This is a genomic window from Parapedobacter indicus, from assembly GCF_900113765.1.
Lineage (GTDB): Bacteria > Bacteroidota > Bacteroidia > Sphingobacteriales > Sphingobacteriaceae > Parapedobacter > Parapedobacter indicus.
The window spans coordinates 1-113,293 of sequence record NZ_FOQO01000015.1 but is presented as its reverse complement, the minus strand read 5'-3'; the positions used below and the strand labels follow the sequence as shown (position 1 = coordinate 113,293).

At 46.7% G+C, this 113,293-nt stretch carries 118 protein-coding genes and 3 tRNA genes (1 of these 121 cut by a window edge); 44 read left to right on the top strand and 77 right to left on the bottom strand.

What is annotated here, in order from left to right:
- The 21 genes from BMZ56_RS24135 to BMZ56_RS24045 all read right to left on the bottom strand — a co-directional run.
- Positions 1–1,400, bottom strand: the 5' portion of a protein-coding gene (locus BMZ56_RS24135) for a DNA cytosine methyltransferase (protein WP_090632111.1). Its footprint begins 592 nt before the window's first position; the window shows 1,400 of its 1,992 coding nt (coding positions 1–1,400); the start codon lies at positions 1,398–1,400; the stop codon falls past the left edge of the window.
- 45 nt (positions 1,401–1,445) lie between these two features.
- Positions 1,446–3,992, bottom strand: a complete 2,547-nt coding sequence (locus tag BMZ56_RS24130) for a DNA methyltransferase (protein ID WP_177195295.1) — start codon at positions 3,990–3,992, stop codon at positions 1,446–1,448.
- Positions 3,989–4,336 (bottom strand): hypothetical protein, encoded by a 348-nt coding sequence (locus tag BMZ56_RS24125; RefSeq protein ID WP_143073016.1) that lies wholly within the window; start codon positions 4,334–4,336, stop codon positions 3,989–3,991. Before BMZ56_RS24125 ends, BMZ56_RS24130 begins: the two co-directional genes overlap by 4 nt.
- Before the next feature lie 13 nt (positions 4,337–4,349).
- On the bottom strand, positions 4,350–4,547 hold the full coding sequence (locus BMZ56_RS24120; RefSeq protein ID WP_090632104.1) for a hypothetical protein: 198 nt from the start codon (positions 4,545–4,547) through the stop codon (positions 4,350–4,352).
- Between the two features lie 22 nt (positions 4,548–4,569).
- A complete protein-coding gene (locus BMZ56_RS24115) occupies positions 4,570–6,279 on the bottom strand; it encodes a DEAD/DEAH box helicase (RefSeq protein ID WP_218146659.1) in 1,710 nt (569 codons plus the stop codon).
- 3 nt (positions 6,280–6,282) lie between these two features.
- Positions 6,283–6,993: a hypothetical protein gene (locus BMZ56_RS24110; RefSeq protein WP_090632101.1), complete on the bottom strand. Its 711-nt coding sequence runs from the start codon at positions 6,991–6,993 to the stop codon at positions 6,283–6,285.
- 3 nt (positions 6,994–6,996) lie between these two features.
- Positions 6,997–7,395 carry a hypothetical protein gene (locus tag BMZ56_RS24105; protein ID WP_090632099.1) on the bottom strand — a complete coding sequence of 133 codons (399 nt, stop codon included), beginning with the start codon at positions 7,393–7,395 and terminating at the stop codon, positions 6,997–6,999.
- Positions 7,392–7,895, bottom strand: a complete 504-nt coding sequence (locus BMZ56_RS24100) for a hypothetical protein (RefSeq protein ID WP_090632096.1) — start codon at positions 7,893–7,895, stop codon at positions 7,392–7,394. Before BMZ56_RS24100 ends, BMZ56_RS24105 begins: the two co-directional genes overlap by 4 nt.
- A 19-nt stretch (positions 7,896–7,914) precedes the next feature.
- A complete protein-coding gene (locus BMZ56_RS24095) occupies positions 7,915–8,322 on the bottom strand; it encodes a hypothetical protein (protein ID WP_090632093.1) in 408 nt (135 codons plus the stop codon).
- 182 nt (positions 8,323–8,504) lie between these two features.
- Positions 8,505–8,810 carry a KTSC domain-containing protein gene (locus BMZ56_RS24090; protein WP_090632091.1) on the bottom strand — a complete coding sequence of 102 codons (306 nt, stop codon included), beginning with the start codon at positions 8,808–8,810 and terminating at the stop codon, positions 8,505–8,507.
- On the bottom strand, positions 8,807–9,157 hold the full coding sequence (locus BMZ56_RS24085) for a hypothetical protein (RefSeq protein WP_090632088.1): 351 nt from the start codon (positions 9,155–9,157) through the stop codon (positions 8,807–8,809). Before BMZ56_RS24085 ends, BMZ56_RS24090 begins: the two co-directional genes overlap by 4 nt.
- Positions 9,158–9,172: 15 nt before the next feature.
- Complete coding sequence (locus BMZ56_RS24080; RefSeq protein ID WP_090632085.1) at positions 9,173–10,168, bottom strand: hypothetical protein; 996 nt, start codon at positions 10,166–10,168, stop codon at positions 9,173–9,175.
- Between the two features lie 29 nt (positions 10,169–10,197).
- Positions 10,198–10,335 (bottom strand) — tRNA-OTHER (locus tag BMZ56_RS25745).
- 121 nt (positions 10,336–10,456) lie between these two features.
- Positions 10,457–10,732, bottom strand: coding sequence for a hypothetical protein (locus BMZ56_RS24075; protein ID WP_090632083.1), 276 nt, complete (start codon positions 10,730–10,732; stop codon positions 10,457–10,459).
- Positions 10,729–11,310: a hypothetical protein gene (locus tag BMZ56_RS24070; protein ID WP_090632080.1), complete on the bottom strand. Its 582-nt coding sequence runs from the start codon at positions 11,308–11,310 to the stop codon at positions 10,729–10,731. Before BMZ56_RS24070 ends, BMZ56_RS24075 begins: the two co-directional genes overlap by 4 nt.
- Before the next feature lie 5 nt (positions 11,311–11,315).
- Positions 11,316–11,462 carry a hypothetical protein gene (locus BMZ56_RS25740; RefSeq protein ID WP_177195294.1) on the bottom strand — a complete coding sequence of 49 codons (147 nt, stop codon included), beginning with the start codon at positions 11,460–11,462 and terminating at the stop codon, positions 11,316–11,318.
- The gene (locus BMZ56_RS24065; RefSeq protein WP_143073015.1) at positions 11,446–11,808 is read right to left on the bottom strand and encodes a hypothetical protein; all 363 of its coding nucleotides are present in this window, start codon (positions 11,806–11,808) and stop codon (positions 11,446–11,448) included. The genes BMZ56_RS25740 and BMZ56_RS24065 overlap by 17 nt, the downstream gene beginning before the upstream one ends.
- A gap of 211 nt (positions 11,809–12,019) precedes the next feature.
- A complete protein-coding gene (locus BMZ56_RS24060; RefSeq protein ID WP_090632074.1) occupies positions 12,020–12,694 on the bottom strand; it encodes a PD-(D/E)XK nuclease-like domain-containing protein in 675 nt (224 codons plus the stop codon).
- Positions 12,695–12,706: 12 nt separating this feature from the next.
- Complete coding sequence (locus BMZ56_RS24055; protein WP_090632072.1) at positions 12,707–13,924, bottom strand: hypothetical protein; 1,218 nt, start codon at positions 13,922–13,924, stop codon at positions 12,707–12,709.
- Positions 13,925–14,000: 76 nt separating this feature from the next.
- The gene (locus BMZ56_RS24050) at positions 14,001–15,017 is read right to left on the bottom strand and encodes a recombinase RecT (RefSeq protein ID WP_177195293.1); all 1,017 of its coding nucleotides are present in this window, start codon (positions 15,015–15,017) and stop codon (positions 14,001–14,003) included.
- 386 nt (positions 15,018–15,403) lie between these two features.
- Entirely contained in the window at positions 15,404–15,670 is a 267-nt protein-coding gene (locus BMZ56_RS24045) for a hypothetical protein (protein ID WP_104443739.1), read from the bottom strand.
- A gap of 64 nt (positions 15,671–15,734) precedes the next feature.
- Between BMZ56_RS24045 and BMZ56_RS24040 the strand changes: the two genes are divergently transcribed.
- The 8 genes from BMZ56_RS24040 (at position 15,735) to rpsJ (ending at position 22,160) form a co-directional block, all read left to right on the top strand.
- On the top strand, positions 15,735–16,514 hold the full coding sequence (locus BMZ56_RS24040; RefSeq protein WP_090632062.1) for an XRE family transcriptional regulator: 780 nt from the start codon (positions 15,735–15,737) through the stop codon (positions 16,512–16,514).
- A 3-nt stretch (positions 16,515–16,517) separates the two neighbouring features.
- On the top strand, positions 16,518–17,045 hold the full coding sequence (locus BMZ56_RS24035; RefSeq protein WP_090632060.1) for a hypothetical protein: 528 nt from the start codon (positions 16,518–16,520) through the stop codon (positions 17,043–17,045).
- 168 nt (positions 17,046–17,213) lie between these two features.
- Positions 17,214–17,579, top strand: a complete 366-nt coding sequence (locus tag BMZ56_RS24030) for a helix-turn-helix domain-containing protein (protein ID WP_090632057.1) — start codon at positions 17,214–17,216, stop codon at positions 17,577–17,579.
- Positions 17,580–17,875: 296 nt separating this feature from the next.
- Complete coding sequence (locus BMZ56_RS24020) at positions 17,876–18,571, top strand: hypothetical protein (RefSeq protein WP_090632052.1); 696 nt, start codon at positions 17,876–17,878, stop codon at positions 18,569–18,571.
- Between the two features lie 98 nt (positions 18,572–18,669).
- Positions 18,670–19,083, top strand: coding sequence for a 30S ribosomal protein S12 (gene rpsL, locus BMZ56_RS24015; protein WP_090632050.1), 414 nt, complete (start codon positions 18,670–18,672; stop codon positions 19,081–19,083).
- 19 nt (positions 19,084–19,102) lie between these two features.
- Positions 19,103–19,570 carry a 30S ribosomal protein S7 gene (rpsG, locus tag BMZ56_RS24010; RefSeq protein ID WP_090632047.1) on the top strand — a complete coding sequence of 156 codons (468 nt, stop codon included), beginning with the start codon at positions 19,103–19,105 and terminating at the stop codon, positions 19,568–19,570.
- A 100-nt stretch (positions 19,571–19,670) separates the two neighbouring features.
- The gene (gene fusA, locus BMZ56_RS24005; protein ID WP_090632044.1) at positions 19,671–21,785 is read left to right on the top strand and encodes an elongation factor G; all 2,115 of its coding nucleotides are present in this window, start codon (positions 19,671–19,673) and stop codon (positions 21,783–21,785) included.
- A gap of 69 nt (positions 21,786–21,854) precedes the next feature.
- Entirely contained in the window at positions 21,855–22,160 is a 306-nt protein-coding gene (gene rpsJ / locus BMZ56_RS24000; protein ID WP_090632042.1) for a 30S ribosomal protein S10, read from the top strand.
- Between the two features lie 67 nt (positions 22,161–22,227).
- On the opposite strand, the gene BMZ56_RS23995 is transcribed toward rpsJ, so the two are convergent.
- Complete coding sequence (locus tag BMZ56_RS23995; RefSeq protein ID WP_090632038.1) at positions 22,228–22,866, bottom strand: outer membrane beta-barrel protein; 639 nt, start codon at positions 22,864–22,866, stop codon at positions 22,228–22,230.
- Positions 22,867–23,116: 250 nt separating this feature from the next.
- Between BMZ56_RS23995 and BMZ56_RS23990 the strand changes: the two genes are divergently transcribed.
- Positions 23,117–23,187 (top strand) — tRNA-Cys (locus tag BMZ56_RS23990).
- Positions 23,188–23,212: 25 nt separating this feature from the next.
- Entirely contained in the window at positions 23,213–23,395 is a 183-nt protein-coding gene (locus BMZ56_RS23985) for a spore protein (protein WP_090632035.1), read from the top strand.
- Between the two features lie 36 nt (positions 23,396–23,431).
- Here the strand turns inward: BMZ56_RS23985 and BMZ56_RS23980 are convergent, their stop codons facing one another.
- A complete protein-coding gene (locus BMZ56_RS23980; protein ID WP_090632033.1) occupies positions 23,432–24,166 on the bottom strand; it encodes a copper homeostasis protein CutC in 735 nt (244 codons plus the stop codon).
- A gap of 124 nt (positions 24,167–24,290) precedes the next feature.
- Between BMZ56_RS23980 and BMZ56_RS23975 the strand changes: the two genes are divergently transcribed.
- From BMZ56_RS23975 to BMZ56_RS23950, 6 genes are read left to right on the top strand one after another with little or no spacing between them, the layout of a single operon-like run.
- A complete protein-coding gene (locus tag BMZ56_RS23975) occupies positions 24,291–26,378 on the top strand; it encodes a TonB-dependent receptor plug domain-containing protein (RefSeq protein ID WP_090632030.1) in 2,088 nt (695 codons plus the stop codon).
- A 30-nt stretch (positions 26,379–26,408) separates the two neighbouring features.
- Positions 26,409–27,065 (top strand): HmuY family protein, encoded by a 657-nt coding sequence (locus BMZ56_RS23970; protein WP_090632028.1) that lies wholly within the window; start codon positions 26,409–26,411, stop codon positions 27,063–27,065.
- 44 nt (positions 27,066–27,109) lie between these two features.
- Positions 27,110–27,976 (top strand): heme/hemin ABC transporter substrate-binding protein, encoded by an 867-nt coding sequence (locus BMZ56_RS23965; protein ID WP_090632026.1) that lies wholly within the window; start codon positions 27,110–27,112, stop codon positions 27,974–27,976.
- A complete protein-coding gene (locus BMZ56_RS23960; protein ID WP_090632024.1) occupies positions 27,973–29,022 on the top strand; it encodes a FecCD family ABC transporter permease in 1,050 nt (349 codons plus the stop codon). The genes BMZ56_RS23965 and BMZ56_RS23960 overlap by 4 nt, the downstream gene beginning before the upstream one ends.
- 47 nt (positions 29,023–29,069) lie before the next feature.
- Positions 29,070–29,870, top strand: coding sequence for a heme ABC transporter ATP-binding protein (locus BMZ56_RS23955; protein ID WP_090632020.1), 801 nt, complete (start codon positions 29,070–29,072; stop codon positions 29,868–29,870).
- 7 nt (positions 29,871–29,877) lie between these two features.
- Positions 29,878–30,897, top strand: coding sequence for a hemin-degrading factor (locus BMZ56_RS23950; RefSeq protein WP_090632017.1), 1,020 nt, complete (start codon positions 29,878–29,880; stop codon positions 30,895–30,897).
- A gap of 254 nt (positions 30,898–31,151) precedes the next feature.
- Here the strand turns inward: BMZ56_RS23950 and BMZ56_RS23945 are convergent, their stop codons facing one another.
- Together BMZ56_RS23945 and rplS are read right to left on the bottom strand one after the other, a co-directional pair.
- The gene (locus BMZ56_RS23945) at positions 31,152–32,513 is read right to left on the bottom strand and encodes a M23 family metallopeptidase (RefSeq protein WP_090632014.1); all 1,362 of its coding nucleotides are present in this window, start codon (positions 32,511–32,513) and stop codon (positions 31,152–31,154) included.
- Positions 32,514–33,200: 687 nt separating this feature from the next.
- On the bottom strand, positions 33,201–33,548 hold the full coding sequence (rplS, locus tag BMZ56_RS23940; protein ID WP_090632011.1) for a 50S ribosomal protein L19: 348 nt from the start codon (positions 33,546–33,548) through the stop codon (positions 33,201–33,203).
- A gap of 613 nt (positions 33,549–34,161) precedes the next feature.
- Between rplS and BMZ56_RS23935 the strand changes: the two genes are divergently transcribed.
- A tRNA-Pro gene (locus BMZ56_RS23935) sits at positions 34,162–34,238 on the top strand.
- Between the two features lie 133 nt (positions 34,239–34,371).
- Here BMZ56_RS23935 and BMZ56_RS23930 read toward each other — a convergent pair.
- From BMZ56_RS23930 to BMZ56_RS23915, 4 genes are all read right to left on the bottom strand, one after another.
- Positions 34,372–35,298 carry a hypothetical protein gene (locus BMZ56_RS23930; RefSeq protein ID WP_090632009.1) on the bottom strand — a complete coding sequence of 309 codons (927 nt, stop codon included), beginning with the start codon at positions 35,296–35,298 and terminating at the stop codon, positions 34,372–34,374.
- A 4-nt stretch (positions 35,299–35,302) separates the two neighbouring features.
- Positions 35,303–35,968: a hypothetical protein gene (locus BMZ56_RS23925; RefSeq protein WP_143073013.1), complete on the bottom strand. Its 666-nt coding sequence runs from the start codon at positions 35,966–35,968 to the stop codon at positions 35,303–35,305.
- Between the two features lie 80 nt (positions 35,969–36,048).
- Positions 36,049–37,161, bottom strand: coding sequence for a helix-turn-helix domain-containing protein (locus BMZ56_RS23920; RefSeq protein ID WP_090632002.1), 1,113 nt, complete (start codon positions 37,159–37,161; stop codon positions 36,049–36,051).
- 54 nt (positions 37,162–37,215) lie between these two features.
- The gene (locus BMZ56_RS23915; protein ID WP_090631999.1) at positions 37,216–39,108 is read right to left on the bottom strand and encodes a serine hydrolase domain-containing protein; all 1,893 of its coding nucleotides are present in this window, start codon (positions 39,106–39,108) and stop codon (positions 37,216–37,218) included.
- Between the two features lie 238 nt (positions 39,109–39,346).
- Between BMZ56_RS23915 and pyrG the strand changes: the two genes are divergently transcribed.
- Positions 39,347–40,966 (top strand): CTP synthase, encoded by a 1,620-nt coding sequence (pyrG, locus tag BMZ56_RS23910; protein WP_090631996.1) that lies wholly within the window; start codon positions 39,347–39,349, stop codon positions 40,964–40,966.
- A 13-nt stretch (positions 40,967–40,979) separates the two neighbouring features.
- Positions 40,980–42,806: a membrane protein insertase YidC gene (gene yidC / locus BMZ56_RS23905; RefSeq protein ID WP_090631994.1), complete on the top strand. Its 1,827-nt coding sequence runs from the start codon at positions 40,980–40,982 to the stop codon at positions 42,804–42,806.
- Positions 42,807–42,852: 46 nt separating this feature from the next.
- On the opposite strand, the gene BMZ56_RS23900 is transcribed toward yidC, so the two are convergent.
- Together BMZ56_RS23900 and BMZ56_RS23895 are read right to left on the bottom strand one after the other, a co-directional pair.
- Positions 42,853–44,202, bottom strand: a complete 1,350-nt coding sequence (locus tag BMZ56_RS23900; protein WP_090632228.1) for an acyl-CoA dehydrogenase family protein — start codon at positions 44,200–44,202, stop codon at positions 42,853–42,855.
- Positions 44,203–44,275: 73 nt separating this feature from the next.
- Positions 44,276–45,907 (bottom strand): acyl-CoA carboxylase subunit beta, encoded by a 1,632-nt coding sequence (locus tag BMZ56_RS23895; protein ID WP_090631991.1) that lies wholly within the window; start codon positions 45,905–45,907, stop codon positions 44,276–44,278.
- 172 nt (positions 45,908–46,079) lie between these two features.
- Between BMZ56_RS23895 and BMZ56_RS23890 the strand changes: the two genes are divergently transcribed.
- The gene (locus tag BMZ56_RS23890) at positions 46,080–46,280 is read left to right on the top strand and encodes a hypothetical protein (RefSeq protein ID WP_090631988.1); all 201 of its coding nucleotides are present in this window, start codon (positions 46,080–46,082) and stop codon (positions 46,278–46,280) included.
- Between the two features lie 73 nt (positions 46,281–46,353).
- On the opposite strand, the gene BMZ56_RS23885 is transcribed toward BMZ56_RS23890, so the two are convergent.
- Both BMZ56_RS23885 and BMZ56_RS23880 read right to left on the bottom strand, forming a co-directional pair.
- Positions 46,354–47,055: a response regulator transcription factor gene (locus BMZ56_RS23885; RefSeq protein ID WP_090632226.1), complete on the bottom strand. Its 702-nt coding sequence runs from the start codon at positions 47,053–47,055 to the stop codon at positions 46,354–46,356.
- Positions 47,056–47,070: 15 nt separating this feature from the next.
- Positions 47,071–48,612 carry a sensor histidine kinase gene (locus BMZ56_RS23880; RefSeq protein ID WP_090631986.1) on the bottom strand — a complete coding sequence of 514 codons (1,542 nt, stop codon included), beginning with the start codon at positions 48,610–48,612 and terminating at the stop codon, positions 47,071–47,073.
- A 183-nt stretch (positions 48,613–48,795) separates the two neighbouring features.
- On the opposite strand from BMZ56_RS23880, the gene BMZ56_RS23875 reads away from it, so the two are divergent.
- Both BMZ56_RS23875 and BMZ56_RS23870 read left to right on the top strand, forming a co-directional pair.
- Complete coding sequence (locus tag BMZ56_RS23875; RefSeq protein WP_090631983.1) at positions 48,796–49,749, top strand: GLPGLI family protein; 954 nt, start codon at positions 48,796–48,798, stop codon at positions 49,747–49,749.
- On the top strand, positions 49,746–52,436 hold the full coding sequence (locus tag BMZ56_RS23870) for a TonB-dependent receptor (RefSeq protein ID WP_090631980.1): 2,691 nt from the start codon (positions 49,746–49,748) through the stop codon (positions 52,434–52,436). The genes BMZ56_RS23875 and BMZ56_RS23870 overlap by 4 nt, the downstream gene beginning before the upstream one ends.
- Positions 52,437–52,449: 13 nt before the next feature.
- Here the strand turns inward: BMZ56_RS23870 and BMZ56_RS23865 are convergent, their stop codons facing one another.
- On the bottom strand, positions 52,450–52,896 hold the full coding sequence (locus BMZ56_RS23865; protein ID WP_143073012.1) for a PH domain-containing protein: 447 nt from the start codon (positions 52,894–52,896) through the stop codon (positions 52,450–52,452).
- Positions 52,897–52,969: 73 nt separating this feature from the next.
- On the opposite strand from BMZ56_RS23865, the gene BMZ56_RS23860 reads away from it, so the two are divergent.
- Positions 52,970–53,374, top strand: a complete 405-nt coding sequence (locus BMZ56_RS23860) for a hypothetical protein (protein WP_218146658.1) — start codon at positions 52,970–52,972, stop codon at positions 53,372–53,374.
- Between the two features lie 608 nt (positions 53,375–53,982).
- On the opposite strand, the gene BMZ56_RS23855 is transcribed toward BMZ56_RS23860, so the two are convergent.
- Positions 53,983–54,192 (bottom strand): hypothetical protein, encoded by a 210-nt coding sequence (locus tag BMZ56_RS23855; protein ID WP_090631975.1) that lies wholly within the window; start codon positions 54,190–54,192, stop codon positions 53,983–53,985.
- A 463-nt stretch (positions 54,193–54,655) separates the two neighbouring features.
- Between BMZ56_RS23855 and BMZ56_RS23850 the strand changes: the two genes are divergently transcribed.
- Positions 54,656–54,871 carry a hypothetical protein gene (locus BMZ56_RS23850; protein ID WP_090631973.1) on the top strand — a complete coding sequence of 72 codons (216 nt, stop codon included), beginning with the start codon at positions 54,656–54,658 and terminating at the stop codon, positions 54,869–54,871.
- Positions 54,872–54,983: 112 nt separating this feature from the next.
- Here BMZ56_RS23850 and BMZ56_RS23845 read toward each other — a convergent pair whose 3' ends face one another.
- The 6 genes from BMZ56_RS23845 to BMZ56_RS23825 form a co-directional block, all read right to left on the bottom strand.
- The gene (locus BMZ56_RS23845) at positions 54,984–55,397 is read right to left on the bottom strand and encodes a putative toxin-antitoxin system toxin component, PIN family (RefSeq protein WP_090631971.1); all 414 of its coding nucleotides are present in this window, start codon (positions 55,395–55,397) and stop codon (positions 54,984–54,986) included.
- 3 nt (positions 55,398–55,400) lie between these two features.
- Positions 55,401–55,625, bottom strand: coding sequence for a DUF8507 family protein (locus BMZ56_RS23840; RefSeq protein WP_245893379.1), 225 nt, complete (start codon positions 55,623–55,625; stop codon positions 55,401–55,403).
- An 894-nt stretch (positions 55,626–56,519) separates the two neighbouring features.
- Positions 56,520–57,227, bottom strand: a complete 708-nt coding sequence (locus BMZ56_RS25900) for a hypothetical protein (protein WP_218146657.1) — start codon at positions 57,225–57,227, stop codon at positions 56,520–56,522.
- Positions 57,160–57,612 carry a hypothetical protein gene (locus BMZ56_RS25895; RefSeq protein ID WP_218146656.1) on the bottom strand — a complete coding sequence of 151 codons (453 nt, stop codon included), beginning with the start codon at positions 57,610–57,612 and terminating at the stop codon, positions 57,160–57,162. The genes BMZ56_RS25900 and BMZ56_RS25895 overlap by 68 nt, the downstream gene beginning before the upstream one ends.
- A 2-nt stretch (positions 57,613–57,614) precedes the next feature.
- A complete protein-coding gene (locus tag BMZ56_RS23830; RefSeq protein ID WP_090631966.1) occupies positions 57,615–58,433 on the bottom strand; it encodes a sigma factor-like helix-turn-helix DNA-binding protein in 819 nt (272 codons plus the stop codon).
- Between the two features lie 14 nt (positions 58,434–58,447).
- Entirely contained in the window at positions 58,448–58,636 is a 189-nt protein-coding gene (locus tag BMZ56_RS23825) for a hypothetical protein (protein WP_090631964.1), read from the bottom strand.
- Between the two features lie 81 nt (positions 58,637–58,717).
- On the opposite strand from BMZ56_RS23825, the gene BMZ56_RS23820 reads away from it, so the two are divergent.
- Entirely contained in the window at positions 58,718–59,092 is a 375-nt protein-coding gene (locus BMZ56_RS23820; protein ID WP_090631962.1) for a helix-turn-helix domain-containing protein, read from the top strand.
- Between the two features lie 234 nt (positions 59,093–59,326).
- On the opposite strand, the gene BMZ56_RS23815 is transcribed toward BMZ56_RS23820, so the two are convergent.
- From BMZ56_RS23815 to BMZ56_RS23805, 3 genes are all read right to left on the bottom strand, one after another.
- Positions 59,327–60,031 carry an ATP-dependent Clp protease proteolytic subunit gene (locus BMZ56_RS23815; RefSeq protein ID WP_090631959.1) on the bottom strand — a complete coding sequence of 235 codons (705 nt, stop codon included), beginning with the start codon at positions 60,029–60,031 and terminating at the stop codon, positions 59,327–59,329.
- A gap of 98 nt (positions 60,032–60,129) precedes the next feature.
- On the bottom strand, positions 60,130–60,399 hold the full coding sequence (locus BMZ56_RS23810; RefSeq protein ID WP_090631957.1) for a hypothetical protein: 270 nt from the start codon (positions 60,397–60,399) through the stop codon (positions 60,130–60,132).
- A complete protein-coding gene (locus BMZ56_RS23805) occupies positions 60,380–60,919 on the bottom strand; it encodes an RNA polymerase sigma factor (RefSeq protein ID WP_090631955.1) in 540 nt (179 codons plus the stop codon). The genes BMZ56_RS23810 and BMZ56_RS23805 overlap by 20 nt, the downstream gene beginning before the upstream one ends.
- 227 nt (positions 60,920–61,146) lie before the next feature.
- On the opposite strand from BMZ56_RS23805, the gene BMZ56_RS23800 reads away from it, so the two are divergent.
- The gene (locus BMZ56_RS23800; protein ID WP_090631954.1) at positions 61,147–62,379 is read left to right on the top strand and encodes a glycosyltransferase family 4 protein; all 1,233 of its coding nucleotides are present in this window, start codon (positions 61,147–61,149) and stop codon (positions 62,377–62,379) included.
- 83 nt (positions 62,380–62,462) lie between these two features.
- On the opposite strand, the gene BMZ56_RS23795 is transcribed toward BMZ56_RS23800, so the two are convergent.
- The 4 genes from BMZ56_RS23795 to BMZ56_RS23780 form a co-directional block, all read right to left on the bottom strand.
- A complete protein-coding gene (locus BMZ56_RS23795; protein ID WP_090631950.1) occupies positions 62,463–63,065 on the bottom strand; it encodes a DUF4142 domain-containing protein in 603 nt (200 codons plus the stop codon).
- Positions 63,062–63,724 (bottom strand): hypothetical protein, encoded by a 663-nt coding sequence (locus BMZ56_RS23790; RefSeq protein WP_245893381.1) that lies wholly within the window; start codon positions 63,722–63,724, stop codon positions 63,062–63,064. The genes BMZ56_RS23795 and BMZ56_RS23790 overlap by 4 nt, the downstream gene beginning before the upstream one ends.
- On the bottom strand, positions 63,699–64,322 hold the full coding sequence (locus tag BMZ56_RS23785; protein WP_090631947.1) for a hypothetical protein: 624 nt from the start codon (positions 64,320–64,322) through the stop codon (positions 63,699–63,701). The genes BMZ56_RS23790 and BMZ56_RS23785 overlap by 26 nt, the downstream gene beginning before the upstream one ends.
- Positions 64,323–64,431: 109 nt before the next feature.
- Positions 64,432–65,199: a mechanosensitive ion channel family protein gene (locus tag BMZ56_RS23780; RefSeq protein ID WP_090631944.1), complete on the bottom strand. Its 768-nt coding sequence runs from the start codon at positions 65,197–65,199 to the stop codon at positions 64,432–64,434.
- Positions 65,200–65,453: 254 nt separating this feature from the next.
- On the opposite strand from BMZ56_RS23780, the gene BMZ56_RS23775 reads away from it, so the two are divergent.
- The 5 genes from BMZ56_RS23775 to BMZ56_RS23755 are packed head-to-tail and all read left to right on the top strand — an operon-like array spanning position 65,454 to position 69,815.
- Positions 65,454–65,705, top strand: a complete 252-nt coding sequence (locus BMZ56_RS23775) for a hypothetical protein (RefSeq protein WP_090632217.1) — start codon at positions 65,454–65,456, stop codon at positions 65,703–65,705.
- A gap of 30 nt (positions 65,706–65,735) precedes the next feature.
- Positions 65,736–66,119 carry a hypothetical protein gene (locus BMZ56_RS23770; RefSeq protein WP_090631942.1) on the top strand — a complete coding sequence of 128 codons (384 nt, stop codon included), beginning with the start codon at positions 65,736–65,738 and terminating at the stop codon, positions 66,117–66,119.
- A gap of 14 nt (positions 66,120–66,133) precedes the next feature.
- On the top strand, positions 66,134–67,873 hold the full coding sequence (locus tag BMZ56_RS23765) for a carbamoyltransferase family protein (RefSeq protein WP_090631939.1): 1,740 nt from the start codon (positions 66,134–66,136) through the stop codon (positions 67,871–67,873).
- Positions 67,815–68,789 carry a glycosyltransferase family 2 protein gene (locus BMZ56_RS23760; protein WP_090631937.1) on the top strand — a complete coding sequence of 325 codons (975 nt, stop codon included), beginning with the start codon at positions 67,815–67,817 and terminating at the stop codon, positions 68,787–68,789. The genes BMZ56_RS23765 and BMZ56_RS23760 overlap by 59 nt, the downstream gene beginning before the upstream one ends.
- 12 nt (positions 68,790–68,801) lie before the next feature.
- Positions 68,802–69,815: a glycosyltransferase family 9 protein gene (locus BMZ56_RS23755; RefSeq protein WP_090631934.1), complete on the top strand. Its 1,014-nt coding sequence runs from the start codon at positions 68,802–68,804 to the stop codon at positions 69,813–69,815.
- Here BMZ56_RS23755 and BMZ56_RS23750 read toward each other — a convergent pair.
- From BMZ56_RS23750 to BMZ56_RS23730, 5 genes are read right to left on the bottom strand one after another with little or no spacing between them, the layout of a single operon-like run.
- Positions 69,762–70,862, bottom strand: a complete 1,101-nt coding sequence (locus BMZ56_RS23750; RefSeq protein ID WP_090631933.1) for a glycosyltransferase family 9 protein — start codon at positions 70,860–70,862, stop codon at positions 69,762–69,764. The genes BMZ56_RS23755 and BMZ56_RS23750 overlap by 54 nt on opposite strands.
- A 4-nt stretch (positions 70,863–70,866) precedes the next feature.
- A complete protein-coding gene (rfaE2, locus tag BMZ56_RS23745) occupies positions 70,867–72,354 on the bottom strand; it encodes a D-glycero-beta-D-manno-heptose 1-phosphate adenylyltransferase (protein WP_090631930.1) in 1,488 nt (495 codons plus the stop codon).
- Positions 72,341–72,922: a D-glycero-alpha-D-manno-heptose-1,7-bisphosphate 7-phosphatase gene (locus tag BMZ56_RS23740; protein WP_090631929.1), complete on the bottom strand. Its 582-nt coding sequence runs from the start codon at positions 72,920–72,922 to the stop codon at positions 72,341–72,343. The genes rfaE2 and BMZ56_RS23740 overlap by 14 nt, the downstream gene beginning before the upstream one ends.
- The gene (locus BMZ56_RS23735; protein WP_090631926.1) at positions 72,891–74,837 is read right to left on the bottom strand and encodes a glycosyltransferase; all 1,947 of its coding nucleotides are present in this window, start codon (positions 74,835–74,837) and stop codon (positions 72,891–72,893) included. The genes BMZ56_RS23740 and BMZ56_RS23735 overlap by 32 nt, the downstream gene beginning before the upstream one ends.
- 12 nt (positions 74,838–74,849) lie before the next feature.
- Positions 74,850–75,830 carry a glycosyltransferase gene (locus BMZ56_RS23730; protein ID WP_090632214.1) on the bottom strand — a complete coding sequence of 327 codons (981 nt, stop codon included), beginning with the start codon at positions 75,828–75,830 and terminating at the stop codon, positions 74,850–74,852.
- Between the two features lie 391 nt (positions 75,831–76,221).
- Here BMZ56_RS23730 and BMZ56_RS23725 point away from each other — a divergent pair, with 391 nt between their 5' ends.
- The 4 genes from BMZ56_RS23725 (at position 76,222) to BMZ56_RS23710 (ending at position 78,559) form a co-directional block, all read left to right on the top strand.
- Positions 76,222–76,869 carry a LuxR C-terminal-related transcriptional regulator gene (locus BMZ56_RS23725; RefSeq protein ID WP_090631923.1) on the top strand — a complete coding sequence of 216 codons (648 nt, stop codon included), beginning with the start codon at positions 76,222–76,224 and terminating at the stop codon, positions 76,867–76,869.
- A gap of 7 nt (positions 76,870–76,876) precedes the next feature.
- Positions 76,877–77,116, top strand: a complete 240-nt coding sequence (locus BMZ56_RS23720) for a hypothetical protein (protein WP_090631921.1) — start codon at positions 76,877–76,879, stop codon at positions 77,114–77,116.
- A gap of 11 nt (positions 77,117–77,127) precedes the next feature.
- On the top strand, positions 77,128–77,886 hold the full coding sequence (locus tag BMZ56_RS23715) for a DUF72 domain-containing protein (protein ID WP_245893383.1): 759 nt from the start codon (positions 77,128–77,130) through the stop codon (positions 77,884–77,886).
- A gap of 157 nt (positions 77,887–78,043) precedes the next feature.
- A complete protein-coding gene (locus BMZ56_RS23710) occupies positions 78,044–78,559 on the top strand; it encodes a ferritin-like domain-containing protein (protein ID WP_090631916.1) in 516 nt (171 codons plus the stop codon).
- Between the two features lie 92 nt (positions 78,560–78,651).
- Here the strand turns inward: BMZ56_RS23710 and BMZ56_RS23705 are convergent, their stop codons facing one another.
- The 7 genes from BMZ56_RS23705 to BMZ56_RS23675 form a co-directional block, all read right to left on the bottom strand.
- Positions 78,652–79,014 (bottom strand): response regulator transcription factor, encoded by a 363-nt coding sequence (locus BMZ56_RS23705; protein WP_090631913.1) that lies wholly within the window; start codon positions 79,012–79,014, stop codon positions 78,652–78,654.
- Between the two features lie 3 nt (positions 79,015–79,017).
- On the bottom strand, positions 79,018–81,003 hold the full coding sequence (locus BMZ56_RS23700; protein WP_090631909.1) for a PAS domain-containing sensor histidine kinase: 1,986 nt from the start codon (positions 81,001–81,003) through the stop codon (positions 79,018–79,020).
- A gap of 168 nt (positions 81,004–81,171) precedes the next feature.
- Positions 81,172–81,633 (bottom strand): hypothetical protein, encoded by a 462-nt coding sequence (locus BMZ56_RS23695; RefSeq protein WP_090631906.1) that lies wholly within the window; start codon positions 81,631–81,633, stop codon positions 81,172–81,174.
- Positions 81,634–81,658: 25 nt separating this feature from the next.
- A complete protein-coding gene (locus BMZ56_RS23690) occupies positions 81,659–82,144 on the bottom strand; it encodes a hypothetical protein (RefSeq protein ID WP_090631903.1) in 486 nt (161 codons plus the stop codon).
- Between the two features lie 44 nt (positions 82,145–82,188).
- Positions 82,189–82,650 (bottom strand): PA2169 family four-helix-bundle protein, encoded by a 462-nt coding sequence (locus BMZ56_RS23685; protein ID WP_090631900.1) that lies wholly within the window; start codon positions 82,648–82,650, stop codon positions 82,189–82,191.
- Positions 82,651–82,749: 99 nt separating this feature from the next.
- A complete protein-coding gene (locus tag BMZ56_RS23680; RefSeq protein WP_090631897.1) occupies positions 82,750–83,937 on the bottom strand; it encodes a phospholipase D-like domain-containing protein in 1,188 nt (395 codons plus the stop codon).
- Entirely contained in the window at positions 83,937–85,091 is a 1,155-nt protein-coding gene (locus tag BMZ56_RS23675) for a baeRF3 domain-containing protein (protein ID WP_104443740.1), read from the bottom strand. Before BMZ56_RS23675 ends, BMZ56_RS23680 begins: the two co-directional genes overlap by 1 nt.
- A 153-nt stretch (positions 85,092–85,244) precedes the next feature.
- Here BMZ56_RS23675 and BMZ56_RS23670 point away from each other — a divergent pair, with 153 nt between their 5' ends.
- On the top strand, positions 85,245–85,925 hold the full coding sequence (locus tag BMZ56_RS23670) for a DUF421 domain-containing protein (RefSeq protein WP_090631893.1): 681 nt from the start codon (positions 85,245–85,247) through the stop codon (positions 85,923–85,925).
- Between the two features lie 6 nt (positions 85,926–85,931).
- On the opposite strand, the gene BMZ56_RS23665 is transcribed toward BMZ56_RS23670, so the two are convergent.
- The gene (locus BMZ56_RS23665; RefSeq protein WP_090631891.1) at positions 85,932–86,669 is read right to left on the bottom strand and encodes an MBL fold metallo-hydrolase; all 738 of its coding nucleotides are present in this window, start codon (positions 86,667–86,669) and stop codon (positions 85,932–85,934) included.
- 85 nt (positions 86,670–86,754) lie between these two features.
- Here BMZ56_RS23665 and BMZ56_RS23660 point away from each other — a divergent pair, with 85 nt between their 5' ends.
- Positions 86,755–88,035, top strand: coding sequence for a M23 family metallopeptidase (locus BMZ56_RS23660; protein ID WP_090631888.1), 1,281 nt, complete (start codon positions 86,755–86,757; stop codon positions 88,033–88,035).
- Between the two features lie 110 nt (positions 88,036–88,145).
- On the opposite strand, the gene BMZ56_RS23655 is transcribed toward BMZ56_RS23660, so the two are convergent.
- Entirely contained in the window at positions 88,146–89,642 is a 1,497-nt protein-coding gene (locus BMZ56_RS23655; protein ID WP_090631885.1) for an MFS transporter, read from the bottom strand.
- Positions 89,643–90,009: 367 nt separating this feature from the next.
- Here BMZ56_RS23655 and BMZ56_RS23650 point away from each other — a divergent pair, with 367 nt between their 5' ends.
- Positions 90,010–90,948, top strand: a complete 939-nt coding sequence (locus BMZ56_RS23650) for a YihY/virulence factor BrkB family protein (protein ID WP_245893385.1) — start codon at positions 90,010–90,012, stop codon at positions 90,946–90,948.
- Between the two features lie 293 nt (positions 90,949–91,241).
- Positions 91,242–91,757, top strand: a complete 516-nt coding sequence (locus tag BMZ56_RS23645) for an RNA polymerase sigma factor (RefSeq protein WP_090631879.1) — start codon at positions 91,242–91,244, stop codon at positions 91,755–91,757.
- Between the two features lie 202 nt (positions 91,758–91,959).
- On the opposite strand, the gene BMZ56_RS23640 is transcribed toward BMZ56_RS23645, so the two are convergent.
- On the bottom strand, positions 91,960–95,322 hold the full coding sequence (locus BMZ56_RS23640) for a PAS domain S-box protein (RefSeq protein ID WP_090631877.1): 3,363 nt from the start codon (positions 95,320–95,322) through the stop codon (positions 91,960–91,962).
- Between the two features lie 594 nt (positions 95,323–95,916).
- On the opposite strand from BMZ56_RS23640, the gene BMZ56_RS23635 reads away from it, so the two are divergent.
- On the top strand, positions 95,917–96,270 hold the full coding sequence (locus BMZ56_RS23635; protein ID WP_090631875.1) for a response regulator transcription factor: 354 nt from the start codon (positions 95,917–95,919) through the stop codon (positions 96,268–96,270).
- 121 nt (positions 96,271–96,391) lie between these two features.
- Here the strand turns inward: BMZ56_RS23635 and BMZ56_RS23630 are convergent, their stop codons facing one another.
- The 3 genes from BMZ56_RS23630 to BMZ56_RS23620 all read right to left on the bottom strand — a co-directional run bounded on the left by BMZ56_RS23630 (position 96,392) and on the right by BMZ56_RS23620 (position 98,863).
- Positions 96,392–97,663 carry a hypothetical protein gene (locus BMZ56_RS23630; RefSeq protein WP_090631872.1) on the bottom strand — a complete coding sequence of 424 codons (1,272 nt, stop codon included), beginning with the start codon at positions 97,661–97,663 and terminating at the stop codon, positions 96,392–96,394.
- 15 nt (positions 97,664–97,678) lie between these two features.
- Complete coding sequence (locus BMZ56_RS23625) at positions 97,679–98,110, bottom strand: ester cyclase (RefSeq protein ID WP_090631870.1); 432 nt, start codon at positions 98,108–98,110, stop codon at positions 97,679–97,681.
- Positions 98,111–98,239: 129 nt separating this feature from the next.
- Positions 98,240–98,863 carry a YceI family protein gene (locus BMZ56_RS23620; protein WP_090631868.1) on the bottom strand — a complete coding sequence of 208 codons (624 nt, stop codon included), beginning with the start codon at positions 98,861–98,863 and terminating at the stop codon, positions 98,240–98,242.
- Positions 98,864–99,119: 256 nt separating this feature from the next.
- Between BMZ56_RS23620 and BMZ56_RS23610 the strand changes: the two genes are divergently transcribed.
- The 3 genes from BMZ56_RS23610 (at position 99,120) to BMZ56_RS23600 (ending at position 102,110) form a co-directional block, all read left to right on the top strand.
- Positions 99,120–100,292 carry a sensor histidine kinase gene (locus BMZ56_RS23610; RefSeq protein ID WP_090631863.1) on the top strand — a complete coding sequence of 391 codons (1,173 nt, stop codon included), beginning with the start codon at positions 99,120–99,122 and terminating at the stop codon, positions 100,290–100,292.
- Positions 100,283–100,996, top strand: a complete 714-nt coding sequence (locus BMZ56_RS23605) for a LytR/AlgR family response regulator transcription factor (protein WP_090631860.1) — start codon at positions 100,283–100,285, stop codon at positions 100,994–100,996. Before BMZ56_RS23610 ends, BMZ56_RS23605 begins: the two co-directional genes overlap by 10 nt.
- Positions 100,997–101,135: 139 nt before the next feature.
- On the top strand, positions 101,136–102,110 hold the full coding sequence (locus tag BMZ56_RS23600; protein WP_090631857.1) for a c-type cytochrome: 975 nt from the start codon (positions 101,136–101,138) through the stop codon (positions 102,108–102,110).
- A gap of 44 nt (positions 102,111–102,154) precedes the next feature.
- On the opposite strand, the gene BMZ56_RS23595 is transcribed toward BMZ56_RS23600, so the two are convergent.
- The 7 genes from BMZ56_RS23595 to BMZ56_RS23570 all read right to left on the bottom strand — a co-directional run bounded on the left by BMZ56_RS23595 (position 102,155) and on the right by BMZ56_RS23570 (position 109,547).
- A complete protein-coding gene (locus BMZ56_RS23595; protein ID WP_090631855.1) occupies positions 102,155–105,301 on the bottom strand; it encodes an error-prone DNA polymerase in 3,147 nt (1,048 codons plus the stop codon).
- A gap of 12 nt (positions 105,302–105,313) precedes the next feature.
- Positions 105,314–106,813, bottom strand: coding sequence for a Y-family DNA polymerase (locus BMZ56_RS23590; RefSeq protein WP_090631852.1), 1,500 nt, complete (start codon positions 106,811–106,813; stop codon positions 105,314–105,316).
- 6 nt (positions 106,814–106,819) lie between these two features.
- Entirely contained in the window at positions 106,820–107,557 is a 738-nt protein-coding gene (locus BMZ56_RS23585; RefSeq protein ID WP_090632212.1) for an ImuA family protein, read from the bottom strand.
- A gap of 135 nt (positions 107,558–107,692) precedes the next feature.
- Positions 107,693–107,866 (bottom strand): hypothetical protein, encoded by a 174-nt coding sequence (locus BMZ56_RS25730; protein ID WP_177195291.1) that lies wholly within the window; start codon positions 107,864–107,866, stop codon positions 107,693–107,695.
- A complete protein-coding gene (locus tag BMZ56_RS23580) occupies positions 107,856–108,080 on the bottom strand; it encodes a hypothetical protein (protein WP_143073011.1) in 225 nt (74 codons plus the stop codon). Before BMZ56_RS23580 ends, BMZ56_RS25730 begins: the two co-directional genes overlap by 11 nt.
- 231 nt (positions 108,081–108,311) lie before the next feature.
- Positions 108,312–108,788, bottom strand: a complete 477-nt coding sequence (locus BMZ56_RS23575) for a DUF5675 family protein (RefSeq protein ID WP_090631847.1) — start codon at positions 108,786–108,788, stop codon at positions 108,312–108,314.
- Positions 108,789–108,851: 63 nt separating this feature from the next.
- Positions 108,852–109,547, bottom strand: a complete 696-nt coding sequence (locus BMZ56_RS23570) for a DUF6266 family protein (RefSeq protein WP_090631844.1) — start codon at positions 109,545–109,547, stop codon at positions 108,852–108,854.
- A 31-nt stretch (positions 109,548–109,578) separates the two neighbouring features.
- Here BMZ56_RS23570 and BMZ56_RS23565 point away from each other — a divergent pair, with 31 nt between their 5' ends.
- Positions 109,579–109,854: a hypothetical protein gene (locus BMZ56_RS23565; RefSeq protein ID WP_090631842.1), complete on the top strand. Its 276-nt coding sequence runs from the start codon at positions 109,579–109,581 to the stop codon at positions 109,852–109,854.
- 38 nt (positions 109,855–109,892) lie between these two features.
- Here the strand turns inward: BMZ56_RS23565 and BMZ56_RS23560 are convergent, their stop codons facing one another.
- The 4 genes from BMZ56_RS23560 to BMZ56_RS23545 form a co-directional block, all read right to left on the bottom strand.
- Entirely contained in the window at positions 109,893–110,237 is a 345-nt protein-coding gene (locus BMZ56_RS23560) for a hypothetical protein (protein ID WP_090631839.1), read from the bottom strand.
- Between the two features lie 180 nt (positions 110,238–110,417).
- Positions 110,418–111,503: a LytS family sensor histidine kinase gene (locus tag BMZ56_RS23555; RefSeq protein ID WP_090631837.1), complete on the bottom strand. Its 1,086-nt coding sequence runs from the start codon at positions 111,501–111,503 to the stop codon at positions 110,418–110,420.
- A gap of 1 nt (position 111,504) precedes the next feature.
- Positions 111,505–112,173, bottom strand: coding sequence for a LytR/AlgR family response regulator transcription factor (locus BMZ56_RS23550; protein WP_090631834.1), 669 nt, complete (start codon positions 112,171–112,173; stop codon positions 111,505–111,507).
- 4 nt (positions 112,174–112,177) lie between these two features.
- Positions 112,178–113,005, bottom strand: a complete 828-nt coding sequence (locus tag BMZ56_RS23545) for a helix-turn-helix domain-containing protein (RefSeq protein ID WP_090631830.1) — start codon at positions 113,003–113,005, stop codon at positions 112,178–112,180.
- Positions 113,006–113,293 lie beyond the last annotated feature (288 nt).

Genomic DNA, 113,293 nt, shown 5'->3' with positions numbered 1-113,293 from the left:
CTATCGAGCCAAACAGCATGTACCTTTTGGTGCTTATCATTAGCCATAACAACGCCGGCCGGCCGATCTATTCCTTGATGATTTGCCGGGCTATTGTATGTTTTATCGAGCCAAACCACCTGGGCTTTGGTAAACCGATCTTTCGTTGTAAGTGTACCTGCAGGTTCGTCAACTGACTGGATGTTGTAGCCGTTTCCGTAGTATTTTGCTAGAAAAGCGGTTTTGACCAAGGCAAGCTTATCGCGGGTCACCAAGGTCGGGCATGATTTATTTACATCGGCACATTTGGATGAGTGGTTGTAGTTCACCATAAAAACAGGCTGCACTAAGGATTGATTGGCAGAGGTGGTAATAGTACCAGCTGGGCCATTTGTCGAAATCACCTTACCTTCGGGCTTTCCTGAAAAATATTTTGATATAAAACTGCACTGTACTTTCGCGTGGGTATTGGCTGTAAGAAGTGACCTGCACGGCCGATCTAATGGGGTGTTTCGTGATTCAGGATTTCCCGAGTTGTAGGTAGAAAGAAAAGCATCCTTACCCCCGGCAACGTACTTAATTAGTCCTGCGTATATTCGTTCCAGTGTGCGAGGGGAAAGCGGTATATTCCTGTCAAATATGCTCTTACCTTCATCTTCAAAATCCAACACATCCCTCACAGGCATCCACTTCTTTAATCCAGCGCCGAACAAGCCTTCTTTTTTTGGATTCCTAGCATGGGTAGGTTGCGGCCAAACAATTGGTAATCCCGGCTTAGCAAAACAACCGAAAAGACGATTTCTAGCCGTGTATGCGCCGAAGTCGGCGCTATTCAGTTCCCGCCAATCATCACGGTAACCGTGATTGTTTATCGATTCTCTCCACCTTAGCCAGTCGGATCCACTGCGGCGGCTAACGGGCTTTCCGTTCTTATCGAGCGGTCCCCAGCTCATGAACTCAACTACATTTTCGATTTGGACGTAGTCAGGATTCAGCGCGGTAATATATCGATGGAGATGGTCGGCAAGTGTTCGACTATCGGCGTCACGGGGCTGGCCACCCTTTGCCTTGCTGAAATTTGTACACTCCAATGATGCCCAAAGCAAAATTTTGGCTTTCGGGTAGGCTTTGCGGTAATCGTTGATTAGTTCAACCAAAGGCCCTAATTCTAGGGTTCTGATATCTTCCTCAAAGTGAACAACGTCAGGATGATTTTTCCAGTGGCTTTCCAGGGCTTTGGGATCGTGATTTACACAAGCGGCAATAATTGCTATCTGCTTACCTTTTAGCCTTGCTTTCGCGAATCCTGTAGTGACGCCACCGGCCCCGCAAAATAGGTCAATAACTATGAATTGAATATCGTCAGGGTTAGAAACGATTTGGATTTTGGGTTTTGTTCCTGTTATAAAGAGGTTTATCATTTTGATGAATTTTAGATTTATACATTTAATACTATTTGTATAATTTTACAGTAAATCAAAAAGCGTGGGGACGCTTAATTTGTACTCCAATGCTTTCAGGTAGAAAAGCCCGTCATCGTAATAATCGGGATTTAGTTCAGCTGATACTGCTTTCCTCCCGAGCTTCAACGCCTGATGGGCTGTGCTGAATAAACCCCCGAACGGATCGTCGATTAAATCACCTTCGTTAGTGAACCTATAGATTAGCCGATCGATGATATCCAGCTGCAGGGGACAAATATGCTTCTCCCTTTTTCGGTTTGCCTGATTGGCATTTAGGGTGTTCATTCTGTTGATATCTGTCCAAACGAGGTCATTACTGCTTGTTGGCGGAATGGTCATAAACAATTTGGATAGCCGGTCAACTGTAGCCAAATCTTCACAAACCCTCAAATGCTCTTGGAAGTTGTATATATGTTCCTTATCGTATTTTTTCCAAGCATTGTAAACGAACTTCATGTCGTACTTACTTAGCTCATCGAACGAAAGGAAGCGGTCGCCCGATGACTTCCAATACGCATGCGCATCAAGCTGCCATAGGCTCAACAGGTATTCATCAATTGTTTTTACAACCGGGTCATCTGCGTAGGCGTTGTCAGATGATGAAGGTTCTTTGCGGAATAGGTAGATGTATTCGGGTAGCCCCACTCCCATCTTGGTGGCATCCTTTCGCTGTTCGCCCCATGTCAGCCGATATGTCTGATTGTTTTCGCGGACAACATCGGTAGTGATGGTTATCTTGCCAACAAGATGAAAGCCGTGTTTCCTGAAATGATAAGATACGTCAGCGCTAAAATCGTCGATAGTTGTAAAGCCAGTGCCGTTTTGATAACTGTAACGGATCCTGTCTTTGATGTGGACGGCCGCGATACGCCCCGGCTTGAGTGTTCTCAAAAGATGGGGCGTAAGGTAATCCATTTGCTCAAAGAACTTGCCATTACCGAAGTTATGGCCGAAATCGTTGTAATTATCGCTGTACTCGTAATGATCCCCAAAAGGTATTGAGGTGAGGACCATGCCTGTGCTGTTGTCCGGCATATCCTTATGCACGTTGACTGTGTCATCGTTGTAAACGGTGGCTTCGCCTACGGTGGCCGTTCGCCTGTTATTGAAGAGTTGTCGTTTCATGTCTGATTTGATTTTGTCGCTGTTTAGGCCGTATTCTCGTACGATGTTCACCATCTCGGTTTGTAGTTCGATGTGGTTTGCCCATTTCATTTTGAGCTTCTTGAGCACATCCCGTTCATTCTGTGTTAGGATAACCCAAACGTTCACCTCTTTCGTTTGCCCGAACCTGTAGCAACGGTGAATAGCCTGGATGAAGTCATTGAACTTGTAATCGATGCCGACGAAAATCATATTATTGCAGGCGTGCTGCATATTACATCCGGATCCTGCGATTTTAGGCTTGGTGGAAAGAATCGAATATTCGCCGTTCGAAAAGCTGATCAATAAATCTTCCTTTTCCTTGTTAGTTTGGGAGCCATAGACAGATTTCAATTGGGTACCTTTGAATCTCCGCTCGATTTCCGCACGCTCACTCTCCAAATGGTGCCAAATAATCCAGTTGGAAACATCTCCGTTATCGTTCAGGATATCGAAAGCCTTTTGCACCCGTAACGCGACGCTTTCTGACTTTTCTCGGCTGACATCTACAAGGCTTTTGGTGGTATCTTTGAACAAAACCAATTCACCGTCTTTGTTGACGATAGGCCCGTCAACTACGTTAGTCACCTCGACTTCGTGGAGATTCAGCTTGGGAAGGTTGTAACCGGTATCGTCGAATCCCAAGTCGGAAGGCTTATTGATAAATACCGCCCAGGTGGCAACCCACTTCCAAAATTCTTCTTTCTTGTTTTCATACAATGTAAGGTTGCCAGCCTTTGTACTGTCTCGTTGAAAGAAGCGCGTTAAAGCATGTCCCCGGTCGATCACACCCAGATAATCCGCGTAGTTCAGAATCTCGATGAAGTCATTTGGCGTGGGTGTTGCGGTTGCAACAAACCGATACGGTACGCTTTTGAAATGCTGTAACACGTAATTGGTTGTTTCAGTTTTCAGGTTCCGAAGTATGCTGGCCTCATCGAAAGAAACACCGCCGAATTTGTTCGGGTCGATATCACCTTTCCGTACCCGCTCATAGTTGGTGCAATAGATTTTCGGACCGGGATCGTCTATTCCCTCGATGTAGTTGAGGAAGTTATCAAATTCACTGACATCTTCTATATCATCGGTATCGGTTATGTATTCGATTTCTAGGCCGGTACCCAACATATCATTGTCGCGGCGAAATTCCCCGACAACGGCCAGCGGCATACAGATCAGGAAATGCTTTTTTGTAAGCAATATTACCTGCCTAGCTATTTCCAGCTGGATAACACTTTTGCCTAGCCCGAACGACGCAAAAATAGCGCGTCTGCCGCCTTCTATCGCCCAAGGGACAATTGCCTTTTGGTGTGGCATCAAAGTGTCCGACAGCAAACGCTTATCAATCGTAGCACCGAAGTTTTCAGCAACAACAACCTTGCTTTCTAAGAACTCGATATAATTCATAATGTAATCCTTTCGATAGCTATGCTGGTTTCCTGATTTATAAGCCAGTGGCCGTTGTGTTGTTTCCAATTGCTGACCATATATTCCCATACTACGAAGTCATGCTGTTGAAGCTCCTGAATATCTTCTAACGTAAACCAGTTGAAAAGTTCATTCAGCGTTTTTGTTGCAGACAGCCAGCCAACGCAATCATTGTCAAATGGCATCTGCAGATCACTGTTTAGGCAGAACTTGAATTTTCGGTGAATCAATCCCGTGAAGTTTCCATGCTTGTCGTACCATAAACCTTGCTTGGTATAAAGGTGGCCAACACGGTAGAAAAGATTCAGGCTTGATTTATCCATTTTGATTCCCATTTCAAATCCCCCTATTTTCAAATTTCCGACTATACCACTCTTTTACCTCTTTGTCGGTTTTTGACGTGTAAACCCATGTAGTTGCGTTGATCCGAACTTTACGCTTGCCACTGATCGTATCGCGGTTATCGAATATCTTCTGTCCGTCTAAAACCTTAGCGATTCCTTTGCCTAGTTTCTCTGAATTGTCGTGTCTCATTATACAAGTTATACTATTAGTATTATTTTTGATTAAATAGATTGGCTAAATCGTCTACGATGCTAACGTCTGTCAAATCTTCATTGCCTGTCACGGTGTTGGCGATCTCACGTTTCGTTTGGATAAGCTTGTAGTTCCATTCGTCAATTGTTGCCCTACCCAGGAAGTACGTACACATGACATTTGAATGTTGTCCCATTCGGTAAAGCCGATCTTCCGCTTGGTCCATAATGGCGGCGTGCCAACCGAATTCGATAAAGCAAACCTGCGTAGCTACGTCCTGCAATCCGTCCACTCCTACCCCTCCTGCTTTCAGGTTTAACACGATCAGATCAACGTTCGGGTTATTCTTGAAAGCGTCCACCGAAGCTTGCTTCTGTGTTGCGTTTTCCGCTCCGGTAAGCCTTACCGACCGCGGGAACTTTTCCTGTACAGCCCTGACGATATCAGTGAGGTTACAGAAAACAACAATCTTTTGACCACCGTCTATAACATCTTTAATAAAGTCGAATGCGTCTTTGAGCTTGCCACGGGCAGAAATGTTTTTCAGGATACCGATACGCACCATCACCTCGCCTTTCATCGACTTCTTTATTTGATCGTCGCTGGCATCCTTGTATTGCTTCATGTAGCTTTCAAGATCGGCTTGCGCGTGATTGTATTCTTTGCGCGCCGATTCGTTGAGATCACACAAAACTACTTGCCTCGATTTATCAGGCAGATACTTCTTCACTTCCGGATCCGTTTTATTCCTGCGATAAAAGCAACTGACATTTAGCTTGTAGTTCAGCTCCTTCAGATTACTGGCTTCATTCGGGCCTGAACAATACCTTTCTTCAAACGCCTTGTAGCCACCGAAATCGGGCAACCGGTCCAATATACCCAATTGTGAAATCAAATCTTTTGGCTTATTGATTACCGGGGTTCCTGTCAGCAAAAGAATGGTTTCCTTCCCCGTGCAAACGCCTTTCGTGAATTTTGTAGCCTGTGTCGACAATGCTTTGACGCGATGGCTTTCATCAACAATTACTGCTTTGAAGAAATTGAGATACTTTTCTTTGAAATGGATGTGGTAAATCCGGAGCGGCTTCTTACGCCCGTTTTTATCCTTGCCGGGGTCATCGATATGATCAACGAAATACTTCTTTAAACTTTCGTAGTTGACGATGAAGAATTGGGCCAACCCCGTTCGGTAGAACTCAGGGAAGGTGTTTTTTACGCTGTCTGCCATAATTATGGCCTTTTTGTGAACCGTCTTTTCAATCTCACGCTTCCAGTTCTCCTTTACGGCTGACGGGCATATTACAAGACAGGGATAAACTGGTTTTCCCAACACGTGCAGACCTTCAACGGAGGCGATAGCTTGCATGGTTTTCCCAAGCCCCATATCATCACCCATGATTAACCTTTGCTTTGATATGGTGTAAGCAACGCCCGGGCGTTGGTATGGTCGTAAATCCCGTTTTAGTGGGATGTTTATATCCAGCTCGGGCAACGGTGGTATTTCCATCGAAAATTGAGGTTCTTCCACGTGCTTCACTCCAAAGGTAAGATTGAATTTCTTGCAGAATCTTACCACTTCATCGCGGTGTTTAGCAGGTACAAACCAAACCTTTTCGTTGAAATCAAACCGACGTTCTGGCAATTCTTTGATAGCCTGTACGACCTTCGGGTTATACTTAAAATCTATTCTGAAATTTGCACCTATGTGCAGAGCGCTTCCTATACTCATGAATTAAAGTAATTTCGGGGTAAAACCGCCTTGAATGGTACCAGGTACAGGGAGCATGATATCACCAGCGTTGTCGTGATCTTGACTGAATCGGGATAATATTTTGCGTATTTCCTGATACCAATTTTTCTTGTAGTTATCTGATACTTCTGATGTTCGGATGGTGAGATGGTAGCCACCTCGCGTCTCAACCCATTGTATTGCTCGTGTGTTTACTGATTCGTAGACTGCCATAAATAAATCGTTCGGCATTGGCTTAGGAATATCGAAATCAAACGACACGAACACGCTTCGGCTTTTAGCCTTCTGGATTTCACTCATGACCTCTTGGTACGGATGGAATCCGTTGTAGGGCTGTAGTGCCAAATCAAGAAGTTTTCGGACACTAGAAGTGTTTGCCTTGATAAACGACCTTGGATTAATAGTTATGTAAAGCGCCAGCGCTTCTTGTGGTACAACCAAATCCTTTTGTTTATAAGAGCCTAAAGGACACTCAAGTTGACGGATTTTATCAAACAGTCTCTCTTTGTTGGATGTAAACCGTTTCAGTTGCGCTTTGTCGCTACGTATGTGCGGTAGTACATTAGACGAATCCCTCACGTATTTGCTTCTAGCAAACAGGCAGCAATAGAACGTTTCGTGAAGTTCCAAATCCGGAAGCCACTCTATGAACGCCCGCAGCGCGGATTCGTTGGTTATAATTTGGTAATTCATGATCTAATAAATTGGTTTTGGTAATTCAACTAGAGGTCGCCAGTGGGTGAAGTATTCTAGCCAAATAGCTATACAATTATCCCCACCGGTGAATGACCATTCTTCAATGTTACCGGATTTACCTAAAACAGTATAAATGCAGTTTCCCCGCGGAAGAGAATCCAGCCCATCGATACGGTTCCAACCGTTGTTACTATTTATTCCACGCAATGATTTTGGACGCCATTTTATAGGATCGTGTCGGATGTGATCACGTACGACATCTATATCTGTATTATCGTCATGGACGTACATAATAAATAATGTACACCATCCCGTTGTATTGACGTCACTTTTCACCGTCTCCCAAAGATCACCGTACGCCTCGCGTATGGCTTTTTCTTTTGCTTCTTGATTGTTCATCTAAGTAAATATCTGATGTGATAAATTTTGTCGCCCAAAGCCTTGATCTTCGTTTTTGTCAAACCGGTATAAGCTAGCTCAACAGCTTCCAAGGCACGTAAAATGATGGTGCATTCTTCGGTATTGAGTTGCTGCTGTAATTTTTCAAGTGCCACCTCTCGAAATATTTCCGATAGTCGGATTCCTGTTAATTCCCGGCTTTTTTCATGCTTTATCAGCACCTTATATTGAGGATCATCGATCTCTAACAACCCCGGATGTTTTTGAAGAAAGTTTGCCCATGATGAATAACCGTAAGGCACCTCAAATTGGGATAAAAGATTTTCTTCAACGACTTCGTAAATCCTGTGTGGGTATTTTGAATTTAGTACGCTCGTCGCTATCCTTGCAGAGCTCTCGGAATCATAACGCTTTGCATTCTCCTTTAAAAGCGTCCGACCGGGATCGCCGGTACCACCGCAGTAATATTGATCGGGATATATCTTGATTAGGAATGACATAATTTAGTTTCTTGATTGTTCACGAAACACCTCCTATCCTAGTCATCCAAACCAACCCCGCAACAAGGGCAACACACAGAACCGTTATCAGCCCGAAAATAACGACATCAGCGCCACGACGTATCGCGAAAATATCTCCACTTTCCTGGTCGAAATAAGTTTGACACGGCTTATCTGACACCTTTATATAACTCCTGAACTGTGGGTACGAATCCTTTGAAGGTTCGCCAAAGGGTACCCACTGGCCGTCACTGGAAACTTCTTGGATTAACTCCCAATCCCACGGTGCAAGTATAGCGCCGTCATCGTGGTTGTTAATGACAGGATATCCATTGCCGGTAATCACAGCAAATCTTCGGTCACATGTAATCCGGAAATCTGTGTACCCAAATCCATTGGATATCAACAGCGGTTTATGATTTTTCATTAGCCAAAAATTAGTGACAGCAAAAAGGCAGCTGCAACGATGATCAACGATATTACAGTGTCATATACCGTCCGCTTTGGGTCGGAATTTTTGTTTTGTTGTATAAGCGGCGCATATTCGATATGCGGCCGCTTAAAAGTGTTCTTACCCCTCATACTTTTTATACCATTTGTATAATTTTATCAGAAATCAACAGCCTTTTCAGGCACCAACACGATACTATCAGTGAGCTTTGTTGAAGGATGCTTGACCGCTATGAAGGCGCGGTAATACTTTCCGATGGATTCGGCTTGTACGGCACCGGCTATTACATCGGCCTCGATATGCTCATATACATAAGCTCCGCCGTTTTGGAATTGGATAAAGAAATGTCCGTCTTCGTTGTAGCCAAAGAAAGCTACGTTGCTAGACGGCTTTTGATGAATGGTGAAGTCTGCAAAGCGATCATCTACCTGATAATCCACTCCATTGATGTTTACTGTTTTCATGATTGTTTGTCGTTTACGAAGTCACTATAAAAATTATTGATGCAGCTTTGAATCCTATCCATCAATCCGCGTATGACCTTTCCCTTGGAAAATTCGTCGTGTTCGCGAAACTTAACGCTAGGGAAATGTACCGTGAACAGAAATTCTGATCCATCCTTATCCCATCCACCTAAGTTCTTGCTATTTTCACCGGACTTTTGACCATAAGACAAATACGCATCTTCAACTTCCTCTAGTGCCTTTGGTTCAACATGATTTTTTTTCCATATTTCAAGGTCAAGAATTTGAGTGGCAATACTTTCACTAAAGAATGGTACCGCCTCGGGCTTTAGTCTGTACTTTTTCATTTTATTTGTTTTTGGTTATATGTGACAATCATAAATTGAAATCAATGTATCTTCGGGAAGCGAATCAATAAGCTTATTAAATTCCTCATCCCAATCGCCTCTGTCCCTCTCGTTACTAACAATTCCCCACCAACCCATTTCGCCTCGTTCACTCCATTTTCCATCCTTCAAAACAGAAAATGGCGTCATAGCTTCGTTAGCTGCCTTATCCGCATACTCCTCAAGGGAAATTTGAAAGTCATCGAGATTCAAAAATGCTAGCTCCCGAAAAGCTAGTTTGTCGGAATTACGGATTTCATTCAACCTCTTTATGGCGATTTGGTCGTGATAGATGAATCTCTTTTCATCGATTGTTTTGGTCTCGTCTGCCAACAGGTCTTTCCACTTAAATTCTAGGGTTGGTATCTCGCCACCGAAAAAACTTGCTATTCTATTATATTTGTTGATAGCGTCCTGCTTAGCCTCAACCCTCATTCCTTGTGTGTCGATGTCTCGCAAACGAGCTTGATCAACGTAGCCTGGTTTAGCTGTCGGGGTCATTATTCCGGTATCTCCAACTATCCCTTTAGCACCCTTTTTCAGTTTGAAAAATCCTGTCCAACGACCACCCAGCAGATACCAATCCCATTTTGCATTGGGGTTTTCCCAATAACCATACGTACCGTCCTCATTGCGCTCGTTACCGCAATAGTCAGACATATATTGCTCGAAAGTGGGGTACAATACACTAACAGGGACTTCTTTTTCTGTCCATCCCTTTGGACACATGTATTTTGAACCTTCCAATAATCCACCCGCAACGCGAAACTGATCATTATACTTTGAGAATAGTTTTCCTTCAGGAGAAACAAATACGGTTGTCTCGTCAGTCGAGTAGGATTCTCTATGTTCGGCCTCGACATCATTGAATTTCAAATATTCTTTTGGGCAGTTGCCCATGTTGTTTTCCTGATAAGGTGCTAATTGTTTTTCTGGGTCATTTCCAATGACCATTACTGTGAAATGTGACATAATTGTTTTGTTTAAGAGTTAAAAATTAGTGTCGAGGGCTGGATTCGAACCAGCACGATGAAGGGCCTCTGATGCATTATTACTGTTGGCTCCATCATCCATTCGGCTACGGAAGGAATGCATACCTTATTAGCCCCTTGAACGTCTACCAATTCCGCCACCTCGACGTTTTGCCGGTATTAAGCGACCGGCAGCGCTTGCTAACTAATGTTTCAAAGCATAAATCACCCCTGATTCGCAGCTATAAAGAACACACCTGACGGTTAAACTTTAGTTAATTAATCTTTGCTATTCGGAAATAAGATGTATTGAAGCCCATTCAGAATTGGTAAATCTTACCAATCTATTGTTACAAAATCTGATTTCTATACAATCTATGTAGTCGTATACAAATCCATCATCTTCTTCGGTGAGATGACTTTCAATTTTGTCTAACACTTTCGTGTTATTTTTATCAGAACCATAATTTTCACCTAGTACAAAAGCTTCAGCCACTAAATCTTCTCCGAATACCTTTTTGGCAAGTCCAGCTAATTTTTCCGACTTTCTTTTGATTTTACTCATTCCATATCCTCCGCTTCACTCTCGGCCTGATCGAACAAATCTCCCTGGGCATTGGGTTTTATTTTACCGTCCAAATACTCCAATACTTCTTCGTTGCAATGGTTGATCAAGCTTTGGAGTTCCGTCGCGCTCTCATACGGATCGTTTTCGTCGAAGTATTTCGTAAAAGGCGCATTGAGATTCAACACCCTGCCGCCGCGAAGTCTGCGGTTACCGGATATCGAAACACCTTCATGATTACCGCTGCCACCGATAGAATAGCTGCTAACTTTGAAATTGTTTAGCCGTTCTACATCTTCATCCAGCTCATAGAAAGTCTTGTCTTTAGCTTCTGGCTGGTCGCAAATGATGGCCAAATGGGTACGCAGCATATCGAAAGCCGCCTGCATGTCGTCATGTATGAGGTTACGGCCCTCTGACGTTTGTTGGCGGCTAAGTTCGACCTCCTGACCGTCGCCATCAGTGAAAATAATGGTTTCGTAATAGGTGACATCCAAGCCACCTCCTTTGTTGATCTTTGCCTTGCTGATATTGCGGCTGATCGATACCTCTTTTGCTGTTTTGACTGTTGTTCTCATATTAATTAATCGGTATAAACTCGTTTCCTGAATTTTTTAAGGTACTCGTGTTGCGCCTGTGATACTTCGAATACCGTCAACCCAAGCTTATTGGCAATTCGCGAGACATTGAGCTTAGGGAAGTCTTTGAGTGCTTTAATTATGTTGTTCATTTTCTAGATTATTTAAGCGGTCAATTTCAGAAGCTATCAAAGCTCCGGCAATGATTAGCCGTTCCTTGTGGCTTCTACGGCATAGGTCATAAAACCAATGGCTATCCCAATTTTTCGGATACCAAACATTACCTGAGATATCCGGTTCTACCAGTAGAGACGCCGCATCTATCATTTGGTTATCATCATACCACTCGGGATGATTAGCGTGATGCTCGCCTGTAAATCCATGTTTATCAATTTGATGTTGTCGCTCTTTGGCGATTAATTCAATTCCTGTCATTTCTAATTGATTATTTAGTATACCTTTTATACAGCCAGTAGATACCTGGAGAAATCCATTCATTAGTAGTGTGAATATGTACCTTGTCCGAAGATGGCCAGTACTCACATGCTCCCAATTCTTCATCTTCAAACCTGTACTTTACGTTTCGACCATCGCCCAATACTATACCTTCTATTTCGACACCGAACTCAGCTAGTATATGCATGTGCATATCTTCGAAGCTTCTCAAACGGCTATCTTTGGAATAGTAAAGTGATAAATCTGGGTTCATTTATGCAGCTTGTTTAAATCCGTCCACGTAAAGCCAGTATTTGAATGCAATGTCTTGATACTGTGATTTTCCGTGATTATAAAGCTTATCACCCCTATTGATCGGCACTTTAAATACCTTTTGATTCTTCTTGCTGATACCGATGATCATGTCTTTATTCGTTCCCTCGATATCCATGTACCAGGCGCGTGACCGGTAATAGCGGAAGTGTTCGCACGCTTCTTCGAATTGCTTTTGCGTCTCACAGGCGGTACTTTTTATATCTCCGCCCATTTTCCAAAGCCTTACCAGTAAATCCCACTTGCAACGAACACCTGCAGTAAGCTGGAACTCAAACCCGCCATATTCAATAGGGAACTCATAAGCCGTTGACACGCTTTGGAAGTCTGCATTTTCAATCAGCATCTTAGCAAACGTATCTTTCATGCAAGCGCGTTTCATAGCGGCGGCGACTTCGAAATCGCTTTTTGTAAACGGGTAATCAGAATACTGACCTTCAACGCTTAACTGATAGTAATCGACTTTATGCGGCTCCGTGATCATAGCGTCAAGCAAGGTCCCGAAAGCGAACGCTTTTTGCTTATCCCCGAACTCTGGCCGGGGATAAAGCATTTCTTCTAAAGCGCATAAGTCGCTATGGCTGACTTCTGATCTACTGAAATAAGGATCCATCATCTTGTGATATTCTTACTTGGTTACGACCGCTTTGAATTCTTCTTCGTACACAACCGCTTCATTTGCGATCTTTTCGCCATGTTTGTGGGCATATTTCTCGCAAAATGTTTTGAGCTGCTTGAAGGTCTTTTTTTCCATATCAGCAACATTCATCGACTGACCTTCTTTTTCAAACCAAAAGAAAAAAATGGCACCCCAACCGGCTGGATTCAGCACCTCAATATTGTAGCCCTGTCTAACTTTGCCGGCATCTTCTTTTACTTCCGCAAGCTGTGCAGCGGAATCAAACAAGGTACCCGCAGTCTGCAGTTGCTTTTCAGCTTCAATGCGTGCAGCGTCAGCTTTTTGCTGCGCTTCTTGTTCGGCCTTTAACTTATCGGCTTCTTCTTGACGGCGCTTTTCGGCTTGCGCTTCAAGTAACGCTTTCTGTTCGGCCGATGCCTTTGCCATATTTTCAAGTTCACGCTTTTTAGACGGTAGTTGATCGATTGTGCGCTGTTTTAGGTCTTCCATGTTTTCATGGAAATTAGCAGAAAGCTCTTGATACAGACTTTCTTTGATGTCACCTATCAACTTACCTGATTCAGTGACATGAAGGTAAATGGCGGTAACATTCACCGGAAGCATCAAAAATTTATCGCGGGGATAGTCGATGGTCAGGTTTTCGAGCTTTGCCCTGCTTTCGTCAAAATTCTGCAACGTCATGTTAACAAGTACGTTGTTTACCCAATTTTTCCATTCGTAAAGCTTGTGTGAATACGCTTCACGTACTTGTCGCTCGATTTCGGCTTTGAGGGTAATCTTTTCCTTTTCGATATTCTGTCGACGCAATATCTCGGCCTCTTTCGCTTTCTGTTCGTCAGCTTTTTTCTTTGCCCATCCGTTGCGGTACACCTGGAAAACACTATAAAAGCTGTCTTTCTTTGTTGCATCGAACGGATGTTCTAATGACGTGAACGCCTTTATCAGCTGATTAGCTATCTGCGTGATCGGCGAACGTCTCTGTTTTAGAAGAGCGTCAGCATCTTTGGCGCTGGACATCCATTTGTTTAACTCGGAATCCAATTCGTCACTCATACCTTGCCCTTCGATGGTATCTCGCAAAGCGGTAGCTTTGGCTACAGCTTTGGCATTCAAAGACTGGTTTTTTTGAAGCACTTCGGGTGCTGACATCATCAAACCGTTAATTTCTTCAAATTTGATGATTTCTGATGTTTGGGTTTCTTGCATGATTGTTTTGAGGTTATGACAGCCGATAAATCGGCTGTATTAATTATACAATTTATACTATAAGTATTACTTTCATCTAAAACTCAGGCTCGTCAGGATCGCTACTCTCAATGACAACAGTCGCTTCTTTCTTCGTTTCTGATTGTTGGTTTTGCAATTCCTGCTTGAAGTCATCGGGAGCTTCTTCTATGACTTCAGTGTGCTCGATATCCTCGGTAAATTCGGATGTATCGAAACCTTGGCGTACGGCGTCTTCGGTACTCGGTACAAATCCTTCGGGAAGATTCTGCGTGGCGATAACTCGCGGGAAAAGCTTGAAAGCATGTTTTAGTATTTTGCCTTCAAAGAATTTACGGTCAATTTGACCTCCTTCTATTTTGACGGTTTTGGCGTTATCTCCTGACCCTTTCCATTCATAACCGTAAAGGAGATTGGTTTTACCCTTATTCTTTTTGGTTGAGGCTCGTTCCCATGATGCGATGTCCTCAAGGTCGAAAGTTTTAAACTCACGGGTACCGTCAGGATATTCAAGCAAGATAAAACCATTGGTAATACGTGATTTTTCAGTGCGTTGCCCTTTTTTCCATTGAACTTGAATACGACCATCGGTACCCAGCATTTCGGTGTAGTCATCGCAGTCGTATACAACCGTAGGGCTACCTACGTGTTTGATTTGTCCGGTCTCGATCCGGATCTTCTTTTCGCCGTATGGCGATGGCTGGACCGCGGCTTCCTGAATCCACTGCTCGGACTTACGGCCGTTTTCATCTTCAACAATGACTTTTCTGTTACCTGGAATAATGTAAACATCGGGCTGGCTCCCGGTGTCAAGGCTCAGCTTCCATCCACCAACCTGCATAAAGCATTTGAACAGGGACATAGGTGTGCATTTCTGCAAGCTTTCATTTTCTTCGATGCGTTTCATGAAGTTATCTTTTTCACGCTCGTAGAAAGCAACCGCCTGATTTTCGGGAACGCGGTACATTGCTTTGAACTTCTGCACGAAGTGTTTGCCAATAGTCTCATCCGATGCTACATCCATCGGTGACAGGCTCGTAATGTGTTGTTTTGTTAAAGATAATTGATTTGACATGATATTTGATTTAAAATTCGATTTCGCCATAAAGCATCATCAGCAGCAAGAAAATCGTAAGGATAACGACGTAGTAAAACACTACCTTACCCATGAATTTTACGACTTGCATGACTGAAATTTCCGGTTGTGATCCTCAACAAAGAGCTTGATGAAATCATCTACCTCTTGCTTGAATTTCGATTTTGAGTTTTTTGGTCTAATAGGTTCGTCTCCCCTAACGTAAACTATTCTTAGATTGCTCATGGATTTGTTTTTTAAGTGATATATTTTCCGCTTTTAAAGCCTCATATTTTGTTAGTAGCTCTCGGTTTTCTCTTACCTCGTCTTTCCACCACCGGAATATGAGGTCATACATGTTTTTCAATTCAGACTTGCTCATACGTTTACGCTTCTTCAAGTAAGTCTGATCTATCAATGCCTAATTCTTCTGAAATAATTCGCAACGCGGTCGCAGTGGTGAGCAATTCGCTGTTATCGTTCACATATCGTTGAATCGTTGCATAGCTTCTGCGAAGTTCCAACGCCAATTTCGTTCGCAGATGCTGATCGCGTTTCAGCCTCTCAACGACATCGTTACGCAATTTAATTTCCATAGTTGGCATATCTTTTGTTATTTTGTTCTCAAATATGAATACAAATATAGTTCTCATTTGAGAACTTTCAAAGATTTTGAGAACTTTATTTTAAAATAATTCGCAATTAATTGAAATTCAATTGGAAAATAATTCGCAAAAACTTTTACGACTACGCGAAGTCATAAGAGATTTAGGTCTGAAAGATGATAACGAGTTTGCAACTAGGATCGAATTGGGAAAAAGCTACTTGTCTGAAATCTTATCAGGTAAAAAAAACGTACCTAAAACGATGGCCGCTAGGCTATACAAACACCTGGGCGTAAATATTGATTGGTTCGAAAGCGGCGAGGGTGAAAAATACCTGAACAAAAATACGGGGATAGCCAAGGGTCAGAGCTATACAATCGAGGATGTTGACAACTCGAAAACCAAGTTTCTAGACTTAAAGGATGGCACGATGATAATGATCACCCCATTAGTGCAAGAATACGCATACGCCGGGTACCTAGCCGGATTCCAAGACCCACAATATATTGAAGAACTACCTAAACATACGATAATAGTGAGTAAACGACATTCGGGAAATTACCAATCCTTCGAAGTTGTTGGAGATAGCATGACAACCAACGAACCTGAACTGATGAGAGATAATATTTACGATGGCAACGTAGTAACGGGTAGAGAAATCCTAAAACATCATTGGCGCTATAAATTGCATATGCACCGATTCCCGGATTATGTAATCGTTCATAAAACCGATGGCATCCTTGTAAAACGTATGGTCGCCCACGATATCGAAACCGGTGTGGTAACGCTGCGGTCAATCAACCCAAACAAAGAGCTATACCCAGATTTCGAAGTCAATCTCGACGACGTTCACCAAATATTTAATATCGTAAAAGTTTCACAAGACAGATAAATTATGAAAGCTAACCTAAAGTCGATCTATCCTATCTTGCTGGCATTTGTTTTCCTACTAGCCGCCGGCTGCTCAAACAACAACAGTAATTACGACGCAAAATATCGAAGTTGCGTCTCCCTTCTGGCAAGTTCCATCGACATGTCAACCGTTGGCATTAATCATTTCGCCGATATTTGGAGGACAGCTATCGAAAAGAAAACATATAAGGGAAAATGGATAGGTAGCGACTTTAATGAGGCCCTTCGCTTAGCAATGCATGAGGCTGACAGCATTGGAATATTCAGCACCATAAACGAAGTTCAAAACAAAATAGACTCAGCCGTCGTATCGTTAAAAAGCCCTCCCAAAGACTACGAACAATTATATAGTGACGTATTGGAATGTTACACTATTTCAAGCGATCTAATCGATATGTCCAAATCTCCTAAAGGATCCTTGCTTTCGTATTCACAGCGTAAAGATGAATTGACCAATCGATTTGTAAGCAAAATGAGGGAAATAGATATTAAGTTAAAATCGAAGGAATGACAAACAAGGCCTCCAAGTTTTCATTATCGATAGTAACGACAGAAATCAATATCAAAGTCACCGAAGAAGATATGACTAGGGAGCTAGTCAAAGAGATTGAAAACACCTATATCACCCCTGATGAGATAATAGAGATCACACCTGCATTATCACAAACAGACAATTAAAGTGGAAAAAGAAAGCATTATCAACACCGAGGCCCGAAGATTTAAGGAATTCAGATTAGCTGAAAACCTTACCCTCATGGAAATTGCCGAAATTATAGGCAGAAAATTCTCTCATGTACAGAAATTCGAGGACGGTTCCAGGCGCATCCAAATAAAGGATATCAAGACGCTGCATCTTAAATTGGGCATGTCCTATGAGTGGTTTTATCACGGCAAAGGAAGTCGCAAATACAAAGAAAATCCAGATAAGTCTTCATTGATTAATATTGTCGATGAGCTCAGGACCACCATCAAAATCCATGAAACCAAAATAGAGCAGCTAGACACGGCGTTAAAGAAGATTTTCAGGGATTTCTATGCAAAATAACCTGACAATTTTCAGGACAAAACGATATAAAATAGCTATCTTATGGGCGCAGCCAAAAAACCCAACATAGAGGAAATCAAAACATTAGCAATTAGACTGGTTGGTGAACGAGGGTTCGAATCTCTCCGACTCCACCAAACCAAAAGAAGCCCGGCTCCAGCCGGGTTTTGTTATTTTAAGGGCTCTTTGCCTGAAGAGAGCCAAAAACAGCAATCCCAGAAAACAAATAAATGGTAAACAATCCGGAATTCCAGCGGTTTACCTATAGACAGTAAACTGATAAGAGGAGGACGATTATGCTACGGTTGCTTTTCAGTGCAGCGGTGAGTCTGCTATTTTTTGTATCCTGTAAAAAAGAAGAAGGGAACGACCAACCTACAACGATTCATTCTGACTTCTCCGATGGTAAAGATGGCTGGCAGGCGGGATTTTCAGAGTACAACGGTGATAACGTAGAAAGTTATGAACTGGAGGAAGGAATCGCAATTTTGCCATCTCCGTTGGACGAAACCAAAACGGCCTATCGAATTTCCGGCATGAATCGCAGCGATGATCTTTTCATGTATCTCACTAAACGGGTACAGGGTCTTCAACCCGGCGTTACCTACCATGGGAGATTTACAGTACGAATCGCGTCCGATGCGAAAAGTGGCGGTGTAGGAGCCGGCGGGGCTCCCGGCGAATCCGTAGGTTTAGGCGTAGGGCTCACCGTTGATCAACCAACCTCGTCGCCAGATGAGAACAACTTCTATCGGATGAACATCGATAAAATCCAACAATGTTGTACTGACGGCGATGATATGGTCGTGATTGGGAACGTCGCAAACGGCAAAGATGAATACGAGTATACGCTGATCGAGCGAACCGGTGAATTTTCTGCGGTAACCGATCACCAGGGTGTATTATGGATTATCATAGGCACAGATTCCGGCTATGAAGGTAAAACCACTTTATATTATTCGAACATTGAAGTAATTCTCGAAAAAACATAAAGAAGATGAAGTGAACTCCTTGATAATCAAAAATAATATATCTATCTTTGCCGTCCTTAAAATAAGTTTAGGATAAAAGTAAAAATTAAAAACTGTAAATGCCTACTATTCAACAATTAGTTAGAAAAGGTAGAGTAGCTCTGGAGGATAAGAGTAAGTCCCCAGCGTTGGACAGCTGTCCACAGCGAAGAGGCGTGTGCACCCGCGTGTACACCACTACCCCTAAGAAACCAAACTCAGCAATGCGTAAAGTGGCACGTGTACGCCTTACCAATGGGAAAGAGGTGAACGCTTACATCCCCGGTGAAGGCCACAACCTGCAAGAACACTCCATCGTATTGATCCGTGGTGGTCGGGTAAAAGACCTTCCCGGTGTACGTTACCACATCATCCGTGGTGCATTGGATACTTCAGGTGTTACTGGACGTAACCAACGTCGTTCTAAATATGGAACTAAGCGCCCGAAACCTGGACAGGCGGCAGCTCCAGCAAAAGGTAAGGGCAAGAAATAAGTTAAACGGAGGATAAAAGATGAGAAAGTCAAAACCAAAGAAAAGAATCATTTTACCTGATCCGAAGTTTAACGATGTTCAGGTAACGCGTTTTGTCAATAACATGATGATTGACGGAAAGAAATCACTTGCCTATACCATCTTCTACAAGTCGATGGACCTGGTTGAAAAGCGGACCAGCGAAAACGGCTTGGACACTTGGAAGAAAGCACTCAACAACGTGATGCCCGCCGTCGAAGTAAAATCCCGTCGTGTAGGTGGAGCGAATTTTCAGGTGCCTACGGAAGTACGTCCCGAGCGTAAAATCTCTTTAGGCATGAAATGGTTGATTAACTTTGCCCGCAAACGTGGCGAAAAAACCATGTATGAGAAATTGGCAGCTGAAATTATCTCGGCATCCAAAGGCGAAGGTGCGGCCGTGAAAAAGAAGGAAGATACGCACCGTATGGCAGAAGCCAACAAGGCATTCTCTCATTTCCGATTCTAATTTTGGCAAGATCGCCCATGAAATTACACCGATTTAAAGGACCAGATAATCTTCCCTTCAAATCGGTGTGTTTTTTTAAAGAATCAACAGTATTAGCAACATGTCAAGAGATTTAAAATACACAAGAAATATCGGTATTGCCGCTCACATTGACGCCGGCAAAACTACGACTACCGAGCGTATCCTCTATTACGCCGGTGTAAACCACAAGCTCGGTGAAACGCACGAAGGTTCTGCGACAACCGACTGGATGGCACAGGAACAGGAACGCGGAATTACCATTACCTCGGCAGCGGTCACCGTGTTCTGGAATTACCGCGGAAACAAGTATAACGTTAACATTATCGATACGCCTGGACACGTGGATTTCACGGTAGAGGTGAATCGCTCACTTCGGGTACTGGATGGATTGGTTTTCCTATTCTCGGCGGTTGACGGTGTAGAACCGCAATCTGAAACCAACTGGCGTTTGGCCGACAACTATAAAGTACCGCGTATTGGTTTCGTTAACAAGATGGACCGTTCCGGAGCTGACTTTCTGGCTGTAGTCAAACAAGTGAAAGAAATGCTGGGATCGGAGGCTGTTCCGCTTCAATTGCCTATCGGCGCTGAAGACAATTTCAAAGGAGTTGTCGATTTGATTAACAATCGGGGTATTGTTTGGAACGAGGAAGACAAGGGTATGACGTTTACCGAAGTACCTATTCCTGATGACATGCTGGATGATGTTGCTCAATGGCGTGAAAAATTACTGGAATCCGTAGCTAGCTACGACGAGTCTCTAATGGAGAAATTCTTCGACGACCCGAATTCGATTACTGAAAGGGAAGTACTAGATGCATTGCGCAAAGCTGTACTCGACAACTCCATTGTACCCATGGTATGCGGCTCTTCTTTCAAGAACAAGGGGGTACAAACCATGCTTGATTTTGTGATGGAATTATTGCCCTCGCCGATGGACCAGGAGGCCGTAAAAGGAACCAATCCTAGAACAGAGGAAGAAATTTCCCGCAAACCTGATGTGAAGGAACCTTTCGCTGCGTTAGCATTCAAAATCGCAACTGATCCATTTGTAGGCCGTCTCTGCTTTATCCGTGTATACTCCGGCAACCTTGAAGCAGGCTCTTATGTCTACAACAGCCGTTCGGACAACAAAGAGCGGATTTCCCGCATCTTCCAAATGCATGCCAATAAACAAAACCCCATTCCTAATATCGGAGCGGGAGACATTGGTGCTGTCGTAGGCTTTAAAGATATAAAGACCGGAGATACGCTTTGTGACGAAAAGAATCCCATCGTATTGGAGTCCATGGTATTTCCCGAGCCGGTGATTGGATTAGCCATCGAACCGAAGACCCAAGCGGACGTGGATAAATTGGGTGTCGCATTGGGTAAATTGGCCGAAGAAGACCCCACATTCCGTGTGCAATCTGATGAAGAAACCGGTCAAACCGTTATTTCCGGCATGGGCGAATTGCACCTTGATATTCTGATCGACCGTTTAAGACGTGAGTTCAAAGTAGAAGTAAATCAAGGCGCTCCGCAGGTAGCCTATAAGGAATCCATCACCGGTACTACACAACATCGCGAGGTATACAAGAAACAAACTGGTGGGCGCGGTAAATTTGCTGATATACAGATTGTTGTATCACCCGTGGATGCCGATTGGGATGTTGCTAAGTCGCCATTGCAATTTGTGAACGAAATCGTGGGTGGTGCTATTCCAAAAGAATATATACCATCGGTGCAGAAAGGTTTCGAAGGTTCTTTGGCTAATGGCGTATTAGCAGGATATCCGCTGTCAAGCATGAAGGTGCGTTTGATTGATGGTTCATTCCACGCGGTCGACTCGGATTCACTTTCCTTTGAAATCGCAGCCCGCACTGCCTTCCGCGAGGCAGTTCCGAAATGTAGGCCCGTCTTGATGGAACCCATCATGAAAATTGAGGTGCTTACACCGGAAGAAAACATGGGGGATGTAATGGGCGACCTGAACCGACGTCGTGGCCAGTTGCAAGGCATCGATACACGCGCTGGATCGCAGGTGATTAAAGCCCTTGTACCGCTTTCAGAAATGTTTGGATATGTAACACAACTACGTACCATCACTTCCGGACGGGCTACTTCTACCATGGAATTTGATCATTATGCCGAAGCACCAAAGAATGTACAAGAGGAAGTGATTGCCAAGGCAAAAGGTAAAGTAAACGCTTAATAATTATAACAATTGGCTGGCCGTTGTAAATAGCTCTAACGTGCCGGCTTTAACCTTCAAACAAATATCATGAGCCAACGAATCAGAATCAAATTGAAATCGTACGATTACAACTTGGTAGACAAATCTGCCGAGAAAATTGTTAAAACTGTAAAACCTACAGGTGCTGTGGTAAGCGGCCCCATTCCCTTACCCACCGAGAAGAAAGTGTACACGGTTTTGCGCTCACCACACGTGAACAAAAAAGCCCGTGAGCAGTTCCAACTCTGCGCCTACAAAAGGTTATTGGACATCTACAGTTCCAATTCGAAAACAGTGGACGCATTGATGAAGCTTGAATTGCCCAGCGGTGTAGAAGTGGAAATCAAAGTGTGATGATTTCAGATTAAATGAAGAAAGGCTCGCCATCTGGCGAGCCTTTCTTCATTTAATCTATCTTTTGTTACAGCGCAAATCCCAATCCAACCGTCCAAACCCGATTGGTCAGCCGGTCTTCCGGAAAAAAGTCGTTGTTCGATCCACGAATGTCAGTAAGTCCCATGCCGTAACCACCATGAATCATCAGCCCATTGGCCATTTGGAATCCTCCGATAAAATTAAGGCCGAAATCGGTTCCTTTTATCGTGCCATCTCGGTCAAACTCAAACTCAGTCTCTGTGGATCCCCAGTCTGAATCGTATTTATTTTTACCCGATATACCGAAAGCTACATAAGGGCCAGCACCAAGGAAAAAGTGCCCTGCTTGCTGTACCGGGAATTTCGCCACCAGATTTACGGGTACTTCAATCCACATTGTGTTTTGTGTCACCGTACCAAATTCATTGCTTGCCAATTCCGCACCTTTTCCCTGCAACGATACCCCAGGTTGAATAGAAAACCAATCCGTTGAAATAGGTGCATCCAAAAAGGCCGTTACATGGAAATTAGTTGAATTATTGGTTTGATACGATGCGTTATCCCCTGCAAAATTGTACTTCGGGAAATTCACACCCGCTTTGATACCGAATCCCATCGGCTGTCCCTGAGCGAAAGCGCCCACTGAAACACCGACTGCTATTATTGCTAATGCTAACTTTTTCATATTAATTCTCCTTCATTTTATACTATTTAAAACCATAGAATAGGATACAAGATATGCGCCATACCGTCTCCCAAACAAACAACAAATTGAATACAAGCAAGTTAAAAACAAAAAATATGCAATCTCAAAGTGTATGCATTATTATACACTCGCCCTAAAACACACAAATTATCCTAACACACACAATTAACCGATCTTCTACTTCCAATTATCAATAATTTATATTAGCTTTGCATTCCTTTAGAAAAAGGGTCGGGTGGCCGAGTGGCTAGGCAGAGGTCTGCAAAACCTTTTACAGCGGTTCGAATCCGCTTCCGACCTCGTTTAACATCAAAAGATAAAGAAAATGGGAGTTACACGCTTAAAAAGAAAAGACAGAAGAAATAAGGTTGTAGCAAAAACTGAAGTGCAATTTTTGAAACTTGGCCGTAACCTTGAAACGGGTAGCCGTTCAAAAATGCCCGCTGGCAGCCAGATCGTTAAAAACAACGAGGTATTGGCTAAACTTGAAGCTGAAATTAAAAAATAACCACCTGTTCGATTACGAACAAGTGCCACTCGCATTTTATAGATTCTTCAATATATCCGCCAACTGGCGGATTTTTTCTTTGGAAGATTCCCATACTTCATTTCCCATCCCATTTACGGCCTTATTTTGATGGTTCATTTTGCTATTGAGGATAATCTTAGCTGACGTATGGAAATCAGAAGCACCGGTTACCTGTGCAATAGCCGCCAAATTCGTTTCATTGATGCCTGAACCAGGCATGATTTCAATCCGTCCGTCCGCTCGTTCAACTAATTCTTTGATCAGTCCTGTCCCTTCCCAAGCGGTATCTTTCATACCAGATGTAAGCAACCGTTTACAGCCACATGCAATGATAGCTTCCAGCGCTTCAAAAGGTTCCCTGCAAACATCAAATGCACGATGAAATGTTACATGCATGGGATGGGCTAATGTAACCAATTCCGTCAACCGCTTCCTATCCACACGGCCATCCACATCCAACAAGCCGATCACTATCCCATCGCAATTTGCTTCTTTGCAAAACAAGATATCTGCTTTCATCTCCTCAAGCTCGGTATGTGTATATAAAAAATCACCCGCCCTCGGCCGGATTAGCACATGCATACCAATCGTCAGCCGTTCGCGTGCAATTCGGATCTTACCAGGCGACGGTGTTGTCCCGCCCATTTCCAGATTTTGACAGAATTCCACACGGTGGGCTCCCCCTTCCTGTGCTGCTAAAGCCGATGTTACGGAATTGGCACAAATTTCCAGTTGATAATAAGCATTCATCCGGTTCGGAATTTATATTATGGTCAAAGGTAACAAAACAGCTAGACAAAAAAAGTTGAATATTATTTGTAATTAGTCTCAATAAGGTATATGTTTGTGGCGTTATTTATAAATATTCTAAATAATGAGCAGAAAGCTAGCCCTTGTCTATTTATTGATACTGTGGAGCTCATCGTTAACAGCACAGGAAGTAGTTTCCGAATCGGATACCTTGAAAAACAATCCACTAGATGAAGTAGTTATTACAGCTACCCGTACCGATAAAAAAATCGAAGAATTACCCATACCTATTACCACCGTTTCCTCCCGTGAGATTCAAAATCGCGGTATGGTTAGGCTTAATGAAATTTTAGCAGAACAAACCGGTCTTGCGTTAGTAGGCGACCATGGTACGGGCGTACAGATGCAAGGATTTGATGCACAATATACCCTGATATTAATCGATGGGGAACCTGTTATCGGACGTACATCCGGGACATTGGAATTGTCTCGTATCACTATGGCTAATATCGATCGCATTGAAATTGTGAAAGGCCCTTCGTCTTCTCTTTACGGAAGTGAGGCGATGGCAGGCGTGATTAATATTATCACCAAAACTCCGCCAAAGGGAGTATTTGCTGGAATATCGACACGTTATGGCACCAACCAATCTACAGACGTCAGTGCCGATGGATCCTATCGTACAGACAAACTTACCATTTCCGGTTTTGCCAATCGATTCAGCAATGCAGGATACAGCCTAATGCCTGAATCTGGTTTTCAAACGGTAGCCCCGTTTGCCGCTTATACAGCTACGGGAAAAGCAGGGTACAAATTTTCAGATAAGACGAATGTTAATGTATCGCTGCGTTATTATGCCAATTCCCAAGATGATCGATATGGGGTGGAAAATCGAGTTGTATCCGGCAAAGGGCTCCAGCGCGATTTCAGCATTTTTCCCAGCATTACACACCGATTTTCAGAGGCTCATACTTCTATGTTGCGCTTTTATCGTGCTACGTATCGTACGGAGTCTTCCATCAGTTATGAAGACACAAAGGAATTGTATGACGAAACCTATTTTGATCAGGGTTTTACACGTGGGGAATTTCAACACGACTACGAGATCAGGCCGGATATTGTTGTTACAGCGGGTATTGGCTATCAACATGAGACGGTAGAAGCCACACGCTATGACGATAAAATGAGTTTCAATTCAGGTTATGGCTATATCCAGGCAGACTGGACGCTATTGAACAGGCTTAACATCATAGCTGGTGGCCGTTATGACATGCATAATGTTTATAGATCACAATTTAGTCCCAAGCTAGCTGCAAGTTATCAATTAAACAAGAAGTTCACGTTGCTTGTTTCGGCAAGTCGCGGATACAAGGCTCCAGACTTCCGACAGCTTTACCTGAATTTTACAAACGCGGTTGCAGGTTACAGTGTATTTGGTTATGAAGATCTTCAAGAAAATCTCCAGCGACTGCAGGACGAAGGACAAATCAGCGAAGTGCTGATCGATCCTTCCACCTTGTCAAGCCTAAATTCGGAAAGCTCATGGGCCTATAATGTCGGTGTACGTATGCACCCTGCCGACAAACTGATTGCCAACGTGAATATTTTTAGGAATGACGTGGATAATCTCATTTCAACTGCCAGCATAGCCACCAAAACCAATGGCCAATCGGTATTCTCTTATTTCAACCGTAATGCTGTATTCACCCAAGGCGGAGAGGCTGATATTACCTATCTACTTTCTAACACACTGGAAGTCGGCGGTGGAATCCAATACCTGGAAGCTAAAGATGTGGATGAATGGAACATGGTCAAAGAAGGCCGCGCTTATGCGCGTGATCCGGAGACCGGACGGACGGTAACGGTGAAAAAAAGCGAATACGGTGGATTGCTTAACCGATCAAAATACATGGCCAATGCACGGATTTCTTACTATGAGACACGCACCGGAATCCGCTTATCGTTGCGGTGGAATTACCGGGGAAGATATGGGGTCCGTGATGTCGATGGAAACGGCATCGTCAACCTGGACAACGAATTCGTAAAAGGCTACTCATTAGTTAATGGATCCATATACAAATCATTATTTAACAATACGTTACGAATTCAATTCACTACCGACAACATCTTAGGATTCACTAATAATGAATATATCAGTTACCTACCGGGCCGTTTGGTATACGGTGGGTTGTCTTACCGCTTCAACAAATAATTTATCAGTATACTCATAATCCATAGTAAAATGAAAACAACATTCACCCAAGCAAACGCCGTCACACTCGCATTCATCATGGTATTCTTCACGCTTTCGCTGTCTTCGTGCAGCAAAGATGATGGTGACAATAACGTCACACCCGAATTGGAAGTCAAAACGGTTGAGGACCTAGACGGCAGCAAAACCCGGGTACTCTTGGACGACAGTGGCAATCCCATTACAAACGAAAACGGAGATGAAGTTCTTGTGCCGATCCGGGCTTACTTTGATTTTTCCGCAGGTAAAGAAGTTGATTCAACAAGTACCACATGGGATATCAAGTTTGATGGCACTACGTTATCTTTCGGAAATGGCGCTGAAGCACAACTTGTAGAAGGGATATTTGACAACTATGTGACAGCCCCAAGCACAGGTTTTTCGACAGAAAATATGGCAGGTAGCGGTACTTGGTACAATTATACAGCCACTACAGATCCTCAGCATGCCATCCTCCCTATCCCGGGAAAAATCCTTGTACTGAAAACACATGACGATAAATATGCGAAAATTGAACTTATCAGCTACTACAGAGGCAATCCAGATACATCTGCGGAAGCATTCAAGGACTTTATGAATCGGCCGGACAGCAAAGTATATACCTTTCGCTACGTCGTCCAACCCGATGGAAGCACAAATCTGAAGTAACATTTCATACGGAATCAAGCAAAAAACAACACATGTATTAACGAATGAATAAGCAACTTATCTTTACCGTCGTATTCGGCTTACTGTTCTTGACCTTCCAGTCCTGCAATGTCTCCACTATTTCTGAGGCCGGTTTATCCGACTCTACAAAAATTGTTTCCACAAATGGGACGCTTTCCGAGATCTTGGTCGGGTTAGGTTTCGAAGATAACATTGTTGGGGTGGACGTAGCCAGCACCTATCCTGCCAGCCTTCAACAGAAACCCAAAATCGGACATAACCGGGATATTTCTACCGAAGGCGTATTAGGACTAGGACCAGATTTGGTTATCGGAATTTCCGATGTGGTAAAACCTCAAGTGGCCGAACAAATCCGGGCGGCTGGGACCCGCTTTATGCTGTTCCACCATGAATATTCGGAAGCAGGTGCCAAACAGTTAATCCGGGCGGTAGCCGATAGCCTCGGACAAGTTTCAAAGGGAGATTCGCTTCTCAGGGCACTGGAAGCAGATTTAGCACGTGCAGATTCCATCACTGCCCAAGCGCAGGGCAAACCTAAAGTCCTGTTTATCTATGCCCGCGGCACGGGTACGATGATGGTGGCTGGTCAACGGACACAACTGGACGAAATAATCAAATTAGCCGGCGGCGTAAATGCCGTGCAAGGATTTGAGGATTTCAAACCGTTGACATCCGAAGCCGTGATTGCCGCCAATCCAGATGTGATCCTATTGTTTGACAGCGGCCTATCCAGTCTCGGTGGCATTGACGGATTGCTGCAAGTTCAGGGCATCGCTGAGACAAATGCGGGAAAAAACCAAAAAGTGGTGGAGATGGATGGCCAATTTCTTACCGGATTCGGTCCACGTTTGGGGAAAGCAATTATTGAGCTAGCGAAGAAAATACATTGAAAAGCTACACCCTTATACTTACGGTACTGCTCGTTTTGTTGATCGCAGCATGCGCATTGTCGGTATGTGTGGGTGCCGTCAAAATAAGTGCTTCGGAGTTAGGGTCCATTATAGCCCACCGCTGCGGATTAAATACATCTGTCAATTTCACTTCCCAACAGGAAGCCGTATTGCTTAACATCCGGCTGCCACGTGTTCTTTTGGGAGCAGCTGTAGGTGGCACGTTAGCCATTGCAGGCTCCGCATTGCAGGGTCTGTTCCGGAATCCGTTGGCAGAACCCGGGCTGATCGGTATTTCCTCTGGCGCTTCCCTGTTTGCCGTTATGGTAATCGTTTTGGAACAACGATACGTTAGTTTCCTAACTATGACATTAGGCTACCATGCCTTAGCCATCGCAGCATTTATTGGCGCCTGTATTACGACATTTGCTGTATACCGTTTAGCCGTAGGCAATGGCAAGGCAGATATCACCACACTGTTGCTAGCTGGTATTGCGATTAACGCGCTGGCGGGTTCATTTACGGGATTGCTGACTTACATGGCTACGGATGAGCAGTTACGCAACATCACTTTCTGGACGCTTGGCAGTTTGGGGGGCGCTAGTTGGAAAACCCTCACCGGTATTTTGCCGTTTGTTAGCATCACGCTAGTTGTGTTGCCCTTTTTCAGCAAGTCGCTGAATGCGCTTGCATTGGGTGAATCACAGGCCGGGCACATAGGCATCAATGTAAACGTGCTAAAGAGATTGATTATTGTCATGGCAACGCTGGGAGTTGGCGCCTCGGTTGCGGTATCCGGTATGATTGGTTTTGTTGGCTTGGTTATACCGCATATTCTCCGGATGGCATTTTCGGCGGATCATCGGTTGGTTATTCCCGGATCTGCTCTCTTAGGAGCTTCCGTTCTCGTACTTGCCGATTTAGTCGCACGTACCATATTCGCTCCGGCTGAACTGCCCATTGGTATACTCACTGCGATCATCGGGGCACCGGTATTCATTTATATCATCCTGATTGAACGACGAAAACGTGGCGGCATTTTTTAAAACAATTAATTTTATATCACTTTTCATACATTATATATGAACGCAACATGATTGAAGTCAGAAACATACACTATTCGGTTGGACCTCTAAAACTGATTGAAAATGTAAGTTTTGATGTACAGCCAGGCGAACTACTGGCAATTATCGGGGCGAATGGTGCCGGAAAAAGCACCCTGCTCAAATTATTGTGCAAAGAGATTGCACCAACCGAAGGGAAGATCTACCTACGTGAACAGCCCATAGAAACGTACAAGCTCGATGTTCTCGCTAAATTCCGGGCTGTTTTGGCACAGATTAATACCCTATCCGTCTCTTTCAAAGTACACGAATTGGTTATGATGGGCCGATACCCACATTTTGTCAACAAGCCCGGGGAAGAAGACGTACAGATTGTCAAAACCGTGATGGAAGAGACCGGCATAACCGGCTTTGCCAACCGGGATTACAACACCCTATCAGGGGGTGAACAACAGCGGGTTCAACTGGCCCGTGTCATTGCGCAGATCTATGGTCAGCCAAAAGGTTTGCTTTTCCTGGACGAGCCCACCAATGGACTGGATTTACTTTACCAGCAACAAATTCTATCGTTGGCCCGGGGACTGGCCAATCGCGGTTATTGTGTGGTCAGCATTCTCCACGACATTAATTTCGCTTCGCGCTATGCAGATAAAGTCATGATCTTAAAAAAAGGGAAACGCATCGCCTTCGGTGTGCCACGAGAGGTCGTAACCAGCGAAAATATCCACGAAGCGTTTAACATCCAGGTACGGTTATTTCATGATGAGGAGTTTAAGTGTCCTTTGGTCATCCCGTCGATGGCTTTATCCGAACAAACAACAATTAAATAAATACAATATGGAACACACAACGTTATCGCTCAAGGAGCAATATCAACAATACAGGAACGAAAACCCGAAAGTACGTATACGCGATGCCGCCAAACAATTAGGTGTTTCCGAAGCAGATTTGGTTGCCATAGGTGATGCCAATATAGCATTACAACCTAAATTTCCCGAAATACTAAAAGAAATCAAGACATTGGGGCACGTTATGGCCCTTACACGGAACGACTATGCTGTCCATGAGCGGCAGGGCACTTATACCAAGGCCTCTTTTAATGGTCACGTTGGTTTGGTGGTAAATCCCGACATCGATCTCCGATTGTTCATGAACGCCTGGCATTTTGGTTTCGCCGTGTTAGAGGGTGACCGCCGTAGCCTCCAGTTCTTTGACAAAGACGGCGCGGCTGTGCATAAAATCTACCTGACCGAGCGGAGTGACATTCAAGCCTATGAGACGCTGATAGCAACGTATAAGTCATCCGAGCAGGGCGTACCGCTACAAACCGCGGCTGTAGACAAATCCATCACAGAGACTCCGGATAACGAGATTGACACCGACGGTTTCCGCCAAGCGTGGCTTAATTTACAAGACACTCACCATTTCTTTGGCATACTGCGCGACTTCGGTGTTTCACGCCGTCAAGCTATGCGATTGGCTCCTGACGGACATGCCACGCAGATTTCAGTGGCATCGTTGAAGCGGATACTGGAAGGCGTGTCTGAGCGTAATCTAGAAATCATGGTATTTATCGGGAGTCGCGGATGTATTCAGATACACACGGGTAAGGCAAAGAAATTACTACAGACAGGGCCGTGGTTCAATGTGCTTGATCCCGAATTCAATATGCATCTACGGGAAGATGCCATCCAAAGTGTTTGGGTAGTTAAAAAACCAACGGAAGATGGTATTGTAACGAGCCTGGAAGCATTTGATTCAGACGGCAATGTAATCGTACAGTTTTTTGGCAAACGTAAGCCTAGAGTTCCGGAACGCGAGGATTGGCGCCAGGTGATTACAGATTTCGCAAAATAGGGTATCGATAATCAACTATTAAGTTATTTCTATTTTATTTATAATCTTTCTAAATAATTTATATCTTTGAAGCAACAGTTGGGTAGTTGTCGCCTACTGACCCAACCCAAAGTGTCTATATGGTTTGTTTTATATAGTTGTTTAGTTTAGTTAGTAGAAACCCCGCTGATGTGAATCACCGGGGTTTTTTAGCTGCTCAAACCGGATCCATTCCAAATACCGGTCGGATACAGTCTATAGATCGCCGCGCTATCTTATAGCATCTGTGCTGAAAAACCTTCCAGAATACGGTTATCATCTGTTTCAGGTTCAAACAGGTTTTCAATGCGAAATGCCAACGCACCGTAGATTTCGAGATTGCTTTGCTTTTGGTCTCCGATTGCTGCCAATCGCTGCTGACCTTCATTCAGTGTCCGCTCAAATGCTATTTGGTATTCTCTTTTAATAGGTTCGGACGGTGGAAATACTTGTGCCAACGCATCGACTTGCCTCCCATTTTTCCAGAATCGATAGCATACGTGTGGACCTGTTGCAAGTCCTGTACTTCCTACATAACCAATCACCTGACCTTGTGAGACCCGCTGTCCTTTCTTCACAGCACGCTTGCTCATATGCAGATATTGTGTGGTGTACACATTGTCATGCTTAATTTTTACGTAATTTCCATTCCCTCCACTATACCGGGAATCGATTATTACGCCCGCTGCTGTAGCAACAATCGGCGTACCATGAGGTGCCGCAAAGTCAGTCCCAAGATGAGCTTTCCATCTTCGTTGGACCGGATGAAACCTCCTCATGGTGAAACGGGACGAAATACGGCTGTATTTCAAGGGTGCTTTCAAGAATGTCCGACGCAGGCTTTTCCCATTTTCATCGTAATACGCACCGGGTTGACCATCTTTTGGCTCAAAATAAAATGCCTGATATTCCTTTCCATCATGACCAAATACGGCAGATCGGATCCGACCGGGACCAATTGGTTTGCCATCAACATACTTACGCTCATAAACCAGTTTAAACCAGTCGTTCCGATTGATACGATAAAAATTAACAGCCCAACCATATATTTCCGCCAATTGAACAGCGAGGTCAGGGCTTGCACCATTCGCTTCCAATGTTTCATAAAGAGAACTTTGGATCGTACCTGATACGGACTCGATTTTAGTGTCCACCTCCTTTTGCCTTTTGTAGATGGAAATGCTATCCCTTAAGTCATACACCACGTAGTCAATTGGATTAGGCTGGTATATAAAATAAGCAGCTTTACCGGCATTGTCGGCAAAAACAGTATAATCATGCCCGGCCCCTATTTTGCGCACATCAAATATAGCTTTTGATTTATTTGCTAGGATAGAAATGCTCTGAAGATCCACCTGGTACCGTTGAAGTATATCCGATAGAAATTCATTACGTTTGACAGCATTGGTTTCTATGTTGAACCCCGCTATAGGTAATCCGTACAAGAGATTGGTGGCGCTACTTTGTTCAATGATATCTGGAGTTGGGGTAGACAGCCTTTCCGGGGTGGTGTCAAAAGATGAAAGGAAAATGAAACTGGCACCCAATACAATCACAACCAGCACAACAAGTGCAAGCACATTTTTTTTTACTATCATTTCTTATTATAGGTAATTCGCGTATTCAAAAGTTGATCCCGTGGTTAATTCGAATTGATTGGCGATTAGATACAATCGCCAGATTCCCATCACACACATAGTAACAAACGCAAATAAAGCAAATTATTTGAATACCCTAATTTTTTTAACATTTTTTTACATTTCGGACAACCGGAATCATACGCATATTTGGCGTATACGAATTATAAACATATAGTTTATATAAATTAAATAGTGAATTGATTTATAACCGAATATAAATTTTACTTAAAGCTACCTCTAGGAACTTCACTAAAACCCTATATCTAACTATAAACCAATCACTTCGATACAAAAAAGATCAGAACACCCCTTATTTATTCTTTCTGTGGGCCAACATTACTTTTTTCATTCTGAGAACAGAGGTTATCTCTTGTGAACGTAACAAGCAAGGGGGGCGGTAATAGAAAGCACTCGCATTTACAGGATTGAGATCAACTGAAAAGCACCATCCTTAGAACAGCTGATTCGCTGCCGTACCCAATAGTTTCTTTCTATCAGCATTTGAAGCCCGGGCTGAAACAACGGAATTTTGATGCTACAATAAAAAAGCAAAGATAGATTTGGAGTCAGTTAGGTTGCTAAACAACAGCAATAAAAAAAAGCTACCCATAGGATAGCTTTTTTATGGTAATCACCAAGGTGTTATTAAAATCTCTTTGATTTAATCCGCGCTGCCTTGCCTGTAAGTCCGCGTAAATAATATAGTTTTGAACGGCGTACTTTGCCGTAGCTATTAACTTCGATCTTCTCGATATTTGGCGAGTTGATCGGGAAAATACGTTCCACACCTACACCATTGGAAATCTTGCGCACGGTGAAGGTTTGATTTGCCCCTATACTATTGCGCTGAATGACAACCCCTTGGTAAACCTGAATACGCTCTTTGTTTCCTTCGCGAATTTTATAGTGAACGCTAACGGTATCCCCAGCCTTAAATGCGGGAACCTCATTTTTCGTTACCGCTTGCTCTTCTACAAATTTTACTAAATCCATGATTTTGAGTAATTAATGACGATTATTATCCCGTAAAAATCGAGCTGCAATATTAGTGATTATTTTTTGAATACGGAAGTTGTTTTAAAAAAAATAAATATAAAGATCTTTTGGAATTTCGAATTAATTTTTACCTTTGCAAACCCTTACGGGAACGGGGTAGCGTAGCCCGGCATCGCGTCCCGACTTCAGGTCGGGAAGGTCGAAAGTCCGAGGCCGACTTCAAACCGGTAAAAAATAAAGTTCGGGGTGTAGCGTAGCCCGGTATCGCGTCCCGACTTCAGGTCGGGAAGGTCGAAAGTCCGAGGCCGACTTCAAACCGGCAAAAAATAAAGTTCGGGGTGTAGCGTAGCCCGGTATCGCGTCCCGACTTCAGGTCGGGAAGGTCGAAAGTCCGAGGCCGACTTCAAACCGGTAAAAAATAAAGTTCGGGGTGTAGCGTAGCCCGGTATCGCGTCCCGACTTCAGGTCGGGAAGGTCGAAAGTCCGAGGCCGACTTCAAACCGGTAAAAAATAAAGTTCGGGGTGTAGCGTAGCCCGGTATCGCGTCCCGACTTCAGGTCGGGAAGGTCGAAAGTCCGAGGCCGACTTCAAACCGGTAAAAAATAAAGTTCGGGGTGTAGCGTAGCCCGGTATCGCGCCTGCTTTGGGAGCAGGAGGTCGTAGGTTCGAATCCTGCCACCCCGACCAACCAAATGAAAATGCCCCCTCACCTAATGTGAGGGGGCATTTTCATTTAGGCACAACTTATCGGTTTCATTTTGGATGGGGTCTCCTACCCGGGAGGATGGCCGCAACAATCAAGCGCGCGGATCGCGATTAATCATTTTCTGTCTAACCAGTGTGTAATATTGAGCAGAAATTGGGCATTCTGTGTCGCTCTGGGATGATTCATGCCTCTTTTCGCACTTTTGATACCCTGAAGCTGTGCTGAAAACGGTGCCCCGTCGCCAAATACAACAATTCTGCCCCTACCAAATTTTAAGTATGCACCATTCACGAATCCTCTTCCGGAAATATAGGGAATGGCAGCTTTTGACCTTTTTTCTATTTGGGAAGCCTGACTGGGCAGGTAAATGCGATAATCGTCGCCCAACACGGAAATAACATGGGCATGGGGCGGAACCATAAATCCCGTTCCACCCCAACACATGATGCTATCGATTTGTTTGCCGCGAGCACTGGTAATCTCATTTGACATAAGTGTCTCTTTTTCCTTTGAGAATACCTCCGCCCCGCCGTCCTTCCGAAGAGCAAAGCCATTTAGGATGTTGATACCAAATCTTCCCGCTAGGTCATTGACAGAAGCTCCGCAAGGCATGTGATCCGTGACAAGAAATAAGCTCCCTCCATCGGCTACCCAAGTGGCGAGTTCATTTATTTCGTCTGGCGAAAAGGCCGATCTCGCTGGCAGGTCCCAATTTTCCATATCATACATGGCATTTACGGTTACATAGATCTTTGCTTTTTTTAAAAGCTCGGAAGTCACCTTTTCTCTGCTGCCTACCACCTGATAGCCGTCGCTTGCGAGCAGTATACCGAAAGGGGCATAGGCTCCCCTTAAGGTTGACGCATTATTATGCGCTTCATCAAATACGATCAGAGGGCCGTTTCCCACCTTGTATAACGGAACAGAAACTGGATAGTGAAAGTTTTCGTCTGCCACTTGCTGTGCACTCCCTTCCGTCGCCCAAAAGACCAGTGCACACCAAATAAAAACGCATCGGCCTGCAAACTTTTGCACCTTCATCACGCTATTTTTCTTTGAGCCAGATATCATCCTTAAAACAGGTGACCTGTGCGGCCTCTCCATCGTGTAATAAAAATGTCAGCGGGAAAGTGCCGTCATCATTCAGGAAAAAAGTTTCCGATCTGGGCGTAAAGGCCACCTCTTTATTGTCCCATAGCTGTTTTATGGTTAATCCATTTGCTGACGACCGGATATGGAGTTTAAGACTATTATCATCCTGCAAGATATACGTTCCTTCGAGCCGTTTAAGTTGTGCTGTCGATAACGGCTTGATTTTTTGGGGATCAAATCCGACTTTTACCGTCATGATTCTTCCCATAAGCTTAGCGTAAGCAAACTGACCGGCGTCGTCTTTTAGGAACTCAACTTTGTGACCTTCTTTCTCTGATTCAAAGTTTGTTTCATTGAGCTGGACGAGCTGATATTCCTTTCCATCCCATAATTGCTTCGCAAAAAGCACCTTGTCTTTTAGCTCAAATTGAACAAAACCTGCTTTACTGGGAAACTGGTAATACCCTGAAAACTTTTCCAGCGATACGGTTTTAGCTGGCTGGCTTTCTCCTTGCGCAAAACAGTTCGTTAAAAGAAATGCGCTTCCGAATAAAATGCTGCCGACGACCCGACGGATTTTTGGGGCGATTGCAGACTTGAATGCGTTCATTGTGTTCATAATTATTTTTTTTATGATGCAATGATAACGCTCCAGCAATTGGGAGAAGTTCGGATGGATGCAACAGAACAGCTTAGTGGTCAACTAGCCGCTGAATTTGCTTTAATGTATTCTTTAGGGGTGAGGTTCGTGGCCTTTTTAAAGGTCGTATAAAATGTAGTTTTAGAGTTGAAGCCGGCCCGGATCGCAACACCGAGCATATCTAAATGCCTGGTGTCCTCTGATAATAAAAGTGTTTTTGCTTCCTCGGTCCGCAATTCATTGATAAATTGATAAAAGCTCTTGCCAACTCCATTATTCAGAACGTAGGATAGTTCATGTGTACTGATGCCTATTTTAGCTGAAAGTACGGAAAGCGTCAAGCTTGGGTCGAGATATAGTTTTTCACCGACTGTCTTTCGCATTATTATATGTTTAAGTTCTTCAACCTGCTCCAGGGTAAGCCGTTCATTAAGTACTTTTTTGGGCGCTGTTCCGTATTTTTCCTCTGGTTGATAGGTTTCGATTGCATAGATTGATTTTTGAGTAAGTGTTGAATAGGCCAAAAGGATGATCCCCAAAAAATATAGGATAGGGGAATAGTACGTTACGTGAATGTTGGATATACTCAGTATACGAATGAGAATTAGGACTAATACGGAAATTAAGAGATATTTTAGCCATTCCATGTTTATTTTTTCGGTAAACGAAGCTATCATTTTTACGTTCTTTTGGTGACGGCGAAGCAGCACGAAACAAACGATCCAATAATAAACCATCTGGCCAAAGAAAAAATACCGGACGATAAACCCGATCCACGACGGCAATGCCGGTAGATGGCTTTGGGCATTAAACATAATTGGCATCAAGTAGACCAGCGAAAACAGAAGGAAAAGCAGGAAAGGAACGAAGTGGATAAGCCAGTCCTTTTTTGGCAAAGAAGGGGATGTGTAATAGGTTACCGCCATATAAAGGCAGGGAAGCATCGCCCACCTAGGCAGTTCAAGCAGGTGGATCAGGAAGCCTCCACCGATTCCAAATCCTTCCAGGAAAAGTTGGGTAAAAGCGCATGCCATGATGCAATAGAATGCTCCAAGCCATCGGTTGGCTTGGATATTCACCTTATCAAACCCGATAAAAACGAGGGATCCCAATAGCCATAATGCTCCGCCTGAAAAGGCATAGAAAGCAGCTAAGGTATTTATTTCAGACATTTGATACTTCGGACTGTTTCCGTAAATGTAGGGTATTTGCGTGAAAAGTGTAAACTACATCTTCCAGATCGGGATTCCGATCCAGCCGTGTATTGAAAATAATACCACCAAATAAAACAAGAATAGGATATTGAAAGCCAGGGGAAACTTGATCCATTTGCTGCGTATTTGCGGCCATTGTCTGTACAGTAAATAAGCTCCGATCACCACACCGATGCCGAAAAAAAGCATACCGGCGAAAATGGAAAAACTGGTTGTATTCAGCGTAGTGAACAATTCTTTATTCGCGGCATCCGTCAGTCCCATTTTACGAAAGGCGAGCAAGAAACTTATCGTTCCGATGGCTGGCAAGCCTAAAATGCCAAGGTCTATTGCTTTCATTTTTCTGAATAAGACCAACGGTATTCCAATAACCGTATAGATCAGGGACAGCAGTGCGGCAAGGAGTCCAAGATAAATAAGTGTTTTTTGGAATAGGATCGGTCCATACGATGTTTTACTATAAAAACCATTTCCATAACCCTGAAAGAAAGAACGTCCTTCATGATCAACACCCATAATAAGCGAGGGGATGATGTTTCCTTTTAATCGAAAGGTGTGATTTCCCATATGTATTAAAGAGTCTATCTGTCCGTTTCCCCTTTCGACGACCAATTTGTCGGCATCTATGGACAAAAGGTTGATTCCACCAAATATTCTCTTGAAAAATTCCCACCTTTCATTCTTGGGATTCATATATTGGTAATACCCCAGCATCGGTGCTATTTTTGCCGGGTCTATCTTGACACTATTCAAGGTAGGGTAGTCGATGTCCTTGGTTAAAAAATCTTCAATAAGCTGGGAGACGGGCCAAAGATTGGTATTGCAATTGGCAGCAATCGTATAGGCCAGCCCCGCTTCCCGGTTGAAAAATATCCAGGAGACGAATCCTTCCCCCTTCCCATTGTGCCCCCTGAATGTTATTTTTTTGTTATTCGGGAATAGGTCGTTACCCAAGGCATATCCTGTCTGTAGCCCATTCTGACCAGCTAGTGTGCTGTGAACTTTTTCCATCTCTAAAATAGCTTTTCCATCTAGTGGATCAACCTTGCTGTTTTTGTCGGCATTTAAGAGGAATCGCATAAATTTGGCCATATCTGCCGCGTCCGACACCAACGATCCGGAAGCCCCGTTACCGCTTGGTCCATAAAGAGGAAGAAGTGTATATTTCCCATCGTTAAAGTTATAACCTTTCGCATACGAAGGCAGTCTTTTACCGTTTAGATCAAATCGTGTATGATTCATCCTCAATGGTTTAAACAGTACCTGATCGATATAGTTATCCCAAGAGGCGCCCGATACTTTTTCTATTACATACCCTAAAACATCATATCCCGGATTTGAATATGACATCATTTTGCCCGGTTTCCAACGGGAATTCAGCGAGTTCGCTACCGCTTTTACTCCGTCTATCCCCTTAAGCGGTTTTCCAGTGGTGGTTACCATCTTATTCAATTGTATATCCTCGAACGCAGCAGTGTGTTCCAATAAATGAACAAGCCTCACAGGGTGCGTGGCCTCCCATTTGTTGGTAAAGGGAATTTCGGGTGCGATTGCCTGCAATCGGTCATTGAGGTTTAATTTACCCGATGCTACTAATTTTTGGATACCCATTGCTACAAAGAATTTTGTAATGGATGCCAAGTGAAATTGTGTTGTATGGTCGACTTTTATTTTTTGTTCCATATCTGCATATCCCAATCCTCCCGAAAACAAGACGCTGTCTTTCTTTACCATGGAAATCATTAACCCGGGTATGTGTTCCTTTTGCAGAACGGTATCGATTTTTGTCAGTAATTGATCTATTTCTGATGCCGGAGAATCATCAGGCTGCAGTCGCGCGTTTGTCCTATTGGCTAACAATGCTGTAAAAAATAGGATTAAAAATGATGGTATATGCTTGTTCATTGTGGCTATTTTTTTGTGAAAGTAACTAGGTTCTGTTCTACTTTGGTTCGCCGTTATCCAACCGAACTAAAAACGATTCAAGCTACCTCAAAATCAAGCTTCCGTATTTATCAAGATACCGAATGAAAAGTTATCCGCATTATTGACAAAAAATCTGTACCTTTGCATCCCGTACACAAACGTGATGGTTAAAGCTTTTTTAGCTTAAGCAGCGTATAAAAGACACCCAAAATTTGTCATGACTAAATACATTTTTGTTACGGGCGGCGTTACCTCGTCGTTAGGAAAAGGTATTATTTCTGCATCCTTGGCCAAGCTTCTTCAGGCGCGGGGCTACCGGGTCACCATTCAGAAATTTGATCCTTACATCAACATTGACCCAGGCACACTGAATCCTTATGAACATGGCGAATGCTACGTTACGGAAGACGGAGCAGAGACCGATTTGGACCTCGGCCACTACGAGCGTTTTCTGAATGCGCCCACCTCACAGGCCAACAACGTGACTACCGGTCGGATTTACCAACACGTAATCGATAAGGAACGCGAGGGTGCTTATCTCGGTAAGACGGTGCAGGTAGTACCGCATATCACCGATGAAATAAAAAGAAGAATGTGCCTATTGGGTAAGGACGGCCATTACGACATCATTATCACAGAGCTTGGTGGTACAGTGGGTGATATTGAATCATTACCTTTTATTGAAGCGGTGCGGCAGTTGCGTTGGGAATTGGGAAGCAATAGTTCCTTGGTAATCCATCTGACTCTTGTACCATTTCTGGCAGCGGCGGGCGAATTGAAAACCAAGCCAACCCAACATTCCGTCAAGACCTTACTGGAATATGGCATCCAACCGGATATATTGGTTTGCCGGACCGAACACCACCTCAATTCGGACATCCGTAAAAAACTCGCATTATTTTGTAACGTTCACATCAACGCAGTAGTTGAATCCATCGATGCCCCTTCGATCTATGATGTGCCACTGCTCATGCTGAAAGAACAGCTGGACAAGACGGTACTGACCAAACTCAAACTCTCGACCAAAAACGAGCCCGATCTGGAGAACTGGAAGATTTTCCTGGGCAAGCTGAAAAACCCCACCGCGGAGGTAACAGTTGCCCTGGTTGGAAAATATGTAGAACTACCCGACGCTTATAAATCAATCAACGAAGCATTTGTTCAGGCGGGTGCCATGAATGAATGCAAAGTAAAGGTAAAATATATTGCCGCTGAAAGCATCAACGAAACCAATGTTGCCGAAAAGCTCAAACGGGTTTGCGGTGTATTGGTGGCACCGGGATTCGGTGAGCGGGGATTAGAAGGCAAATTGGCAGCTATCCGTTATGTCCGGGAAAACAACATTCCCTTTTTCGGTATTTGCCTGGGCATGCAATGCGCGGTTGTCGAGTTCGGCCGGAATGTATTGAAATTAAAAAACGCAAACAGCTACGAGATGGATCCGAAAACAAAGCATCCGGTCATCCACCTCATGGAGGAGCAAAAGCAGGTAAAAAATATGGGCGGTACGATGAGATTAGGTGCCTATGACTGCGAAATCAAAAAGGGCACGAAAGCTGCCTCCATCTATGGAAAGCTGAAAATATCAGAACGCCACCGCCATCGGTATGAATTCAACAACGATTACCTGGCACAGTATGAAGCCGCCGGTATGGTCGCCTCGGGCATTAATCCAACGAATAATTTGGTGGAAATTGTCGAGCTCAAGAACCATCCTTTTTTCGTTGCAGGACAGTTCCATCCCGAATTAAAGTCAACAGTTGCAAATCCTCACCCACTTTTTGTTAGCTTTGTAGCCGCTTCTTTGGCCCATAGCAAAGCAGCGAAGCAGAAATAGCGTAAATTTAGAAATGGATAGAAACTCAATCACCGGCCTCGTTTTAATATTTGTCATCATCGCGGGTTCCTTTTATTTAATGAAACCCTCAGACGAAGAAATCAAACGCGAGCGTCAATTGCAGGATTCGCTTGCCCGGGCAAAGGCAGGCATTGAAAATGTAAAAGCTGACGCCACTGCTAAGGAGGCCACTCCCGTTGTACTTGATTCGGCACTGTTAAACAGTCCGTTCGGCCCAGCCACTGTTGGCGAGGAGAAAATACTGACGCTGGAAAACGAACACATCCGTGCCAGCATCAGTACGAAGGGCGGGCGTGTGAAGTCCGTTGAACTCAAGGATGAAAAAACGTACGACGGCCAGCCACTCATGCTTTTTGATGGCGATCACAATAAATTCGGCCTGTTTTTCTCAGCTGCCGGAAAAAACATCATCACCAATGATCTGTTTTTTTCCACCGAGGGCCATGACGTACAAGTAGCGGGACAGGATTCTGCATCCATTACCTTCCGGTTGACGTATGCGCCGGATACATACATCGATTACATTTATTCAATCAGAGGTGGAGATCATAACCTCGGCTTTACGATTGTGACCAAAGGCCTTCAGGATGTAGTGGCTCCCACCGAAAGCCAATTGGTGCTCAATTGGGAGGCATCCCTTTTACAGAAAGAAAAGGATATGAAAAGCGAACGCCAGCGTTCGACATTGTATTATGCGTTGGCCGATGGCGAAGTGGATCATTTGAGCACAGCTGAAGACGATGAAGAAGAAGTTAAGGGCAAAGTAGAATGGATATCCTTCAAACAACACTTTTTCTCCAACGTGTTGGTTTCCGAACAGGGTTTCAACGGTGGTAAAGTCAATGTTTATACCAGCACCGACGATCGCATCGTTAAGCTGTTTTCTGCTAATCTCCATTTGGATTTCAGCCGTCAGGAGATCAATACTTATCCCATGCATTTTTTCTTCGGGCCTAATCAATACAAAGTGCTGAAAGCACACGGCTATGGTCTGGAAAAACAAATCGACATGGGTTGGGGCCCCATGAAGTGGATCAACCGCTTCATCACCATTCCGGTATTTAATTTTTTAGATAGCTTCAATTGGAGCTATGGTTTGGTCATCCTGATTTTGACCATTATGCTGAAGTTGGTATTGTCACCCCTCACCTACCGGTCATACGTATCCATGGCCAAGATGCGGGTACTCAAACCGGAGATGGATCAGATCAAAGAAAAGGTAGGACAGGACAATGCTGCTCTGCTACAGCAGGAATACCTTAAACTATATAAACAGGCTGGAGTAAATCCATTAGGTGGTTGTATTCCTCTTCTTCTACAAATGCCCTTTACCATCGCTTTCTTTTTCTTCTTCCCGAACCTCTTTGAATTGCGGGGTGAAAGCTTCCTCTGGGTAAAGGATCTTTCAACGTACGACTCGCCCATTACATTTGCTCCTTTACCGCTTATTGGCATGGATCACATCAGTTTAATGTGTATCCTCATGACGGTGGCAACTTTGCTATCCACGTGGTATAACAACACCATTTCAGGCGCGGCTAACGCACAAATGAAATACATTGGCTACTTTATGCCGCTGATTTTCTTGTTCGTGCTCAACAGTTTTCCAGCGGGGCTAAACTATTATTATTTCCTATCAACGATTTTTACTTTCGGTCAGCAGGTGGTCATCCGCAACATGATCAACGATGATAAAATCCTAGCCATTATTGAGGCTAACAAGAAAAAGCCTGAATCGCAGAAGAAAAAATCTAAATTCCAACAACGCATGGAAGATTACATGCGCCAACAACAAGCGCAAGGGAAAGGAAAAAAATAAAATTCAAGGTAAGACCAGGCCGGAACCTATGTTCCGGCCTCGTTGTTTATACAAATGCGCTGAAACCGGTAATCGACCTACCCACGATCAATGAATTGATTTCTTTTGTACCCTCATACGAATAGATAGCTTCTGCATCGGCTAAGAAACGAGCCACATTATATTCAAGCAGAATGCCATTGCCACCCATTACCTCCCGTGCCCGACTCACGATATCGCGCGTGCGAAGCGTACAAAATACTTTCGCTAATGAAGCATGCTCGTCACGCAGCATACCCGTATCCTGCAGTTCGGAAAGCCGATATACCAACGTCTGCATGGCAGTAAGGTTAGAGAGCATCTCAACAAGGTGGTTTTGGATCAGTTGAAAAGACGAGATCGGCTTTCCAAATTGCTTGCGTTTCTGTGTATAGTCAAGCGCATTTTCATAGGCACCGCGCGCGCAGCCTACGGCCATCCACGCCACCCCGGCGCGGGTTAGTTGCAATACTTTGGCGGTATCTTTGAAGGAGTTGGCATGCTGTAGCCGGTCACTTTCTTCAACCATGCAGTCTGTCAATGTGATCAGTCCATTTTGGACAATACGCAGGGCCATCTTACCCTTTATTTTTTCCACGGTAAAGCCGGGTGTTCCCTTCCGTACCAGGAACCCCTTTACCTCGCCGTCTGCGAGATCCTTCGCCCAGATCACCGTTACGTCGGCAAATGGTGCATTGCCTATCCATTTTTTCTGTCCGTTAAGCACCCAGCCCGATTCGGTCTTCCGGGCCGTTACGGTCAGCCCGCCGGCTGCCCCGGAACCCACTTCGGGTTCGGTTAGGCCAAAAGCACCGATCAATTTCATCTGTTGCATTGCAGGCAACCACTCCTGCTTCTGCGCATCAGAGCCACACAGGTAAATCGATCCCATGGCCAATCCACTTTGTACACCGAAAAAAGTGGCTACTGAAGCATCAATGCGCGCAATTTCCATGGCAATAATACCCTCCATGAGAGATGACCTACCGGCGCAACCGTATCCCGTATAGGTTAGACCACAGATATCCAGCTTTGCCAACATGGGGATGATTTCAAAGGGAAATTCGTCGCGGAGCCAATAATGATTGACCAATGGCTTTATTTCACGTTCCATGAAATCCCGCACCTTCAATTGGAGTGCCCGGTCTTCCTCATTCAGCCGAAGATGCAATTCATAAAAATCTCCATTGATGGGAGGAAGTTCCTTTTTAGGTTTTCCACCATCCAGCATCTTCATAAGGCCATTGAGCTGCTTTTCATCCAGCTTCGAAAACGACTCCATCACCTTGGGCAGGTCTACTTTTTGCGACAATTTATCCAACTGTGCGAAATCAATGTTTTTGAATAATTGGTACGCCTTTTTGATTTTTGAGAACATCGCCTTTTCGTTTTTCTGTTTTTCTATGCTTTCATCACTCACTTTCCATTATCCACTTACCATTATTCACTATTCACGTCTGTATTACCCCAACATTAAACGGTTTTTCGATCGGTGCCTGATTGGCCGCCTCGATGCCCAGGGAAATTACTCTCCGTGTTTCCAGCGGGTCGATGACGCCATCCACCCAGAGCCTCGCCGCTGCGTAATACGGGGTCGTTTGTTCCCGGTAACGTTCCGTGATATCCTTAAGTAACACCTCTTCTTTCTCTTTGTTTATCGCCTCACCTTTTGCCTTTAACGACGCTTTTTGGATCTGCAGCAGTGTCTTTGCTGCCTGTCCACCGCCCATTACGGCTATTTTTGCCGAGGGCCATGCAAAGATTAGCCTTGGATCATATGCCTTGCCGCACATCGCATAGTTACCGGCCCCATAGGAATTCCCCACCACGATGGTAATTTTGGGTACTACGGAGTTAGCAACGGCGTTAACCATCTTAGCGCCATCCTTGATGATACCGCCCTGCTCAGCACGACTGCCCACCATAAAACCTGTCACGTCCTGTAAAAACACCAAGGGTATTTTTTTCTGATTGCAGTTCATGATAAACCGTGTCGCTTTATCCGCCGCGTCCGAATAAATCACACCGCCGAGCTGCATCTCGCCCTTTCCGTTCTTCACCACGTTTCGTTGGTTCGCCACCACGCCTACCGCCCAGCCATCCACCCGACCCAATCCACAAACAATGCTCTGTCCATACAGGGCCTTGTATTCCTCAAATTCTGAATGATCCAGTAACCGAAGAATGATTTCCTTCATGTCATACGGTTTTTCCCGCGATGGTGGTAAAATCCCGTAGATTTGCCGTTCATCCTGTTTCGGCAACGCAGGCTTTATACGGTCAAACCCTGCGTCTTTGGGTTTTCCGAGCATTCCCATTAGGGTACGGATGGATTCCAGGCAGGTTTTGTCATCCGGATGCTTGTAATCCGTAACTCCGGAAATCTCACAATGCGTGGTGGCGCCGCCCAGTGTTTCATTATCGACGGATTCGCCGATTGCGGATTTGACCAGATAGGAGCCCGCTAAAAAGACGGACCCGGTCCCTTCCACGATCATCGCCTCGTCGCTCATGATGGGGAGGTACGCCCCACCTGCTACGCAAGCTCCCATGATTGCAGCGATCTGCACAATGCCTTCGCTGCTCATGCGCGCGTTGTTGCGGAAGATCCGGCCGAAATGCTCCTTATCAGGAAAAATCTCATCCTGCATAGGCAGAAATACACCCGCCGAATCCACCAGGTAAATGATCGGCAGTCTGTTTTCCATCGCGATTTCCTGTGCACGGAGATTTTTCTTGGCTGTCATCGGAAACCAGGCACCGGCCTTCACTGTCGCGTCATTGGCTACTACCACACATTGCCTGTCCGCTATGTAGCCAATCCCTGCTATGACCCCTGCCGATGGGCATCCACCGTATTCAGGATACATGCCGTCAGCGGCGAATGCGCCGATCTCCAGCCATGGTTTATTCTCATCCAGCAGATAAGCAATCCGTTCGCGTGCCAACAGTTTACCTTTGCCATGCTGTTTTTCAACGGCCTTTGCCCCTCCTCCTGCGTAGATCCTCTTCAACCGTTTCCTCAATTCGGAAACAGCCTGTTTATTTAGGTCTTCATTTTGATTGAATTCGAGGTTTGCCATGGTTCACAAGATACGGCATTCTTTAATTGCATGCAAGCGTGAGGAAACCCGGATGACGCGGATCAAACAGATTAACCGCAGATCTTTTTTATTTTTTTGGGTTACCTTTCCGAAGCCTGCGTATTAATGAATAAAATAAACAAATTTGTTTTAACCAAAAAAGGAAATTACAATGAAAAACGTATTTAAATTCGGTTTTTTAGGTTTGGCTCTTTCTTTAGCGATTGCAGCTTGTAACAACACCACTTCTCAAAGTGAAGAAACTGCTGATTCATTGACAAACGAAATCGAAGCAGAAGTTGATGCAGTTACGGATTCTATCGATTCTATCGGTTCCCGTGCAATCGACTCATTGGATTCATTGGCTCAGTAATCATTACGATTAGTGCTTAAAAAGCCAAATTGAAAAATTTTTAAAAAAAGGGTACCTTACTAGGTACCTTTTTTTATTCCTCAAACCCTTCGTCCACGATCAATTTATAACCAACCCCCCGGATATTCACAATTTCAATAGCATCGTCCTTTTTTAGATGCTTGCGGAGTTTGGTAATGAACACATCCATGCTCCGGGCATTAAAGAAACTATCGCCCCCCCAAAGGAAATCCAACGCCGTCTTCCGGTCGAGCACCTGGTTTTTGTGTTCCATCAGCATTTTGAGCAAAGCCGATTCCCGGAAGGAAAGCTTAACCACGTCGTCCCCAAGAACAAGTTCCTGTAAGGCGTTATTGAATAGATAGTTGCCGATCACAAATTGCTCCTTCGTGGAGGCCTTCGATTTTGCGGTTCGATTCAGTAATGCGTTCATCCGCACAATCAACTCCTCCATGCTAAATGGCTTTTTCAGGTAGTCATTGCCACCAAGTTCAAAACCTTTCACCACGTCTTCGGTCAGCGATTTGGCAGTAAGAAAAATAATGGGAACGCGATCATTGAGCTTGCGGATATCTTCTGTAAGTGCATACCCATCCTTGACGGGCATCATGACATCCAAAATGCAGATTGCCGGATCAAAAGTCCGGAACGCCGAATAGGCCTTAAGCCCATCCTGCACCCACAGTACATCAAAATTACGCGATTCGAGACTTTCTTTTACGATCTTTCCCAAAAAGGGCTCATCTTCTGCCAATAATACTTTAAGCTTCCCCACCTGCTGCATGATTAATCAATTGGTTCCCTGTAAAAACCCATCCGTTGGCAAAACAATGGTAAATGTGCTTCCCGTCCCAACGGTGCTTTTTACATCTATATTGCCGCGATGCTTTTTGACGATGGTTGCCACATACCCCAAGCCCAAACCAAAACCCTTGGCATTATGAATATTGCCCGTAGGCACGCGAAAAAAATTCTCAAATATCCGTACCAGATAGGTAGATGGGATACCTACTCCGTTATCCCTGACCGTCAATCGTACCTGACGGCTATCCGTAATTCCACAGAAAATTTCGATTTCCGGTATTTTATCGGTATATTTCAAGCTGTTATCAATCAAGTTATACACTACGTTGGCCATGTGGGTGCGGTCTACGTTAGCCTCCACACCACCCTCGGTGTTAATGTTTACTTTGGCCTCCCTTTTTTCCCATTGTGGCCGCATGTTTTCCACCACATCTGCCACCATTTTACCGATGTCTGTCTTCTGTAATGACAATTTAATATCAAGCCGCTCAAATGCAGCCATCTTCAATACTTTTTCCACCATCACTGAGATACGGTTCAATTCATTTCGGCAAATGTCGAGGTATTCCCTTGTCTGCTCCGGCTTATTCATCACGTCGAAATGCTGAAGCGCCTCCACGGCCAATGACACCGTGGCGATGGGTGTTTTGAATTCATGCGTCATGTTGTTGATAAAATCCGTTTTGACATCGGATAGCCTTTTCTGCTGGAAAATGGTACGTAGCATGACCACATAAGCCCAAGCGGTAATTCCAACGATTGCCAATGAAGCCATAAGCACCCAAAGCATGTTTTTCAGGATATAGCTCATATCATTTGCGATGGCCAGGGTTAATCGATAGGGTTTCGCCACGCCGATCTTTGCGTTTCTATCGGCTTTCCGTAATTGCCCGTTAAAAACCTTGCGGTCAGAGACATAAGTATCGCCACCGCCGTTGAAGTTGCTCAGCTTAAAAGCATAGGTAGAACCGATTCCTGCCTCTTGCAGCAACGAATCGATCTCTTGCGCAAGGAGGCTGCTGAATCCCGCAAACTCACTTTTCGTATAATCATAGTTGGTATTAACCGTAAACACCTGTTTGCCGGCCCCCACATCCATAAACTTCGTATCGCCTACCCGCTTTCTGATTTTCATCAAGCTATCCGCTTTACCGTGCTGGGTGATATTCAAAGAATCCGCCAGCATTGCAACCATCATTTTTGATTCGGTAATGATTCGTCGGTCTTTGGGAAGCTCATGAGTTGGTTTGATTGGCGGCAAGTGTGGCCCTGTCAACAGAAAATCCACCATCCTCGCCAACCTTGCGGTATCGTTCTTACCCGTGCTATCGGCAAAAAATCCCATGCTTTCGATCTCTGCTAACGCGTGTCCGTGTTCAAGCCGCTTCAATACGTTGAGCACTTCTTTTTCGAACTGCTGCGTGGAAAGCCGGTAGGAATTATACAGCCAATACCCCTGCAATAGCAGAATCCCCGCCAATGAACAGGATACCATGATTGCAATAAGCCGAATACGTCGCGCCATCATAGTACAAAGCTATAAAACCTGACAGGTTTTGCACATAGCAGACTCCCAAATATAACACCGCTTAACAAACGTTAACAGTATTTAACACTCGATCCCTTCCTTAACATTGCTTAACACTAAAAACGACGTTTAGCTCTCCGGCCCGCCTACTTTTGTCTTCGAAAGTTCCATTAAAAAGTTAACATGATGGCTATAAGAAAAATTTCAGTGGCTGCGATCCTGGCAGGAAGCTCGATCTTCGGCCATTCGTTCTCCTCGACGGCGCAGGAGAGCGATGTCGCGCTGGCCCACGTCAAGTACCAGTTTGTACATATTGACGATACCAATTTCCGCGACAATCCCCACCGGGAGGATATGATGCTTTATATCGGCAAAGATGTTACCCTGTACAACAGCTTCTCCCTTGCCACTACCCTGGCGAAAATGAAAAAGGACATGGCGGAAAAGCAACCGGGCGATGCTAAAAAAGCAGGCGCCCCGAACGGCCGCAATCAACCCCGGCTTTTCGTCAATGCGCCCAACATTTCCCATGAAGTTCTTTACCTATTTCCCAAAGAAAACAGGCTTGCTACGGTAAACAGGTTGGGTATGACCACGTATATCATTGAACAGGCATACCCCCAGATCGACTGGAAAATCGGCACAGAAGTAAGGGAGATCGGTGGATACCAGTGTCAACAGGCAACCGGTAGCATCGGTGGCCGCGATTATATCGCTTGGTTCACCACTGAACTGCCGTTTCCCTACGGTCCGTGGAAACTACGGGGATTACCGGGGCTCATCCTCGAAGCGGAAGACAGCAAAAAAGAAGTGGCATTCCATTATGCTGGTTTCGACAAGGAACCCCCAACGGGCACCGTGCTTGCACTTCCCCAAGACGCAATACCCACTACGGCCAAAGAATATGCGAAAGCGAAAGCTGCATTTGATAAAAATCCGATGGGAAATGCACTGCGCGGCCACAATGTACCGGCGGGTGCAAATGTACAGCGAAAGATCGTCCTGAAAGACCAAAGCGGGCGGGAACTGTCGCCCGAAGAATTCACTGCGATGCGCGAAATGGCTATGCGAGAAGGAAAAATCAAAAAACCAAACAACCCACTGGAATTGGTGGACAACAATCGCGGAACACGATGAAATCCGGTAACATCAGGAACGTATTCTTACTCCTATTCCTGTCATTTTCGTCCGTTGCCGTTTTAGCACAGAACCGCGAGATCCGGGGCACACTAAAAACCGCAGACGGCAAACCGGTGGCCCATGCCAGCGTAATGATCAAAAACCAACAGCAGCGGGTGCTGGCGTTTAACGCGAGCGACAGCCAAGGCACGTTTTTGCTGACATGGCCTGACACGGCTGAGATCATCGGGCTCCGCGTAGAAATTAACCACCTGGGTTATAAGAAGGTATCCATACCGCTGATCGCCGACCGGGAACGCTATGAAATACCCATGGAAGCGGAGGCCATCGACCTTGCCGAAGTAGTGGTCAAGAGCCGTCCAAAGGTCAGTTTGCGGGGCGACACGTTAAGTTATGATGTCTCTTCGTTCACCAAACCCGAAGATCGTACCATCGGCGACGTGCTGAAACGGATGCCCGGTGTAGAAGTCGAAGAAAACGGCCAGATCAAATACAATGGCAAAGCGATCTCCAACTTTTATGTAGACGGAGATGACCTACTGGACGACAAATATGCCATTGGCACGAAAACCATCCCCCATGCCATGGTTAAGGATGTGGAGATTATGCAAAACCACCAGCCGCTGAAAGTCCTCCAGGGGAAAACCCTCAGTGAAAACGTTGCGCTCAACCTTACCATCAAAGATGAGGCTGGGCTGGCCCTTACGGGCCAGGCGAAACTCGGCGGGGGACTTCCCGGACAGTATGACGGCGAACTGAACACCATTTTGTTCAACAAAGCCTATAAAATGCTGAATGTTGGCAAAGCCAACAACGTTGGTACCGACCTCGCGACCGATTTCACCGCCTTCAACCGCACCGGCCGGTTGGCCGATATGGGATATGCGAAACCGGCTGAATTGCTCTCATCCGGTACCGTAGGCACCCCCCCGCTGCCTACTAGCCGGTATTATCAGAACCGTTCAGGTTCGTTGAACGCCAACAACCTCGTAAACCTGGATAATGGGCTGCAACTGAAAGCCAACGTCGGACTGTTGCTGGACAACAACAACCTGAATTATTACAGCGCCAATGATAGCTATCTCACTGGCGATACGATTCGGTACAGCGAGATCCAACAAATTGACCGGAGTCCATTCCTGATCGATGTGTCGCTCAACGCACAGGTCAATAAAGATACCTATTACCTCAACAATGCGCTTAAAATCGGTTACTCGGGCGAAACAGGCAATGCCGCACTGACCAGCAACGCCCGTGATATGGATCAGCAGCTCAGCAGTCGCGTGCGCGACTTTTCCAACCAGCTGGAGTACGTACCGTCCCTTCGCAATGGAAACATCCTAAGCACCAATTGGTACGTGGGCCATTTCAACCGTCCGCAAACACTGGACATCCTGCCGGGCATCAACGCCGATGCCCTCAATGACGGACAGCCATACGAGGGAATATATCAGTATACTGCCATTCCATCGTGGTTCAACACGCTGGCCGTCGGCTACCGGATTCCCAACGGGCGGATCATGCAAGGATATCGACTCAGCATGCTCAATGAGTGGCAACAACTTCGCTCGCAGCTTCGCCTGACACAACCTTCGGGCGAACAGCTTGCTTATTCAGGCAGTACAGACAACTACCTGGATTGGCAGCGGCACCATGCCCAGTTTACTGCTACCTATGAACTTCAGGAAGGCAACTGGGAAACCCTGCTTTCACTTCCGTTCACATGGCAGCACATCACCTACGAAGATCCCGGTTTCCAGCTTGACGAAACTAACAAATGGTTGTTGTTCACACCTATGTTCCGCGCAAAATACCTGACTACCCCGGAGGATTACCTATCTTTCAACTACAGCTTCAACAACCAGTTGGGCGATATAAGCGACCTTTACCAAGGTGCCATCCTTACCAACTACCGTAGCTTGCAAACAAACGGCACGGTTTTGCCGGAACAACGGTCACACAACCTATCGTTGAACTACAACCTGCAGCGCAATATTTCCATGTTATTCGTCAATGCAGGCATCAGCTATACCCATGCCAACGCCAATACGATTGCCTCCCGCGTGCTCACCGATGATCTTTCGAGCATCGTGCTGCTTCCTTTCGAAAACGAGGTAAGCAGTTTCAATGCCAGCGCAGGCATCAGCAAATACCTGTTTGCCTTGGGCGCAACGGCTGGTTTAAAAACGACATGGGGCACCACGCGCTTCAACCAATTTGTGAATGGCAAACTCCTGCCGTATGACAATGTATCGTTCAGCATCACGCCCGATTTCGAGGCCCGGTTGTGGGATCGCATCAGCCCGAATTACAAAGCCACAGGCACTTGGACAACCAGCAAGCTGGCCGACGGTGGGGTTGGCAACATACCTGATAGGCAGATCCGGCGATATGACCAATCCATGAGTCTTCTGTATTCACCCTTTGCCCACACCTTCCTGCGGCTCAGCGGCCGCCATCAACACACCAGCCAGGCACAGCTAGCAGACATCCGCTACTTTTTTGTCGATGCCAATGTGCGGTATCAATTGGATAAGTGGAATGCGGATATTGAACTCGATCTGACGAATCTGGCAAACATTACGGAATACGAAACCTACAGCCTTTCGGCCAATCAAGCGGGATATAGTGTGTATGACCTGCGCGGCCGGATGGCGGTATTGAAGCTGACGTTCAATTTATAAGGGTAACGGCTTATTATTTTACTTCGGTAATCCGTATTTCCGGATTCACTTTTTGCAAGGCTCCGACGAACGCAACGTTGCTATCCGGCGAGAAATAAATCTCATCATACCGATTATATTTCAAAATCAATCCTCTGCGGGCGGTTGCGGGTCTAAACCCCGACCACATCGTTTCACCGATGACCACCTCCCGGATAGACGACACGGCGATCTTTCCACGAAAAGGACCACTCCGGTAGTAAACAAACGAATGATCAATCGTATAATGTGTACCAAACCACATCCAACCGATAAAACCAATGGTCACCGACATCACCAACAAGCCAAAAACCCGACCATTCCAAGCCTGATTCGTGTTGAATAACTCTGTGACAACCGTAACCAGCAACGCGAGCAGTGGCACCCAAATCACGATCCCCAACAGCAAATCTTTACGGCTTTTGAAAAGTTTCCGGTCCACACCCAAAGATAAACAAACTGGTACATTTTTCCCTACATTTGCCTATCAGGTTCATCATAATCATTCGAACACCATGGCACGTGAACAAATCGCCCCAAGATGGAAGTCCTTTCGAAATTACCTTACGATCGCCGGAATCGCCCTGCTTGTTATCGCCGCAGGGATGATTTGGTGGAATTACTACTATGTATTCGGCGAAGGGGTCAAATCCGGCCAGCTGAATTATGTGGTCAAAAAAGGCAACATCTTCAAGACTTATGAAGGAAAACTGATACAGGTGGGGCTAAGATCAGCTTCTACCGGTACTATCCAATCCAATGAATTCGAATTCTCCGTAGAAAATGACAGTATCGCCAATGTGTTGATGCTCAATAGCGGCAAGACATTTGACCTGCATTACCGGGAATACAAACATGCGATTCCCTGGCGTGGCTTCAGTGTGTTCGTTGTGGACAGCATCATTGAGATGCGCCCGTAAGCTAGTTGGTTAATTCCGAAGGGCCAGCTTACAAAATGTGTTGCTGTAACCCCGATATTCCACTCCCTTCAAATTGGGGTTACTAACACCCAGCTACTACCGAAGGTAGCACCTAGAACAGTTGTATATACCTTTCAAATTGGAATCGGCAACGATATTTTATCCAAGGAAGAAAACCAATTTACATTACATGTACCTTATTGTTTTCGCAGTCAAGACTCTTGGTGCAAATAAAAAAGTATTCAGTGAGTGTCAACGTGACCTCACCCTACGGCTGTACAAGCAGCCTCTAAAATTTCGAATACGAAAGCTTAACGACACCTAATCCCATAATGGTTCTTGGCGACTATCAAATAAATACAGGAGTATAATTTTCGAGTCGGTAACATCGTAAACTAAGGACGTTTATTTGGAAATAACGCACCTTTTGTATCTCGAGTTTATAGGTATAGCCTGAAACAGATAAGGGTAAGTCTGGATTTTTTCAACCACATCGTCAAGTTGATTCAGAAATCGATCCACATATCGGTCGCCCCAATCGCGTTCGATTATCGAAACTACGGCTGATAAGGTTTCTTTGTAGGTTTCGGTATATTCGGTTTTCTTAACTAACTACCTAATATTTCACGATGGGATTTAAACTTGTGCAGTCGCCCCTCAGCAACGTCTGCTTCCGCCCGCTGTAGCAACATCTGTTCTTTTTCACTGACTTCCTTCACAGGCTCCTGTGCATCGTAAGCAATATCCATAGCTTCCAAAATGGTCTTTATGGCTGCCCACTTTTTTTTGCTGTCAATATGTAGGGTCACCTGTGTCATGCGAGTCACGTTTAAAACAAAGATACCGATGAATATCTCTTTTCAAAATACCTTTCAAATTGGAGTTTGTAACACCATATTCTGTAGATTTGATAATTGAATAAATGTTGTATATACCTTTCAAATTGGGGTTTTTAACACCCGTTTACTTTCGAGTTTCTTGGGTTCAGAGGTTGCATACACCTTTCAAATTGGAGTTTGTAACACTCTGATGAAGATTTAGAAAAAGCATCCATCGGTTGTATAGGTCTGTAACAGCGAAAAAGTTTTTTCAGAACCGACCGCATTGTAGCATCTTAAAGCACAGAACAAACCCTTGATTTTTCCAATCGAGGCTCTGTTGTATAAAAAGTATTCAGTGATGCCAACCTGACCTCACCCTGCGGCTGTATACAGCCTCTAAGATTTCAAAGAGTACATTGGATACTTGCCAAATCTGAGCGAATTTTATTATCTTTGAATTATGACAACGTTCAACCTATCGGTTCCCGAAGATAAAACCTCTTTTTTTCTTGAGGTGCTGGAACTTATAGGTGCCACCTATGAAGCTAAAGAGCGTGAATTTCAACTAACCGAAGAACAAAAGAACTTTCTTTTACGACAAAACGATGTTCCTATTGAGGATTGCCTCCCAGCAATGGATTTATACGAAAGCCTAAAAGGGAAATATGGGCTATAGTGTCCTCATCACTCCTGAAGCCGGCAAACAGGTTGAACAGGCGGTTGAGTATTACAGTGAACATGTCTCAAAAAAAGTCCAGACCGAAAAATTCCAACTTTGCTCTTAAACATTAACTCCATGTTAGAACCATCTCTAAGAATGTATCGATATCCAAGACTTGGACTTTTGGAAATTCAATAGATTCCAACACCTTAAAATGCTTGTCATTGGAGACAATGTAATCCGCTTTTCCAACCATAGCAGCATTGACAAACTTATCATCATCGGGATCATTGTTTATCAACCTCCAATCATAAAAAATCTCCACTTTCTGCAAATTCTCCAAACTCAACAGCATCTCGGCAATATTATTAGCCACCATCGCGTTAGAGCGCTGTTCAATAATTTCAACATACTCGCTCATTATCTCGTTGCTGATTACCAAGCTGAACTTCCCTATCAAAAGCGCATCGAAGATTGGACGGTAGATTGATTTTCTGGCAATAGAGACCAAAAGGACATTGGTATCAAACACGACGACCATAGGTCAGTGCTTTTTTCTTAGGTGTTCATCTGCCCACTGCTTCATCGTGTCGTTGTCCCACCCGTTTTCGTCCCAAAGCCTATCCATTTCATCAGCAGCCGCTCCAGCAAAATAAGCAGCCAATAGATTTCTCACTTCCTTCAATTGCTTTTCAGGGAGGTCGTACTTAAACAATTTAAGCAATTCTATTTGTACATTCGTCAGTTTCCCAGCCAATTCCATAGACATCTCTCCTATTGTTTTTAACAAAAATAACCAAAATAAAGCAAACTTCAAACGAAGTCTATGGCCTCGCGTTATAATATACCTTTCAAATTTGGGTCTATAACACCGATGTTAGCACAAAATTGAAGCTTCTCAGGTTGTAAATAACTTTCGAATAGGATCTGTAACGCCTTGAATACACTGGCCCCAATACAGCGCATAATTGTACATACATTTAATTCGGGTCTTTAACACTCTACCTTTGTGGTCTTTGCGCTGACAGGTAGTTGTATATACCTTTCAAGAATTGGGGGCGTATCGGCTATCAGCTTTCAGAAATCAGCTAACGGCTAAAAGCCACAACAATATCTTTCAAATTGAGATCAGTAACATTCAATAGAAAGATTTCAAAGTATCTAAGCGAGTTGTATATACCTTTCAAATTGGGGTCATCGACAACAAACAGTGATCTATAGCCATATCGTTTATCGTTGTATATACCTTTCAAATTAGGGTCAACAACACCTACCCGCTTACGGAGTAGCGATGTTGTCGTTAGATATACCTTTCAAAGTGGGGTCTGTAATACCTATTGGCAAATGTTGTCGTTGATTTGCACAAGTTGGATATACCTTTCAAAGTGGGGTCTGTAATACCCCGAGAAAGAAATAGATATTTAGTTGAAGAGTTGTATATACCTTTCAAATTGGCTTCCACCACTACGGCAAATTCGCAAAAAAGCAAATTCGCAAAAAATAAAGTATTCAGTGAGTGTCAACCTGACCTCACCCTGCGGCTGTACAAGCAGCCTCTAAGATTTTCAAAGAACATTTCTTAGTCCTTAGCTTTTAGTAGTTAGTTTTTAGCTTGCTGCGACAACCTAATAACTAATTACTAACAGCTAACAGCTAAAATTAGCTACTCCTCTATCACATTAATCCCCGCCTTCTTCGCCTTGTAGGCAATCTTTTCCTTCAATCCGTAATAACTCCAGTTGCGGAGCAGGAACTCCTCTTCCTTGGCCACTTCTTCCTTCTGCTGCTGGTTGACCAATAGCAGCGTACCTGCCTCCGACTTCACGCACAGGTCAATCAGCCGCCTACTATACAAATGCAGCCGGTTATCGACATACCGTTTTTCTTTCGCATCCCAATCGTCCAGGCTTTTCAACTTACGCTGGCGGCCCTTGCCTGGGCGGTTGTAGGTCGAACCCCGCTGCAAGCGGTGCCTCGCGGCCTGTATGGCCAGCCGACGGTGCAGGAATTCCTCCTTGTTGCCGATTTGGAACTGCCCCTTCCCTACCTTCACCACGATGGGATGTTCGATGGAAAGCGAAGCCTCAGCGATTACCGTGTCTTTCAGCGGGTGCTCGTCGCGCTCCATCTCAAAGGCCGCCAGCAGGTACAGCTTACCCTTATCGATTTTCAGGGAACTTGCACAGAGTTTCAGCGTACCCGCTACATTCCGCTGGATCAGCACCCGTTTATCCGTCTTATCCTTACCAAGATACGTCTTGAACGGGATTTTGAACAACGTGAACCGGAACTCGCGGTGCTTTTCATCCGCCACGAACTTCAACGACTTGCCCGAAAAGGGCAGCGGAATGTTGCGTTTGTAATTCCGCAATGACTTCTCCCCTTTCCAGTACGCTGCGCTCGGTATTGTAGACGCTCGTCAGCGAATTATTCAAATTGGAAAAGATTTCCGAGGGCATCTTGCCCAGCAGCTTGCTGGATAGCACGCGGTAGGTGGTATTCATCCGCGAGGTATTCAAAATGCCCTCGGCATCCTTGGCACGGTCGGCCAGCTTCACCTTCACCTCGTCGGTGAAGTAAATCAGGTCTTTCACCCGATCCTGCACATACAGGTTGGTAAAGATCAGATTGGCCGCCTGAAAGGCTAAAAGCTGCCATTCATACAGTTGCTTGTAGTACGCGTCTTTCTGCGCTTTATCGTCGCAGTCAACGTACACCTGTATTTTCCGCGTCAGGATGATGGTCTTCTTTTCCATGGTCAGGCCGATTGCTTCCCCTTTTTAATAACAGTATGCGCTTGTACAAACAGCGATTTCACTTTGGCATCGTCCAATTGCAGGGCCTCGGCAATTTCCTCGAAGGAATACTGCAGGTCATAACGCATCGCCAGCACCTGCGCCTGCTCTTCGGTGAGCATGCCTTCGGTAACGAGCGGCTTCGTCCGGGTGGCGCGGTCCAGCTTGGTCGTATCCGAGAGTGCGGCTTTCAGGTTGGTGATGCATTGCTCCACGCGTTGCGCAACCTCATAGTCTGAGATACCGCCGAGGTGGTAGGCGATGCGTTCGTAATTGAATCCATACCGCAGGCATAGCCGGATGAATAGTTGCTGCTGGTCGGTCAGGTTAGGCAACAAGCCATTGATCTTCTCCAGTTGTCGTTGTTTTTCCATTTCCAACTGTTCGAGGTAGACGACATCCTCCTCCTGCTCCTCCTCCATTTCATAGCCCAGCATGAATTCCTGGAAATCCTCGATGCCATCCAGCCTCAACATGCTCCGGTGGAAACGATCGGTGGTTTTACCATAGTAGGCTTTGCCCGATTCGCGAAGCTGCAAGCCGAGAAATTCGTGCAGGTGGTCTACATCGCGGATGATATCCCGCATAAGCCACAGCCGGAGAAACGCCTCCTGTGCCATGGCGTGCGCCACAACATCATCTTTGACAAATCGCTCAGCCCGCCACGCGTAGCGACCGTAATAGGCATGATAGAAATAATTCAGCCCAGCTTCATCACCCGCTTTATAGGATTGGAAAAAACGCTCGATATTCTTTCTTGTTCGGTAGGTCGATGTGTGCATGTGTAGAATTTTAATCAATCGGTAATGTTTAGTTCAGACTTTAGTTTCTTGATCACTTCGACACCTTTATAGTGTCCGTTCACGGTATTGGTCAGTACCTCGCGGCTTACGCCGATTTTCTCGGCAATCTCTTTGATGGTACGCCGGGATTTTACAATTTCAAGCTTCAATGGCAAATTTTCAGGATACCTCGCTTTCTTCATTTTTTATTACTTTTGTGAATACGAAAGCAAAGTTTGTGAATATTTTTCATATTTACAAATAATTTGTGATTTATTCTCACAATGAACTATTTTTCAAAAAATATAAAATTCCTGCGGGAGAAGCGGAAACTGGGTCAGTCCGACCTTGCGAAAGTATTAGAAGTGTCGCGCGACAATGTAGCCTCCTACGAACGGGGGTCCATTCCGAAACTTGATGTGCTGGTAAGGATTGTGAATTTATTTCACACAGACCTGAAAGACTTGGTGGAAAAAGATCTAGAATCGATTTCTTCTTCTCAATATGCGGTAGCCGCCGATCCGGGTGTCCCGTATCAACGCACGCCTCCAAACGCAGATCTCACCCTGGAATCGCTCCAAAAACTCATCGAAATACAGGAAAAGTACATCAAAACACTGGAAGAAAAAATCGAGGCTGGCTCTAAATCCAAACGATAAAACCACTAGCTATACAGGTTAGCCATTTCAGGGCAAGACAAGGACAAGACAAACTGTAGCCATTCTTCTGATTAACTCCCTACTTTTTTCGGTCATTATCCGTGCGCTATACGGGGATTATCCGTGCGCTATCCGTGTAAATCCCGGATGGCGAACGGATAATCCTCAAACCCAGCACGCGACACGGCAGAACATGGGTAGAACCAAGTGGGAAGAAAGTCCCTAGTTGGTAGCTTAACTGTCTGAATGTTCGCCCCGCTCAAGCACCTCATCCACCATGCCGAATTCCTTGGCTTCCTGAGCGGTCATCCAGTGGTCGCGGTCCGATAGTTTATCCACCCGTTCGAAATCCTGCCCGCTGTGGGCGGCAATGATCCGGTAAAGCTCCTGCTGAATCTTCAGCGTTTGCCGGATGCTGATGTCCATATCGGCGGCCGTGCCCTGCATGCCGCCGGACGTCTGGTGAATCATTACGCGGGCATGGGGCAAAGCGGCACGCTTCCCTTTGGCTCCCGCACACAGCAACACTGCCGCCATGGATAGAGCAATACCCGTGCAGATGGTCGCCACATCCGGCCCGATGTACTGCATGGTGTCGTAGATACCCAGTCCGGCATAAACCGAGCCGCCCGGCGAGTTGACATACAACTGGATGTCTTTCTTCGGATCGGCCGATTGCAGGAATAGTAACTGGGCTTGGATAATGTTGGCCACACGGTCGTCTACCGGTTCACCAAGAAAAATGATGCGGTCTACCATGAGACGCGAAAAAACATCCATTTGGGCCACGTTGAGCTGTCGCTCTTCGGTAATGTAAGGTGTCATCGCCGTTGGAAACGTATAAGCCGGTAGACGAGAAAGATATTGGTCCACATACATGCCGTTAATGCCATGATGTTTTACGGCATACCGCCGGAATTCATTACTATTGATATTCATATTTGTAACTATTAATTGTTCAAAGATTAAGCACAGCGCTCCCGGCATACCCGCGTTAGGGCATGTCAAATGCTTATTTCCCAGCGAAATTTCTGTGATTACTTCCGGAAGAATCCCAGCACCCAATCGCGGAACTTATGGTGCTGTGAAGCTGTGAAAAGTACTTGATGCACCTGCTCCAATTCACTCCGCAGTTGCTGGCGACCATAGTCACGGACGACATGGTAAGTCTTACACTGCCAGTGGGCCTCTTCCCGAAGTATTGGATCCAAAAGCAAGTTAGCTTCGAAAAACAGGCGCTGTTCGCCGGAAGCCTGCCCTAGCAGACAATCTTCCATAAGCTGCAATTTATCCAACGAAGTCTTCATACTGCAACGATTTTTCTTTAACCACCTGTTTTACCTTCTGCAAGCATTTAAATTTCTGCACCGTAGCCGAACGGGTTCCCGAAAATCCAAACCGGTGTGCCAATTCCTGCATATCCAGCTTCTCGTAGTAAAATGCCGTGAGTACTTCCATGCACTTCCGCCCCGCAGCCTGCAATAATCGGAGAATACGTTTATCGGACAGTGTATCAGTGAGTGAATCACCATCCTCCCAATTTCCTGCCGAATCTTCGCTGTCGAATCCCGCCATCAATTGATCCAGTGACGCGAACCGCTGGTTTTCCACGTATCGCTTGGTCCACAAGTGCCGCACAATACCAAAGATATAGGCTTCCTCGTTTTGCTGTAAGTTGAGCCGCCCCTCGTACATTTTTTCATAATAGACCAATAAAGCTTCATGAAACACATCTTTAGCTTCCTCGAATGTACCGCCACGTTTAGACACATAACGCGCTACGGAAGGAAAAACGTGCTGATAAATTGCCATTATAGTTTTTTCCATGGTATACTCCTTTTAATATAATGTGTCATCCGACACCTAACTATCACCCAAACCTATCATTTATTTATCATATTTTTCTATCCGTCTATATCCGTCAAAACAAATCGAAGCAATATACTGTTAGTACGTAACAGCGGTCATTGCAAGGCAGAAACGCCAAGCAACTATCCAAGCCTTGCAGTGCAGCGACCGCTTGTGATTAAACTTTATACTGTAATATTTAACTGATGAGGATAGCTTATATTTCTACCTGCCAGCCTAGGGAGTGCGGTTTGGCCACGTTTAACGAAAATTTAGTACACGCGGTGGATCAACACATCTCTTTTTCCGAACATGGCAGCTTTATAGTGGCGTTGAATGACTCGGATGACAAACGCCAATATGCATATGACGACAGCGTAAAATTCGTGATCAGTCAGGAACGGTTGTCCGACTATCAGTCGGCGGCAGCATTTATTAACAGCAACGGAGTCGATATGTGTTGCATCCAACATGAATTTGGCATATATGGTGGCCGCAATGGCGTTTACCTACTTGGGTTAACCCGATTGCTGAAAGTCCCTTACACAGTTATATTCCATACTGTATTAGCGCAGCCTAATCCAATTCAGCTTTCTATTGTGAAACGGCTTGCGGACCGTGCGGCGGCGGTGGTTGTGATGACCAAAAAAGCAGTCCAATTGCTACGTGCCGTTTACGACATATCGACAAATAAAATCAAAGCCATACCTCATGGGGTGCCTGACTTCGACAAACCGGACGCGGTTACTCTCAAGACAAATCTTGGTTTGCCAGCCGAAAAAATCTTGCTTACTTTCGGACTGATCGGGCCCAGTAAGGGACTGGAGACCACCATTAAATCCCTTCCGGCCATATGCAAGCGGCATCCCGATGTGCGATACGTTATCCTGGGAAAAACCCATCCCGGTATTCTGCGGAGCTTCGGGGAAGATTACCGAACCAGTTTAATGCAATTGGCCGAAAAACTAGGTGTTGCGGATCACCTTATCTTTATCTCCGAATTCGTACACGAAAGAAAGCTCCATTCCTATTTATCGGCATGCGACCTGTACATCACTCCTTATCCCAATGAAGCTCAGATTACCAGCGGCACGCTGTCGTATGCGATTGGTGCCGGTGCGGCTGTTGTTTCTACCCCCTATTGGCATGCAGCCGAGTTACTCAAAAACAATCGGGGAAAGCTGTTTGACTTCAACAACGATCAACAGCTTTCATCTATTATCAATGAACTGTTGAGCAATCCCGCAGAGTTGAAAAGCCTCAAACGAAATGCTTATAAATATGGACTATCGCTACGTTGGCCAAAAATTGGCAAGCAATATGCCCAGCTCTTTAAAACGCACATTAAAACAGAAGAGAAGCCCTCGCTTCCCGAACAAGCACTTATGCAAGTAACTTCGTCCTTTAGTCGCACGCTTACCTGGAAAACAAGCGTTTGAAATGAGTAACAGAGATGAGATAGAGGAAAAGCCCGTAAACTTCCGTCTGCGGGCTTCGTTCGTAAATTAACTACCTTAAAATACTAAGGCAACACCCGTTGTATGGTTGTAGTATCCATCGGGCTTATGGAATCACGTATCGCCGTTGCATCCTCGTGATGCTTCTTCAATATGGGAAGCGTCTTAGAAGCGAAGGCTTTTAAATCGGCATTTTGTGCATCAGAGGAAGCGTCTTCAAACAAGGACACTACCTTATTGTGGTCTTTGACCATCATATCAATGTATTCCTTATCAAATTCAGCACCGGATTTCTCCCTGAGTTTGCGTTGTTTATCCGCTTGGTCTTTGCTAATCACCGGGGGCAGGGTGATATTATGTCGCGTGGCAATGGTCATCAACTCATCATTGGCTTTTTGGTGATCATTCACCATCATTTGGGCAAAATCCTTGACCCGTGGGTCGGTCGCCTTTTCTTGTGCCAACTTACCTAATTCCACTTCGGCCAGGCCTGCATCCGCAGCTTTCACAGCGAAGTCTCCGTCTTTCTCGTTTACCATCGCCGTCGTGTCATTCACGCCCTGTGCTTGTTCGACACTGTCATCCGCAGTTCGTCGATTGGTATTGTTACATGCCGCTCCACATACCGCGAAGAGAATCATTACCGTAAAAATTTGTAGTGTTTTCATGATATTTCAGTTTTGATATGTTCGCTTATCAAACCCGCTACCAGACTCTTCCATTGCGGGTAAGAAAGTCCTAGTTTTGCTCCTAAACCTACCGCCGCATTTCTCGTGTTGTCAACTATGGAATCCGTATCGGTATTTACCACTTCATTTCGCCCGTGATAACGAGCGGTCACCTTCCGCCCTTTTCGTTCCACAATAAGCGTGGACGTTGCTGTATCTTTAAAAAAATGGGCCGTTTCCTCGTTCAACTTCAACGGGTTATTGGTAGGCCGTAGGGTAAGGGAGCATAATTCATCCGAAACTTCCGTTACATCTTCAACAACAACCCAGTCATACCCATCTCCTGCCGAAGGTCCGGGGCCGGGTATATCGATCCGTATTTTATCTCCCTCTACGGGCTGGGATTTCACCGCTTCACCTCCATAAGCATCGGTCAGCACAAAAGTTGACACAGGTATTTCTGCTATTTCATACCAATGATTGATGTCTAATAGACGACGCTTTGCCAACTCGAAAAAAATGCGCGCGTCTTCTTCATTGGGCAATACCGCCTGTGCATCCAGGTCAAGCTGTTTTCCCGTATGCTGTGGGGGAATATCCGGCGAAGATCGCGTCTTGCTATCCTGTTTCATCTTATCCGGTTGTTTCTGTTGGGTCATCTGATTGAATCTGCTTGTCTCCCAACGGATCGCGCTCGTCTACCTCCGGAACATCGTCCGGACCTTCCCAAATCGGTTCATCGTCATCGCGCCTAGGGTCTTCAAATGGTGGCACCTGCCCTTCGTCGGGTTCATCGTCATCCTCGTCCGGATCGCCTTCAAGATCGTCAATTATTGGATTATGTGCTCCCCCAGCATCATCCTTTACCGGATACCCTTCTTCATCCAAATCACCACGGTCGTCCTCAGGTGTCTCTGCAAGCTTTCGGTCCGCTTCATCCAGTTCGGCAAGTTCATCGTCTGTGACTTCGTCATCCAGTTCGGCGAGTTCCCCTTCCAAAGCCGACCGCTTGTCGCGGTATTCATCCGGTGTATACTGATTTTCTTCGTCATAGGTAGAGTTGTCGTCTTCGCCTTCCGGAGCAGCGGTATTATAAGGTTCAGGATGCTCGTATTCGGTATCGGAAGTTTCGGGATCCAGCTCGAAGCTATTTTCTTCTTCATTGTACCGCAGGTCTTCTCCGGTAGGCTCTCTTGTTTCGTCGGTTTCTTCCACGTCAAGCGGAATCATCGGTGGCTTTTTCGTATCGGGTATCATAGTTCACTCCTTTTTTTATTCGTTACCTTATTATCTTATTACCTTCTTACTTATTTTATACAAACTGTCTGCATTTTTGATTTTTATTGTTTAAAAAAACACCTTACTTTTATCTTAATGTTTTGACTGCGTTGAGCAATTTTTCCTGCACGGCCAGCCGAGTATCCGGATACCCTTCCTCATCCACCCAGACGGAAATGGTTATTCTATAGCCATCCGGTTCTAACAAACCGATACCAATCAAATAATCCGCATTTACAAACAGATCGCTGGTTTGATTGAGGGTATCTGTTAATATACGTTTCGCGTGCTCGAAATCTACGTCATACGTTACTTTTAATTCTAAATCCAGTCGTCGTTTGCCCGCTTGACTCATGTTGACAATAACCTCATTGGATAGCTTGCTATTAGGTACGATGACCGTCCGGTAGTCCCGTGTAAGGATTACGGTAAAAAACAATTGAATGGATCGCACCTCCCCTTCTTGCCCCTGTGTGGATATCTGGTCGCCCACCCGGAAAGGTTTGAGCATAAGAATCAATACACCGCTGGCAAAATTCTGCAACGTACCCGATAAAGCCAATCCGGCAGCCACACCGAACGCTCCAACCAAGGCCGCAAACAAGGTCATTTGCAATCCCATCACTTGGATAACAAGCAAAATGAGCAAGATGCGCAGTGCTAGGACAATCAGATTTGAAAGAAAGACTTCTAAGGTAGGATCCCAATTTTTCTGATCAATCTTCCGCTTTATCCAACGGGTCAATTGCCTGATGAGCCACATTCCCAATAGCAAAATCAGGATGCCCAGTAACACCCGTGGCGCCTGATGAACTACCCAATCCACAAACCGGGCATAAAATTTTTCGATTTCCATATGGCGTCTGCTTTTGTTTAACGATGCAAAAAGCCTACCTACACGGCTATTTACCGAACGATATTCCTCACTGTACTAAATACTGCATAATCTTGTCCACATTTTAAAAAACATTGTTTTATAAAGAAGAAAGCCAGCGGCGCCAAATGGTTTGCAGAACGGAGAAAGTGCCTTCCTAGGCACAAATGCGAACAATTGGCCTACGTGGCATCTTCTATGCATCGTTTTCAGAAACAAAAAGAAAGGAGTATATAATGGCTTTACAAGAGAATCCACAACATCAAGAGGGCAAAACCACCAAGGCAATCGAAGAACAAACCGCCAAATTGCCCTCCAAACTTTTTCTTTGTGCGGCATTGGGAGCAATGGCGGTTTCCCTTGCATTGAAGTGTGCTGGTCACAAACATACGGCGTTATTCGTTGGCCAATGGGCTGCGCCTTTTCTGTTATTGGGTACCTACAATAAAATTGTGAAAACCCAGGGGCATGATCAACAAGACAGGTAAGCGTTAGGTTAATGGATAAACCAAGAAATAATGACTAAACCGGAAACTGGCAAGGTATTAAGCAACGTCTTCCTTTTTCAGGGGGCTTATTTTGTTATTACGGGTATATGGCCGTTGCTCGGCATGGATAGCTTTATCGCGGCTACAGGTCCCAAACAAGATACCTGGTTGGTGGAGATGGTAGGTCTATTGTCGGCCTCTATTGGCCTTACCTTTATTGTCGCCAGTTTGCGTCGGCAAAAGCTGCCACTTGTATTGGGCTACTCGGTGGCACTCAGTTTCCTAGCGATGGATCTTATATACGTAATCAGCGGTGTCATCGGCCGTGTCTATTTATTGGATGGTGCCATCCAATTGGTCTTTATCGTCACAGTGAGTTTCTTGGTAATCAAAAGAAAAAGTAACCTATTTTAATTCAAAAAACAACTATGTATACATTAGGTATCAATGCCGTTTTTCATGATTCAGCTGCCTGCATCGTTAAGGACGGGCGACTGCTTGCAGCAGTAGAAGATGAACGCTTTACACGCATCAAGCATGGAAAACGGCCCATCCCGTTTTCTACGTATGAACTACCTTTTCACGCAATTGACTATTGCCTGCAGGTAGCGGGAATCCACATAAAAGACGTAGACCAAGTGGTGTATTCATTTGACCCTTATCTCCTGATCGACGAAAAAAAGGCGAAAGAATTGGACCCGGCCGATCCGCAGCCCTGGGAAGGTCTGTTTCTGTCGTCCATCATCAATGCCCCGTCCCACTTAACAGACGGCTATCCGCATCACCTGCAAAAGCGATTCTTAGATGCCCATCAGGCTGATTGGGAATGGCACTTCATTGAGCACCACCTTTCCCACGCTGCCAGTGCATACCTGCCTTCCCCCTTTTCGGAGGCGGCGGTGATGGTACTTGACGGACGGGGAGAAGTGGCTACTACTTCCTACCACGTAGGACAGCAACAGAGCCTTACCCGGATCGGGCAGGTAGACCTCCCCCATTCCCTGGGCCTGCTGTATGAGGAAGTAACCACTTACCTGGGGTTTCTGCATTCCTCCGACGAATACAAGGTCATGGCATTGGCTTCCTATGGTAAGCCTACCTACGTGAAAGACTTTAGAGACATGGTATGGATGGGCGAACGGGGGCAGTACCGCATTCAGCAAACGCAGCTTGAGGCACGCTTTGGGCGAGCACGGCTACGTCATGAGCCGTTTACCAACCACCACTTCGATATTGCCCGCTCGCTTCAATATGTACTGGAAGAAACAGTGCTAGAGCTGACTTTATGGCTGTATGAAGTAACCAAACAACGTTGCCTCACCTTAGCAGGAGGTGTTGCACTCAATTGCGTGCTCAATGCTCGCATCCGCGATGACGGTCCTTTTGAGCAGGTATGGGTACAACCTGCGGCGGGCGACTCTGGCACGGCACTGGGCGCAGCGCTGTGGGCAGATGCCAAGCTACGCGGCGACCGGGAAAAGGCTTTTGTAATGGACCATGTCTATTGGGGCCCTTCATACGACGATGATGCCATTGGTGACTTCCTTGAAAAGGCAAAAGTTCCGTATACACAGATGGAGAATGTTGCCGAAGAAACTGCCGAATTGCTTGCGGCCAACCGCATCATCGGGTGGTTTCAGGGTGCGATGGAATATGGGCCGCGTGCACTTGGCAGCCGATCAATTCTGGCTTCTCCGATGCTACCTGAAATGCAGGCATGGCTCAATGAGGTAAAAGACCGCGAAGATTTCCGTCCGGTGGCCCCGGTCGTGACCGAAGAAGATGCGCCCCGTTGGTTTACGGACGCCCAACCGTCGCCCTTTATGCTTTTTGTCAATCAGGTGGCACCCCACAAGGCAGACTTGATACCCGCCGTCAAACACGTAGACGGAACGGCACGCATACAAACGGTCAACCGGGAGCAGCATCCGTTGTATTACGACCTGCTCAAGGCATTCGAACGGATCACAGGTATTCCCGTATTGATCAATACATCGTTCAACACAGTCGGTCGTCCCATCGTTTGTAGCCCGAGAGATGCACTCGAATGTTTTTGGACGTCGCCGTTTGATGTATTGGTTATGGGATCTTATTTAATTTCAAAACACGATGGAGAAAAAGATATCCGTGGTCATTCCCACGTACAAACGGCCTCAGCTTTTGGTTAATTGCTTGGATGCGCTCGCATCACAAACGTTGGATATGGCGGCTTTCGAGGTAATTGTTGTAAGCGATGGCCCGGATAGGCACACGCGTGACGCCACTACGCAATGGCATTCCACACATCCATCGATGAATTTCTGTTATTTAGCCACGCTAACCAAAAAAGGACCAGCAGCCGCCCGCAATATGGGATGGATGGCCGCCAAAGCGCCGCTCATCGCTTTCACGGACGATGACTGCCTGCCAGAACCTGGCTGGCTGGAAGCATTCGTATGCCGCTATCAGGGTGAGCCGCATCTGGTGATGACGGGCCGTGTGCAGGTACCGTTGTCAGCACAGCCCACAGACTTTGAACGGAACACCGCCCAGCTACAGACGGCGGAGTTCGTAACGGCCAACTGCTGTTGCTCAAAAGATGCCCTGCTGATTGTTGGCGGGTTCGATGAGTCATTCAGCATGGCATGGCGTGAGGACAGCGAACTGCAGTTTAAGATGATTACGGAGGGGATTCCGGTCTTACACGTCGACAGTGCCTGCGTACGGCATCCCGTACGGCCGGCTCCTTGGGGTGTTAGCCTCCGCGAACAGAAAAAAGGGCAGTATAACGCGTTGCTTTATAAAAAATATCCACGCCTGTTCCGGGAAAAAATCCAGAAGCATCCGGTATGGCAGTATTATGCTGCCCTTTTGCTGTTCATCACCTTCTGCGTAGCCTTGGTGTTGAATCTGACGCTGCTCGCACAACTGGCGTTTACTGGTTGGTTGCTTTCCATCGCTGTTTTCACATGGAAACGGTTACGCATGACCCGAAAATCCATGAGCCACATCACGGAAATGATGGTGACTTCCATTTTAATCCCCTTTGTTTCCATTTATTGGCAATGGTACGGTGCCGTTAAATACCGGATATTGTTACTTTAATTCCTAACAGCTATGCAACTTGATAACATCCGAAAAATAGTCGTTTTCAGAGCCTTGCAACTCGGCGATCTCCTATGTGCAATTCCGGCCATCCGGGCGTTACGTTGTCATTGGCCACAAGCAAGTATTACCCTCGTGGGATTGCCATGGGCAGAGCAGCTCACCCAACGTTTTCCGATGTATTTCGATGCAGTCGAACGTTTTCCCGGCTACCCCGGACTTCCCGAACAACCGTACGCTGTACAGGACCTACCGAACTTCCTCGCACGCATGCAGACGGAAAAATTCGATTTGGCTTTACAGATGCAGGGTGATGGCACATTGGTCAACCCGCTGGTCGAGTTGTTCGGAGCTGCGCAAGCCGCCGGATTTTATACAGAGACCAGTTATCGGCCACCTGGAGATTTATTCATCCCCTATCCTTCGCATGTGCACGAAGTATGCCGCCATCTGTTACTGATGCAACACCTCGATATTCCACATCAGGGATTGGACCTGGAATTTCCCCTTACCGATAAGGATCATGCTGATCTTGAAGCACTCGACTTACCGGTACAGCCGGGTGGCTATGTTTGCATTCACCCTGGAAGCCGGGCGGCGTGGCGGCAGTGGCCAACCTTAGCGTTTGCCAACATGGCCGATCGGTGTGCTGAATCCGGATACGACGTAGTGATAACCGGCACGAAAGAAGAAATGCCGATTGTGAAGCAAGTCGCCCAATCCATGCGCAACACGCCGATTGTCGCAGCAGGAAAGACCTCCCTCGGAGCATTGGCGGTACTCATCAAGCACGCCAAAGCCATCCTCTCCAATTGCACCGGAACATCGCATCTAGCTTCGGCCCTCGGAACCCCCGGTGTCGTCATCAGCATGGATGGCGAGCCAAACCGGTGGCGTCCGATAAATAAATCGGCTCTGGCGACCATTGACTGGATTAAGACGCCTGATTTAAGCTTGGTAGCCGAAGCCTTATTAAACAAGCTGACCATGCCCCTGGCTATCGAGCAGCTCGTCGATGGCGTTTAGCATGTCGTCTGGGTCAGGTAAACTTACCCGTTCCCGATACAAGGAACGATCTACATGGCGTATCACCTCGTTCCGACTTTGAAGACTCCTTTCCGTCACACTATAGGGAAAAAGTCTATGGGGGCAGCGCCAAGGTGTATGCTGTGGATTGGTAAGCGCATACAATACAACCAGCGGCCTTCCCAAGGCCGACGCCAAATGAATGGTAGCTGTATTGACGGATACTACCAGCGCTGCTTGTCGGATGACGGCCGCAAATTCGGCAATATTCAATAAACCGCCCACGGAGAATGTTCCCGCTCCGCATGCTTCGCACAGTTGATCGGTCCACGCTCGGTCTGCGGCGCTGCCGGTAAACAGCACCTGCTGTGTGGGATGGGCAATCAGAAAACGTTGTGTCAGCGCTATCCATTGCTCCGGCGGGAAAGCCCGCTTCGGTTCACTTACCCCCGCATGGAAAATCACGAACGGGCGTCCCACGTTTACACCGATGCGGTTCAGCTTGGCCATTGCCTGTGCATCGGCGACGTTGGGCAGGGCCAACGTAATCCGGTCGTCGTTGGAATAGGCACCTATTTGCTCCACCAGATCCAGATCGCGCGCCACCTGATGCCTGATGTGCGCATAGGGTTCGTCATCGGGCACCCAATGCGTAAGCAGTTCATACGGGTTTTCGCGGCAATAGGCCAACCGACGTGGAATACCTGCTGCCCAAGCCAGCATAGCGGTGGGCAGCGGATTCTGACTGTATACTGTAAAAATGACACAGCCATCGAAAGCGGCGCTTTCAAGCCGCGAAACCAACCCGTTCAGGTAGGCCGGTGAAATGGATGAAGTATGCTTCGCCCACGGAAAATTAGCGACGAGCGTTTCGTCTACTTCGGGCAGCAACGTGGAAGCCGTTGCTCCTGCTTCGGAGGTGAGCAGCGTAATTTTGCATCCAAAACTTCGCTTTATCGCGCGGATCGCCGGACTGCTCATCAGCACGTCGCCGATGTTATCCGGGCGGATCACCAATAGATTGGCACAGAGATTCCAGTTATCCATATCGTTACATGCTTGCGCTGTTTACTTGCGTATGCTCATAAATGCGCCGGATCAACTGTGTGGTAGATCGATTGGCCGTCAGCGGGATCAGTTCGACCCTGCCGCCGAGCGATTCTACAAGTTTTGCTTCCGGCAGCTCCGACACGTGATAGTCGCCCCCTTTCACAAAAACATCCGGTTCCAATACATTGATAAGTGATGCAGGCGTATCGTCCTCCGCACGGCCGAACACCACCAAGTGATCCACGCATCCGAGCCCGGATAAGACAGACAGCCGGTCGGAAATACCGTTAATGGGCCTCTCGGTGCCTTTGAGCCTTCGAATACTTTCATCGTCATTCACTCCAACGATCAGTACATCACCTAGTTTTTTCGCCTGTCTGAGGTAGTTGACATGACCACTGTGCAGGATATCAAAACATCCATTGGTAAACACAATACGGCGTCCCATACTTTTATAATACGCACGGATTTCCCGCAGGTGTTTTAGTGACGTCACCAGTTTCTGTTCGTTGTCCAACTTAGCCAAAAGCTCCAGGCGTGTGCATAAAGATGCCGTTTCCTTTTCGATGGCCACGGCGGCTGCAGCGGTGGCCATGGTGGCTGCGCGTTTGGCGTCTGCACCGGTGAGCAATACCAGGGTACAGGCGCTGATGAATGTGTCTCCCGCTCCGCAGACATGTGGAGAGGCTACCGGAATTGCACCGATATGAAAAGCCAGTTTTCCCTTTTCGAACCAAAGAGAGCCGTCCCTATCGAGCGTAAGTACGGTCCAATGCGCGTGCGTTTTTTGATAAATAGCTGCTCCGCATTTTTCGAGCAGGGCTTTTCGGTCTTTTCCCCGTCCTTCGTAGCCAAGGAGCTGCATCGCCTCCGTATAGTTCGGTTTCACCAGCGTCGGCGCCAACCGCTGGAAAAGAGATAGCCGTTTTGAATCGACCGCGATGAATTTCGATTGCCGCTGCGTTAACGCAAGGAGATGGTCGATGATGGTCGGTGTAATCACCCCTTTGTGGTAATCTGCCACAACGATGCCATCGCATGCGTCAAAATGCTGTTGCAAATGCAGAATGAGTTGCTGTTCCGATACCGCCGAAATTGGCGTATCATCTCCTCGGTCGATCCGTGCCAACGGATGGCCATCGGCCAGCACCCGCGTTTTTACCAACGTATTCCTCTTTTCCTCCCGAATCAGGCAGTCGGATGAAAACCCTGCCCCCGCCGCCAGGGCGCATGCCCGATCGGCCTCGATATCCGTACCGATAACCGAACAAAAAATCACTTGCGCCCCCAATGCAGCCAAGTTTGCCGCCACATTCGCTGCACCACCCGCCACCCAGTCGTCCGACTGTACATCCACCACGGGAACGGGGGCTTCGGGAGACAACCGCGTACTATCCCCATCAATGTATTCGTCGATTATGAAATCGCCAACCACTAAGATTTTCTTTTGCTCAAACTGCGCCGTAAATTGCCAATTATATTTTTCCATGTTCGGTGTTCTTTACTATCCAATCTGTTGCTTCGCTGAAACTGTCGGCGATATAGGAAGGACGCCGATATCCGTTATGCGCTTTCTGCCGCTCATGTCCAAGCCCATCAATCAACATCGTTTTGCAACCCGCCCGGTTACCCGCTTCTATGTCATCGAGTATATCGCCTACCATCCAGGAATCCCCAAGGTTTATTCCATAGGTTGCCGCGGCTTTCAATAATAAGCCCGGTGACGGCTTGCGGCAATCACACCGCTTCGTGTACGCTTGCACAGCGCCCTCGGGATGGTGCGGGCAATAATAAAAGCCCGACAAGGCTACTCCACTTTTGCCGAGCAACTGCTGCAGCTTAGCCTCCACGTCTACGAGTGCCTCTTCGCTGAAAAACCCCTTAGCCACGCCTGCCTGGTTGGTTATTACGAAGAAAGCATATCCCAGGGAATCAAGTAACCGGAGACCGTCGGCCACTCCGGTCAATAACTCTATTTTGCTGGGATCGGCGTTATAGGGAACATCCCGTATCAGTGTACCGTCCTTATCCAAAAATATCGCTCTTTTGTTTGACATAGTCTGGTTTTGGATTACCGTTTTGTGATACGGATAAATCAACTGCCTGAACCAACGAAGAAGATAAGGTAGCTGCCTGTCGCCGTACTGAGTAATTCACCAGTCGGCGTTCGACGATGGTACAAAGCAAATGAATGATGTGGAGGTGCAATTCCTGAATCCGTTGGGTGCTACTTGAGGGCACAATAAGGTTAATGTCGCCCCTTACTGCCGCCTGTCCGCCGTCCTTGCCAAGCAATGTCAGACATACCATACCCAGTTGTTTGGCTTTCTCCATGGCCTCCAATAGGTTGGGTGAGTTGCCACTCGTGCTTAGGCACATCAGCACGTCATCCGGCCGGCCATACGCCTCCACTTGGCGGGCGAAAACGTCGTTAAAGCCGATATCATTCGACCACGCGGTAAGCATTGCCTGATCGGCCATCAAGGAAATAACAGGCAATCCGACCCGATTTGGCATTTCAAACCGGCCTAATAGTTCAGCGGAAAAATGAAGGCTCTCTGCTGCACTGCCCCCGTTGCCACACACCAATACTTTCCCGCCTTTTTCAAATGCTTTCGCGAGCATGTTGCCGGCACGCAATATAGCGTCGGTTAGGCTATCTGCAGACAATCGAAATGTGTCGGCGGCTTCTAAAAAAGCAGTAGCGATGATCCGTTTGTCATCATCCTTCACATCCAGTTGCTCGGCAGTAAGTCTGCGGTATACTTCGTCCATCTGTTGCGCCACTTTCTTCCACGTGAAGCACTCATTGACACGCTTTATCGCATTTTGACGCAGGTACAGCTGCAAATCTTCGCTTTTAAGCACCAGTTCGAGTTTGCGGGCAAGGGCTTGAGGGTCCTTGGGCCGCACTAAAAACCCGGTTTTGCCATTGGCAACGCTATACTGGATACCTCCTACCTTGGCGCCAATGACAGGTGTGCCGCATGCCATCGCTTCCAATGGGGTAATACCAAACGGCTCATACCAAGGAGTTGACACAAATACGTCGGCAGCCGCATAGAAATACTTCAATTGCTCTCTGTTTTTCCGCCCCTCAAATGATACAGCATCCGCCACCCCCAATTCGGTAGCCATTTCCATCAGCCGCCGGTATTCCAGGTCGGCATGGAGATGGGGTTTTTCGTATTCCCCTCCCACGATCACCAGCTGGGCATCTATTGATTCTTTTCTCAATTGTGTCAATGCTTGGATGACCGTATCGATACCTTTTCGCGGCACCATCCTGCCTAGTTGCAGAATAATTTTGCGCGTGGGATGCATATCCAGCAGCATCCGGGCGTATGCCTTATCAATCGGGTGAAATTCGTGCGGACTGAAACCGCACGGCACCATGGTAATTTTATCGGGATCGGCCCGGTACAATTGGGTCAGATCTGCTTCATCCTGTGGGCACTCCGCAATAATGCCATCTGCAGCCTGCATGACCTGTGCTTCCACATCGCAGCGTTCTTCCGGAAATTTATCATTTTCACGTTGATGCATCAACCTCACTTTTCCCAGTGCATGAAAGGTAATCACAAAGGGAACGCCCAAACGCTCTTTGAGTTTCATGGCGACATAGCCCGACATCCAGAAATTGGCATGGAGCAATGCATACCGCTTCGGTTGCCTGGCCATGAACGCTTCCATAGATTCAGTAAATGCGTCCATATATTGAAATAGGGACTCCTTCGACAATTGCTTGGGTGGCCCGGCATCGACATGTATGATCCGCACATTGGATAGCCATTGCACTCCAATGGGTAACTTAGGGTCGTCCCTTCGGGTAAAGACATCAATCGCATAGCCCAACGCCGCCAACTGCCGCGCAAGCTCCCCTACATAAATGTTCTGTCCGCCACTGTCTACACCGCCGAGCATGGCAAGGGGCGAGGCATGTTCACTGATTAACGCAATCGTTTTATTCATGATATCTATTTGCTAATCGCTATATAAACTCGTTAACGGTTGCCGCTCAACCGCTTGGTTAAACAGCTTTTCCCACTCTTGTACAAACCGACGGATACCGAATCGCTCCAATGCATAGCGACGGGCATTGGTGCCCATCGAAGTTGCGAGATCCCGGTTTTCCAGCAAGAACATCATTTTATCGATGAGGCATTTCGGATCGAGATCTAAAAAGCCATTGAACCCGTCTCGGATATGCCGCACCATTTCTGTGGTGGCCAAACCGATGATGGGCATTCCGTACGTCATTGCCTCACACACGGCTAAGCCCATGCTGGTATAGCGAATGGGGTTGAATAAAAATCGATACTTACCGGCAAATGCTGGCAATTCGGGGTGCAGTACCTCCGATAACCCATAGGGTCCGGTTTCCATGCCCACCAAATCAAGGGGAATGTGTTCACGTAGTTCCAAAAAGAGATCAAACCCCAACATACGTCCGCGTTGAGGCAGGTTATTGATAATTACCAATCCCTTACCCAACTCACCGGTATAGGTGTATCCCCTATCCACAACGCCGTGTTCGATAACGCGAGTGTCCAGCTGGCCATTGTCCCACATTAGTTTATTAAAATAGGTTACATGAACCAAGGTTACGTCGCTTCCGCAAGCGATGTGCACCGTGTCCGTGGGGTGCCCCCAGGGCGGGTCATGCTGCAGGTAGATTTTGGGCAGGTCGCGCTGACGGGGTGACAGCACCTCGTACTGATCCCGCTGATAGTTATGGGTTGTTTGAAACAGAATGAGATCAAAATCGAGCTGTTGCACACTGTCTGCATCCACTTCATGCACGTTCGGACCGAATGGAAAAGTTGTACCCCGCCCGTAATATCCTTCCGAGCGCTCTTTATTTACGGGTATATACAGATCATAGTTCCCCTGCGACAGATAGTATAAATAACTTCCATGTATATGCCACGTAAAAATACGTAATCGGCTACTACTTGCGTTCATTTGCATTTTCAATTAATTCTTGAAGAAACACTTATATGCGGCATCCATCCCACCACCGTACGATATTGTATACAGGGGGGTCAAGCCGTGTACCACGCCGGTATAAAATGCGACACATTTTCAGACCTGCCCACCTCGTTATAATACAAGACACTTACTTACTGACTGTTACTTTTAAATTAAAGCCTTACTAAACGTCAAAACCTTACATCCAATCGCTTTGGCCTGTTTTTAGGATAGTTCGGTCTACCATTCTCCGATGTACTAAAAAGCAAACTTGTTGTCGGCTAACGGAAAGTATCTTAAAAAAACTAAAACCTTTGTGACCGTTGAAACGTATTCCTTACGACTGAAAAACGAAGAATAACACTTAACGATTGAAGGAAAGATTATGGAAGACTCAGCAAAAATCATTTGGGCTTCGCCTCAAACACTTGCCCGAGACGGCATCGTTGCATTGCTAAGCCAAGAGCCCGATTTCACTTTTGCGGAAATTGTTTCCAAACGAGAGGACATCACGACAGCACTTTCAGCTAAACAAGCTATCAATTTATTGGTTATAGACCATGTTTTTCTTGGAGATAATCCAACTTATCTGTCGACATTAAAGCAAATGGTTCCAACCATCAAGGTCCTCGTTCTTTCGGGAATCGACTATCACGAGGATATCCTCAGCCTAGTAAAATCGGGTGCCGATGGATACATTGTCAACGAGGCCAATAAGGACGAACTTGTCTTTGCCATTAAACATATCCTTGCCGGTAATACGTATATCTGCACGGCATTGTATTTAAAAGTGCTGGAATCCATTACGGCAACAGATTTTGGTAAAAATGGGCAGACCGTGGAATTCTCGCCGCGAGAGGAACAAATCCTGAAACTGATCGTAGAAGGATACTCAAATCAGGAAATCGCTTACCAACTCTTTACAAACAAGCGAACCATTCTCAAATACCGGGAAAGTTTACTGCAAAAGACAGGCGCACCCGATATCGGCACCGTGATCCGCATCGCACTGCAACAGGGCGTATTAAATTGATTTCATTATGGAAAAATCTGAAGACACCTTCGAAATTAGGCTGGCGGGCCGATTGATGGATAAACCGGTGCTCATCCGGCCCGAGCAGACGACCGATGGCATCCCGGTTTATCATTGCCTTCTTGAAGGAAGATCCATCAGTCAATTACGCCAGGAACCCTCCGGGGAATGGACTCAGATATGGGGCGACTTCCCACCTGAAATTATTCGGCAACTTGGGGAGTCCATCATGCAGCATATGGGATAACTGGCATTCATTTGGCTTCCGCAAAAATTTATATCGGCACATCCGGCTGGCATTATAAGCATTGGAAGGGGATTTTCTATCCCGAAGATCTAGCCGATAGTGACCAATTGCGCTTCTATACTAAGCGGTTTGACACCGTTGAAATCAACAATTCATTCTACCGGCAACCCAGCGAAAACACCTTTACGAAATGGAAAGAACAGACACCCGCAGATTTCCTATTTGCTGTGAAAGCGAATCGCTATATCACACATCTCAAAAAACTACATGAAGTAGCGGAATATGCAGCGAACTTCATACAACTGTCTGCACGGCTGGGAAAGAAATTGGGACCCTTTTTATTTCAATTGCCTCCATTTTGGAAATTGAACCTTACACGCTTATCAGATTTTGCCGAGGCGCTGCCGAAGGGATATCGTTACGTATTTGAATTCCGAAATGCCGACTGGTATGTTCCGGAGGTTTACGAAGTCCTCCGCCAGTACAATTTTGCCTTTTGTATCTATGAATTAGCAGGCCATCAATCGCCAATTGAGATAACCGCCGACTTTGTGTACGTGCGTTTGCATGGGCCCGGCGGCAAATATCAGGGAAAATATACAGACAACGATCTGGCCAAATGGGCCAAACAATGCCGGAGATGGCAACAAGCGAAAAAGGATGTGTTCTTTTATTTTGACAACGATGAAAAGGGATATGCTGCCGACAACGCCGGTACACTAGCCACTTTGTTACACTCATCAGTTAACAAAAAATCCGAAGCGGAGTAGTCATAAATATACACCGATACCCAAAAAAAGGACACTGATTTATACCGAAGTTTACCATACCGGCAACCGACCACCAATTCCTACAAGTTTGCTCCCTACAAGTGGATATCGGCATGGAAACTGATAGATTAATAAGGAAACCAACTAAATAAATATCATGGCAAATAACACAAAAAACCATTCAGGTATGCCGAACGAGCATTTACACGAATTGTTTGTAGACGAACTCAGGGACATCCTGGGTGCAGAGAAACAATTGCTTAAGGGACTCAAAAAGATGGCAACCAAAGCTGAAGGCGAAAATCTGAAAGCTGCATTCGAGGAACATCGTATGCAAACTGAAGAACATGTTGAACGACTCAAAAAAGTATTCGCTTCCATCAACTTATCTCCGCGGGGTAAAACCTGCAAAGCTATGGAGGGTCTGCTGAATGAAGCCGAAGAAATCATTGAAAACTTCGAAGATGCTGCGGTACTTGATGCCGCGCTTATCTCGGCCGCCCAAAAAGTAGAACATTATGAGATTGCTAGCTACGGCTGCTTGGTCACTTATGCCAATTTGATGGAACACCGCGAAGCAGCCGAGTTGCTGAACCAGACATTGGAAGAAGAAAAAAACACGGATACCAAATTGACCGAAATTGCCATGGAAGAGGCAAATATGGCTGTATAGGAACCGTATGAAGAACCCCAGCCCCCTTTGCGCCTTTTCCATCACAACAGCACAGCGTACACTACTGGTGCAAAGCGGGGCATTTTTTCAAGCTAGCTAAGCTGAGCCTTTACGTCCACTAAAAATGATTTAATATCAAAGGGTTTGCTAATAAAACCGTCTGCATCCTGAGCCCGGTTGTCGTGCCGATAATCTTCATACGCAGACATAACCAGTATCGGAATAGACTGTGTAGTTGCGGCGGTTTTCCATTCCTTACAGACATCCAACCCGTTTCCATCCGGCAACATCACATCAATGATCAGTAGTGCAGGTAATGGGTTATGATTCGCATACTGCCTGAACGACGCAATTGTACTAAATACCGAAACCTCATAGCCTTGCTCTGTGAGAAGAAAAGCGATCAGCTCGCCAATATCGGCATCGTCTTCCAAAACGTAGATTTTTTTTTTCATAAGCTATTGATTTTGGCGCCGGGGTATCGAAAAATAGAAGGTTGAACCCTTTCCTAACCGGCTATTGACACCGATATATCCACCATGTCGATCAATAATCTCTTTGCTGAGATACAATCCAAGACCTAACCCCGCCATTTTCGATGTTCCTTCAACTTGATAGAACCGGGTAAAAACTTTTTCCTGCTGGTCGTGGCCCAACCCCATTCCTTCGTCTGTTACCTGTACACTCACTTCCAAGAGAGACGACTCAAGCGTTATGTGAACATTGTTTGCGTCCGGTGAATATTTTATCGCGTTGGTAATCAAATTAATCATTACTTGTTCCATCCGTTGCCTATCGGCCTCAACCAGGTAATTTCCCTGCGCGTTGTTGACAAAAATCGTATGAGTTCGGCTGCTAAAATGAAACGTCTCCACAATGTCAAGTATCAGTTCACCCAAGTCAAAAGTCTCCATATGAAAACTTAGCTTACCCGCCTCAATCTTTGAGATGTCCAATAGCTCGGAAATCAATGCATTGATACGTTCCAATTGTTTTAACGCTTTGGTAAGGAAACGTCGGCCCACTTGGTCAATTTCTGATCGTTCCAGTATCTGAAGATACCCTTTTGTTGTGGTCAAGGGGGTTTTGAGTTCGTGACTCGCCAATGCGATAAATTCGTTTTTCTTGAGATTCAACGCATTCACTTCCTCAAAAAGCCGTGCATTATCCAAGGTTACGGCAACGAGCGATGCGATGCTTCTCATCATGTCTTCGTCGGCGTTGTTGAACACATCCAGCCGAGAATATCCAAAAAACATGGCGCCAATCAATAGTTTATCGGCAGACCGGATGGGAATGGCCAAGCAATGGCGGATCGGGGGTATTTCCGGATTCATTGGCAGGTCAAACAGGGAAAGAATGTATGGAGTTTCACACACATCGTCAACCCGAACTGCATCTTCACCCGAAAAAATAGCATGGATAACGCCATCTTCCAAGTCGATACGATGTTCGTCCAGATGTAGGGCGGTTTCATGCGTAGCTGCAGAAACAGACAGCGTTGACCGGCCTTCTTCATCTGTTACCCGATAAAAACAAAGTCCTACGTCAGCAGCTATCAGATGCGTCGTTGAATTGATGACCGTTTGGATAATAGAGGAAGTATCCAGCTTTTCGGAAATCACCCTTCCGATTGCATGTAAGGTTTCCAGCTGCTGTTCATGAAATTGGATGGTTTGTTCGCGCTGAATCTGATCCGAGATATCCCGCGCGATTTTCGAGGCTCCCACAATTTGCCCCTGCTTATTACGCATGGGCGATATCGTGAGGGATACCGGAATTTCTTTTCCAGATTTGGTCACTCGTATCGTCTGGTACTGATCTACTTTTCTTCCCTCGCTAATTTCATGAAGAATCATTTGTTCTTCGTTTTTGAGGTAACTGGGGATCAGTGTTTCCACCGATTTACCGACAATTTCACTTTCAGCATAACCGAAAATACGCTGAGCGCCCTTGTTCCAGCTTAGGATGATACCGTTGAGATTTTTGCTGACAATTGCATCGTTGGACGACTGGACAATTTCAGAAAGTATTTCCTGTCTTTCTTCATACTGTTTGTAATCCGTAATATCAACCAGCGTATTGTGACCACCTATTAAATGACCTTCGGAGGACCGGATAGGTTTGGGGAAAACCAACACATGTCGCCGTGTACCATCGGCGCGCTCGATAATCAACTCCACATCAGCGGCATTTTCATCCCCTTCCAACACCATCGCCATCGGACTTTCCTTCACGGGGATAGCGCGTCCGCCTGGATCGTAAATAGCAACTGCTCCAGACCATTTAGCTTCGCCTATTTCCGGCCGGCACCCCCAAAGTAATGCTGCGGCTTCATTGAATGCAACAATGTGTCCGGTACGGTTGCAAATATAGCTTGCTACAGGCGAAGCCAAAAATAACTCCGTAAAGATTGAGTCGTCTACAGCATCTAATTCTTTCATTTAAACAAACTGCTCTCTCAGATTGAGGATTCAATTGCCAACACTCTTGTGTGAAAAAACAAAGGTACAATTGTCTTGTACATATTAACTAATCGATGGCTAAATGTTTATAAAAACGCAAAAAAGTATTCCGAAGGTTGATTGATAACCGTGAGCGAGTAGAGACCATTAGACGAATTGCCGGTCTTTGTATAATGATTTATATTGGCGATAAAATGCTACGAGTTCGCGCTGTTGACCAGCAATGATTTTCTGTGAAGATGTTCCATAAATATGTTTTTCAGCATACTGATAAGCCTTGAGCATTGCACGTTCACCTTTATCAAAAACAAGGCTAATCGGCAGGGAAGATGTACTGCGAAATAAGGCTTTAACGACCTCCCAGGTCCGGAGTATCGTCCCGTTTGGATATCCTCTATTTGGAAGATCGTGTGCCAATGCGACAAATTGGAGTTCCAACGCTTCCTGGAAGCGCTGGCCCTGATCCACAATTTGTTCAAAAACCCCGTATAATTCCAAATCGGGGTCACCATTAAATCCTTTAAATACCACCTGATAATTCCATATCCGTTGACCGTTTACCTCAATCAGATCGTTGATTATTTCCAATGTAGTACACAGCTGATCCATACTATGGGTCGTCAAAGCCTAATAGTCAAGATACAGCGGCTAACTGCTGTCGAACCGAGTGGCTACAAAACCGTTCGAAATGCGAAATCCAGTCACGCGCAGCAATCACTTCTCGTTTTTGTTGATTTACCAATGCACGCAATGACGGCTGTAATCCGTCGGTTCCCTCAACACTGTGATAGGCGATTAATAATGCATTCTCTCCAGACCGGCATTTATCGAGCGCATAACTCGGCATTCTACTGGAAAAAACTGCCTTGACTACTGACCAAGCCAGGCCGAATTGCCCGCTGGCTGTCAATTGTGTTTCTTCCAAACCACATTGGACTCCCATGTCCAATAATTCAAGCTTCATTTTGATACTTTGTTTGATGAAGGCCTCGAATAACGTGGTCAAATGATGTTCATCGGCCGTAAGTCGGTTGAGTAACGCTTGATAGCCGTTGATTCGTTCACTATGGAATGCCACCAAATCCTGGAGGCATTCCGTTGTTGTTTTTAGGTTTTCCATACGCTATTGGAATTATGTGTTGATTATTTTTGTTGGATGCACACCTATCCGACTTTCTCACGATCTCTCAGTTGCTTAATATGATCGTGAGATGCCCGTAATTGCGTCTTTTGATTGGCAATGAGTGCTCGTGCCGGCGTCGTTATGTCTTCCTCTTTTTCTGCTTCGCGGTAGGCTTTTTGTGCGGCGTCTTCCCCGTATTCGCAGCTTTCTAAAACGGCTTTCCGATCGTCCATCGCAAATGTTTGTTTGACATCCATCCACATACGATATACTTTTCCCGAGGTGGTTGTCTCGTCTTCTACCTTATTTTCCCATGCGCTGATGTGTTGCTGCAGTTCTGTTTTTAAACGCTCGCTTTGCTCGATTAAACTATTGAAGAGCGCTTTAAGATCAACATCAGCAACTGGCAATTCCGCAATCGCCTTTTCGTAACCTGCGATCCGATCGTTGTTTATCCTGATCAAATCATTCAGCACTTCTGCGGTTTTTTTCAAATCTTCCATAATATTATCTTTTCTATTAACGAATGTGGGTGACCTTTCAGGGGCCATTTCTACGAGGTTGACAATCAATGGCGGCCATTTGTTTGAAAAATTTCAATATCAGCTTTTACCGTACTTTTCCTGCTTCATATAGAAGGTCCCCAAGAAGAAGATAAAGCGCAAAATTTTAAATGCTACCCAACGAAATAGCCGGTTTACAAGGGTACTTTTAGCTGCAAACTCCTGCGCGCTCACGCGCAGACAATGGGTATCCATAAGATCCGTTAACTCACGGATTACCTGCCGCACAAAAGCCTTGCCCCGCACGTCCAGGTTTAATTCCACACTGACACGTGCGCTCAGGTCGTTCACGTTGAATGAACCGATGGTCATCCACTCATCGTCGCAGGTAGCGAGCTTACCATGAAGCATATCGCCCGTATATTCATAGATCTCCATTCCGTGTCGGAGAAGCCATTCATACATCGACCGTTCCGCATCTTTTACAAGCGGGACATCCATTCGACTGCAAACGACCAGTTGTATCTTAACACCGCGCTTTACCGCCATAGTCATGTCCCTGCGGACGGTGGTGCCAGGCAGAAAGTAGCTGGACACCAGAATCACTTTCTCACGGGCCTTCTGGAAAATCTCCCGATAGGTGCGGGTAATTTCGGATTTGCGACGCACCCAATCGTTACGCCGCATGCGGACCGCACAGCTATGCTCATGACCAAAATTTATCCGGCCGACGGAAGGCTGGCATCGTTCGGGCATATTTCTGATTCGCTGAAAATTCTTCCACATTGTCCAGCACAATTCACAGAGTTTTTGAGCGATTCTCCCTTCCACGCACAGCGCAAAATCGAGCCACGCGGGCTGCCCCGGCTTGTCGTTGTACCGATCGCCAATATTTGCGCCCGTCACCGCGGCATAACGGGCATCCACCACGAGCAACTTCTGGTGCATCCTGCGGCCGATGTAAAAATGTTTGCTTTTAAATAGCGGTTCAAAAACTCGGAAGTGCACACCGTGCGCATCAAACCGGGACGTGAACGACTTTTTCAGCCGCTGCGAGCCATAACCGTCAACCAACACATAGACGTCTACCCCACGTTTGGCCGCAGCGATTAATGCATCCGCTACCAGCTGTCCCGTTTCGTCTGCTTCATAGATATATACCTGTAAGTGTATACTTTTCTGCGCCTGCCCGATAAGCTGGATAAGCAACGAAAAAAAAGTCTCTCCGCCGGTTAGCAACCGAACTTTGTGATTTGGAAAATAATCCAGTGCCGGATCAGCAGTCATTAAAACCGGTTAATCGATGCAGCCCCTGTCTCTGACGGCATTTTGTCTTTCGGGATTACCCATACTTCACCGCCTTGACGCAATACCAGTTCGGCGAGGTCGTCGAGCACGTCATCGACAGCACCGAGCGTTTCGTCTGTATCATATTGCACATTGTCACGATCAACGATGCGTCCGCGGATAATGCGGTTTTCCTCCAACAGCAAGGTTGCTACCTTGCCGTCAAAGGCATCTTTGACAACTTCTTCTAGTTGGTCGGCGCCCATTCCTTTGGTGGTAGCTTGCCTATATTCGCCGATAATATGATTCAAGCGTTTGTTGTAGTAGGGTTCAAACACCTGCCAGGCAGCATCCCGAAGTGCCTCCTTGGGTAATGCCGCAGCATTGATTTTTATTCCTTCTTCCAAGAGCTGTCTATTTCGGCTCAGCCGACGGAATAGGTGTTGGTGTTCAGGGAGCGAAGCCAGAATCAGCGGAAGCCGTGTAGGAGTTGAATACCTGGCCATGACTCCCCTATCAACTGCTCTGAAAAATTGCTCGATATCGTTATCTACATCCGTTTTTTTTAATCCGTGGTTCTGTGCCACATCCCATTTCTCGCCGGTGGCAGTATGGTATGCAGCGAGGGTAGCATGTAAATCGCGTAATTCATGGTCCAATGCGTCAATCATTGATTCAGGAACCTCTTCCTGAGATAAATTGATTTCATCCAGTTGGTACCGGTCGCCTTCAAACAACTGCGCGGTATTGGTACTAAGCACCAATACATGATAACGATCACTACTTTGCAGGTATTTCAATAAAGGTTTTGTGTGGGCGCTGTCTGCCGCGATTGCCAGTGGCTGTACCGGTGTATGCAATCGATATACATCGAAAGAATCCCGTGTTGCAAATACTGCCAGTCCATCTTTCGTATGCTGCCAAAACCGATAATCATCGGCTAATGCTTCAAAGTTGGAAAAAATGCTTTGAATACCTTTATCCCGTATATACTCAGCCTTTATGGAATCAAATTGTTCGACCAGTTTTCTGAACATTTCCGGGTCTTGTGCATTATCCGGATGAGTGCGATGGGTGGGCATATACACCGAGAAAACAGGCCCTTCGTGATATCTCATCAGTGTATCAAGTTGTTTTTCAGTTAACGTTGTCATAATTTTTTCGTTAAGCGTTCAACCAAAATAAGCCGTCGATGCGACCGCTTATTATCTTCAACAGCCATCTCCTACAATTGTTGACGAGTTTGCAAGAAAACATTTCATTGCAGCAAATTGTATTTACAACAGCACTTATACTTTTCAGAGACCATGGATTGGGAACGTATTTTTTTTCACGACGTCGACGGTCACTTTGCCCTCGAAGTTGTCTTTCGCACAACGTTTATGTTTGTCGTTATCATGGTTGTTCTCCGGCTATCGGGAAAACGGGGGGTACGGCAACTGTCGATCTTTGAGCTGGCCATTATTCTGAGTTTGGGGTCCGCTGCCGGCGATCCCATGTTTTATGACGACGTAGCACTCTTACCTACCGTGCTGGTATGTGCCACGGCAATCGGCCTTTACCGACTGATTACTTGGCTAATGGCCAAAAGTGAGCGATTTGAGCGGATACTAGAGGGCGAGCCGGTATACATCATCGAAGATAGTGTGATGGTCATCAAAGATGACATCAAAGACAGTCTCTCCATGGACGAATTTTTTGCCGAACTGCGTGATAAAGGGGTGGAGCACTTGGGCCAGGTGCGGGCCGCTATTTTGGAAACCAATGGCAGCATGAGCGTCTTTTTCTTCCCGGATGAAGAAGTGAAATACGGACTTCCGATTCTGCCCCATGCCTATCGGAAGCACATCAGTCTTATCGAGCGCCAAGGGTTGTATGCCTGCATCTATTGCGGTACGCTGGAGCAACTACTGTCCGGCCGCCATCATTGCAACCGCTGCAACCATCACGAATGGGTTCAGGCGATCAATTGCAAAAGGATCAGTTAAACTGCACTACAGCGCAATTTTAAGCCCATCGTATGCATAGGGATGGTTAACTTGATCGCGATATTGAATCATCTCCTCACCGAAGTGGGTAAGCAGCAACTGTTTGTACAAGAGTTGGTCGTCATAGTTCAATAACGTCTTGTAATTCATATGCCCATTTATTTCCGATTGGAAATAATTACATTCACAAATAAATAAATCGGCGTCTCTGGCCAATTCGATCAGCATAGGCGTCCAAGCCGTATCCCCAGAAAATCCAATAATTTTCCCGGCGATACCGATCCGTAGTCCATGGGGCAATGTGTTGGGTGTATGTGCTACGGGGAATGCCGTTATCTCAAAATGATCAGCCTGCAATACGCCGTCCGGAATATACGTTTTGAACAACAGGTTAAGTTTATTCAATACCTCACTGCCCGGATATAGTTGTTTCAACAGTTTTTTAATCCGATCCTTTCCCGTTGGCGGACTGATAATAGTTAGTGGTTTTTCCCTGTTTCTGACAGCCTCTTCCAGTAAGAGGAAAGGCACCCCTCCGAAATGATCGCCGTGAAAATGAGAAATCACGATAGCATCTATATCATTCAGATTTATTCCCTGTTTCTTTATTCCATAGTATGCAGTGGCACCGCAATCCAGGAGCAGGGTTGCATGTGGGGCTTGAATATAAAAGCAAGTATGCAGTTGTCCCCCGCTGGCGAAAGCATCGCCACAACCAATGATGGTTACTGTTGTTTCTATCATTTTGGATTGTTTTTAAAACATACAAATCAACGCCTAAATTGTTAGGCAAACAAACAAATGAACAGATACCCTTGTAACTAAAAGTATGAACAACCCCCGTTGCACAATGCGCTATGCTCTCCTGTTGCTGATCGGCTTTTCAGCTGCATGCAGCGATCAATTTATCGGAACGCTTTTCAAAAGCCAATCGCCGCATCAACGTTACCTGAAACAGCTCAGCAATGCGGGGCTTGAAAGCAGTGTGATTTATCAGCAATGGCTCCAAGCTTCGATACAGAGCCTGGCCGATCCGACGGCCGTGACAGTCCCTCACCAGGAATCCGCTTACATAGCAAGCGACAAACCCACCGCCATCGGCTACTTGTTTGCAGCAAGGCAGGGCGAACGGATCCACATCGACGTAACGGTAAACAGCCTGGATAGTGTGCAATTGTTCATCGATCTTTTTGAAGCCCCTCCTGATACCGCTGTTGTACCTAAACATTTGATTTCCGCAGATACCGCTGCGACACTGACCTGGGACGTCAGGCAGGATGGGCAATACCTGCTACGTATACAGCCGGAGCTGCTTGCCGAGCTGTCATTCCGGCTTCGGCTTACTGCGGAAGCTTCCCTGGCCAGCCCGGTAACGCCCGATGTCCGGCAACACATTGGCAGTGTATTTGGCGATGCGCGGGACGGCGGCAGCCGCAAACACGAAGGTATCGATATCTTTGCTGCGCGCCATACGCCCGTTGTTGCCGCCGCCGATGGCGTTGTTCGCATTGGCACCAACCGATTGGGTGGGAACGTAATATGGCTACGGCCCAAAAACCGCTCAATAAGTTTGTACTACGCCCACCTGGATAGCCAACTGGTGACCACTGGACAGTCCGTGATTGCGGGCGATACGCTTGGACTCATCGGAAATACCGGAAATGCGAAGACCACGCCACCACACCTGCATTTTGGCATCTATGGAAGGGGAGGCGCGTTAGATCCACTCCCTTTCCTGCAACCGGGAAAATCTATACCACCAAAAATTTCAGCCGATACCACCCGCAACGGAGACACATTGCGCGCCAGTCAACCGCTTTTTCCCGGCGCCTCACGGCATATGCCGGTATTCGTCGAGGCCACATACCGCAACGGATACCGTGTAACGATGCCAGATTCCAGCAAGCGTTTCGTTACTCAAAAGCAAGTGACATCCCTGAGCCGGCTGCGCTCCTTGCAATTTGCCGAACAGCGTATTTTATATGCCCAGCCCGATACAGCGGCTGCCCGGATTACCAAACTGGAAGCCGGTAAGCAAACACAGGTTATTGCTGAATACCTTGATTTTTTACTTGTTGAAGGTCCCATCCGCGGCTGGGTACAACGATAAAACAAAATTACCGCTCCGTTGTAAACTAGAAACGAACGTTTAACGCATTATCATCATGTTTTTTTCTATTCTATTTGGAGCCATTTTTATCGTTGCTGTATTAGCTTATGTCATTTACCGGTCGTCTCGGAAGCGGAGGTAGTGCGGCGTTTCTTTCCTAATTTTAAAATGGTCCTTAGCTGATTATTCCACGTAATGAGACTGCCAATGATGATGGCATCTTTCATGTTGCTTTTAATCCGGGTACGCATGATACGCCGAACCACATCCTTTTCCACTTCACCGGTTTCTTTTACTCGGTTTAATAACTCAAGCGCGCACAAAGCAAGGAACGCTCCGATTAAAAAAAGGAAATTCCATTGATGAAGTGAGATCAACTTGAGGGCTTTGTCAAATCCTGGACTGTCCCACACAAATCTGATCTCCAAATTTTTATCTGAAAAATAATCAACTAACACACCCCCTACCAACGGGCCAAGGGCAGAAAAGACAGCCGTCACAATGTTCTTTACCGAGAGGTATACAATGGCATCTTCTTTGGGAGCAAGTTTAAGTCCGATGTTGGTCAGCGAAAGATTGATTCCAGCGGTTGATATACCGGTGAAGACATGGATTACCACCAACAATCCAAGATTGATATACATCCGCGAGTAAATACCTACAAATGACCAAGCAATGATACAGAGAATGTATAACGGCGCACTGATCGCGATGATGCTTTTATTGCTATATCGGTCGGAAAATGTTCCCCACATCCGGAGGGTCATAATGCTGGACAGTTGACTGATAATGGTCAATACGATGATATAAGAAAGCGGCAGTCCCATTCCTTGCAACATGAATACCGTAAAAAAAGGCGTTGCTATGTTCAGCGCAAAAACCCATGCAGAATTGAAAACCAGCAACCGACGGAAATTTTCGTTCCGTAATGGCATTTTCAACAGCGTAAACAATTTAGCATTGGACAGATAAGATTGCGGCTCGGGAGCTCTCGACAATAAATAAGCACCTATCACACCAATAATGCCGGCTATCACGAAGAACACAGCGAAGGTAGTGAGCTCATATGCAGGATATCGGATCCGGATAAAATCGAGGAGCAAAGCAAGAACGATACTGAGTGCGACATTAAGTGTTTGGGTATACCGGCTTCTCCGGGAAAAATATTCACCCAGCATTTTTTCCGGGATCATGTCCTTCATCCATGAATTCCAACTCAGCCCGGATACAGAGCTAAAGAAAAAATGGAAGAAAAGAAAAAAGATGAGCATATTAATGGACCTACCTTCGCCAAGGAGCACCATCACCCCGATAATCGCTAATGGAATCCGTGCCAAGGCTATACAGAGAACCGAAATGGCCCGCCGATTCTGATATTTTCTGACCAATATGATCGAAAGTAATTGGAAAATATTGGTAATCATTGGTAATGCCGCTAATAACCCGATTTGCACGTTATTGGCACCCAACAGTAAGGCCATGGCGACCAAAAAGGCTCCGCCTGTAAGGGATGTCACGACTTCGGAAGCCAGACCGTCCCAAATCACCATGACCAGTCCTCGTTTTAGGTCTCTTTCTGTCAATTCCTTTTGAGGTTTCAACGCCATATGAATAGATGATGGTTCAAAAATTACCAACAAACCTGAAAGCGAACTGTTGGCACAATAATGAAAAACAGAAAAAGACTCTGGATAGCGCTTGTTTCGATCGTCTTAGCAGGAATGCTTGGCCGGTTTGCATGGATCTATATGCACGAAACAGCCGGCGTAGTGCTCATCGTCCTTAGCGCTGTTTGTTCGGTAGTAGCGATCACTGTGTTTGCCATTTATTTTAGGGAATAGTAACCGGCCCCGGACTGACCGCAGCGGAACATTTTTTTCTTCGTTTAAACTAAAGCGCGGTTTCAACTGTTAAGGAGTACAGTTTACTAATACGGATTCACGCAATCAATAGCTTATGAAATCAACGGGTTTTATGAAACGCTGGTTTACGATTCTGAAAAACACCTTTACTATTTTCATGGATGTAAAAGGCCTCAAATTTAGCGCTTCCTTAGCTTATTATACCATTTTCTCACTTGCACCGCTGTTGGTATTGACCATTTCTCTCGCTGCGTTGTTCTTTGGTCAAGAGGCAGCAGAGGGAAAAGTATTTGATGAAATCAATGGATTGGTGGGTAGTAACGCGGCTGCGCAAATCCAGGAAATGCTTAAAAATGTCCAACTGAAAGAAGATAATACGTGGGCACTTATCGTCGGTATCAGTACATTGCTTTTGGGCGCCACTACCGTATTCGGGGATATGCAGCACTCTATAAACAAAATATGGGAAATCAAGCCAAAACCCAAACGGGGCTGGGTAAAGCTTATAACCGATCGGCTTCTTTCTTCATCACTTGTCTTGTCACTGGGCTTCCTGCTGATCGTCTCACTGATCGTGAATGGGCTATTGATGATATTAATGGACTACATAAGAAGGCTCTTTTCCGATTTGGCGGTCTATTTGTCGCTTGCCGTCGAAACCCTCACTAACTTTATCGTTATCAGCGTATTGTTTGGTGTTATTTTCAAATTTTTACCCGACGTGCGTATCAAATGGAAAGATGTAAAAGCCGGTGCTTTTTTTACCGCTATCTTGTTTATGATAGGCCGATTCCTTATTGGCTTCTATATACAGACCACCGGTCCTGAATCTACCTACGGCGCAGCAGCCTCCATCATCGTACTGCTTTTATGGGTTTATTACACCGCAGCAATCCTTTACTTGGGCGCCTCGTTTACCCGGGCGTATGCCGACTACAATGGATCCCGCATTGCTCCCGCCGAATTTGCGGTACACGTCGAAGAACGAGAAACCGAAAAAGAAGTAACCCATCTACCTCCTCCCAAGGGAACCGAAGAAGTAAAAAATTAGTTACAAGAAAACACAAATGTACATAAACTAACCAGCGATGCGTTATTATACTGTTTGGATTCCGGCGGATTTACAACTATTGTAAATAAATTCAAACAAAATAATCATTGTTTTGTTTACATAATTCACAAACACAATTATCTATTGAAACAACACTACCACAAAAACAAATAATCCGTTATTGCCGGGTACGATAGGATAACCGTAATATACTTGATTTAGCCGCGTTGTGCAAGCTTAGAACTGAGCTAACCACGAACGAAAGTATCATGTAAACGATAAATTCTATAGAGATGAATAAGATCGAATTCAACACCAAAGTCGTACAGGAGGTAGGTTCCTTGAGCAGTTATGCATTTTATTTTACACGCGACGAAGAAAATGCCAATGATTTGGTACAGGATACCATTTTAAAAGCTTTCTCCTACTACAACAAATTTAAAGAGGGCACAAACTTACAAGCTTGGCTTTACACGATATTAAAAAACACGTTCATCAATTACTATCGGCGAAAAGTAAAGACCAATTCGATCATTCTGAAATCGGATACAATTTCTTCCTCTGATTTGTTCAAAAGTTCGTTACGCAACAACGCGGAGAGCAAATTTGTCATGGAAGATATCGAGCGTGCACTATCCAAGTTGGCCGAGGAGTACTACTATCCATTTTCGATGTATTATGAAGGGTATAAATACCACGAAATTGCGGCATATTTCCAAATTCCGATAGGCACGGTAAAAACCCGGATACATGTAGCCCGGCAACTGTTGAAGAAAAAGCTTACACCTTATTCGACCGACAGGAATTAACTGTAAAACACATAGCCCCGCACAGAAACGCCGGGGCTATGTGTGCATTAGGCATGTCGCCATTTTGATTTTTGTAGGCCATGAGATTCTCCTTTATCTATGTTATTTGTTCAAAAAAACAACATTAGCCTATTACTTTCGTTTCAAGAATCTTTTTCTAATCAATATCCGCTCCCTATTTCTGTAATCCAGCAAGCGCCGGCTACACCTTTGCTTGTAGCGGAAGCGCAAACCAGAACGTACTTCCAGTTCCTACTTCGCTTTCCGCCCAAATCCGACCACCGAGCCGATTGACGATTTCATTTGACAAGTACAGACCGATACCGAGGCCAGATACGTTGAAGCCGCTATTTTCTACCCGGTAAAACCTCGTAAACACATGCTGGAGTTTGTCGGCAGGTATCCCTTGGCCGAAGTCTTGAACACCCACCTTGACTTCATTTTCCGTACATGCAAGGCTCACCCGTACTTCATCGGCGCCGGGCGAATATTTGATGGCATTGGTGAGCAGGTTGATGAGCACCTGTTCAATGCGCTGCGAATCACTGTATACCACACAAGATTCGGTAGCCGTCTCCAAACTAATCCGGTATTTTTCATTCGTATGGCTAACCAGCTCGATGGTTTCTTCCGTTAGTTGTTTCAGATCGAATTCAGCCATATTCAGTTGAAGTTTCCCCGCTTCGATTTTTGAAATATCCAACAGGTCACCGACCAACACATTAAGTTTTTTCATCTGATGCAGCGCCTTTTGGATGAAAAGTTTGCTCTTATCAGCGGTCATCAATTTCTCCAGAATTTGCAAATAGGCATAGATACTGGTCAGCGGAGTTTTCAGCTCGTGGCTTGCTAAGCCGATGAATTCATCTTTTTTGTCATTCAGTGCTTTTACTTCTGCGTACAGTTTAGCATTATCCAAGCCGATGGCAGCCTGGGCAGCAATAGAGACCACTAGCTGTTCATGGTCTGGTGTAAATTTGCCCGCTTCGGAATGGCCGAAAAACAGGCCACCGATAATCTCTCCCGAACGCGATATTACGGGTACAGCAAGGTAACTTACTACCGGCAGGTGGCCTTCGGGCATCCCGTAATAGGGTGGATTGTTCCCGAAACGGGGGTCTTTGATAATATCGTCAATGCGGACCACACCTTCGCCGGAAAATGTTGGATGAAACAATTCCGTATTACGCGGCATTGAAAAATTTTCAAACGCTTCTCGCGGCGCTCCAGACAAGGCATACAGCCCAAACGACTGGCCTTTTTCATCGGTTTGGTTATAAAAGAAAGCCCCGAATTCTGCACCCGTCAGTTCGGTTGTACTATCGGTAACCTTTTGCAATATGTTATTCAGGTTGAGATCTTCGGATATACTCCCCACCATCGAATTGATAATCTCCAACCGTTCGGTATAACGGCGAGCCGCTTCCTGAGCGGCTACCTGCGCACTGATGTCACGCGCAATTTTTGAGGCGCCGATAATGCGACCACCTTCGTCGACAATGGGCGATACCGTGATGGAAAGCGGTATCTCGCGCCCGTCTTTCGTCAGCCGGACCGTGTCGAAGTGATCCACCTTGTTACCAGCGCGGATTTCACTGATGATGTAATCCTCTTCCTTTAGGCGCGAAGGTGGGATGATCAGTGAAATATGCTTGCCAATAGCCTCATCAGCCGTATAGCCAAACATACGGTGAGCGGCCTTATTCCAACTGGTAATTACACCCTGCAGCGTTTTACTGACGATCACATCGTCTGAAGATTCCACGATGGCCGCCAGCCGCGCTTTCCGTTCGGCACTTTCCCGGAGTCTTTCTTCATTGAGCTTCTGTTCGGTAATGTCCATTACCGACCCGATAAATCGCATCGGGTTGCCCAATGTATCAAAATGGACTTTTCCCTTAGCTCGCACCCAGCGCTGTTGTCCATCGGCTATGCCGACAGTGCGGTACTCGATGTCATAACTACCGCCTGTTTTTGCCTGGTCAAGTGCGTCATTCATTGCGGCGACTACATCCTTACGGTCTTCCGGATGCAGGCCGCCGATAAAATCCTTTTCGTAAGACACCGGTTCATCGTGGTCAACGCCAAACAACGTCCTGCAGCGTTCGTCCAATTCCAACTTCCCGCTTTTTACATCCAGATCAAACATACCAAGCTGAGCGGCTTCCTTCGAAAGCTGTGACTGTTCATAAGCGCGCTCCACCTCGATTTTGGCCTCCACCTGCGCCGACACATCGTTGGTTATCGCGATCACGCCAATGATATTGCCTTCGCTATCGCGAAAAGCCTGATAAACAAAATTCTGGTAAACCGTATCAATCTTCCCGCCACGCAACAACGCGACGGGCTGTTCATATGCTCGATACGTTTCCCCTGTGTGGTAAACGTGATCTACCCACCGTTCCAATCCCTGCCCCTTGGTATCTGGCAGTCCTTCGAAAATAGGCTTATGCATCACCTCCGTTTCGGTTTTTCCCCACAGCTCAATCATCATGGCGTTAGCTACCTCAACGACGTGGTCCGGACCGCTCATAAAGCACATCGCCACCGGCGCTTGAAGTATGATGTTGTGTAACATCTTTTGGCTGTGCTCGATCCGCTGTTTCGCCAATACCACGTCGGTCACATCTGCGGCAGTGTTCATTACTCCGTACACATTGCCGGAACGGTCTTTCAGCGGGGTAAAGCTATAATTGAAGTAAAATGTCTTCCGTACGCCGCCGATCTCCAGATCTACCCGTTCATTACGTGTGTTAAAAGGTACGCCGGTGGTAAAGACCGCATCAAGTTTTTCATAAATATGCTGATCACGCAATTCAGGCAACACCTCGGCATACGTTTTCCCAATCACGTCATTGCCCTTGCCCCAAACATCCATGATGGCTTGGTTGGCCTCCAAGATACGCATTTCACGTCCGGCATAAACCGCAATCGGAAAGGGTGCATTCGCAATGATACTGCGGGTCTTGAACTCACTTTCGGCAAGTTCTTCATTGGCGACTCGCAGTTCTTCATTTGTGGCCGTCAACTCCTCGTTGATGGCAGCCAATTCCTCGTTAGCGGCTGTCAGTTCTTCGTTCATCGCGTGCATAAGCATCTCACTTTGCTCAAGTGCTTCGATACCCGAACGTATCTTTGCTTCCAGTTCTTCGTTGCGTTCGTGAAGGCCGGCCTGTGCAGCAGAAGACGTGGGTAGGTCTACAATGATACACGAGCCTACAAAGCCGGCATACGTGCCATCTTCCAAATATCGGGGAGCGCCGCTTTCCGATACCCATTGGTATACGCCATCGTGCCTGCGCAGTCGGTATGCCATTCGGAAGGGCTTACCCCCATCTACGGCTGCTGCATATATTTCCAAACGCGAACGGTCGTCCGGATGCACACCTTCGGTCCAACCCTCCCCCTGTTCCTGTTCCAGCGTTCGGCCGGTAAAACGTAGCCATCCAGCATTAAAGGCGGTACGTCGCGTATCGGTTGAAGTGACCCACATCATTGCTGGCGTGTTATCGGCCATGATTTTATAGGGGTCATTCACCGGACCACCGGGCGTATTTATTTCCATATGCAATAATAGTAAAACGATGTGTTTTTGACATTACGCGATTTCTACTTGTATACCCGTCTGCATGGCCTTGTAACGGCTTGCAGGAATATCCGTAAACTAAGCGTTAACTCTTATCAAGACAACATTAAACCACAGATGTTTGAAATTCATGTAAAGAAGGGCTCCAAATTTACTTTCCTTATTGAGCATCCTGCACACCAAGTGCCCCGCGCTACGTGCCTGGCGACCAAGGTCATCCACCAAAAGGAATGGAATATCGGCCGCCTATAACGACGGAATTCAAGTCACGGTTTGCGGATTCAGGATTATGGATATACATACATTTTTCCTAAACAATAACCGCCCGGTGCCGTTGGTAGGATATGGATAAATTTACATTTCAGTTATGGAAAAGAAAACTCGTCAGCATCTCCCCTGCAACCGGACACCAAGTATCCCGTTCCGCCCTTCCCTGAACAAAAGCGGGACTATCCGGAAACCGAGGCGTTAATGAAGCCGCTGGCCGACCACGGTTAAAAAAGCTATAAGGGAACAGAAATTAGCCGAACGGAAGGTGATTTTGACCGCTAATTAAAACTAAACAATACGGCTATGAAGAAACAAATAGTTGTCGTAGAAGACAACTACAGTATTCGGGAGTTGATCGAATACATCCTGGAAGATTACCAAATAGAGGTAATCTCGTTCGGGACAGCCGGCGATTTCCGGAATGCGATGGCCGGTGTCAACCCCGATCTATACCTATTGGACATTATGCTACCCGATGGCAACGGAGTTGATCTGTGCCAAGAACTGAAGGCAGAGCCTGCCAGCCGCGAAACCCCTATAATTATGATGTCGGCGCACTTCGATGAAGGGCAAGTCGAATGCGGTGCTGAAGATTTTATTGCAAAGCCTTTTGATATTGATAACCTCATTTCACGTATCGAACATCAAATTGCTTGATCGCGAAGATACGTGCGCAATTGGTCATCCGAAACAGACGGGCTTGGTCGCGTGACGACACTTCTCTTCGTTTTGGATCTCTGAGACGAGCGCCAAGAAACATTCGTAACCGATGCGGTTATTAAACTTTCCTTCTAATCCTGAAACGACCTTTTACCTGCTTTTTTGCTTTCGGGTCGCAGCCTATGCTATAAACCGTGGCTTCTATACTTCCCGAAATAATGCCGCCGATACTTCCATATTGGTCTATTTTGAGCTTTCCTTTGCCATAGTGAACCTTGCTGTCATCGCATAAATAATAGCTTCCCTGATACATGGTTTCCGTACTGCTTGCCAAATAGGCGACAATGCTGAAATGATCCGGAACAGCAGGATTTCCCAACTCATACTCACCGGTTTGCGTAGCGTTCAGCGATATATTCAGACCGCCCGTCAATCCGGTTCCCAGCAAGATGGTGGATCCCCCCAGAAAGTTGGCATCCAACGAAATCCCTGTATGCATCGTTCCGTCCAGTTGCCAAATAAAATACTCGTCGGGCACCAATTCGATTTCCCGTTGTGCAATGACAAGGCCTGATGTCCCGGGCCTGTCGGGATGGGTTTTACTGACCATATTCCTAACTTGCGCCCCTACCGCAATGGTTGTCGGTTGGATGATGCTTGCCGGAGCTTTATAACGAGCTTTCACCGTACTCAAAGAAGCACCTACATTCCCCAGCCGTTCTACGTTTCCGGGGCCATTTACAAACCAGGTATCCGTGGTAATTTTCAGCGCTTCTGCTGTCCCTACCCGCCCATCGGGCCAGGATTCCGTATAGAAGAGAAGTAAATCGGTTTCTTCATTAGCCACCAGTTTGTTCTTCACTGTCTCGACAGAAAAAATACGATTAAGATACCAGTCACTAAAATGCCGGGTATTTACCCATAGTTTATGATTGGTCTGAGCGATCTCGGTCATGGCTTCCTGATAAAAATACCCAGCTTTGTCCTGATAGGTGAGATAGAGGTAGTCTTCCGAGCTGCCAATAAGATCTTCCTCGGTATACGCGAATGATATCTTGACGTCCTTTTCAAAAATCACATCTTCAGGCCCAAGGCGATAGGCAGAGCCGGTGGCCGTTTCCAGCGTTTTCGTTATGGGCTGTATGGTAAACTGCACATCGTTTGCGACAGCCCCCGCAGGGACATCTACCTGTATCTTCCCGTCGGGCGTAGCAATCTGTCCGCCGGCAGATCCGATTACCTTTACCACCGGGCTTCCGAGCGTACCACCACGCTCCGCTTGAAGCGGCTGGAATTCGTGTTCTTCTTCCACTCCGGAATCTTTCCTGCAGGAAGCGACTATCAAAAACAAGAGGGCCAATAGCACCCTGTGTGTAAAATAAACTTTCATTTCGTCCTCGCTGCTTTATATTGCCAACCGGCATCCATGTGCATCACCGGCACCGGCAATCGCTTCCTCGATGCGGTTGCCATCAATCAGCGCCCACTGCTGCGAGATACGGCCATTTACTAATTCAAAAAATCGAAACCCTCCCGCCGTCACCGCTACCCCGGTTGCAGCGTGCCCCCTCCATTCGCCGATATGCTGTAATTTCATGGAGACCCGTATACAGACCTTGTTGCCCTCTGAAATCATGTGTTCTATCGTCGTGCTGTGTTGAAAGGATTTGCTGGTTGCCGCAATCCACATTTTAGTTCCTTTAGCACCTTCCGGAAAGCCAGGAGGCAAGGAATGGTCAACGTAGTTCTCCCCTACAAAATCCATCAGCAAATCCGTCCGCTGTTTATTCCATACGGCATCTATAAAATCCAAAACCAATTGTTTTTCGCTGTTCATCTTTCTTTAACGTGTGATTTAAATTCGTGTCTGTCTTACCAATGTGCGCTGCAGCGCACTTATCAATCGGCTGATTTGCACGATCGGCGCCGCTCAGCAGAGACGTACGCCAATCGGAAACAGCAGCGACTAAAATCGGACTGCTCTCAGGTCTATATCTACTTCGATTTCATTCTTGATCTTATCTGCCGCCGGTAGATTGGCATCCGAAGCATAGGTCATCCCCCACTGGGTACGATCAAAGGTGAAATTGGAAACGACCTTCACGTCAGTGGCCGAAATAGTGATTTTTGCGGGGATATCCAGCGGAAGTGATTTACCCAGCAGCTTGAGATTTCCTTTGATCAGGTAGTTATTGCCTTTGGAGTCAACTGCAGCAGTTTTCTGTGCCGAACTTACCGTGTAGACCAGGTGTGGATAAAGAGCCAGGTTAAAAAAATCCGCGCTTTGCAGATGATGTGTCAGTTCCAGCTTTTTATCCGCCGGAAGATCATTCGTGACGACGATAGAGGAAATCGGAATACTGATTTCTCCGCCCCTGATCTCTTCACCTTTTAGTATGAAATCTTCCGCTTCCAGTGCTATCGTGCCCGAATTGAAATAGCCGGTTTCTAGGTAACCCTTCCAGGCTGCCGTGGAACCCGTTTCCACAGCCAACATCTCTTCACCCGCTGCCACTGACCCCGTTTCCTTTTTACATCCCATCAATGCGACAGACAGGCAGATGGCAATCATTGCATTTTTCTTTTTCATTGTTCAATTAATTTTTCTGCAAGTATGCCCACTTTCGGATGTAACCGGTAGCGGCGTCGACGGAATGCATAGTTTCGTCGACACTTGGCTGGAAATCTGCTACGCAGTAGCTCCCACCGGTTCTGATTTACAATTTTCTGCTTTGCCTGCTTTTCCTCGTCAAACCCTGTAAGCAGTACGATATGTCGTTGGTCGACAAATAATTGCACTCTGTCGACCGCTGCTTGGAATCTTCCGAAATTAAATACCTTTGTATATGGAAATAAACACCATCTGGAAGGCTAACGATCGCGTGCTTGTGCATGTAATTTTTTGGTTGTGTATTGTCGCCTTCCTGACCACGCTGTTTGAGGTGGGCGGGCCCGGATTCAAGGTGGCATTCAATACCGTCATGATGCTATTTCCGGTACATGTTGTCTATTTCTATACACTGAGCTACGTAATTATTCCCAAATACCTCTACACTCGAAAATTTCTACAATTGACGCTTTCTTTTGTCCTCCTTGCTGTTGGTTGTTTATTGGCATACCGGGTCATTGAGATCCTTTTTGCGGACCCCTATTTTTTTAAGGAGATGCGTAAAGTCAACCCTAACTGGCAATGGCAGAAAATAGAGGGGACATTTCTCAAGCAGCTTACAAACATGGAGTACATGATTCATGGGCTGGAACAGAGCAATTCAGTCGTATGGATCGCGCTGGTCATTAAGTTTTTCCGCATGTGGTATGAGCGTAAGCAGGTCGCTTTGCAGGCCGAGCTAAATTTTTTGAAGTCACAGATTCATCCGCATTTCCTTTTTAACACCCTGAATAATCTGTATGCGCTCACGCTTGATCAATCGCCCAAATCATCGGAGGTGGTGTTGGGGTTATCGGATATACTTCGTTACATGCTTTACGAGTGTAATGCCGATTACGTATCGCTGAAGCGGGACGTGGCCATCATCCAAAATTACCTGACGTTGGAACAACTGCGTTACGGAGACCGCTTAGATCTTAATTTCAGTATAAAAGGATCGATAACGGATCAACGTATCGCTCCCCTATTGATGATCCCGCTGATCGAAAATGCCTTTAAGCATGGAGCTAGCGAGATGACTGAGGAGGCCTGGATCAACATAGACCTTGATGTGGATGCCTATCGCCTCAAACTCAAAGTGTCTAACAGCAAGCCGGGTCAACCCATCGAACGGGACGCGGCCTGTGGCAACATCGGCCTTCAGAATTTAAAAAAGCGGCTGGAGTTGATGTATCCTGAAACCCATCTATTTACCACCTATGATGAACAAGACATGTATTTGGCAATTCTACAGATAAACTTTGGTGCGGTACCCAATCTGATAACGACAGCGGAACGAGAAACGTCGTCTGATTCAGGCCATGCAGGCACCATGTTTTCAAAACCCAAAACCAGTCGTTCATGGAAATAAAAACATTGATTGTCGATGACGAACCTCATGCGCTCGACATCATCGAAAGATATATAGCCAACTTTCCCGATTTGCACCTGGTCGCCAAATGCAACAACGCCGTGCAGGCATTCCAGATCCTCCAGAAGCATAAGATAGACCTGCTATTTCTCGATATTAAGATGCCGGGATTGCTCGGTACGGACCTGGTCAGAACGCTAACGAATCCACCCCGGATTATCTTTACTACCGCTTATCAGGACTATGCCCTTGAGGGCTTTGATCTGAATGCCGTTGACTACCTGCTCAAACCCATTCCCTTCGATCGGTTTCTGAAGGCAATGGATAAAGTATTCAATGGGTACCGTCCCGATTACTTGCCCGTTACACCCCCCAGCTCAACATCAACCGTTAAGAACGATAGTTTTCTTTATTTACGCGTCGACCGCAAAAATGTGAAGCTTAATGTAGACGATATTTATTGGGTAGAAAGCCTAAAGGACTACATCAAAGTTGTCCTGGCCGACAAGACGTATATCAGCAAGCAGAAAATCAGCGTATTGGCGGAGCTGCTGCCCGATGAAAAATTTGTCCGGATACACCGTTCCTTTATCGTTTCCATTGAAAAAATTCAAAGCTATTACTCCTTTGCCATTGAGATCTTGGGCAGGGAGCTACCTATCGGTCGAAATTATAAAGATGAACTCCGTAAACGGCTGAAATAAGTTTACGCTATTATTTCTGCCGTTTGTCGTTATAAACCGGCTGTCTGTCTACTTTTATTGAACAACCGCTGATACGGGCTGATTTTTGTGAAAATGAAGATGCATTTTCTCAAATACAACTTACATAAACAAATAAAACATGAAATTTTTAAAAGTTTTCGGACTCGTCATGGGAGTGGTCCTACTTCTGGCATTGGGCACCGGTTTATATGTCGATTTTGCGTTGCCTAATGTAGGCGATGCGCCGGATATCCGGGTTAGCAAAGACCGTGCAAGCATAGAAAGAGGAAAATATTTAGCCACCCATGTGGCGGTATGCATGGACTGCCATAGCCAGCGGGATTGGCGCATCTTTAGCGGCCCCCTAACCAAAGGAAGCGAAGGAAGCGGTGGGGAGCGATTCGCAAAAGAAGCCGGATTTCCGGGCACGATCTATTCCACCAATCTGACGCCCTACGGCTTGTCCCATTGGACAGACGGTGAGATCTACCGTGCCGTTACCACGGGGGTGGGCAAAGACGGTCGAGCCCTGTTTCCGGTCATGGGTTATCACCGTTTCGGGCAGATGGACAAAGCAGATGTGTACAGCATCATCGCCTACTTACGGACACTAGCGGCTGTCAAGAATGATGTACCGGCACCTGAATTGGACTTTCCGGTCAATCTGCTGAATAAGCTATCTCCGTCGCCTGCAGCCCATCAATTGAAACCATTGCCAAGTGATACGACTAACTACGGTGCGTATCTGGTTAACGTTGCAGGCTGTGTCGACTGTCATAGCAAACAGGATAAAGGGCGGGTGGTTCCGGGTAGTGAATTCGGTGGCGGCATGGAATTTCGTCAGCCTGCGGGTGTCATCCGTGCTCCTAATATTACCCCGCACCCCGAGACCGGGATCGGAGCATGGACGAAGGAGCTTTTTGTAAACAAATTTAAGGCGTATGCGGATAGCAGTTACCATCCCAAACCAATGGCGAAGGACGAGCTCAATTCGCCGATGCCGTGGACAATGTATGCTGGCATGAGCAAGCAAGATCTGGAAGCTATTTACGTCTACTTAAAAAGTCTGGAACCGAAGAATGTACCCATTCTGGTCAGAAGTTATGCAAATTAAATCCGGGGAGCCAGTCTTTGAAGATGAAAACAGAAGGACGGTTGCTATTGAAAATTCCTCCCTTTATGAAATACACCCGTGGTATCGGTTCCCTCGGGGCTTGCTATTCCCCGCAACCAGCCGTTCAGGTTGGTGCAATGCTGCACGACAACGTGGATGACCTCGCCCTCGATCTGCAACTTGCCCGATACAAGCAGCAGCCGGGACTGCAGAATCTCGCGGCGGTATTTTTCGAACATTTTGCCCCACACAACTAGGTTGGCAAACCCCGTTTCGTCTTCGATGGTTACGAACAATACGCCCTTGGCAGTACCGGGCCGCTGCCGCACCGTAATCATGCCACATACTTTGATAAACATTCCGTCCTTCATTTGGGGTAGATTCCCGGTGGGTATTACATGCAGTAGGTCCAATTTCTCCCGCAGGAAACTCACGGGGTGTGCTTTGATGGAAAGCGCCGTGCTGGCATAATCCTGCACTACGTGCTCTCCTGCTGTCATCAAGGGAAGCTTAATCTGGCCTTCCTTCGTGCATTCGGTTGGCTGGCCCTCGAAGAGGGCCACAGGCCGGTCGGCCAGGGCCGATACCGCCCACAGCGCCTGCCGGCGGTCCAGCCCGAGGGACCGGAATGCATCCGCGTCGGCCAGCCGCTCCATGGCCGCCAGCGGAACACCTGCATCCACCAGTGCGGTAACCTCGGTATATCCTTCAGCAGGGCGTGCATCGATCAGCACCTGCATGTCGTCCTCACGCAGGCCCTTTACCTGCCGGAAACCGAGGCGCAGCGCGTGAAGGCGCTGACCGAACCTTCCCTCCAGTGTATGGTCCCATTGCGACCTATTTACATCGACTGACCGCACTTCCACCCCATGCTTGCGTGCATCGATGACGATCTGGGCGGGCTGGTAGAATCCCATGGGTTGGCTGTTGAGCAGGGCGGCTGCGAAGATATCCGGATAATAATATTTCAGCCAGGAGGATATGTACACCAGCAGGGCGAAGGATGCTGCATGGCTCTCGGGGAATCCATAACTCCCGAATCCTTCGAGTTGTTTGAACACCCGGTTGGCAAAATCCTCCGTATAGCCCTTCTTCATCATACCGTCCACCATCTTTTTGTGAAAGGCGGAGACCTGTCCTTTGGCCTTGAACGTCGCCATGCTGCGTCGGAGTTCATCGGCTTCCGCGGCCGTGAATTCCGCCGCCACGATCGCGATTTCCATGGCCTGTTCCTGGAACAGCGGTACGCCCAGTGTCTTTTTAAGAATTTCCCGGATCTCCTCCGAGGGGTACTCCTCGGCCTCCTCGCCATTGCGCCGCCGCAGGTAGGGATGCACCATATCGCCCTGGATTGGCCCCGGCCGCACGATGGCCACCTCGATCACCAGGTCGTAGAATTCCCGTGGGCGCAGCCGCGGCAACATCGACATCTGTGCCCGGCTTTCGATCTGGAAGACACCCAGCGTGTCGGCATGGCCGATCATGTCGTATACCTTCGGGTCATCTTGTTCGACATTTGCCAAGGTCAGGTCCAGCCCATAATGTCGCTTGGCCAGATCGAATCCCTTGCGGATGCATGTCAGCATGCCCAACGCCAGTACGTCCACCTTCAGGAAGCCGAGCGCTTCGAGGTCATCCTTATTCCATTCCAGGTTGGTGCGGTCCTCCATCCGTGCGTTGATGATCGGACACAGCTCATGCAGGTTGCATTGCGTGATGACGAAACCGCCCGTATGCTGCCCGAGCTGCCGGGGGAATCCCATGTATTGGTAGGTGAGTTCGAGCACCTTTCGCAGGTGCGGATCATCGATACGGAACCCTTGCTGGGCCAGCAACTGTTCGTCGATGTAATCGTCCCAATGGCTGCTCACCGTACCCGCTAAACGGCCGACGGCATCCACCGACAGCCCCATGGCTTTGCCCACGTCGCGCACAGCGCCCTTGGAACGCACTTGGGTAACGGTGGCCACAATCGCGGCCCGGTGGCGTCCATACTTTTCATAGATGTACTGGATGACCTCCTCCCTTCTTTCGTGCTCGAAATCGACGTCGATATCCGGTGGTTCATCCCGTGCATCGGACATGAAACGGGCAAACAATAGCCGGAACTTAGCCGGATTGACCGACGTAATACCGAGGCAGTAGCAGACCGTTGAGTTTGCAGCGGATCCGCGGCCCTGGCAGAGGATGTCGCGCTCCCGCGCAAACCGCACGTAGTCGTGAACCGTCAGGAAATACGAGGCATAGTTTTTCTTTTCAATGAAAGCCAGTTCCATTTCGATGGTTTCCCGGACTTTCTTGGGAATATTGCCATTGAACCGTTCCTTTGCGCCCTCCCAGGTCAGGCGGGCCAGTTCTTCCTGCGGAGTACGGCCATCGGGAACGAGTTCCGTGGGGTAGATGTATTTCAGCTCGTCCAACGAGAAACAGCAGGCATCGGCAATGGCCTCCGCATTGCGGATGGCCTCCGGATACTGGCGGAATAGGCGATCCATTTCGGCCGGCGGCTTGAGGTAGCGCTCGGCATTTGGATGCAGGCGATAACCGGCCGTCTGGATGGTACATTTCTCGCGGATGCAGGTCAGTACGTCCTGCAATTCACGGCGCTGGGGAATGTGGTAATGGACGTCGTTCAGTGCCACCATGGGCATGTCCAGTTCCTTGCATAACTGGTGGATGCGGAACAGCTTCTTGGCATCATCGCCTGCATAGGTACGTACAGCACCCAGACAAAAGTGGCTGCCCAATGCCTGGCGGTATTCGGTGATGTGGCGTACATAGTCTGCTTCCAGCTCAAACGTTGCCGTCAGGCCCTCGGGCGGCACGGCGATGAATTCCATGCCCGCCGCGTGTTCATATACATCCACTTTGTTCAGGTGACATTGCCCTTTCTCCGCGCGGCGGTTGCCGATGGTCAACAAGGTCGAAAGCCGCCCATACGCTTCCCGGCCTTTCGGATACGCGAGCAAGCTCGGACCATCCAGCAGATCCAGCCGGCAGGCCGGTATCAGGCGGATCTTGTGCTTCTTTGCCGCCATATGCGCCCGCACAATGCCTGCAAAGCTGTTTCGATCGGTGACGGCGATGGCTTGATAGCCCAACGCCGCGGCCTGCTCCACCAGTTCCTCCGGATGGGATGCCCCGCGGAGGAAGCTGAAATTTGTCGTCACCTGTAATTCCACGTATGCCATACGCTATTTCTTTTATGCAAAAAATCCGTGCAGAAACCAACGTTGCGGGCGGTCGTCTCCATAATGGCCGGAGCGGTACAGCCAGTACCGGCGGCCCTTGTCATCCTCTACGTAGTAATAATCGCGGTGTTCGCCCTCGTCCATCCACCATTCACGCTCGATCCGTTCCGGGCCGTCGGCCTTCCTGATCGTATGCGCCTCGCCCCGGTGGCGGAACAGCATAGGCGGGTAATCCGGTATGGGTGCGGTTACTTCAATGGGTTCGGGTGAAGCCAGCAGTCGCGTGGGCCGCGGCCGGTCGCTCTTCCATAGGGTGGAAGGTTTTTCCGTAATGGAAGAAGCCTCCCTGAATGACCGTTCGGGCCAGTGATGCTCGTCGGGCAGGTAGCGGTAGACCGCCCGGACGCCCCGACGGCCTTTCAACCGGTCGATCAGTTCGGATAGCGCCGTATCTTCCAGTCCCGGCACGCCACCCCAAAGGGCTTCCTGCACGGGGTCTACCTCCTCCACCTTGCCCGCTTCCAGCACGAACAGTTCAATTCCCAAAGCCGGTTCGATGTGCGGTATCTTCCATGCAAACAGCTTCATCAAGTGCGGTATGCTGGCCGTAGCACGGCTCGTTGTGATTCCCACCTGCACAGAATTTCCGTCAATGCGATGGCATTTCAATGTCGCAATCCGCAGGCCCCTGCCTTCGCCGGAGAGTCGTTTGCAGAGCGCCTCCAGCAGGTTGCCGATGGCAATCTCGATGCCCGCGGCCGTGCGGATGGGTTCCAGGCAGGGCAGCCGTTCAACATAGGGTGGCACCGGCCGCAGCGGGAGGATGGGCTCGTCTTCCCTGCCCAATGCCTGCCGCAGACGCAGCGGCAGGCCTTCGCCGAAACGCCTCCGGAGCGCGGACGATGGCATGTGCAGGAAGCTGCCAATCGTGCGCAGGCCGAGTTTGTGCAGCCGGTCAACCACCTCCGGTTCCAACCGCAGGGCCGCCGGCGGCAACGGCATCAGCGCATCGATTTCCCTGCCATCGTCCACGATCGGATTCTTACCGAAACGGGCCATCGCCCAGGCCGCACCAATGGTCCCGGCGATGGCCATACGCACATGGAATCCCCGTTTCCGCAATTTAACTACGATGTCTTTCAGGTAATAGTTTTCCCCCTTCCACAGGTGGGCGCAGCCGCTGATATCCAGGATAAGCCCATCGGGCGGATCCATGGCCACCATGGGTGTATAGCGGATGCACCATAGTCCCAGTACTTTCAGCAGCCTTTTGTTCAGGTCTTCCTTCGCATCAGTAACCTCCAGGTCGGGAAAGCATGCCTTTGCGTCGGCCACGACCATCCCGCGGGCGATTCCCTGCGCTTCCGCCGCACCGTTCGCTTCGGTGATGACCATCCGGCCGTGTTGGGGGGCCGCCAGCACAAACGGCACCTTACGCAGGCGCGGTTGCCGGATCGTGTGCCTGTCTGTGGTTAAGTAAGGAAACCAGATTGATGCAAAGCGCTTTTCCATATTGAGTTAACTGATTTTCTTCATTTGTACAAACCTGTTCCGTGCCTGTCGGGTCGGCACAACCGGAATAAAGCGACCTTCCGACCATTCCAATTGCCAGCAACCGGGATTGCCATTGCGTACCTTCAATAGGTCGACCTCCCACCTCGGAAAGCCGATACCGGGCAGGCCATCCTCCAGTAAGCTTGGCAACGACCGGATACGCCAGCGGGCAGCGCAGGCCGTCGATCCGACTAAGCGGGGATTGCAGCGTAGGATAAGACCGACTACCCGGCTTTTCTCGACAGCCAGTTGCAGACGCCGTGATTGTACGAAATCCATTTCCTGCAACTCGGCAACCACAGCGACCAGCCCACTGCATTTAAGCGCTTCTTCGGTGGCCCACAGCACGTCGCGCTCCCGTGCGATGTCTACAAAGATGACACGGTCGGGCGCCACGCCGAACGCCCGGACGGAAGGCGGGAACAGCAACCTTGAGGTGCTGATCCAGAGGCAGACGCCATTGTCTGTCGTCAGCCGCGACAGCAATCCGCCGATGAATCCGCTTGTTGCCGCACTATCCTCCCGGGAACCGCTGATAAACTCATGGACGCCAAATGACGGAAATACCTCACCGGGAAACGCATCTTCAATCGGCCCAAGGCCGATCCGTTCCGTATGACTTTCCGGCATTGCAACCCCCTGCCAGCGCAACAGGTCCCGCTTCAATCGGCCTATTGTTTCATCTTTGCTTTCCTGTTTCATCTGCATATGCTATTGAATTGGGACATCAAAACTAATACTAATTTTTTTAGCACACAATAGGTGTTGAAATTTTAGGAAAAAGCCTGAAGATGCCGCCGGAAAGCGGTCTCTTCAGGCTTGATGGAATCCAGCCGACTAGCGCCGGCGTTGCCACAGGCGTTGCAGCAGCCACGTCACCGCGAAACTCACCACCGCACCGATGGCGGCAAGCAGTGCGGTACGTAGCATGTCGTGTAGGCCCAACTGGCCGATGACGCTCAGCAGCGTACCGCCCGTGGTGCCGATACCGACCTGCTGGCTAGCCTTCATCTTCTTCCCTCCTATCTTTTGCTGCACCTTCCACTGCTTCCAGCACACCCAAAGTCAGTGCCAAGTATTTGGCTACGGCCACGAGCTTAAGTGGCAGCTTCAGTGGTGAAGCGATGACCAGCTGGCTCGCCACGGCGAGTCCTTCCTTGATCCGTTCGTAAATTGTCGGTTTTCCCGCTTCGGGTAGGCCGACAGGTTCTTGATTTCCTTTCATTTTTTTGTTTTTCAGTGATCGTTTTGGTTGCGCTTTGGTTGCGCAACGCAACTGGAATGGGATCGCAGTTAGCAAGCCCACCGGAACTGTAACGCTCCCTGCGGTCACGTCACTAGGTTCCTTGTGGACTTGCTAAGCTGCTTAGAGAGAAGTTAACGCTCCGGATCCAACTCCCCACAACCCCTACCCCCCTACCGGTTTGCAACCAGTGCAGACACGGCCTAGGAGATCCTAGCGAAGCGACGGAGATTCAGACGTGGAGCACTGGTTGCAAACCACAACCCGATCGTTACCCCGTTCAATCTCCTTCACCAGCAGCGGATACACATATTTATACGCTGCCGCCGAGTGCAGCACCCGGTAATCACCATCTATCAGCTGCCAATACGAACCGGTAAGCGGGCATCCCGCCGTATCCGTATGGTAATTGCCGATGTGGATGAACACCAATTGGTAATTGGGTATTTCCGTGATTTCCACCATGCCTTCGTGCAGCTTCGGGTATTTCGAGATGTACTTTGCATTCATGCCCGCCCAAGCATTTAGCGACAGACCGAATTCCCCCTCGGGAATGCACGTACGCCCTGGTATCTTTTCCGTGCGGATGCTGTCTTCCAACAGGTAACAAACAAAGAGGCCGCCAATGTATAAGTGACTCAGCGTACTGTTCTTCCCCTGTGCCACGCGGACGATTCGTATCTGTTCCATTTATTTTGATCGTTGATTTCAAAAAAGCAGCGGGGTCTTCCCCACCCCGCTGCCTGAGAACCGCTACGGTTCAGGTTCCTCTGCTGGCTCCTCTGTTCCGGCTAATACCACCGTGCCCGCATACTGGCTAATGGATTGCCGCCCACCTTCACGGTGACGCGCAAACGCCCACACATAGAACTCATGGCCGGCAAAAATTGCCGGAAGTTCCAGTTGCAATGCTTCGTCCTGCCTTACGGCGGTTCGGTTGGTTGTAAACAACTGCTCGGTGCGATTGTACAACAGCACGAACACCTGATCGTCGAAGTACGAGCCCTTTACCTCATCGGGATCGACCGGTTCCTCACTGAGGTCCATCCACGACAGCGATAACGTGTTCGGGGTTTCCGATGCCAAGGTAAGCCCGACGAGCTTATCCATATTGCCCTGGCTCACGGCTACCTTTTCGAAGTCGATCTCATAATCGGGATAGTCGCCGATGATGGCCTGCGTGATGAACAATTGGAGCCCGCGGTTGTACCCCGTGTTGTTGCCCCGCTGCTTGTCATTGAAACCCAGATTAAGTATCCACTTCATCGGTTGAAGGAAGGATACCGCCAGTGCAAACTTCGCCCGCTGCGCCAACTGTGCTGGTGTAGCCGGCTTCCTACTCGGTTTGGGCAAGCTGCGCATGTACGTGATATGCCTCCAGCTGCTGCCTACGGTGTTGCCGATGGTTCCGGAAAAGGCACCGTTGATCCCTTTTTTGAAAACTGCCATAATTAAAAAATTTAAGCGTTAAAAATTCTGTTTGTTACTCCTTGAAAGCACTGTCATACCGGTATTTCCGCTTTCTGGAAACAAACGTAGCAAAGCCCGTGCGCCGCTGAAATTTTTGGCACTCATTGGCACCGATTGGCACGAATCCGTGCCAATCGGTGCCATTTCTTCGACAGCTGTTCGACTCGTGTTCGACAACCGTTCGGAAACGCTTCGAGAATCCTTCGACCATTGTTCGACACGGCTGCGACAGTCCTTCGGCTATTCTTCGGCAGCCAGCCGAACAGCGGCCGGAACACCGTGCTAGAAATGCCGAACCAACCGCGAACGAATCTCCTGCGAAGGTCAGATCCGGCCGCGGCGTTTGCTTTCTTTGAGTTCCTCCTCCAGGTCGCTGGGGTAGAAAAAGTCCGGGCCTTCCCACTTGCGCGGCACCAGATCGCCCGAGGCTACCTTGCGGAAGTACGAACGACGGCTGATGCCGAGGTAGCCCAACACGTCGGGCAAGTAAAGTTTAGGTTCCTCTACGGGAAAAGTGCGCCGGATAAAGGCCGCAATCTCCGGCAGATGTTTGGCCAATTGTTCGATCAGGCCGGTTTCGAGCAATGTCCTGGCTAACTCGTCGACGTTGGTAAGATGAAAGTTTAGGTTACTGAGGTTGTTATTCAGATTTTCAACTAAATTTTTCATGGGTTTGGTGTTTTACACCATCTTCATGACAGGGACCCCATTTTGCGACCGCTTGCATACCCCATATGAATTCAATACGTAGCAGACCGCCTAACCCATCTGGCCGCAGCATGCTGACGGTAGATGGCATTGTTTATAATTGTTGCTTACAAACTTAGTCATTTGCACGCTGTTTTCATATCATGCCTTTTTCCCGATTCCGAAGATCACTATCTCGGTATAAAACCAGCCATCGTCTTTCCGTGTAGCGAGACGATACCTATCGGGGTATGCATACTGAAGCCGCTCTTCCAGGTTGGCGAGCCCTGTTCCGCTGCCTTCCCGGCCTTTTTCGATGCGGATGCGATTTTCGGCGGTGATCCAAAGGTCTTCTTCCGCCAAGCGCACCCGTATAACAGCGGGGGCATCCGCCCGGTTGAGCACCGCATAGCGAATCATATTTTCGGCCAGCGGGATGACCACCATTGGGATCGTGTTGATGCCCGCCAGCTCATCCACATCCACATCCACTTCCAGCTTCCAGTTCAACGCAGCCCCGTAGCGAATGGACTGGATTTCGATCATGCAGCGGATGCATTCGATTTCATCTACCAGTTTTATAGGTGCCCGGGGATCATTGCCACCGATGTAAAATTGAACCACGCGGATGGTATAATCGAGCGCCAATTGAACACTGGCTTTTGACTCACGGGTGATGACACTCAGCATCAATAGATGCGTATCCAGGAGATGCGGGTCTAATTGGGCCCGTCGCCATGCCTGCCGGGCTTGTTGGATCTCCTGCCGGATTTTTGTGCGGTTGGCATAAGGCGGGTAAATCCGTTCGATGATGAACGCAACCCAACTCGCGAGCAGGCTCAGCAGATTGGGGAGCGCATACGGAGCAAAATTCCGTATGGACCCGTCAACCAACGAAAACACATCTTTCGGGGTAAAATCCTCCCAATCGATTTCGAGGTTACCTAAAATCATGCTGATCGCTACGGATAGGCTAATCATCCCCAACAGGTTACACGTGACCACCAGCAGCGTTCTTCCCCATCGCAAGTGGCCCTTAGCTGCCGTAAATGGCCATACCCACAGGAAATTGATATAGAAGATCGGTATACTGATCAACAACGATATCCACACATCCGCGCGATGGCTGGGATGCGCGGGACGTACCGCACCATACCAGTAAAACAAAAAACAAAGCAGGGCCGCCAAGCACACGCTTAGGTGATAAATCCAGCCAAACCGATACCGTACGGAAAAAAGTGCGTCCATCCTACCCCAGGCCGTGCTGCTTCATAAATTCCCGAAAGAGCGGCTGGTAGGTGCGTTTCACCGCTTCGTAGCCGCCCCATTTAAAGTAAACCACCAGTTGGGGATCCACCTCTTTGATTGCATAGCGGGAAATGATGGTATTTTGGTTAATCCGGATAAACCAGCCCACACCTCTGAGCCGTTGCAGAACTTTCGACATCGTACCCTGAATCAACAGGCGATCTTGCCTATCCGCCGCGACGATTAAACCGTATTTATCACTGAACGATATTTTCAGGATATCGCGGAGATCCACGGAGATCCTGTTTTTGGAAATACGATCGTGCACAAACAAAACATCCGTCGATATCGCTCCCTCGGGCGTTTTCCGATCTTCCTGATCCAATTGCTCCAGCAGCAGGGAAACGGCGGCGACGTCAATTGGTTTACGCAGGTAATGCACCATGGACGCCGTGGTGAAGATTTCCTCTCCATGGGTTTCTTTTTGCGTTAAGAAGACAAACAGGTTGCAGCATCCCCCCAGCAGTCTATTGGCTTCATAACCATCTTTGCCGGGCATCAGGATATCGCAGAAAATCACGTCCACATTGCCGTGGGCATCGATGTACGCAAGTGCTTCGTCTGTACTGGAAAATGCGGCAGTTAAGGTTAATCGGGCCAATCGCTGCACAATGTCACAGGGTTTTTGAATTGTTCACTTGGGTCAGTAGTTCTGTAGGTGCATAGCCAAATTGTTTTTTGAAGGCAAAACAAAAGTGCGATAGATTTTCGAAACCTGTTTCGTAACATACATCAATCGGCTTTCTCCTTTTTTCTACAATCTGATAATGCGCAAGTTCCAGACGTTTTCGGGTAAGCCAACGTTGGGGCGTGCTGTTAAAAGCCTTGTTAAAATCCCGCTTAAATGTAGTAAGGCTCCGCCCTGTTAGGTAGCTAAATTTTTCTAAAGGAAGATTAAACATAAAGTTCTTTTCCATATAGTTCGCTATATCAATTTTTCCCGGCTCTTCAAAATTTGCCAGCACGTTGTCGACCTCTTTGTTAATACTCCGAAGAATGGTAATGGCTTCTGCTATTTTTAGCGATGCGATTTCTGAAGGAAGCTCCTCCATTGCAAAATAGGGAACAACCGAAGCAAGGCAGCTTTCTAATAGAGGATGGTTGCTGAACACAAATATTTTTGGCCCTTCGGATAATTTTGGTCTTACATCCAGGTTGGCATAAAAATTCCTCAATTTTTCCGTTGAAAGGTGCATGACAACTGTTTTGTGAGGTTGTTCATCCTTCGGGTAATTGATAATTGTAGACAATTGATTCCTGGGAATCAGGAAGATATCTCCTTTCCTGAAAAAGTAAGTAGCATCGGCTAGTACAATTTTTGTTTCACCAGAAATAAACCAGACGAGCATGTGATGGTCGAACATGATATCCGATTTAAAAAACCGATCCTCATAACAGGAGAGTTTGATATCCTCTGTTATATATTTTGCTTGGTACTCCATTACCTGTTTCTTAACTATATTTATCTTAACTGGCCGAACTACTGACAGGAAAGCCGTGAATAGTGTAGCTACTGCTTAAAATTATTAAATTCTTCATTACGATGAACGCATTAGGTCTACCTTTCTTTGCTGATGATCATTATTTTTCACTCAATCCCTTGCGGCGGTTATTATTAACGAATGTTTTTACTTTACCCGTTGTGCGGTTTAAACAGCAAGCGCATGTTTCAACCTGTTAATATTTCTGTTGTTTAAAAAGTTCGTGTACTGCAATACTGCTACTGCGGA

What these genes read in the sequence shown, in the direction of transcription:
- BMZ56_RS23965 (WP_090632026.1), top strand. Translation starts at nt 27,110, where the DNA reads ATGAATAAGCAACTTATCTTTACCGTCGTATTCGGCTTACTGTTCTTG.
- BMZ56_RS25895 (WP_218146656.1), bottom strand. Translation starts at nt 57,612, where the DNA reads ATGGAAAAGAAGACCATCATCCTGACGCGGAAAATACAGGTGTACGTT.
- BMZ56_RS23840 (WP_245893379.1), bottom strand. Translation starts at nt 55,625, where the DNA reads ATGTCTATGGAATTGGCTGGGAAACTGACGAATGTACAAATAGAATTG.
- BMZ56_RS23700 (WP_090631909.1), bottom strand. Translation starts at nt 81,003, where the DNA reads ATGAAAGAATTAGATGCTGTAGACGACTCAATCTTTACGGAGTTATTT.
- BMZ56_RS23765 (WP_090631939.1), top strand. Translation starts at nt 66,134, where the DNA reads ATGTATACATTAGGTATCAATGCCGTTTTTCATGATTCAGCTGCCTGC.
- BMZ56_RS24090 (WP_090632091.1), bottom strand. Translation starts at nt 8,810, where the DNA reads ATGAAAACAGTAAACATCAATGGAGTGGATTATCAGGTAGATGATCGC.
- BMZ56_RS23850 (WP_090631973.1), top strand. Translation starts at nt 54,656, where the DNA reads ATGACAACGTTCAACCTATCGGTTCCCGAAGATAAAACCTCTTTTTTT.
- BMZ56_RS23585 (WP_090632212.1), bottom strand. Translation starts at nt 107,557, where the DNA reads ATGAAACAGGAAAGCAAAGATGAAACAATAGGCCGATTGAAGCGGGAC.
- BMZ56_RS23800 (WP_090631954.1), top strand. Translation starts at nt 61,147, where the DNA reads ATGAGGATAGCTTATATTTCTACCTGCCAGCCTAGGGAGTGCGGTTTG.
- BMZ56_RS23770 (WP_090631942.1), top strand. Translation starts at nt 65,736, where the DNA reads ATGACTAAACCGGAAACTGGCAAGGTATTAAGCAACGTCTTCCTTTTT.
- BMZ56_RS23895 (WP_090631991.1), bottom strand. Translation starts at nt 45,907, where the DNA reads ATGGCAAACCTCGAATTCAATCAAAATGAAGACCTAAATAAACAGGCT.
- BMZ56_RS23625 (WP_090631870.1), bottom strand. Translation starts at nt 98,110, where the DNA reads ATGAACAGCGAAAAACAATTGGTTTTGGATTTTATAGATGCCGTATGG.
- BMZ56_RS23610 (WP_090631863.1), top strand. Translation starts at nt 99,120, where the DNA reads ATGGAAATAAACACCATCTGGAAGGCTAACGATCGCGTGCTTGTGCAT.
- BMZ56_RS24120 (WP_090632104.1), bottom strand. Translation starts at nt 4,547, where the DNA reads ATGAGACACGACAATTCAGAGAAACTAGGCAAAGGAATCGCTAAGGTT.
- BMZ56_RS23590 (WP_090631852.1), bottom strand. Translation starts at nt 106,813, where the DNA reads ATGGAAAAGCGCTTTGCATCAATCTGGTTTCCTTACTTAACCACAGAC.
- BMZ56_RS23545 (WP_090631830.1), bottom strand. Translation starts at nt 113,005, where the DNA reads ATGGAGTACCAAGCAAAATATATAACAGAGGATATCAAACTCTCCTGT.
- BMZ56_RS23780 (WP_090631944.1), bottom strand. Translation starts at nt 65,199, where the DNA reads ATGGAAATCGAAAAATTTTATGCCCGGTTTGTGGATTGGGTAGTTCAT.
- BMZ56_RS24110 (WP_090632101.1), bottom strand. Translation starts at nt 6,993, where the DNA reads ATGAATTACCAAATTATAACCAACGAATCCGCGCTGCGGGCGTTCATA.
- BMZ56_RS23855 (WP_090631975.1), bottom strand. Translation starts at nt 54,192, where the DNA reads ATGACACAGGTGACCCTACATATTGACAGCAAAAAAAAGTGGGCAGCC.
- BMZ56_RS23720 (WP_090631921.1), top strand. Translation starts at nt 76,877, where the DNA reads ATGGAAAAATCTGAAGACACCTTCGAAATTAGGCTGGCGGGCCGATTG.
- BMZ56_RS23995 (WP_090632038.1), bottom strand. Translation starts at nt 22,866, where the DNA reads ATGAAAAAGTTAGCATTAGCAATAATAGCAGTCGGTGTTTCAGTGGGC.
- BMZ56_RS24055 (WP_090632072.1), bottom strand. Translation starts at nt 13,924, where the DNA reads ATGCAAGAAACCCAAACATCAGAAATCATCAAATTTGAAGAAATTAAC.
- BMZ56_RS23815 (WP_090631959.1), bottom strand. Translation starts at nt 60,031, where the DNA reads ATGAATATCAATAGTAATGAATTCCGGCGGTATGCCGTAAAACATCAT.
- BMZ56_RS23725 (WP_090631923.1), top strand. Translation starts at nt 76,222, where the DNA reads ATGGAAGACTCAGCAAAAATCATTTGGGCTTCGCCTCAAACACTTGCC.
- BMZ56_RS23645 (WP_090631879.1), top strand. Translation starts at nt 91,242, where the DNA reads ATGAATAAGATCGAATTCAACACCAAAGTCGTACAGGAGGTAGGTTCC.
- pyrG (WP_090631996.1), top strand. Translation starts at nt 39,347, where the DNA reads ATGACTAAATACATTTTTGTTACGGGCGGCGTTACCTCGTCGTTAGGA.
- BMZ56_RS23795 (WP_090631950.1), bottom strand. Translation starts at nt 63,065, where the DNA reads ATGAAAACACTACAAATTTTTACGGTAATGATTCTCTTCGCGGTATGT.
- BMZ56_RS23790 (WP_245893381.1), bottom strand. Translation starts at nt 63,724, where the DNA reads ATGACCCAACAGAAACAACCGGATAAGATGAAACAGGATAGCAAGACG.
- BMZ56_RS23670 (WP_090631893.1), top strand. Translation starts at nt 85,245, where the DNA reads ATGGATTGGGAACGTATTTTTTTTCACGACGTCGACGGTCACTTTGCC.
- BMZ56_RS24130 (WP_177195295.1), bottom strand. Translation starts at nt 3,992, where the DNA reads ATGAATTATATCGAGTTCTTAGAAAGCAAGGTTGTTGTTGCTGAAAAC.
- rfaE2 (WP_090631930.1), bottom strand. Translation starts at nt 72,354, where the DNA reads ATGGAAAAATATAATTGGCAATTTACGGCGCAGTTTGAGCAAAAGAAA.
- BMZ56_RS23555 (WP_090631837.1), bottom strand. Translation starts at nt 111,503, where the DNA reads ATGGACGCACTTTTTTCCGTACGGTATCGGTTTGGCTGGATTTATCAC.
- BMZ56_RS23930 (WP_090632009.1), bottom strand. Translation starts at nt 35,298, where the DNA reads ATGAAGGTGCAAAAGTTTGCAGGCCGATGCGTTTTTATTTGGTGTGCA.
- BMZ56_RS23640 (WP_090631877.1), bottom strand. Translation starts at nt 95,322, where the DNA reads ATGGAAATAAATACGCCCGGTGGTCCGGTGAATGACCCCTATAAAATC.
- BMZ56_RS23755 (WP_090631934.1), top strand. Translation starts at nt 68,802, where the DNA reads ATGCAACTTGATAACATCCGAAAAATAGTCGTTTTCAGAGCCTTGCAA.
- BMZ56_RS23660 (WP_090631888.1), top strand. Translation starts at nt 86,755, where the DNA reads ATGAACAACCCCCGTTGCACAATGCGCTATGCTCTCCTGTTGCTGATC.
- BMZ56_RS23785 (WP_090631947.1), bottom strand. Translation starts at nt 64,322, where the DNA reads ATGATACCCGATACGAAAAAGCCACCGATGATTCCGCTTGACGTGGAA.
- BMZ56_RS23580 (WP_143073011.1), bottom strand. Translation starts at nt 108,080, where the DNA reads ATGAAAGGAAATCAAGAACCTGTCGGCCTACCCGAAGCGGGAAAACCG.
- BMZ56_RS23860 (WP_218146658.1), top strand. Translation starts at nt 52,970, where the DNA reads ATGGCACGTGAACAAATCGCCCCAAGATGGAAGTCCTTTCGAAATTAC.
- BMZ56_RS23750 (WP_090631933.1), bottom strand. Translation starts at nt 70,862, where the DNA reads ATGGATAACTGGAATCTCTGTGCCAATCTATTGGTGATCCGCCCGGAT.
- BMZ56_RS23925 (WP_143073013.1), bottom strand. Translation starts at nt 35,968, where the DNA reads ATGAACACAATGAACGCATTCAAGTCTGCAATCGCCCCAAAAATCCGT.
- BMZ56_RS24070 (WP_090632080.1), bottom strand. Translation starts at nt 11,310, where the DNA reads ATGAGAACAACAGTCAAAACAGCAAAAGAGGTATCGATCAGCCGCAAT.
- BMZ56_RS23635 (WP_090631875.1), top strand. Translation starts at nt 95,917, where the DNA reads ATGAAGAAACAAATAGTTGTCGTAGAAGACAACTACAGTATTCGGGAG.
- BMZ56_RS23820 (WP_090631962.1), top strand. Translation starts at nt 58,718, where the DNA reads ATGAACTATTTTTCAAAAAATATAAAATTCCTGCGGGAGAAGCGGAAA.
- BMZ56_RS23880 (WP_090631986.1), bottom strand. Translation starts at nt 48,612, where the DNA reads ATGATGGCGCGACGTATTCGGCTTATTGCAATCATGGTATCCTGTTCA.
- BMZ56_RS23655 (WP_090631885.1), bottom strand. Translation starts at nt 89,642, where the DNA reads ATGGCGTTGAAACCTCAAAAGGAATTGACAGAAAGAGACCTAAAACGA.
- BMZ56_RS24085 (WP_090632088.1), bottom strand. Translation starts at nt 9,157, where the DNA reads ATGAAAAAGTACAGACTAAAGCCCGAGGCGGTACCATTCTTTAGTGAA.
- BMZ56_RS23695 (WP_090631906.1), bottom strand. Translation starts at nt 81,633, where the DNA reads ATGGATCAGCTGTGTACTACATTGGAAATAATCAACGATCTGATTGAG.
- BMZ56_RS24100 (WP_090632096.1), bottom strand. Translation starts at nt 7,895, where the DNA reads ATGTCATTCCTAATCAAGATATATCCCGATCAATATTACTGCGGTGGT.
- BMZ56_RS24125 (WP_143073016.1), bottom strand. Translation starts at nt 4,336, where the DNA reads ATGGATAAATCAAGCCTGAATCTTTTCTACCGTGTTGGCCACCTTTAT.
- BMZ56_RS24050 (WP_177195293.1), bottom strand. Translation starts at nt 15,017, where the DNA reads ATGTCAAATCAATTATCTTTAACAAAACAACACATTACGAGCCTGTCA.
- BMZ56_RS23650 (WP_245893385.1), top strand. Translation starts at nt 90,010, where the DNA reads ATGAAACGCTGGTTTACGATTCTGAAAAACACCTTTACTATTTTCATG.
- BMZ56_RS24045 (WP_104443739.1), bottom strand. Translation starts at nt 15,670, where the DNA reads ATGAGAACTATATTTGTATTCATATTTGAGAACAAAATAACAAAAGAT.
- BMZ56_RS23680 (WP_090631897.1), bottom strand. Translation starts at nt 83,937, where the DNA reads ATGACTGCTGATCCGGCACTGGATTATTTTCCAAATCACAAAGTTCGG.
- BMZ56_RS23730 (WP_090632214.1), bottom strand. Translation starts at nt 75,830, where the DNA reads ATGAACGCAAGTAGTAGCCGATTACGTATTTTTACGTGGCATATACAT.
- BMZ56_RS24105 (WP_090632099.1), bottom strand. Translation starts at nt 7,395, where the DNA reads ATGAACAATCAAGAAGCAAAAGAAAAAGCCATACGCGAGGCGTACGGT.
- BMZ56_RS23945 (WP_090632014.1), bottom strand. Translation starts at nt 32,513, where the DNA reads ATGATAGTAAAAAAAAATGTGCTTGCACTTGTTGTGCTGGTTGTGATT.
- BMZ56_RS23760 (WP_090631937.1), top strand. Translation starts at nt 67,815, where the DNA reads ATGGAGAAAAAGATATCCGTGGTCATTCCCACGTACAAACGGCCTCAG.
- BMZ56_RS24065 (WP_143073015.1), bottom strand. Translation starts at nt 11,808, where the DNA reads ATGAATGGATTTCTCCAGGTATCTACTGGCTGTATAAAAGGTATACTA.
- BMZ56_RS24035 (WP_090632060.1), top strand. Translation starts at nt 16,518, where the DNA reads ATGAAAGCTAACCTAAAGTCGATCTATCCTATCTTGCTGGCATTTGTT.
- BMZ56_RS23575 (WP_090631847.1), bottom strand. Translation starts at nt 108,788, where the DNA reads ATGGAACAGATACGAATCGTCCGCGTGGCACAGGGGAAGAACAGTACG.
- BMZ56_RS23605 (WP_090631860.1), top strand. Translation starts at nt 100,283, where the DNA reads ATGGAAATAAAAACATTGATTGTCGATGACGAACCTCATGCGCTCGAC.
- BMZ56_RS24020 (WP_090632052.1), top strand. Translation starts at nt 17,876, where the DNA reads ATGCTACGGTTGCTTTTCAGTGCAGCGGTGAGTCTGCTATTTTTTGTA.
- BMZ56_RS23595 (WP_090631855.1), bottom strand. Translation starts at nt 105,301, where the DNA reads ATGGCATACGTGGAATTACAGGTGACGACAAATTTCAGCTTCCTCCGC.
- yidC (WP_090631994.1), top strand. Translation starts at nt 40,980, where the DNA reads ATGGATAGAAACTCAATCACCGGCCTCGTTTTAATATTTGTCATCATC.
- BMZ56_RS24080 (WP_090632085.1), bottom strand. Translation starts at nt 10,168, where the DNA reads ATGTCACATTTCACAGTAATGGTCATTGGAAATGACCCAGAAAAACAA.
- BMZ56_RS23825 (WP_090631964.1), bottom strand. Translation starts at nt 58,636, where the DNA reads ATGAAGAAAGCGAGGTATCCTGAAAATTTGCCATTGAAGCTTGAAATT.
- BMZ56_RS23870 (WP_090631980.1), top strand. Translation starts at nt 49,746, where the DNA reads ATGAAATCCGGTAACATCAGGAACGTATTCTTACTCCTATTCCTGTCA.
- BMZ56_RS24095 (WP_090632093.1), bottom strand. Translation starts at nt 8,322, where the DNA reads ATGAAAAATCATAAACCGCTGTTGATATCCAATGGATTTGGGTACACA.
- BMZ56_RS23675 (WP_104443740.1), bottom strand. Translation starts at nt 85,091, where the DNA reads ATGACAACGTTAACTGAAAAACAACTTGATACACTGATGAGATATCAC.
- BMZ56_RS23900 (WP_090632228.1), bottom strand. Translation starts at nt 44,202, where the DNA reads ATGTTCTCAAAAATCAAAAAGGCGTACCAATTATTCAAAAACATTGAT.
- BMZ56_RS24060 (WP_090632074.1), bottom strand. Translation starts at nt 12,694, where the DNA reads ATGATGGATCCTTATTTCAGTAGATCAGAAGTCAGCCATAGCGACTTA.
- BMZ56_RS25740 (WP_177195294.1), bottom strand. Translation starts at nt 11,462, where the DNA reads ATGAACAACATAATTAAAGCACTCAAAGACTTCCCTAAGCTCAATGTC.
- rpsL (WP_090632050.1), top strand. Translation starts at nt 18,670, where the DNA reads ATGCCTACTATTCAACAATTAGTTAGAAAAGGTAGAGTAGCTCTGGAG.
- BMZ56_RS24115 (WP_218146659.1), bottom strand. Translation starts at nt 6,279, where the DNA reads ATGAGTATAGGAAGCGCTCTGCACATAGGTGCAAATTTCAGAATAGAT.
- BMZ56_RS23845 (WP_090631971.1), bottom strand. Translation starts at nt 55,397, where the DNA reads ATGGTCGTCGTGTTTGATACCAATGTCCTTTTGGTCTCTATTGCCAGA.
- BMZ56_RS23690 (WP_090631903.1), bottom strand. Translation starts at nt 82,144, where the DNA reads ATGGAAAACCTAAAAACAACAACGGAATGCCTCCAGGATTTGGTGGCA.
- BMZ56_RS23665 (WP_090631891.1), bottom strand. Translation starts at nt 86,669, where the DNA reads ATGATAGAAACAACAGTAACCATCATTGGTTGTGGCGATGCTTTCGCC.
- BMZ56_RS23630 (WP_090631872.1), bottom strand. Translation starts at nt 97,663, where the DNA reads ATGAAAGTTTATTTTACACACAGGGTGCTATTGGCCCTCTTGTTTTTG.
- BMZ56_RS23915 (WP_090631999.1), bottom strand. Translation starts at nt 39,108, where the DNA reads ATGAACAAGCATATACCATCATTTTTAATCCTATTTTTTACAGCATTG.
- fusA (WP_090632044.1), top strand. Translation starts at nt 19,671, where the DNA reads ATGTCAAGAGATTTAAAATACACAAGAAATATCGGTATTGCCGCTCAC.
- BMZ56_RS25730 (WP_177195291.1), bottom strand. Translation starts at nt 107,866, where the DNA reads ATGAAGGCTAGCCAGCAGGTCGGTATCGGCACCACGGGCGGTACGCTG.
- BMZ56_RS23980 (WP_090632033.1), bottom strand. Translation starts at nt 24,166, where the DNA reads ATGAATGCTTATTATCAACTGGAAATTTGTGCCAATTCCGTAACATCG.
- BMZ56_RS23955 (WP_090632020.1), top strand. Translation starts at nt 29,070, where the DNA reads ATGATTGAAGTCAGAAACATACACTATTCGGTTGGACCTCTAAAACTG.
- BMZ56_RS23685 (WP_090631900.1), bottom strand. Translation starts at nt 82,650, where the DNA reads ATGGAAGATTTGAAAAAAACCGCAGAAGTGCTGAATGATTTGATCAGG.
- BMZ56_RS23805 (WP_090631955.1), bottom strand. Translation starts at nt 60,919, where the DNA reads ATGGAAAAAACTATAATGGCAATTTATCAGCACGTTTTTCCTTCCGTA.
- BMZ56_RS23985 (WP_090632035.1), top strand. Translation starts at nt 23,213, where the DNA reads ATGGGAGTTACACGCTTAAAAAGAAAAGACAGAAGAAATAAGGTTGTA.
- BMZ56_RS23570 (WP_090631844.1), bottom strand. Translation starts at nt 109,547, where the DNA reads ATGGCAGTTTTCAAAAAAGGGATCAACGGTGCCTTTTCCGGAACCATC.
- BMZ56_RS23775 (WP_090632217.1), top strand. Translation starts at nt 65,454, where the DNA reads ATGGCTTTACAAGAGAATCCACAACATCAAGAGGGCAAAACCACCAAG.
- BMZ56_RS24075 (WP_090632083.1), bottom strand. Translation starts at nt 10,732, where the DNA reads ATGAGTAAAATCAAAAGAAAGTCGGAAAAATTAGCTGGACTTGCCAAA.
- rpsJ (WP_090632042.1), top strand. Translation starts at nt 21,855, where the DNA reads ATGAGCCAACGAATCAGAATCAAATTGAAATCGTACGATTACAACTTG.
- BMZ56_RS23830 (WP_090631966.1), bottom strand. Translation starts at nt 58,433, where the DNA reads ATGCACACATCGACCTACCGAACAAGAAAGAATATCGAGCGTTTTTTC.
- BMZ56_RS23740 (WP_090631929.1), bottom strand. Translation starts at nt 72,922, where the DNA reads ATGTCAAACAAAAGAGCGATATTTTTGGATAAGGACGGTACACTGATA.
- BMZ56_RS23920 (WP_090632002.1), bottom strand. Translation starts at nt 37,161, where the DNA reads ATGTCTGAAATAAATACCTTAGCTGCTTTCTATGCCTTTTCAGGCGGA.
- rpsG (WP_090632047.1), top strand. Translation starts at nt 19,103, where the DNA reads ATGAGAAAGTCAAAACCAAAGAAAAGAATCATTTTACCTGATCCGAAG.
- BMZ56_RS23810 (WP_090631957.1), bottom strand. Translation starts at nt 60,399, where the DNA reads ATGAAGACTTCGTTGGATAAATTGCAGCTTATGGAAGATTGTCTGCTA.
- BMZ56_RS23890 (WP_090631988.1), top strand. Translation starts at nt 46,080, where the DNA reads ATGAAAAACGTATTTAAATTCGGTTTTTTAGGTTTGGCTCTTTCTTTA.
- BMZ56_RS23705 (WP_090631913.1), bottom strand. Translation starts at nt 79,014, where the DNA reads ATGAAAAAAAAAATCTACGTTTTGGAAGACGATGCCGATATTGGCGAG.
- BMZ56_RS23710 (WP_090631916.1), top strand. Translation starts at nt 78,044, where the DNA reads ATGGCAAATAACACAAAAAACCATTCAGGTATGCCGAACGAGCATTTA.
- BMZ56_RS23620 (WP_090631868.1), bottom strand. Translation starts at nt 98,863, where the DNA reads ATGAAAAAGAAAAATGCAATGATTGCCATCTGCCTGTCTGTCGCATTG.
- BMZ56_RS23970 (WP_090632028.1), top strand. Translation starts at nt 26,409, where the DNA reads ATGAAAACAACATTCACCCAAGCAAACGCCGTCACACTCGCATTCATC.
- BMZ56_RS23975 (WP_090632030.1), top strand. Translation starts at nt 24,291, where the DNA reads ATGAGCAGAAAGCTAGCCCTTGTCTATTTATTGATACTGTGGAGCTCA.
- BMZ56_RS23600 (WP_090631857.1), top strand. Translation starts at nt 101,136, where the DNA reads ATGAAATTTTTAAAAGTTTTCGGACTCGTCATGGGAGTGGTCCTACTT.
- rplS (WP_090632011.1), bottom strand. Translation starts at nt 33,548, where the DNA reads ATGGATTTAGTAAAATTTGTAGAAGAGCAAGCGGTAACGAAAAATGAG.
- BMZ56_RS23950 (WP_090632017.1), top strand. Translation starts at nt 29,878, where the DNA reads ATGGAACACACAACGTTATCGCTCAAGGAGCAATATCAACAATACAGG.
- BMZ56_RS23875 (WP_090631983.1), top strand. Translation starts at nt 48,796, where the DNA reads ATGATGGCTATAAGAAAAATTTCAGTGGCTGCGATCCTGGCAGGAAGC.
- BMZ56_RS23735 (WP_090631926.1), bottom strand. Translation starts at nt 74,837, where the DNA reads ATGAATAAAACGATTGCGTTAATCAGTGAACATGCCTCGCCCCTTGCC.
- BMZ56_RS23560 (WP_090631839.1), bottom strand. Translation starts at nt 110,237, where the DNA reads ATGAAAAATTTAGTTGAAAATCTGAATAACAACCTCAGTAACCTAAAC.